We start from the raw sequence: 115,343 nt of genomic DNA on the forward strand, positions 1-115,343 counted from the left end.
ATTGCTTAAAATTTCCATCACGGTATTCAACGACTTCACTTTTCGCAGCAATACTAATCTCATCCAGCCCATCTTGAGAGCTTATGACTAATGCTCTTTCACTACCCAAGTTGGCCAGAACAGTGGCTATTGTTTTGAGCCAATTCGTTGAAAATACGCCAACAACTTGTCTTTTTACCTGAGCCGGGTTAATCAGTGGACCAAGTAAATTAAATAAAGTTCTTATTCCTAATTGTTGTCTTGCCGCTCTCGCATGTTGCATGGCAGGATGATAATGTGGCGCAAACAGGAAAGCCAATTGACATTGGTTGATGCAGTTTTGTACCTGTATGTCAGAAAGGTTGAGTATAAATCCGGCTTGTTCTAATAGATCAGCGCTGCCACTTCGGCTTGAAACGGAACGGTTGCCATGTTTTGCAACCTTTATTCCTGCTGCGGCCACAACAAAACTACAGGCTGTTGATACATTAAAAGTATTTCTTCCATCTCCGCCAGTGCCAACTATATCAATCAGGTTATTTCCTAAGTCTATTTTGTGGGCTAATTGTCTCATGACTTTGGCAGCTGCAGTAAGTTCATTGACTGTTTCACCTTTCATGCGCATTAATACCAGAAAGGTTGCAATTTGCACATCACTAAACTCGCCTGTCATACAAGCATGTATGATTTCTTGCATCTGGTCTGAGCTTAAATCCTGTCGGGATAGAAGTTGTTCAAATAGAAGTTTGGGTTTCATAACGTAAAAAATTCTCGAGTATTTGTAAGCCAAATTGACTTAATATGGCTTCAGGATGAAATTGTAGACCAAAAAGAGGAAATTGACGATGTGATATTGCCATTATTGTATTGTCTGCCCATGCATCTATCGAAAAGCAATTGGGCAAGCTCATGATGTCCACGGCTAAAGAATGATATCTAGTCGCTTGAAAGTGATTTGGTATTCCTGTAAATAAGCCCTGGTAATGATGAGTGATTTCTGAAGTTTTACCATGCATGATTTCTGACGCTGGAATAATTTTACCTCCAAAAGCCTGAGCTATGCACTGATGGCCAAGACAAATACCCAATATCGGGGTATGTTCATGAAATTCCTTAATAACTTCTATAGAAATTCCTGATTCATCAGGAGAGTTGGGGCCTGGTGAAATGACTATGTATTGCGGAGCTGATTTTCTGATAGCATCAATTTGAATTTGGTCATTTTTAAAAACGACCACTTTTTGATTCAGACCCTGGAAATACTGAACCAGGTTATATGTAAATGAATCGTAGTTATCAATAATTAGCAACATAATATAATTAAAAATGTACTTTTTTAAATTAGGCTACAAAGCAAATTCTTCACCCAAATAGACTTGCCTTACTTGCTGATTGGCGAGTATGGCTTCCGGGGTTCCTTCGCAAAGAATTTTTCCCTGACTGACAATATAAGCGCGTTCACAAATGTCTAAAGTTTCTCTTACGTTATGATCTGTAATTAAAACGCCTATGCCTTTATCACACAAATGCAAGATAATTTTTTTGATATCAATTACAGAAATTGGATCAACTCCTGCAAAGGGTTCGTCAAGTAAGATAAAGGATGGCTCTATTGCCAGAGCTCTTGCAATCTCAACACGCCTTCTTTCACCGCCAGATAATGCCATGCCCAAGCTGTTTTCTATGTGGGAAATATGAAACTCTTGTAAGAGGAGATCCAGTTTTTCTTCTCGCGTTTGATCATCTAAATCTTTTCTTAGTTCCAGAATTGCCATGATATTTTCGGCAACAGTAAGCTTTCTAAAAACAGAGGCTTCTTGCGGAAGGTAACTAATACCATGCCTTGCTCTCAGGTGCATGGCATCTTGAGTTATGTCTTTTCCGTTAAGAATAATGTGACCTTCATCACAGGATTGCAGACCTACAATCATATAAAAACACGTGGTTTTACCCGCTCCGTTAGGACCCAACAACCCTACACATTCACCTTGCTTAATGTGAATGCTAACACCATTCACAACCGTTCGACCCTTAAATGATTTTTTTAATTGTTTGGCTTCTAGTAAACTCATGATTTCTTTTCAGGATAAATAATGATTGTCGTTCTTGTTTTTTCGTCACTATGAGATAAAACATGTTGTTCCTGAGTATCATAACTAATTTTGGCTGCTGAAAGAGAGTTGGGTCCCTGCTCTATGCGAGCATTCCCTATTAATTCGATTAAATGTTTGAGCGGGTAATATTTTATAGTATCCGCATAGGCATGGAATGGGGGTTTATCCGGGGCTGTTGTAGTCCAATAATGAGCTTGCTTATCTTTAGAACCTTCAGCGATAGCTAAAGTAAGCTGATTTTTGGCATCTCCTTGAGTAATGGCTTTTGCTGCACGTAAATTGGTTGAGCCTTGAACGAACTCAACATTTCCTATATAGACTCCCTGATGGTTTTTCTGATTTAAATCCGCTGAATCAGAAACCACTTGCACCATTTTTTCCTTATCAAACGGAAGGGCGTTTCCTGAAAAAGAGCTCAACATCAACAATAACAGTATAATGTATTTAACCTTTAGCTGGGTCATAACTTCCTCTGGCTTTATGGAGTAACTCCACTCTTTTCTCATCCAAATAGGCATTCATTCCAGTAGATTGTATGATATTGCCTGGTTGTTCAAAGGTTACAAAAAGACTTGTTGTTGCTTTTTTTTCCTTAGGGTAATAAGTGATTTCTTCAGTTTTTAAAGTACTTTCCCGAGTGCTTTCCCCTGGACTTTGATGAACCACTACTTGCTCTATAAAAGTAATTTGTTTACCACCGTCAAACGATTTTGCCCGTAATGAATTGATTTCCCATGCCGGTTGATTGTCTTGCTTAATAATAATATGAGGTTTTTTAAGCAAATGAAGATTATTGTTAGGAATATATTCTACCTGCGGAGTGGTTAATAAGTTAATTAATACACCTTCCGAATTAAATTGTTTTACTGTAAGCTGCGAAATCGTTGTATCGACTTCATTTAACAGTGCTTTCTTATTGATAATAGCCTGATTAAAATGAGCATAATACCAACCGGAGCCTGCTAAAACAAGCAAGGTCAAGAATAGCCAAATTGCTTGCTTGGTAGTATTCATTGTTTTAAATAGCCTGTGATTGCTAATTCTGCTTTATTTTGTGCGTTAAGAATTAAGTCACACAATTCCCGAACCGCACCTCGACCACCAGTTCTCTCTGTTCTCCAATCAGCAAATTCCAGAACTTGTGGTACAGCATTACTGACTGCAACCCCTAATCCCACTTGTTGTATTAAGGGTAAGTCAGGCAAATCATCGCCAATATAGGCGAACTCTTCATCATTAAGTCCCAATGTTTTTTTTAGATGTTGGTAAGCGTTACGTTTATCAACCTGACCTTTATAATAATGAGTTATACCTAATTGCTCCATTCGATGGTCAACCACAGCGTTTTGAGCAGTGGTAATGATTGCAACTTGTATCCCGGCGGCCATTAATAATTTTAATCCCATTCCATCTTGTACATGGAATGATTTCAGTTCATTACCATGATTATCAATGTGAAGAAGACCATCACTGAGCACTCCATCGACATCACAAATAAGACATTTAATTTTTTTCGCTTTTTCCAATAAGTCGTTCATTTTTTTCTCTATATTAAAAAACACCTGCTTTTAGCAAGTCATGTAAATGGAGTACCGCATAAGGCCTATTATCATTTTCAACCACCACCAGGGATGTGATGCTATATTTTTGCATGATTGCTAAAGCTTCGGCGGCCAACATGCCTTTAGGAATAGTTCTGCAGTTTTTAGTCATGACGTCCTTGATTAGAGTGGTGTTGATATTAAATTGACGTGTCAATGTCCGGCGGATATCGCCATCAGTATAAACACCTACTAAGTAGCCATGTTTGTCTACAACACAAGTCATCCCCAGTTTTTTATTTGTGACTTCAATTAAAGCGTCACTCACTGTTGCGTTTTCATTTGCTAATGGAAGTTGCTCTCCTGTATGACATAAATCATCTATTCTTAGCAAGAGCTTTTTGCCAAGTGTTCCTCCTGGATGGGAAAGGGCGAAATCTTCTGCGCTAAATCCCCGGGCTTGTAAAAGAGATATAGCCAATGCATCTCCCATAACCAGCGATACAGTAGTGCTGGTTGTTGGAGCAAGACCTAGCGGGCAGGCCTCTTGTTTAATACTGACATCTAAATTGACATCGGCCGATTTAGCCAGAGTTGATTGTTTATTGCCGGTCAATGCAATTAAAGGTACTTCAAGTCTTTTTAATAATGGAAGCAACGTAACTATTTCATGGGTATTACCCGAATTGGAAATGGCAACAACTATATCCTGACGGGTTATCATACCCAAGTCTCCATGACTTGCCTCCCCAGGATGCATAAAAAAAGCAGGGCTGCCAGTGCTGGAAAAAGTAGACGCCAGTTTATTAGCTATATGGCCAGATTTCCCCATGCCTGTGACGACAATGCGCCCTTTGCATGATAAGAGTAATTCACAAGCTTTTTCAAAACGTTCATCAATTCGTTGAGTTAGCTCAAATACAGCTTGTGCTTCAGTTTCAATAACTGCTAGTCCAAGTGTGCAAAAGTTCATAGGCCGTTGTGTTATAATTTTGTTTGGCTTTCATTCTAACATAATGCATTTAAATGATGTACCCTATATTTGAGTAACCGATATAATTGCATGATATTTGAACAGGTCATTGGTGTCTTAATACGGTTTAATATGTGGATCTTATAACATTATTGTTGGATTAAATAAAAACCAGTTTTTTCTCTTTTTGCGAAAAATGAATTTTATTTGAATTTTATGAACAATTATTGAAAAAATTGGTAGTGTAAAAAATTTTTTATAAAGTTTTTTTTTAGTGGAAACGCAATTATTAAACACATTTTTATTTATCCAGTATATACTTCATTAAAGAGATAAAAAAGCATTACCTGTCTTTGATAGATATCGAACTGACATCATGACCCGTTAAAATAATAATTGGATAATAAAGCATGCCTGATAATTGGGTTGAAATAAAAAATCTATCCTTTAGCCTTGATGATCACTGCATTTTTGATGGCATTGATATGGTAGTTAAACAAGGCAAGATTACCGCTATTATGGGACCCAGTGGTTCTGGAAAGACTACTTTACTGCGGTTAATAGGTGCGCAATTAACGCCTGATAGTGGCCAAATTTATGTTAATGGCCAGAATATCCATCAATTATCCCGCAAAGCGCTTTACGAAACCAGGCGAAACATGGGGCTGCTTTTTCAAAGTAGTGCCTTATTTACTCATCTTTCAGTATTTGAAAATGTCGCTTTTCCACTAAGAGAACATACTGAATTAAATGCATCCATGATAAGAAACATTGTATTAATGAAACTAGAAGCCGTTGGTTTGCGTGGAGCTGCGCATCTAATGCCTGCTCAGCTATCAGGAGGAATGTGCAGGCGAGTTGCATTAGCCAGAACTATTGCTCTTGATCCTGTGTTAATGATGTATGATGAGCCTTTTACGGGGCAAGATCCAATTTCTATGGGAGTGTTGGTCAGGTTAATACAACGATTGAATCAATTATTGCATACTACTACTATTATCGTATCTCATGATGTTGAAGAAACTTGTTCAATAGCAGATTATATCTACTTAATATCAGGGGGTAAAATTATAGGTCAAGGTACACCGGAAGAATTAAAGCGATCTATTGAGCCTCAGATAAGACAGTTTATGCATGGAGAAGCGGATGGGGTAGTTCCTTTCCATTATCCGGCAAAGCCGTATACAGAGGAGTTATTAAATGCTTGATACAATCGCGCGTTTGGGTAATCGAGGTGTACAAGCCTTACAAGGTATTGGCAGTTCAGGACTGTTTTTATTTTCTATGTTATTTAGAAAGCCTAATGTTTTAAGGTTATGGCCATTATTACGTTATCAGCTTTATTTTATCGGTGTATTGTCTTGTTTAATTATTGTGGTATCCGCCTTGTTTATTGGTATGGTCGTAGGACTTCAGGGGTATAATACGTTACAAAAATTTGGTGCTTCAAGTCAATTAGGTCAATTATTGGCTTTAAGCGTCGCCAGAGAATTAGGACCTGTAATCAGCGCTCTATTGTTTGCAGGGCGTGCCGGGTCGGCTCTTACAGCTGAAATTGGTTTAATGAAAGCAACAGAGCAGTTATCCAGTATGGATATGATGGGAGTGGATCCTTTAGGAAGAGTGGTTTATCCGCGTTTTGTGGCAGGATTTATAGCGTTACCGATACTTGCTTTGATTTTTTCTGCAGTAGCTATATATGGTGGTTATTTTATTGGTGTTTACTGGTTAGGTGTGGATGCAGGGAGTTTTTGGTCTAATATGCAAGCTGCTGTAAATTTTCGTATAGATATCTTAAGCGGGATTATTAAAAGTTTGGTTTTCGCATTTGTGGTTACCTGGATTTCTGTATACCAAGGTTTTGAGTGTGTGCCAACAGCTGAAGGCATCAGTCATGCTACAACTAAAACTGTAGTATACTCATCGCTTGCTGTATTAGGTCTTGATTTCTTGTTGACTGCAATGATGATTGGAGATTGGTAAATGAAAAAGCAACGTTATGTGGACATTAGTGTAGGAATCTTTATGTTGCTTGGGCTGCTTGCATTATTAGTAATGGCGATGAAAGTGAGTAACATTACTGATTTTATGTCCGATAAAACCTACCGTGTCACAGCAGATTTTACTGATATCGGCGGTTTAAAAGTGCGGGCTCCAGTGACCATTGCAGGTGTTCGTATTGGTGAGGTCAGTCGAATTGAGTTACAGCAAGGTGAGCTCAATGCAAGAGTGACTATGACATTGAATAGTGATAAAAAGATTCCTTATGAGGATGCATCTGCACGAATTTTGACCGAAGGCTTGCTTGGTTCGAATTATATTAGTATTGTTCCCGGTTTTGATGAGGACGGTGACAAAGAGCATCCCTATTTACGTGATGGGGATACTATTGCGAAGACTCAGGAAGCAATTATTCTTGAAAATCTTATAGGCCAATTATTATTTAATATAAAAAAATAGGTGAACCATGAGAGTTTTTAAAACAATTTTATTCGTTGTGTTGACGACATTATCTCAAGCAATGGTTGCTCAAACCTCCCCTATTCCTATGTTGGAACGTGCCGCTAATCAAATTATTTCTGTTCTCAAAGAAAATAAAGCGCGTTTGAAAAGTAATCCTGAGATTATTTACAAAGCAGTTGAGGAGAACCTTGTACCTAACGTTGATGTGGCGGGTATGTCTCGTTCAGTTCTGGGCAGGCAAGCCTGGAGTAAGGCAACCGAAGCGGAAAGAATTCAGTTCTCAAAAGCATTTACTCGTTTGGTGATTCGTACTTATTCCAGTCCATTGGCTCAATATTCCGATGAAACAGTGCAGTTTTTACCCTTACGTGGTTCTTTAAATAGTCGGTTTATTCGTGTAAATAGCGTGATTGTGCGCTCTGCAGGGCAAAACATACCATTGAGTTATAGTCTTGTGTCCAAGAATGGGAAATGGAAAATTTATGATATCAGTGTTGAGGGTGTTAGTTTGTTGCAAAGTTTTAGATCACAATTTGCACAGGCACTACAACATTCAAGTATCAGTCAAGTGATAAAGGAAATGCAACAAAAACAAATTAAGAAGGCTTCCTGATTGTGGAAATTAATAACTTTAAACCTGGTACTCAGCTTACATTCAAATCAGTGGTATCGGTTCGTGACAAGCTTTATAAAGCTTTAATGGACGATACCAGAGAAAGATTTTGCCTTGATTTAAGCGAGGTGACTCATTGCGATAGTGCTGGGCTTGCTTTAATTATTGAAGCTAGAAAATTATGTAAACAAAATAATAAGGTTTTTGAAGTAATAGGAATATCTCCTGAAACTCAATCCCTGGCTGAATTCTGTGGAGTGAAGACTATTTTACAAACATCTTGAAACAATTCTGAGCCAGAACTATTTATTATTCCATAGAACTTATCCCTTTAGAGCGCTAGGATCGGATCTATCGACATTTCTACTATCTTGGCTTTAAAACGTTGGTTTTCTGTGCTCCGCTTAAAAATCAAGGTCTTGGGTTTCAAGCCAGAGAAAAGTTAACAGACTCTAGTTGTTCTCCTGAATTGATAAATTCCCGTGAATTTTGAGGTAATGTTGTGGCAAGCGAAAAAATCCAAATCTATAGAAAATGAGGTAGTACACGGAATTTTTGATAATGATTTAGTCGTATTTGTTAATTTTTATCAATAAAAGTATAAAAAATTTGTATTTATTTTAATTAGTGAGCTAAGTTTATGTTAAGTAATGAAGAAATTGAACAAAGACTTAATGAAATTGACGATGTATTTTATGTCAAGGTAGAAGGGGATGGTTATCAATATCAGGTAACTGTAGTGACCGATATCTTTCTTAATAAGTCTAAAGTAGCGAGACAGCAATGGGTTTATGCCCAGCTTAAAGACTTTATTACCACCGGTAGGCTTCATGCTATCAGTATGAAGACATGGACAAAAGAAGAATGGGGGAAGCAACATGGATAAATTATTGATTAATGGTGGTAAAGCATTACACGGTGAAGTAGTCATTTCGGGAGCAAAAAACGCTGCTCTTCCAATCATGGCTGCCAGTCTATTAGCCAGTGATCATGTCACCATATCTAATGTACCTCATCTTAAAGACATCACCACCATGATGGAACTGTTAGGCCAATTAGGAGCTCATTTAATTGTTGATGAAAAGATGAATGTTCAGGTTGATTCCAGCCAAGTTAATGAATTCGTCGCTCCTTATGATCTGGTCAAAACAATGCGAGCTTCTATTTTGGTATTAGGTCCAATGCTCGCTCGCTTTGGTAAGGCAGATGTTTCTTTACCTGGTGGATGTGCCATTGGAACAAGGCCAGTTGACCTGCATTTAAAAGCATTAAGAGCAATGGGGGCTGACATTACTGTTAAAAATGGGTACATTAATGCTCGTTGCAAAAAAGGACGTCTGCAAGGTAAACGCTTGATGTTTGACACAGTTACTGTCACAGGAACTGAAAATGTATTAATGGCCGCTGTGTTGGCAGAAGGGATTACTACAATTAAAAATGCTGCGCGTGAACCAGAAGTGGCGGATTTGGCTAATTTTCTGATTCAAATGGGAGCGAAAATAAGAGGTGCAGGTACTTCAACTATTGAAGTGGAAGGTGTTGAGTCACTAAACGGAGGGACTTACTCAGTCATGTCCGATAGAATAGAGGCTGGCACTTATTTGGCTGCTGGAGCACTTACTCGCGGTCAAGTTACAGTTAAGAAAGTACGCCCTGATACTTTATTATCCCAATTATGTAAATTTGAAGAGGCAGGCGCGGAATTAACCATTGGTGAGGATTGGGTCAGTTTAAATATGCATAACAAGCGTCCCGAAGCAGTTAATATTTCTACCGCCCCTTACCCTGCATTTGCAACGGATATGCAAGCTCAATTTATGGCAATGAATTCTGTAGCAGAAGGTTCATCAACTATTGTAGAAACTATTTTTGAAAACCGATTTATGCACGTTCAAGAGTTACAGCGAATGGGAGCTAATATTCAGCTCAATGGAAATACGGCCATCGTTCATGGTGTAGAAAAATTAACTGGTGCACCGGTCATGGCTACTGATTTAAGGGCATCAGCCAGTTTAATTCTCGCAGGCTTGGTTGCTGAAGGGGAAACAATAGTTGAGCGGATTTATCATGTTGATAGAGGTTATGAGCGAATAGAGGAAAAGTTATCTCTATTGGGAGCGGATATTAAGAGAGTTTCTGACAGGTGATTACAAGAGATGAATTAAGCCTTTTTTTACTGGATTTCTTGAATTGCTCTCAATACCAGGATTACGCACCTAATGGACTTCAAGTTGAAGGCAAAGACAAGATTAAGCGTATATGTACGGCGGTCAGTGCATCAGAGGACGTGATTTCCCAAGCTATTGAACAGCAAGCTGATGCACTGTTAGTTCACCATGGTTATTTCTGGAAAGGTGAAAATCCTGTTATTTCCGGAATGAAAAGGCGAAGGATTGCTAAGCTACTTGGCCATAACATGAATTTATTTGCCTATCATTTGCCTTTGGATTGTCATCCCGAGCTAGGGAATAATGCCAGCCTGGCGAATTTGCTGTTAATAGACTCTCCTGAGATGCACCGCGTCAATAATACCGCCAATCTGCTTTGGTCTGGAAAATTATCAAAGTCAATGAACAACGAACAATTTTCCAGTTTTTTAGAACATAAACTTGGTCGGTATCCTGTACATATTGCGGGAAATAAAAAAATGATTCACTCCATCGCATGGTGCACAGGCGCAGCCCAAGATTTTATAGAAGAAGCTTATCAACTTGGCGTTGATGCTTATTTAAGCGGTGAGGTTTCTGAACGAACGTTCTATCAGGCTATGGAATTGGGCATACAATATTTTTCCTGTGGTCATCATGCTACGGAGCGTTTCGGTATTCAATCTTTAGGGATTTATCTTGCAAATCATTTTGATTTGGAACATTGGTTTATAGACAGTCCTAATCCGATTTAAAAAGAACAGGACTTACGATAAACCCCAATCTATTTGTTAAAAAATGTTTTTAATTCGGTCATTTAGTTTATCTAAACTCCCTCATTAAAAGCATTTTTTGCCTCGACCTTGGGGTTTTTCGTTAGTCCTGAAGAATAGAGCAGGATGAAATTGATGAAGCAAGCATTGATTAGCAAGAAGTGAGGCTATTCTTGCATTTTGCCATCGACAATATGGATTACTCTGTCTGCTGTAGCGGCAAAATTAACATCATGTGTTACGATAATTACTGCTCTTCCATATTCATGAGCAAGTTCTTTCAGTATATTTTGCACATTGGTACTTGAAGCGGTATCAAGATTTCCAGTTGGTTCGTCTGCCAGGAGCAAAATGGGATCATTAGCCAGAGCTCGTGCAATAGCGACGCGCTGGCTTTGACCCCCAGAGAGTTGTTTAGGTAATTTTGATAATTGATCCTCTAAGCCTAAACTGGTTAAAAGTTTGGTAGCCCGGTTTTTCATTTCCCCCAGACTTAGTTTTCCTAAACGTTGCATAGGCAACATCACATTCTCCAGGGCTGTAAATTCAGGTAACAGAAAATGGAATTGAAAGACATAACCTATTTGAGTTAAGCGCAACCTGGTCAGTTTTTCTTCCTCATCAGTTGAAACCTCTTCATCATTGAGCCAAATTGTTCCTTTAGTAGGTCTATCAAGCAATCCTAGCAAATAAAGCAATGACGATTTGCCAGAACCTGAGGGGCCAGAAATTACTAAAAACTCACCTTCTCTGACTTCGAGATTTATGTCCCTGACTAAAGTGACGGGAACTTCACCTGACAGTTGACGCGAAAGCTCTTTTGTTTTTATGACAATCTTGTTCACATTCCCCCTCCTCGCAGGATATCAACTGGATGAACAAGTGCTGCCTTATGAGCAGGAAGAACTGCGGCTATGATTGAGGCGAACATCGCAAAAGCTGTTGCGATGACAAATTGTAAGTAACTCCAATCGAGTGGCATATTAATCAACTCAGAACTTCCAGGTGGTTTGAATTGGACTTGCATGAGACTGTACATCAGTCCACTTCCCAAAGGCAGTCCTAACAAACATCCAACAAGCCCAAGAAGAAAACCTTCTATGATAAAAATAAATTGAATATCCTGTTTCTGAAAACCGATTGATTTAAGTATGGCAATGTCTCTGTGTTTTTCCATTACTACAGTCGAAATAACATTATAAATTCCAAATGCAGCGACAATTAAAACAGCGCTAACCACGCTATACATAATGATATTTCGAATGACCAGTGTATTCAGCAAATCTTCCGATTTTTCCTGCCAGGAAATGGTTTTATAGCCTATCTGTTTTTCAATTTGAGCGGCAATTTCATAGGCCTGATAGGGGTTGGGCAGTTTTATAATAACGTTATTGGTGCGGTTAGGTCTGTTTAATAATGCTTGAGCTCGTTTAATACTAATAAAAGCTTGATTGGTATCAAAGTCTGAACGGCCAGTGCGAAATACACCAAGAATTTTAAAAGTACGTATTTGGCCATTGGGAGCTGTCACAGTGATGTTATCATCTTTTGTCAGAGATAATTTACGCAAGAGCTCACTTCCCAGGACAATACCATCGGAATTCATTATGAGATCATTAATCGAACCTGAAATCATATAATTTTCGATAGTCGAAACTTTTTTTATCTCTTCAGGGATCATCCCATTCAGAGTGATTGAATAATCTTTGCCTGCATAACTAATCAAGGCTTGCCCAATTAGGACAGGAGAAATAACAATTCCCGGGAGGGTGAGTAATAAATTATCTATTGTTTGTTCATACCCTCGAATTCCACGAGGTTCTGCTAATGGTTTAACACTGCGAATTTCAATAGCGCCTTGTTTGTATAGCTGTTGAATAGGTTGTATCCGAGGGTTTCGATATTCATCAATAATCGTAATATGAGGTGAATTATCTACCAAGCGTCTAATAAAATCTTTTTCGGAACCCTGCATTAGTGACGAAATTGTCAAAAAGAAGGCTACTCCCAATACAATTCCCATCAAAGAAACCAGGCTTTGTCGTTTGCGCGCAAGTAAATGTTTTAAAGCAATTTTTAAAAATAGCTTCATTATTCATCCTGTTTCACAAGAATGAAACGTACTTTTTGTCCTTTTTTTAGCTTATGATCAGGTTTTAAGACAACCAGATCATTAATACTCACACCTTTTAAAATTTCGATTTGTTTCAATCCTTTTGCACCAATAGTCACTGTATTTTGAGTGAGTTTCCCATCATCCTGTACAAGCCAAATTTTGTTTTCAGAAATACTGCTTACAGGCAGCAATAAGGCATTTTTCTTTTCATGGACAATAATATTGGTTTCAGCGGTCATACCAATTAATAAAGGATTATTTTCTATGAAGCTAATACGAACTCTATAACTTCTGGCTATTGGATCGCCTTTGGGGGTGATACTTTTTACGCGGCCATAAAAAATTTGATTTGGAAAAGCATCTGATCTGATCATTACTTTTTGTCCTACTCGGACCAATACAATGTCTTCTTCATCGACTTCGGCTGAAATTCTTAGGGGGGCACAGCAAGAAAGCCAAAATACTGGTTGATTAGCCGGGATTAGTTGTCCAACTTCACCGTCACGTTTAATGATACGACCATCTGCAGGGGCTATCAGTTGTAAATAACTGATTTGAGCTTCTATTCTGCGTACTGCGGCACTGGCTGCTTGCCATTCGGACAATGTGCGATCATACTCATCTTTGGAGATGACTCCTTTTTTAACTAATTGAGCATTCCGCTCGTATCTTATTTTTGCTAATGTTTCATGTTCTTTTAGCTCTTTTAAGTTATGTTGCAGGTGTTCATCTTCCAGGCTGGCTAATATCTGTCCCTTTACTACTTCTGAGCCTTCATCTGCATTCAACTTGATAAGGCGGGCTGTGTTTTGTGAGGCAATTGGCATCATGACGGTTGGTTCGACTGTCCCTGTGGCATAAACAGCTTGAATTGCAGTTCCATAAACAGGATGTACAACTTTGACAGTTCCAATTATCCATAAGTGGCGAATGAACCATATTATTGCAATGAAGGCTAAGCTTGAAACTACAAAAGTTAAATATTTTTTCATAAACGACTAGCCTATGATATGGGCTTTTAAAGTGGTGGTTGAGAATCTCATTTTATTTCCTATTTATAACATTGTTTATAACCTTTGAAAAATTATCTTGATGTAGTTATTTTGCCTTTGGTCATCTTTAAATCATAGGCAGATATAGAAAACTCAATAAGACAATCGTTTGTTGCAGTGCTACTAAAAGAAGAATAAATCTCTCTTGTGCCTCCCAGTCATCCTACGCTAACATGTGCTAATACTTGGTAATGGATTGTTATAATGAGCAATTTTAGAAATTTCCTGGTTTTTATACTTTTATTTTTTTCTTTTTGCGGTCAGTTAGCAGCTTCAAGTAAGCAGAATTTGGCATTTAGGAATTTTTGGCATCCTACTTATTTAGGGCAACGCCTTGATTACTGCACTTTAGATGGGAAAGAGTGTGGAAAGGATGTAGCGAACCGTTACTGCCAAATACTGGGTTATGACTACGCCACACAAAATGTCATTGCCTATAACGTAGGTTTAACCAATTATTTGGGCAGCAGGGCTCAGTGCAAAGGATGGCGTTGTAATGGTTTTATGACGATAGTTTGCGCTATTGGTTTATCACATACCCCTCCCAAACCGTATCATTATAGAGAGAAGAGATTTGCTGTACCCCGTTATAATGATTACCGGGTGGATTGGTGTTTGGAGCGCAATAAAGGTTGTGGTAAACAAGCAGCGAATTCTTTTTGTAATCGTATGGGATATATGCAAGCCAAGAATTTCGTTAAACAGACTCAAGTGAGTGCTACAAAGACCATCGGAAGCCAGGAATTGTGTTTTGGCAATCAGTGTAATGCGTTTAAGATGATTATCTGTTATAGATAAATCAATGGATTAGGCCGGTGATAGTTATGAAATTTAATGAGCGCCAGGTTAACCTGGTAATTTTTTAATTATAGAAATATGGTCTAATTCGATGGATTTTATGACGGTTAAAATAAAATTGTGACAATTATTTGACAGTTATTCATTATGTGTCCGATACTTTAAATTAAATGACTCAAACTTAAGGATAGGTTTATGAGGAGTAATGACAGGATTTATATTATCGATGATGATAAAGAACGTTGTGACAAGCTTCGGACTATTTTTGATTTTATAGGTCAATCCTCTGAGGTCACTCAATATGGCAATTGGCAATTGAGTGTTAATCCTAATCCAAGTGTGATAGTGCTTGGAGCATGTACCTCTTTTGAAAAAACGATGGATGAATTGGAAGCATTAGTAAAACGATTTCCAAAGATTCCTATATTGGTTATTGACGCTGTGCTTTCTACATCTGACTGTGCAGACCGAAATGTTGTTGATTGTTTGTCATTTCCATTCAGCTACGCAAAAATGCTTAAGTCACTCCATAGATGTCAAATAGCTAAAGAAGCGGTTAAATTTATCACAGCAGGCACCCATAAGACCCCTTTGTTTAGAAGTTTGGTTGGAAATAGTGAAGGTATTCGTCAAGTTCGCAAATTGATAGAGCAAGTAGCTGATACGGAAGCCAGTGTGTTGATTTTGGGTGAATCAGGTACGGGTAAGGAAGTTGTTGCTCGTAATATACATTCCCTTTCGTCTCGAGCAAACAAGCCATTTGTCCCTATCAATTGTGGAGCAATTCCAGGTGAATTATTAGAGAGTGAATTATTTGGTCATGAAAAGGGTGCGTTTACAGGAGCCATTACCTCAAGGCAAGGGCGGTTTGAGCTGGCCAATGGAGGAACTCTATTTCTGGATGAAATAGGAGATATGCCATTAGCTATGCAGGTTAAGTTGTTAAGAGTTTTACAAGAACGTTGTTTTGAAAGAGTTGGTTCCAATAAAAGCATCGAAGTGAATGTTCGTATCATTGCTGCAACACATAGAAATTTGGAAATTGCTATTCAAGAAGGGAAGTTTAGAGAAGATTTGTTTTACAGGTTGAATGTATTTCCTATTGAAATGCCCCCGCTACGTAATAGAAGCAGTGATTTGTCACTTCTTTTTAATGAGCTGGTTTCTCGAATTGAAGGAGAGGGCAGACCTACCGTTCGATTAATGCCCGATGCTATGGATGCTTTATGCGAATACAGTTGGCCAGGAAATGTGAGAGAGTTAGCTAATTTGGTGGAGAGATTATCTATTCTTTACCCTAATGGCATTATTGGTAAGAGTGATTTACCTCATCGGTTTCAAGGTGAATACAAGCCATCCTATCCAGAGGCATCTGGAGCAGAGCGTGAAACTCTGTTGCAAATAATAAAACAGGAATCAGTAGCCAATGCAGAAGGCATTGATTTAAAAGAACATTTAGTGAAGACAGAACTTGCCTTGATTAGCCAGGCTTTAGATGAGTCAGATTGGGTCGTTGCTCATGCAGCCAGCTATCTCAACATGAGAAGAACCACTTTAGTTGAAAAAATGCGCAAATACGGCTTAACACGACCTGAAAGAATGGAACGATAGATAGCCTGATTGCATCATATTACTTATTCGTTTGCACAGGATTATTTCTCTTTTTCCTGTGTTTTTTCTGTATTTGATTCAGGTTTGTTTTCTGTTTTTGGTTCAGTTTTGTTTTCAGCTGGCTTGCTTTCTGTTTTTGGTTCGGGTTGCTTGCTTTCAGCTGCCTTATTTTCTGCAGGTTTTTCTTCGGTACTAACAGGTTGCGCTCTTTTTTGCTTATAATCTTGAATTATTTCGCTTACGCTGGTTTTAATTCCTTTAAATAGTTTCGCAGTCATTGATGTTAATTCATTAAGATCTGGTAACTTCGATTTGAAATCACTCATGTCTTACTCCTCAGAAAAAATTGTTATTCTTTAATTATATACCGAGATTCAATTTTTTGGTTAATGGCAGATTTTGCAAGTTTTTGCCGAGTAATTCATTAAGTTCTATTCCTGTGAAATGCAATCTAATTGAACGGTATTGAATTTCAACAGTACTCTCAAAACCGTTTCAGTATTCATTTTTAAATCCAGGGATGAAAGAGTCTCATTGCTGGTTTAAGCAGCTTACTGATAATCGGCAATTTGGCATGGACGGTTAATTTAAACGCACTAAACTCTGCCATTTTTTCTATTAAGTATTCATCACTTGTAGCTAATTTATCAACAAGCCGGAGATCAAAAGCGTCTTTTGCTATCCAATGTTCACCAGTTGCAACCTTATCTATATCAAGTTGACTTCTATTCTTAAGAACATACTCTCTAAATGCGGTATGAATTTTTTCCAAATCTTCCTGAAACTTTTTTCTACCTTTTTCGGTATTTTCCGCAAAAAGTGTCAGCGTACGCTTGTATTCCCCTGCAGTTAGTAACTCAACATCAATGTTGTTTTTCTTTAACCAGCGATGAAAGTTAGGAATTTGAGCAACTACGCCTATAGAGCCGATTATTGCAAATGGAGCAGCAATTATTTTATTTGCAACGCAGGCCATTAAATACCCGCCGCTGGCTGCCATTTTGTCTATGCTGACAGTCAAAGGAATTTTTTTATCACGGATTCGCTGTAATTGTGACGCAGCAAGTCCATAACCATTGACGGCCCCTCCAGGGCTTTCCAACCTGACTAAAACCTCGTCTTCAGGCTTGGCTATACTTAATATCGATGTGACTTCATCTCTTAGTTGTTCAACTTGGGTTGCTTTGATATCACCGCTGAAATCAATGACATAAAGAACCGGGCGCTTGGTTTTATCTTTTTTCTTCTTTCCAGGTTTTTTTCCTAAAATCTCTTTATTCATTAAGGCATTCAGGTGCTCATACTCTTCATTAAGAGAGGTAATTTCCAGTTTGGGTTTGGTTTTGCGACCTATAGAAAATATGCCTGCCAGAAGAATGAGTAATGCGATGACGAGAGTGATGCATTTTAAGAGAAACATGCCATATTCACTAAGGAATTCCATCATATACCTTTGCAAAAAATAAAGCAGATTATGGCGCTCATCCACTTACTTCGCAAGTAAAAATTAAATAACTTTTAATGAAGGCATTGGGGATTTTTCTTATGTCCTGTTATAGTTAGCTGAGTGTATCTAATAATAAAGTGTTTTATGCTTGATGTGATTGAACTTGATTTTGACTATCATGACCAGCCCTTGTTGCAACAAATTTCTTTTCATCTTCCTGCTGGGGGCTTATTGCATTTAAAAGGATCCAATGGAGCGGGAAAAACGACTTTACTTAAATTAATCGCAGGTTTGCTTAATCCTGAAAACGGAGAAATTCTCTTCGAAAGGCAACCTATAAAAAAGGATCTGTGCACCTATCAAAAGCAATTATGTTTTGTGGGGCATAGATCAGGGATCAATCCCTATCTTACTCTAAGAGAAAATTGTTTATTTGATATACACTTTTCTCCTGGTGTATTGAGCATTACAGAATTATGCAGGTTATTCAGTTTGGAACACCTTATTGATTATCCATGTGGATTACTATCCTCAGGACAAAAAAGACAAGTTGCTTTATTAAGATTATGGATGTCAAAAGCAAAATTATGGTTGCTTGATGAACCTTTGGTTGCTCTTGATGAGCTATCATTGCTTACAATTATCACAAAAATTCAGGAGCACAGGGCAAAAGGTGGCGCTGTATTATTGACTTCTCATCAGGACTTGCCTTTAAACAAGGCAGATTATGAGGAGTATCATCTATGAATTTCACACTTCAATTATTCGGAAAACAGTTCAGGCGTGAACTGTTAATCCAGGTGCGGCAAATCAGATATTTAGTTAATTCGTGTTTATTTTTTTTAATGTTGTTGTTTATTTTTCCTCTTACTTTAAGACCAGAATTAATGTTGATGCGTATGTTTGCCCCCGGATTAGTGTGGATGGCCATTTTATTATCTATGCTTCTTTCATTAGAGCGTTTGTTTCAACAAGATTATGAACAAGGGGTCCTCGAGCAGTGGCTGGTTTCAGGACAAGCATTAAATCTCCTTGTGACGGCTAAAGTTTTGGCACACTGGTTGGTATCCGTGACTCCTTTATTAATATTATCTCCTGTGATTGCGATATTATTTTCATTCACTGTTTGGGAAACTTGTATATTATTATTGAGCCTTATTTGTGGGACGCCTGCCATATTATTTTTATGTGCGCTGGCAGCAGCTTTTAGTGTAGGGATAAATCAGCGCGGTGCTTTGATGGCATTGATTCTATTGCCATTAACTTTACCTTTACTGATATTTGGTAGCGGTACTTTGAGTGTTGCCATGCAAGGTTTGCCGGTTAGCGGTTATCTGGCTTTATTATTGGCAATGTCTCTATTGGCAGTTAGTTTTCTACCTTATGCGATTGCGGCAGTGATACGTATTAGTCATATAGACTAGGGTCTGTTGACATTTCTACTATCTTGGCCGAAAAGCCTTGATTTTCTGTGCTCCGTTACTCACATACTTCTATGTATGCTCCGCTACGGTGCTCGAAAATCAAGGCTTTTCGACTCAAGCGAGCGAAATGTCAACAGACCCTAAGTCTGGAACTAAATTTTGTGATTGTTTTGATGCGTGGTAGAATCCTTCTTTTTGATTTTATTGTTTCCTATGTGGAAGATATTGTATCAGTTGGCATCGCCAAAAAATTTTTATAACTACGCAGGACGTATCATTCCATGGTTGGCGGTCAGTGCTTTGACTACCATGGCTATTGGTATGGTTTGGGGATTGGTATTTGCCCCACCGGATTATCAGCAGGGGGACGCATACCGAATTATTTATGTTCATGTACCCAGCGCTTTTTTGTCAATGGCATTGTATGCCTGGATGGGGTTTCTAGCCATTTTATTGTTGGTGTGGCGTATCAAAATGGCAGGACTTTTGATTCATAAAGTCGCGCAATTAGGAGCCTGCATGGCATTTCTTGCTTTAGTTACAGGGAGCATTTGGGGCAAACCCATGTGGGGTGCCTGGTGGGTATGGGATGCTCGCCTGACCTCGGAATTAGTGCTTTTGTTACTCTATCTGGCAATTCTGGCTACCTACCAAGCGGTAAAAAATAAAGAAGATGGAGATAAAATAATAGCAATTTTAGCCTTGGTCGGTTTAATTGATTTGCCAATAATTCATTATTCAGTTTATTGGTGGAATACTTTACATCAAGGCGCGACTTTATCTGTGTTTGCCAAGCCCAAAATTGCTCTCAGTATGTTGTATCCTTTATTACTTACTTTGCTGGGTTTTTTCTTGTATTCCTTATGGATTATTTTGGAAAAAGCACGTAATGAAGTCTTATTCAGGGAGAGAAAGCAATCATGGGTTAAGATTCAATTTGAGGAAGAGTCTGATGAATCAGTTTTTTGAATGGTTGGCAATGGGCGGTTATTCTCTCTATGTTTGGCCTGCTTATGGTTTGGTTTGCGTGGTTTTAGGCATGAATATTTTAGGAATAAAGTGGCAAAGAACCCGTACGCGCAAAAAATTACAACGTTGGTTTAAGAGATAGGTTAAATGACCCCTGTACGGCGACGCAAATTATTTATCTTACTGTTTGTCCTGTCTGTTTTATCTGCAGCGGCTGCGCTGGTTCTATATGCTTTAAGACAAAATATCAGTTTATTTTACACTCCCACACAGATTGTTATGGGAGAAGCACCAGTAAAACACCACATTCGAGTTGGGGGCATGGTGGAAGCAAACAGCATAGTACGCGCCAAAAAAGGTTTGGATGTCCAGTTTAAAATTACAGATTTTGAGAACACGATTGTTGTTACCTATTCAGGGATACTTCCTGATCTATTTCGGGAAGGGCAAGGAATAGTTGCAGAAGGAGAAGTCACTGATAATCATCATTTTCGTGCTGTACAAGTTTTGGCAAAACACGATGCCAATTATATGCCACCTCAAGTAAAATCTGCTTTAGCTGATAAGGTGAAAAAATGATAGCGGAATTAGGGCTGTTTTTTTTGATTTTGGCTTTAGTGGCTTCTTTGATGTTAGCTTTGTTGCCATTAGCTGGTTTGCGATGGAATCGGAAAGACTGGATTGAATCTTCCAGGAATTATGTCGTGTTGCAATTTATATTTGTGGCGTGTGCTTATCTATGTCTCATGACCTGCTTTTTAACGGATGATTTTTCAGTGATCTATGTGCTGAATAATTCCAGCTTGCTGCTCCCATGGTTTTATAAGTTTTGCGCTGTGTGGGGTGGGCATGAAGGTTCCATGCTGTTATGGGTCGCTATCCTTAGTTTTTGGATGATCCTGGTTTGTTTTTTTAGTTCAAGCCTCGATACGGAAATGCGTGCTCGGGTATTAGTTGTTTTAGGTTGGCTAAGCATTGGTTTTATTCTTTTCTTGCTAATCACTTCCAATCCTTTCTTACGCCAATTTCAAGTATTGAATACACAGGGCCGTGATCTGAATCCATTGCTGCAAGATCCTGGCTTTTTATTTCATCCTCCTATGTTGTACATGGGGTATGTAGGGTTTTGTGTTGCTTTTGCTTTTGCTATTGCCGCCTTATGGGCAGGAAAAGTGGAAACAAGTTGGTCTAAATGGACCAGACCCTGGACTCTGGCTGCCTGGTGTTGTTTAACAGCGGGAATTACATTAGGCAGTTGGTGGGCTTATAGAGAATTAGGTTGGGGTGGTTGGTGGTTTTGGGATCCTGTAGAAAACGCTTCTTTTATGCCTTGGCTGGTAGGTACGGCACTATTACATTCTTTGGCAGTTACAGAGCAACGCCAGCAATTTAAAGCATGGACCATGTTGCTTGCAATCGCTGCTTTTTCTTTAAGTTTAATTGGTACTTTTCTTGTTCGCTCTGGAGTTTTAACTTCAGTTCATGCCTTTGCGGTTGATCCACAGCGGGGATTATATATCCTGGGATTTTTGTTATTCGTCATTGGGGGTTCTTTAACGTTGTTTCTTTTTAGAGCTCAAACCTTGCAAGTCAATAAACATCCTGGCTTATTATCCCGAGAAAGTGCCTTGTTGTTAAACAATGTGTTTTTAGTGGTTATTATGCTGACGGTATTAATGGGCACGGTTTATCCATTGCTGGTGGAAGGGCTGGGGTTAGGCAAATTATCCGTGGGAGCGCCCTATTTTAATGCAGTATTTGTTCCATTAATGATTCCTTTATTATTGCTAATGGGCTTAGGTGTCCATTTGAAATGGCAGAATGATGGTTGGAAGGCTGTCTTCGGAAAGCTTAATCGTATTTTTTTACTCAGTCTGATATTGCCCGTCATTTTACTATTCTGTACTTCAAATGAAATACACCTTACAGCCCTTTTGGGATTAATTTTGGCATTCTGGGTTCTGTTGAGTACTGCCAATGCGGCTTATCACAAAATCAGGGATAGAGGGGTGGCAGGAGTTGGACAGGCGTATTGGGGAATGGTATTGGCTCATTGTGGTGTCGCAGCAACAGTGATTGGCATTGCTGTTTCTACAGCTTATGGCGTACAAGATGATGTACGTATGTCTCCCGGCAAGCAAGTTAATCTGCTGGATTATCACATTGGATTCATTAATCAGACTCCGTTGAATGGCCCAAATTACAAAGGAACAAGGGCTGAGTTTTCAATACAATATCGGAACAAAACCAGGCAAATTTTTCCTGAAAAAAGAGTGTATACCATCGGACAAATGCCAATGACTGAGTCTGCAATTGATGTTACTCCTTTTCGAGATATTTATATTGCTTTGGGGGAACCATTATCTGAGGATGCCTGGTCGGTACGTATTTATTATAAACCGTTGGTTCGTTGGATTTGGGCTGGCGGATTTATGATTTTAGCCGGAGGCGTTTTGGCGTTAACAGACAGAAGATATTACAAAAAAAGGCAAGCACCGGTAATGGCAGGTCAGGAGATAAAGATATGAAAAAAATAGGATGGCGAGTTATTCCTGTTGCTGTTTTTTGTCTTTTATGTTTTTTCCTCTGGCGAGGTCTATCCTTGGATCCCCATCATTTACCTTCAGCTCGAATTGGAAAGCCATTACCAGATTTTAGCTTACCAGAGTTGCAAAATCCTGACTCTACTTTTAGCGCAATGAACTTTCATAATCAGGTCGCCTTGCTTAATGTTTGGGCAAGTTGGTGTGAGGCTTGCGTTGAAGAGCAAGTGTTTATGTTGCAACTCGCAAGAGAAGGTGTACCTATCTATGGTTTAAATTATAAGGACAAACCGGAACACGCGAGGGCATGGCTTGCGCAATGGGGGAACCCTTATCGACTCATAGGTCAGGATTCAGAAGGTAAAGTCGCTATTGACTTAGGGGTTTATGGGGCACCTGAAACTTTTGTCATTGATAAAAAGGGAATAATTCGATACAGGCATGTTGGGGTAATGAATCAGAAAACCTGGTTAAATGATATTTTACCTTTAATAAGGAATTTGGAGAAATCTTAATGAGAGTATTCCACTTCTGTTGTAAGGTGATTTTATTACTGTTTTTCATTTCTGTTGCGTTTGCAAATAGTATGTATCCATTGGACTCAGCAAGAAAAGAAGCGCAATTTAACCATCTTTTAAAGGATTTGCGTTGTTTGGTATGCCAAAATCAGGATTTGGCCGATTCAAATGCTGAATTAGCGAAGGATTTACGTTTCCAGGTTTATGAGTTGGTAAAAGAGGGCAAAAGCGATAGTGAAATAATGGATTATCTAACTGCACGTTACGGGGATTTTATACTTTTTAAACCACCTGTTAAGAGCGTCACTCTTTTATTGTGGTTTGGCCCATTCCTGTTTTTATTGATTGGCTTTTTTATTTTTTGGCGGACATGTTTTAAGCGAAATTCTCATGAATGAATGGTGGTTAATTATTTTATTAGTTGTTTTAGCTGTTTTTGCATGCACTGTTATTATTTATCCTTTACGACGTAATCGTTTGGCAAGTTTGCTGCTAGCCCCCATTATTTTTATCACGGTTTTTACAGGGTATTATTTTTGGGGAGATTTTGCTCAGTGGCAAGAATATCTCCATCGAAATGAGGCTCAGGAGTTAGCTCAATCCATGTTAAAATCTATTAAAAGCCCTCAGGAATTAATCGACAAGCTAAAGGCTAAGCTGGATGTTCACCCTGAAAGTGCAAAGGGTTGGTATTTGTTAGGCAGATTATACAGTAGTCAAAAGGACAGCCAAAATGCTTCCCTCGCTTTTGCAAAAGCTTACCAACTCAAACCCGAAGACGAACAATTTGCAGTCAACTATGCTCACAGTTTATGGCAATTGAGTAATCAACAGTTCAATCCTGATATTTTAGATATTTTCCATACCTTGTTAAAAAATAATCCCAAGCAACCGGATGCTTTAGCCATGCTTGCGATGCATGCTTACTTAAGTCATGATTATGAGGCTGCGATTAATTATTGGCAACGGTTACTCCAGTTGGCACCAGAGCAGTCCGAAGAAGCATTGGCTATTCGCAAGGCGATAGCAAAAGCTGAGAAACAAATTAATAAAGGGAGAAAGAAGAGTGACAGATAAAGTTTACCAAATCGTGGAATTAATTGGGACTTCGCAGGAAGGAATTGAAAAAGCAATTGATAATGCAATAAAGCAAGTGGCTAAAACGCATGGGAAATTGGATTGGTTTGAAGTAGTAGAAACAAGAGGTTTCATTGATGATAATAAAGTGAAATATTATCAAGTGCATTTAAAAGTGGGTTGTAATGTTTAATCAAACAGGAGTTGTTAGCATTTCATTGTTTTGTTGATAACAAAAAGGTGTAATTATGAAAAAACTACTATCTGCGTCTGTTATTACTTTGATGATTACCGGATGCGCAGCTATTCCAGCAGATCCTCAGGCCGAACGTGTCATTGCAAGCCCGAATCCGGCACCTAAAGGTTGCAAATACGTGGGCCAGGTCGTAGGCAATCAGGGTAATTTCTTTACCGGAGGCTTTACTTCCAATCGCAATTTGGAAGAGGGAGCAATGAATGATCTGAAGAATAAAGCAAGCAAAAAAGGGGCAAATTACATTCAATTGGTGACGAACCGAGCCGGTGTAACTGGTTCCATGAGTGGTTCATTTGATCGTCGCGGAGGTTTTATGAGCGGGGGCTCAGAGCAAACCAATGTGACTAATCTGGGTAATGCCTATATCTGCCCGCCCAAGGCAATTGGCTTAGAGTAGACTTATTCCAGGAACTTTTCTTTTTATATCCCGGAACAGGCATGAAGCTTGGATCCGGGAATTGATAAGATGGGAATGCAATCGTTCTGATTAGGTTTTCGAAATATAAGGATTATCTTTAATATAAAATCTTAATAATTCATTAGCCCATTCTTTTGCGTAATGAACACCAATCCTCGGTTTTTCTATGATGGTAAAATCAGTTGTTGTGTTCGGCTCAGCAATATAAAAATCATTACTTAATAAATCATGGTGGTTCAGTTTAGAGTCAATGCGCATGGCTTTGGATAATAACCCTGGTCCTTGAGTTCTATCCTGAATGTTTTTAACAGGCTCCAGGGCACGTATTAATACGGCAGAACCTATCCCTTCCTTTTCGGTGACTACGTTCATGCAATAATGCATACCATAAATTAGATAAACATACGTATATCCTGCCGGACCAAACATGACTTTAGTCCTTTTAGTCAATCCTTTCGATGAATGGCAAGCCAAATCATGTTGCCCAAGGTAGGCTTCGACTTCTACAATGCGTCCAATCCTCTCTTCCAATCCATCATGATGAACCAAATATTTACCTAAAAGTTCTTTCGCAACCAGAACGGTATCACGCTCATAAAAAGATCTTGGTAATTTACGCATAACAGAATCTCACTCGACTTCTGAAAATTCGTTTAGGGCTTCGAGAAAATAATGGCCATAACGAGCTAGTTTATGTTGTCCAACGCCAGATACATTCAATAGCTGCCTATTGTTTTTGGGTTTTAATTGAGCCATTTCATGTAATGTCGCATCACTGAATATCATAAATGGTGGTTTGTTTTCTTCATCTGCCAACTGACGTCTTAACGCACGAAGTTTTTCAAATAATGGGTTACTTTCAGGCTTAAAGGAAGCATTCTGCTTTCCCTTTCTTTTACTGCTATTCAGGTCGTGGTTAGGAATGGTTAATGAAATGCGTTCTTCGCCTTTTAGAATGGGAATTGCTTTTGGGGTCAAGCGTAGCACATTAAAATGATTCATGTCCTGTAAACAATAATTTTTATGAATTAATTGCCAGGTAAGATGCTTCCAATAATTAGCAGACTTCTCTTTGCCAATTCCAAAGGTACTTATGTGCTCATGTCCAGACTGTTTGATTTTTTCAGTTAAACTGCCTCTTAGTACATCGATAGTATGAGTTAAGCCATAGCTTTGTTTTAATCGATAAATACACGATAACAATTTTTGCGCATCTTCTGTCACATCGGCTGTTTGCGGTGGGTTATCGCAGACATCACAGTATTTGCATTCTGTATCACAGGGTTCGTCAAAATAGCGTAATAAAATTTGACGACGGCAATGTGACGCTTCAGCAAAAGCAAGCATATGATTTAATTTATTGGTTTCTATCTGTCTTTGTTCATCAAGAGGAATATTCATGATCCAGGATCTCAGCCGAGCGCTATCCGCAGCATCATAAAGAAGGAGTGCTTTAGCTGGTAATCCGTCACGTCCTGCACGACCTGTTTCCTGGTAGTAGCTTTCGATGCTTTTGGGTAAATCATGGTGAACAACAAAGCGAACATTAGGCTTGTCAATACCCATTCCAAAAGCAATAGTCGCTACCACAATATCAATACGATCATATCGGAAAAGGTTTTGCACCTCACGCCGCTCTGTATGAGACAGCCCAGCATGATAAGCACGTGCTTTAAATCCAAGTTCTTGTAATTTCTCCGTAAGATGTTCGACGGTGTGACGGGTTCCACAATAAATAATTCCAGATTGTTGGGTGTCCGATTGTAAAAACTGGTTTAGTTGTTTTACTGCATTTGTTTTAGAAATTACTTTGTAATGGATATTAGGTCGATTGAATGAAACAACGTATTTTTTGGGTTGATAATTCAACTTGGTAACAATATCTTCACGTGTTTGATTATCTGCAGTCGCTGTTAATGCAATCATTGGAATATCAGGAAAATTGGTTTTCAGTAAACCTAAACAAGCGTATTCGGGTCGAAAATCATGCCCCCATTGCGAAATGCAGTGCGCTTCATCAATGGCAAATAATGAGATAGTACATTCAGACAGCCTATCTAAAAAAGAGGTGCTAATCAGGCGTTCTGGAGCAATATAGAGTAAATCCAATTCATTATGATGTAATTGATTTAGTACATTTCTTGCTTCTTCGGCAGTTAAGGATGAATTGTAGTAAGCGGCGCGAACACCTTGCAGTTTCAGTGCGGCGACTTGATCTTCCATTAACGCGATTAAGGGAGACACTATAATGCCAACACCGGGGCGGACGATAGCGGGAATTTGATAGCAAAGAGACTTCCCGCCGCCAGTGGGCATCAAAACCAGTACATCTTGGCCAGAAATGACATCCTCAATTATTTTTTCCTGCGGAGGTCTGAAGGAATCAAATCCAAAATATTGTTTTAAAACAGCCAATGCTCTTGGATTTATAATTGATGGTTGCGCTGAAGTTTCCATGTAATTATTCTTATTGTCTTTCCCAGGCGCTAAAAATTCGCAATAATATCATTTTTTAAGAAAGCGTCATAAATAAATCCAATGACTAAAATTAATAAATCTAAGGATGGTCTATGCATTTTAATTTCACTGATGAACATTTGGCATTTCGAGAAATGGCCTCCGAGTTTGCTCGTAACAAACTGGCTCCAATGGCAGATTCCTGGGATGAACAAGGTTATTTTCCAATCGAAATTTTAAGAGAAGCGGCCCAATTAGGTATGGCGGGAATGGTAGCCCGGGAAGATATAGGCGGTGCCCAGCTCTCTCGTTTGGATGCAGCACTCATATTTGAACAATTAGCTACTGGTTGTATTACAACGAGTGCTTATCTTTCCATCCATAATATGGTTACTTCATTAGTCGACCGCTACGGTAATGAAGAGATTCGCAAGAAATGGGGGCCAAAATTAACCGCTATGCACGTGATAGCGAGTTATTGTCTTACAGAACCTGAATCCGGATCTGATGCGGCCTCTTTAAAAACCCGTGCAGTAAAAGAGGGTGACTATTATGTTCTTAATGGCGCAAAAGCATTCATATCAGGTGGAAGTGTTAGCGACGTGTATTTATGTATGGTACGGACAGGTGATGAATCCCATCATGGCATCAGCTGTTTGTTAATTGAAAAGAATACTCCTGGACTGACGTTTGGAAAACTGGAGAAGAAATTGGGTTGGCGAAATCAGCCAACTTGTATGCTATATTTTGAAAATTGTCGTGTGCCAATTGCCAATCGTGTTGGTGAAGAAGGGATGGGTTTCAAAATTGCGCTGAATGCTTTAAATGGAGGGCGAGTTAATATTGCTTCCTGCTCATTAGGAGGAGCTCTTGCTTGCCTGCGCATGAGCCAATCCTATATGCATGAGCGCAAGCAGTTTGGTAAACCTTTAACTCAAATGCAAGCCCTTCGTTTTTATTTTGCGGATATGTTAACAGATTATGAAGCAGCAAGGCTGATGGTTTATAGAGCTGCAACAGCAATGGATAATGATGATCCCAATGCGCCAATGTATTGTGCGATGGGCAAGAGGTTGGCTACCGATGTCGCATTTCGTATTAGCGATAAAGCCATGCAATTGCATGGAGGTTATGGCTACCTGCGAGATTATCAAATTGAAAGAATATTTAGAGATTTAAGAGTTCATCAAATTCTTGAAGGGACTAATGAAATCATGCGTGAAATTATAGCGAAAGCAAGTTTGGATGAAGAGTATTTTATAGAGTAATCACAGGGGATTATTGATGAATTTAATTGAACAGGATATAGATAGTAACGGGATCTTAACTTTAACTTTGAACAGACCAGAGAAACTCAATGCTTTAAGCACAGATGTTCTGAGTGCATTAAATGAATTATTCCTTCAAGCGAAATACAATCCAAAAGTGAAGGCATTATTGTTAACAGGGAATGGTAAAGCATTTTGCGCTGGTGCTGACATTAATCGACTGGCTGAATGTAATGCGCAAACTGGTTATGAATTTGCTTGTCAGGGACAAGAAGTTTTTCGACTTTTGGAGACGATGGGGAAACCTTCACTTGCGGCGGTGAATGGTTTTGCTTTTGGTGGCGGATGTGAGTTAGCAATATCTGCAACCCTCAGAATTGCTTCAAATAAGGCGATGTTTGGTCAGCCTGAGGTAAAACTCGGCGTTATTCCCGGATATGGTGGTACACAGCGATTGGCTCGGCTAATTGGCAAAGGGCGAGCGATGGATTTATGTTTGACAGGGCGCTTTATAGATGCTGGCACTGCCTTAAACTGGGGTTTGGTGAGTGAAGTAGTCGAACCAGAGAATTTATTAGCCCAAGGAAAAAATATTCTAAACGGAATATTAAGCATGGCACCTTTAGCAATTGCCAGTGTTATGGAAGTGATTGATCATGGTTATGATTTATCACTGACGGAAGCACTCCATTTGGAAGCAATTCATTTTGCAAAAGTGTGCGCCACGGAAGATAAGAAGGAAGGAGTAGCTGCGTTTCTAGACAAGAGAACTGCAGATTTTAAAGGGGTTTAATTATGACTGAAGAGGTGCTGTTTTCTCAGGAAGGTCAATTGGGATTCATTACTTTAAATCGACCAAAAGCTTTGAATGCTTTAACTTTATCAATGATCATGGCACTGCAAAAGCAATTGTCAATTTGGAAAGAAGACCATTCTATTAAAGCAGTCGTCGTGCAAGCGGTTCCAGGAAATGCTTTTTGTGCAGGCGGTGACATTCGTTGGTTATATAACGCAGGCCGGAGTAAAGACTCTGAGCAAATGCAGTTTTTTTGGCATGAATACAGGTTAAACCATTTTATTCATCATTTTGGTAAACCGTATATTTCTTTACTGGATGGGATCACTATGGGAGGGGGAGTTGGTATTTCCCTGCATGGTAGTCATCCTGTTGCCAGTGAGCGTTTTGTATTTGCAATGCCAGAAACAGGGATTGGTTTTTTTCCTGATATTGGTGCCAGCTATTTATTAAACAGATGCCCAGGGTTTTTAGGAATCTATTTGGGGTTAACCGGAAATAAATTGGGTCCTCATGATGCCAAGAAAGCAGGATTAGTGAAACAGATTGTCTTTGCAGAACAAATGCAATCAATGATTGATGCATTAAAGCAAGAAGATTTATCAGAAGATGCTTTTAATCGTGTCGATCAATGTATTTCTTCTTTTGCCAGTAATGCTATCCCCACCGAGGCAAGTCAAATCAAACCCTTAATTGATGTTTGTTTTTCCAGGCCTACTGTCGAATTAATAAGAGAATCCTTACAAAGCACAGAAGGTGTGTGGGCTCTTGGAGTGGACAATACCTTGCTGCAAAAATCGCCTCTGAGCCTTAAGATCACTCTTGCGCAAATCCAAAAAGCCAAAGGTTTATCTTTAGCAGAATGTTTAAAAATGGATTTCGATCTGGCCAGTCACTTCATGAAAGGCAGTGATTTTTATGAAGGAGTTCGCTCTTTATTGATTAATAAAGATAAAAATCCTCAATGGAAACCATCCAGTTTGGAGCTGGTTACTGACGCCATGGTAGTGAGTTATTTTGAAAGCTCATCTTGCGGGTTGGAATTAATGGTACTTTAGTATGTATTGATTATCTCCCTTAGGGTTGTAACAGAGTTTCAAGGCAGCCTAAGGGAGCAGTTAAAAGTAATCATGCAAATACGCCATCTCCAAAATATCTCCTGCATCTAAAGAGTTTCAAGCTTCTGGTTGTAAGCAGCGGTGATTACTGTACCTATTACAATTATGAGTGAAATAATATTTTAGATTAGACACAAATATCTGCTCACCATTTTCCATAAGAAAAATTCGCTCAGGTTGTAACTCGACGAAATTCGAATCCATTAAAATGGCTTGATAAACGCTTGAGGCATTAACAAATATCCACTTATCCAGGAAAGGTAGAATTTTATTGGGATCATTGGTAAAGAAATTTTGATAGATATCAGTAAACAATTTATTTCTCATTTCATAATTGCTTTTGAAGTAGAAATTACTGCGATCTTGCTTATATTCTACGAAAGGTGGTTTATTGGGATTTTTTTTCATTCCTGCCGAGATGGTTAAGGCAACAACAAGAGCTTTTGCGGGTTCAAATATCAATGGTGTGCCTAACAGATTGGAACCATTATTTTTTGCCAGGTAAGCTTCTAATAATTCAACGGCATCATCTGCTAATGGATCTAAATAACTATTGATGAGAAAGCCGGTGGCCATATTGGTATCCGGATTATAAGTGCAGCTAATATAAGTATTGTAGGTAAATTTATCAGGAGCAAAAGGAGCTACGATTTTTTCAAGAATTTCTTCGTGTACTTGATCGCAGTCTAATTGTTGTGATTCCAGCGAACCGGAGATACGAATAATTTGAGTGGGGTAGTCAATGCTTCTGACATTAGGTTGAAGTAAATTCAAGTGAGTCGATTCACTGGAATAGGATTTAACAAGAGCATTTTTACTTGGTGGAATATTCGTTAGAAAGACATCTCCTTTGTCATTTTCAGGTTGGCTGAATGCACAAACGGGGAGTAAAACCAGTGGAGCAATAAAATGATTGAATCTCATAGCAAACTCCTTTTTAAATTAAATCCTTTAATTTAAAGAACCAGTTTAGCAGGGAACAGAATGGATCAAATTTTAATCATAAGTGCTCGCATGAAAACAGGCCCTAATTTTGAGTATACAGCAATGATTCCAATTGGCTATATCATGGATAAGGAAAGTTTTTTGCAGTGACTAAGGTAGCGCTCTCCTGGTAATAATAGAGCGCTACTAACTGATTGCTAGAGTGTCCTGGATCAGTTCATTTAGGATGACTAAGTTCCAGTGGGATGCAATAATCGTGCTGCTTGAAATTCTTCCTGTTTTGTATTCGGCATTGTTTGTTTTGGTTTTTTATCAAAAAGGTAACTATAATTTTCAGCATTGATAACTTCTTGTTGAGGTTCAACCGTCAGATCTTTTTGAGAGTAGGTTTTTGCAATTTTTCTAATATACTCCATGTCTTCGTCGAGATATAAATCAGATTCAACCTCATCACGCTCAAATTCCAAACGGTAACGGTCATCCAGTTGTGTATTGCGATTGATATGCATGTAGATACCGCCAACGGTTAACGCAGCACACGTAACAGAAGAAAAGGCGGCGGGAATCGCTATTGCTATAATTGGCGATACAAAGAGTACAGGAGGCAGAAACATGCTAATACCGCTTAAAACAATTAATCCAACCAATGCTCCCAGACCAATAAGAGGTACCTTAGTAAAACCAAATAAATTTCTATCAGAGTTCGCATACCATGCTGCTCGCTCTTCATTAGTTGGGCACATGTAGTTTAAACCCGTTCTTTGATAGTCATTAGACCCTATCCAGTAAAAATCTTCCTCAGCATCTATATAGTCGCGTGCTTTTTTACGAGCATAAAACTCTGCACCAACTGCAATTAATGGCATTGCAATCATCATTGCTGGTAATAAGAAGGTCGCCATTGGTACAAAAAAAGCCGTAATCGTAGCCGCAACAGTAAATAGCAAGGTTGCTAGTACCACTGGGCCGAAAGTTGCAGCTACACCCCATGCTATTCCTTGAGCTACTTTATCGTTTGTTCTTAATAAACTGGTTTGTTGGGGTTGGTGGCCTAATAGAAAATAGGGCAAGTTGGAATGCGTTGCAAAAATATCGTTCACCACACCATAAAGAATTCCACTTAAATAGGCAGAAGCACCCACAAATAAAGCAGTTGTGATGGCTGTTAACCAAAAGGGAGCGGTAAAAAAGCTGTAGAGATAAATAATAGAATCATTACAGCAGAAATACCAACACCAATAAATCCATAGCGCAGTAATTTCTGCAACACATCGTCCTGTGGTAATTCTTGACCTAATAACCTGGGATGACGGTACAGTATTCTGTAAAAACCATGTTGTTTTAAATAGTTGACTGTAGAACTCTCTTTATCTTTTGATTCTAATTCAATAATAAATTTATTAACGAGTTGAATGGCTTGGCTTAAATGACTTTCATTACTTAGTTTTAATTGGTAATTTTCTATTAGTTGATAGATTTCATGTTCTCTGGAAAGCTGTTTTTTTTGCATCCTCAAGTAACAAATTCAAAATCTTTATTTGTTGTGTTTCACTGAATGCCTGTTTTCCATATTGTTGCATTGATTTTCTTAATTCTGATTCTGACGTTGACATGTACGGTTTCACAAAAAAACGGCAATTTTATCAATAAAAATCAAATTGATCAATAATTGATTTTTAAGTTTAAAATTTGAGTTAAACGCCTGAACACTATAATGAAATGGATAAACACCAGTGAGACTTTAATTTATAACGAAAAAATTGTTAGTTTTGTACTTTTCCTTTACAATTCACAGCAATTAATTACTTACTTAGAGATTCACATGTCTGATTTTTATCAAGACTTTAATAAAAGGCGAACTTTTGCCATTATTTCTCACCCTGATGCAGGAAAGACCACTGTAACTGAAAAATTATTGCTTTTCGGAGGAGCTATTCAGCTGGCAGGTACGGTTAAAGGCCGTAAAGCAGACCGGCATGCCACTTCCGATTGGATGGAAATGGAAAAAGAAAGAGGGATTTCGATTACTACTTCGGTAATGCAGTTCGTACATAACCAACATGTCATCAATTTGCTTGATACACCAGGCCATGAAGATTTTTCGGAAGATACGTATCGTACTCTGACAGCTGTAGATTCTGCTTTAATGGTCATTGATGTGGCCAAAGGGGTAGAAGAGCGGACTGTAAAATTGATGGAAGTTTGCCGTTTACGTGATACACCTATCATGACTTTTATCAATAAGTTGGACAGGGAAGGGCGAGAGCCTATTGATTTGCTTGATGAAGTGGAGTCTGTTTTGGGCATTCAATGTGCCCCAATTACCTGGCCAGTTGGAATGGGAAAACGCTTCAAAGGAATTTATCACCGCTATCAGGATATTATTTATTTATATCAGCAAGGAAGTAATGCAAAAAAAATAGAGGCTACGCAGATTAAAGGTTTGGATAATCCTCAACTAGATGAATTGATCGGTGACAGCGCAAACGAACTCAGAGAAGAAATTGAATTAGTCAGGGGGGCATCCCACGAGTTTAATTTGCAAGATTATCTCGCAGGCAAAATGACTCCCGTGTATTTCGGTTCAGCAATTAATAATTTTGGCATTAAAGAATTATTGGATGATTTTGTTGAGTATGCGCCGGGTCCCCAACCGCGAGCTACACAGGAGAGGGCTGTTTATCCGAATGAAGAAACCTTTTCCGGCTTTGTTTTTAAAATTCAAGCCAATATGGACCCCAAACACAGAGACCGAATTGCCTTTGTGAGAGTTTGTTCGGGTTCTTATAAGAAGGGAATGAAATTAAGCCACTTGCGTATAGGAAAAGAAGTGCAGATTTCCAATGCATTAACTTTTATGGCAGGCGATCGATCACACACAGAGCTTGCTTTGGCTGGTGATATTATTGGTTTGCATAATCATGGCACCATTCGTATTGGTGATACTTTTACACAGGGTGAGCAATTGAAATTTACTGGAATTCCTAATTTTGCTCCTGAATTGTTTAGGCTTGTCAGGCTGAGAGACCCATTAAAGAGTAAAGCCTTACTCAAAGGATTAATTGAATTATCTGAAGAAGGAGCAACCCAGGTATTTAGGCCATTGAACAGCAATCAGTTAATATTAGGGGCTGTTGGGATATTACAATTTGATGTGGTAGCACATAGACTCAAACATGAATATAAAGTCGATTGTATTTATGAATCAGTCAATGTGACTTGCGCTCGGTGGGTTTATTCTGAAGATGAGAAAGCAATGAGCGAGTTTCGTACCAAAGCGTATGATTATTTGGCTTTGGACGGAGGAGATATGCTTATGTACCTGGCGCCTACTAAAGTGAATTTGACAATGGCAGAGGAACGCTATCCCAAGATTAAGTTCTGCGCTACTCGAGAACATTGATGAACAGGATTTGAATTTTCGCACCCCATTACTGTTCAGTGTTGGGGTGCCGTTAGCTCAATTCTTTATGCAGTACAAGTTGCTTTGAGAGTATGTGGTCCAAAATTAGTGATTTGAACTTTTGCTCCAGATTCCGCGCTTAGTTTTAAAATATCGCCGGAATGGACAGTCACTTTCATGGTGTTTCCTTTAGAGAGCGTAACACCATTAATTTTACCAGCTTTTGCCAGTGCTTCTGCAAAAAGTTCATTGGAGGGATCTTCGCTGGTAATTTTACAATCGGCTGCTACTTCCCAATACAAATAATTAACAAAGACTTGAGGTTCATTAGGTGGAAACTCGTATTCAAGAGTTACTCCAGCCTGGAGCGTGTGAGTCACAGTTGAATAAGTGTTTGAACTAAATGTTGCCACTGCGCATAACAACGTAAAGCCGATTTTTCGTAGCATAGATATATCTCCATTATGAAAAATTAACGGGCTAAGATACATTTATTTTGCTTCGTTGGCAAATTAAAAGGCATTTGCTTGGTTTGAACCGGGTACCCACCCCGTCAGAAATTATTGTTTTTATTTTGAAAGGGTTATATTTCTCCCAGAGCCTTAGCGATTGATTCAGTCATTACTTTGGCATCACCAAAAAGCATATAGGTGTTGTCGTGAAAAAATAAATCGTTTTCTACCCCGGCATAACCAGGAGATAAACTGCGTTTGACGAATAAGACCGTTTTGGCTTTTTCAACTTCCAGGACAGGCATTCCATAGATTGGAGAGGCGGGATCGGTTTTGGCCGCAGGGTTGGTGATGTCGTTTGCACCAATTACGTAAGCCACATCACAGGTAGCAAAATCTCTGTTAATTTCACTTTGTTCAAAGACTCTGTCATAAGGAATATTGGCTTCAGCAAGTAATACGTTCATATGGCCAGGCATGCGTCCAGCAACAGGATGTATTGCAAAACGAACACGAATAGAATGGGATTCCAGAGCATCAACAAGCTCTTTGACTGCATGTTGGGCATGTGCCACTGCCATTCCATATCCAGGAACAATGATGACATCCTTGGCGTTACTTAACAGAAATGCTGCGTCTTCGCCGTTGGCCTGTCTTACATTGCGTAGCTCATTACCGGAATGGGCTTGTTTCGCGTTCCCAGAACTGCTTATTCCACCAAAAATGACATTAAAGATAGAGCGATTCATTCCAACGCACATGATATAACTTAAAATTGCCCCGCTGGCGCCAACCAGAGCGCCTGTGATAACTAACAGATGATTACTCAGCGTGAAACCTATTCCTGCTGCGGCCCAACCTGAGTAGGAGTTCAGCATGGAAATAACGACAGGCATATCAGCTCCACCAATAGGAATAATGAGTAAAATACCAATAAGAAAAGCTAATCCCGCCAACAGGTTAAAGAGAAACAGGTTTTGATTGGTTACAAATAGAATGAGTAAAACCAGGATTGTTAGCCCTATTAGTAAGTTGACATGGTTTTGAGCATAAAATCGAACTGGAATGCCTGATATGATTCCTTGTAATTTTAAAAAGGCAATGACTGAACCTGAAAAAGTAATGGCTCCGATTATTAACCCCAAACTCATTTCAATAAGACTTGCGGTAGCAATCGCTCCAGGTGTGCCGATTTGAAAAGACTCAGGAGATAAAAAGGCGCAGTAGGCTACCAGAACGGCCGCCATACCTACTAGAGAATGAAAAGCGGCAACCAGTTGTGGTATGGCTGTCATGTTAATCTTCAAAGCAATGATAGTTCCTATTATTCCACCCCCTGCTATTAATGCGATTAATAGAATATGATGGTAGGTGGTGGGCATCATCAGGGTGGATCCCACTGCCAGGATCATACCCAGAATACCGAGAAGATTCCCTCTTCTTGAAGTAGCAGGACTTGCCAGTCCTTTTAAAGCCAAGATAAAGCATATTGCTGCCAATAAATAAAACAGTGGAACTATTGAATTCATTACTGATTCCGTCCTTTAAATCATTATTTTTTATACATGCGAAGCATGCGTTGAGTTACTACAAAGCCACCAAAAATATTGATTGAAGTAATAAATATGGCTATGCCGCCTAGCCAGGTGATGCTTCCAATCAATTCACTTCCTGCAGCGATTAAAGCACCAAGTATAATAATACTGGAGATGGCATTGGTGACTGACATTAAGGGTGTATGTAAAGCTGGTGTTACTTTCCAAACTACATAATAGCCTACAAAACAAGCCAGTACGAAAATGGTTAATATCGTAATATAAGGATTACCAAGTGTATGAATCTCAGGCATTTTGTTGCTCCTTTACTTCCTGAAAGGGTAGGTAAGTTCCTTTATGACAAAGAACGGCTTGCTGGATAATCTCATCATCAGGATTTAAGTTAAATTCAGCCGGATTTTTTGCTAAAAGATTTATAAGATGAACCAGATTATTAGAATAAAGGTCACTTGCTGTAGCGGGGACGAGACCTGCCATATTACTCAATCCCACTATAGTAACTTCGCCATGCTTAATGATTTTATCCGCAACACTGAGTTCACAATTTCCACCTCGAGAGGTTGCGAGATCAATAATCACAGAGCCAGGTTTCATTTGCTCGACAGTTTTTTTGTGAAGTAAAACCGGGGCTTGACGTCCGGGTATCAATGCTGTGGAAATGACAATGTCTGCAATTTTTGCATAGTGATCAATGAGCTCAGCCTGAATTTTTTTATATTCTTCACTTGTTTCTGAAGCATATCCACCAGCTGTTTCACTATCTTGTTCCTGCATTACCTCTATGAATTCAGCGCCCAGGCTTTCAACCTGTTCTTTGGCTGCCTTTCTTACGTCAAAGGCATAAACCACAGCGCCCAAACGTTTCGCAGTAGCTATGGCTTGTAAGCCAGCGACTCCTGCGCCAAGAATGAGTACTTTGGCCGGTTGAATCATACCTGCGGCAGTCATCATCATAGGGATGGCTCTATGAAATGTTGCTGCAGCTTCCAAAACTGCTCTGTAACCAGCCAGGTTAGCCTGAGAGGATAGGCTATCCATGCTTTGAGCACGGCTTATCCTGGGAATGAGATTCATTGAAAATAATGTCATTTGCTGATCCAGGCACCACTTAACAAGTGGGCTAAGAGGATTGTTGTCTATGTGGCCAATTATCAGAGAATCTGAAGGTAAGCCATTTAAGTTTTTAGGATCAGGTTCATTAACACATAAAAGAATTTGAGTTTTTTTGAGTAAAGTACTTTTGCTGTCGAAAATTGTTGCACCAGCTTTTTCAAATTCTTCATTGGTAAAATCTGAGCTAAGCCCCGCGTTTTTTTCAATCCCTACGTCATAGCCTAGTTTTATGTATTGTTTGGCCGAGTTGGGAGTAATGGCTACTCGCGTTTCCTGAGCTGATTCCATTAAGGTTGCAATCATCATGGGAAAATCCTTATTACCGTTATTATTCTATCCTATTGTAATTTAGAATAATTTTCTACAGCATAAACTACCAATTTTGGATTTTTAAATTTGAACGAGTGAGGAATTAAAAAAGAAAAGGGCGTAATAAATACGCCCATGGTGTTAGTATGTTATAGACAGCAAGATTGAGTGCAGTCCTGTTCAAAACGGTGGATTCCTCCGGAGTGCTTTTGGCTTCTCAGTCTAGTCTGAGCTTGCTCACCACACTCTCAATCTGGCTTCCAAACTTGTACTGTTGGCTGAACAATGTTTGCCGTCTATGTTTCAATATTAGGCTAATGTTGTCATTAATTCCACTCAATTGCACTTATAAATTGCAAAAATTTTGTTAAACACCCTATCTTAATTGTTATGCTTTCCTACTGAAGAGAGCGCCACTAAAGATCGACGAAAAGGGTTTTCTGGAAGCATAGTGAGCATTTCCGGTTCTTAAGAATATTTGAGTAAAATATATTTTTCCTTTTTCATCTCGAGCTATGCCTATGCCCGTAAGATCATAGTTACCAACAATATTTCTTTTGTGTCCAGGGCTACGTAACCAGTTTTTGACAACATCCTGGGCATTTTTGTAGTTGTAAGCCACGTTTTCAGCTCCTGCATTTGAGTTTTTAATTTGTGTGTGTAACTTATCAATACGCTTATTAAAATATTTGTGGCCGAAAGGTATTGCGTGTTTTGCCATATCCATGGAATGAATTTTTGCTTCCTTTACGATGCGGTTATCCATTTTGAGAGGCGATAAGCCATGCTGTTGTCTGTAATTATTGATGTAAACTAATATTTCATTTTGAATGGCGGTGTCATTCATCGTGTTTTTGGGTTGTGGGGCAGCATAAGCAGGGAAGAGAAAACAATGTACAAGTATACCTAATAAGGTTATTGATTTAATTTTTATCAGATTCATAGGAAATCCTCATAATTTATTATTAAGAATAAAGGAATTATTTTGATCTGAATGGTTACTAAAAAACATGCTTTTGTCCAGTAGTTGCGAGAACTAAAAATCTACTGAAAGTATATTATTTGATTTTCTTGGGTTTAATTTTTATATTATGGTGTGGTTTTCGTAGGACTTCGTACACTATACTTTCAATCCATGCGTTTAAATATCGCTGCATTCGATGTAATGAAATCTGACCATTATAGCTACTTTTGGATTTATATTTTTTTACTTAGTTTTTCAATAGCTTCATCAATTTCTTCAACTTCACCAGAATAATGGTAATAAATACGGTTTTTGCTGCAATCGATGATCCCTAGTTGTTCTTTAGGCTGGTTATCAAATTGTTTAAAGATCCAGAAAATGGCTTGAGAATTATCATTTTTTATTTCTTTTAACAGATCAATCATCCTGTTTTCTTCAATTTCAGAATGTGTACAAACCAGGCCTGTTGAAGAAAGAGTAATTTTATAGGCGAAGTGTTTTTCTTTCATGATGATACTCCATTTAATTCATCATCTTAAAAACCATTGTAAAAACAAACTATAAAGCTTAACTGATTAAATTATAGTCTCTAATAAATAAGAAGGATAAAAAATTATAAACGGATTAATGCAGAAAAGAATCGAACGATTGATGAATACCAAAAAAAGTATAAAAAGACACCAATAACAGAGAATAAAGGGTAATGTATGTTAAGACTCTATGAGAATTTCAATGTACTATAATTTTAAAGAGTGAACATTAATTTATGGGCATTGGATAAAATGACTTCATCTAAGCATTACAAGGAAAGTATGACATTGCTGGTTGAGGGATCTCTAAGAGCAATTCCGCTCAATATCATTTTGGCTACATTGCTTGCCATTGACCTTGTTTATAATAATGTGCCTGCATTAATAATAGAGGCATGGATTTTTGGTATTGTCTTTATAAGCATGGTAAGAAGTCTTTTCTGTTGGAAAATAATTAAGTGGGGAGTGGAACAAAATAAAATACAATCCACTTTACTCAAGTTTTTTTTTCTTACTTTTGTCATGGGCAGTATATGGGGCACGTGTTACTTCATTACCCTACCTTATTTAAATGACCTTCATGAATTCATTATTATTTTGGTATTTGGCGGAATGTGCGCAGGCGCAATTGCTTCTCTCTCTGTTTATTTGCCAGCTTATTACGCCTATGTTTTTCCAATGCTTATACCAGTCATTATTTATAATTATGCCTTGTTAGATCTCGATAGAACGATTTTAGCAACCATGTTTCTGATTTTTATTGCTATGCTTATTATTTCTGCAAGGATTAATAATAGATTACTCAATCAAAATTTTCGATTGTTCAATGAAAAAGAACTATTAATTAGTGAATTGAAAGTGATGACAATAACTGATTCTTTGACAGGGTTATACAACAGGAGATATTTTGACACCCTATTCCCTCAGGAGTTTAATCGAGCAAGACGTAATCAGTATTTTTTAAGCCTGGTTTCAATAGATGCAGATAATTTTAAATTAATCAATGATAATTTGGGCCATCCCTTTGGCGATAAAGTCCTGATTAGCATCGCTGATTTATTAAAAAAAATATTTCGTCGTTCAAACGATATACTGTTTCGGCTTGGGGGAGATGAATTTGCAATAATTATCGCTAATCAGCCGATTAAAGACACAATATCTATTTGTCAAGCAATTAAAAATCCTTTTAAAACAGAAAATAATTATGGTTCAAACGAACAATTACTCATGAGTCATGTCACTTTAAGCATTGGGATTGTTTATATTCATTTTGAAAGTTCAGCCAGTGTAGAACACGCAATTATTGTAGCGGACAAGGCATTATATCAAGCTAAAAAAAATGGAAAAAACCAAATTGTAGTAAAAAAACTACTTTAATTGGGCGACATCCTGGAAGCAGCGTAGTGCGTTAATGGATTATAAATTGACAGTAAATCCTAATAAAATTCCATGTAAAACCGGGATATTTGAAACACTGCCAGTTTTTGAGTTCACATTTAATTTGACGTTAGGATCGTTACCAAAAACGCCCTGATACAGCAAACTCAAACTGGCTAAAGCAGTGATAGGATAACCAAAACCGGCTTGAATTTCTCCGGCTAATTGTGAAATTTCATTGATGGGGTAGAGATCAACTTGCCATGATCTGTAAGCCACACCACCCTTTAGTTGAGCAAAAAAAGAACTTCCAAATAAGGGGTCACTTTTGGCGGTAACTAGTAAGTCCAGCATGGGGCTAAGATTGGTTTCTACTGGTAGCCAGCCAAGGACTGATAGGGTTTCTCGGGGAATATTCAAGCGCATTTTATTGCCATTTTGAACCCCAAGCTCTAATCCCAGAGCTATATCTCCACTAAGCATTAGTTCATTAGCCAGAGCCAATCGACCTAAAGCGGTTTTGCCATCTTTTGAGTACATGTGCTGGTATCTGCCACTTCCAAAGCTGGCAATAATTGTCCATGGTTGGTCTTGAGAGGTGGGCTCAGGATAGTAACCATCAGCAAATACGTTGATTGATAATAAAATTCCTATTGCAATTAGTTGTAATTTCATTTTCATCTTTCATATCCCTGATTGAATTGGTTGGTTCTGAAAGCAGTTTTACCAAAAGAATCTTATATGAGCCAGCTGTAGTCTTTACACAATGGATATAATTTACTGCTTTATGCAATTCAATGAAAGCGGCAATTATAGCCTTATACCCTGTGAAGGATAACCAGGAATTGTAATTTGGCGGAGAGAGAGGGATTCGAACCCTCGATACGTTGCCGTATACACACTTTCCAGGCGTGCGCCTTCGACCGCTCGGCCATCTCTCCAACCGGGCAAGCTTATACTTGTCGGCAAATAAAAGCAAGACTGCGGTAACTATTAAAGAGGTTTTCCATCACATAAAGCAATATATTCTATTTCTTTATGATAATAAATTGTATCGCTTTATTTGAGTTTTAATTCAATGTATTCGTTACTTCAATGTTCAATTAGTATTGATTGTGTGCAAAATAAAGTGTATTATTCCTCAATTTTTTAGGAGTAAGATTAATGACATTGCAACATTCCATACAAAAAGGGGTATCTGATTTTAGTTTTATTATTGGCACAGGGTTAAAGTATGGTGGTGCTGGTGGACTTTTAGTGATGGCTGTTGTAGGCACAGTTGCTATTGATCTTGTCTTGCTTGCTGCTGCAGAAAGAAATCATAACAGTTTTTTGACTGGATTTGTGTTAGGCTCGATGTTTTCCAGAGGTAATTTGGATCCAGTTCCACTTTTGATCGCCTCTCCTATCACATCCGCTGTTGCTGTTGTGTTATCTGTTGCCTTGGGTGTTCCTGGCGTTGGTCTTGCGATACTGGCTGGATGGGCTTTGGCTGGCACTTTATTGGCTGTAGGTATGGGGTTGGAAGCGCTTGCCAAATCCATTGATCCTGAACCGTCATCTGAGTCAGATTATAGTTCTTGTTTGTGCTTTAACTAAGAGAGCCAAGAGGGGAGATCAGATTCTTTTCCCCTCTCAAAACAGTTTATCAGAAAATTATTTTTATAAATATTGTATATACTATATAGTAATAATGGTTCATTAAATCTTAGGATTGAATCATGTACTTACGTTTATTCGCTCTATCTGCATTGTGTTTAGTGACTTGTCCAGCTTGGTCTTTTACCTGTATCTATACCTTGGTTAAAGACAATTGTTGGACTGATTATGATGTTACTGTCGATGTCATTGAAGATTCTACCTCAAAAACGTTGTTGACGGTTACAGCTCCCAAAGGAAAATCATGGGCTAGAGGTACTTTCAATTGTGAGGCTGCCGAGGGGTTGAGATATGTCGCTCAATTTTCACCTGTCTTTTGGCAAAATGACGTCGGCAAAACCTATCCAGCATTAAGAAATTGGTATTTACCTGCAAAAGTTAATCCTGGGGATTTGGCCTGGACTATACCTGTTTGTTTTCCAGCTGATTTTGCTCAAGTACCCTTTCCACCTAATGTAGCAGGGAACTGTAAATGTGACTTCAAGAGTATTCCTGATCCTAAGCTTTAATTTATTTATTATTTGAACGCAATTTTATACTGTTTATAGCTAATGCATAGCGGGGCATAGCCAGAAAGAAGATCTTTGTGTATGATTTTGTGCTTATTTTGAGATGGAGCGAGCGATTGATTACAATAAGAAACAAAATCGGACAAATGTTGATTATGGGATTTCATGGTTCCGAACTGCATGATAACAGTCCAGTTGCTCAATGGTTATCTAATGATGGCCTTGGAGGAGTTTTATTATTTGACAAAGATCTTGCAACAGGGATATACGGCAAGAATTTAAAGAATCAGAGTCAGATAAGGCAATTGATTCGACAGCTTAATCGTTATGCATCAATGATTTCAGGAGGCAATGACGATCTGCCTTTATTTACTGCGATTGATTATGAAGGTGGAATGGTTGACAGATTAAGCAAAATAGAGGGTTGTACTCCTACCATGAAAGCCAGGGAACTTGCGAAATTGTCTAGTGATGATTTTGATGAAGAAGTCACCCAAATGGCTATGACATTGAAATCATTAGGGTTTAATTTAAATTTTGCCCCGGTTGTTGATTTAAATTTAAATGATTGTGCCGGAATTATTGGAAACTTGGGGAGAAGTTTTTCTACCAATCCAGAGGTCATTATTCGTTTGGCCAGACAGTTTGTTGATGTTTTTAGTCGTTATGGTATTGTTTGTGCCTATAAACATTTCCCTGGCCATGGCAGCGCTAACGGAGATACACATGAGGGTTTTGTAGATGTTACAGATACCTTTCAAACAGATGAACTAATGCCTTATCAGAGTTTATTAAAAGACCTTACTAATCCAGTAATGGTAATGACAGCACATGTCATCAATAAACATTTGGATAGTAAAGGGTTACCAGCTACTCTGTCCTACGATATTTTAACGTTATTGTTACGCCAAAGTATAGGTTATGACGGAGTCATTATCAGCGATGATTTACAAATGCACGCGATTGCAAATCACTATTCATTAGATGAGGCTCTTTGTCTTACCATCAATGCCGGGGCTGATATGGTCATATTTGCCAATCAGCTTGGAACTATTACTGCTCCGGAAGTTATAGATGTGATTGAGAAACTGGTGATTGACAAGCAAATTCCTTCTCAACGTATTGACGAGGCGTATAGAAGGATAGTACGTCTAAAACAGCAAGTTATATGCAGTGAATTGATCAATACGTAATGTTCATGTCAGGTGGCAACTGTCGGATTTATGAAACATCTGGTTACCACAAAAATCTCACCCATCTGGAGAGGCGCGTTCTTCTTTTCAGCATCAACAGACACAGTTGTTTGAGATCGGGTTTAAGGAATTTAACCAGCATCAGTATGGTGTGTTCTGTGAAGAATATAATTGACTCAATTTATTTATCCTATTGACTAGAAGAAAAATCGTGTTACAATATGTACTCTAAATGAACAGTTTTAGCTATGGGTGATGGCTTTTATGTCAATTCAATCATTATATCATTACAATTCCTCATTATTTCACTCCATATACCAAGCCATCTGTTGTTGCTGCTAATCATACTTTGCCTAAATAAATAATTAATTAATGTTTTAAGGATTCAGCTATGTGTGCAGCACACCACCAAAAAAATAAATATATTTTTAGTACTCCACTAATTTACGCATTGATGATTGGGCTTGGGATACTAAGTGGATTATCCGATTTACCTTTCTTAAAGGAAACAGGGCTTTTAATTTCTGATTTATTTATTAAATTGTTCAAGTGCATTAGTTTACCAATTATTTCCTTATCGATTATTGTAACGCTGGCAAATTATCAAACAGATAGTTTGATGAAGAGTGTATGGCAAAGAACAATTAAATATACTTTTGCAACCACTCTGGTTGCTGCATTAATCAGTTGTTTTTTATATATTTTGATTAATCCAAGTACTGTTCAAGTCAATTTGGACGCAGCCAACCCAAAATCTACCAGCAGTCTGGGGTATCTTGGGTATTTGAGTAATATGATACCGACTAATTTATTATCTCCATTCCTGGAGCAACAGGTTATGGGGGTATTGTTGCTTAGTATTGTTATAGGTTTTGCTGTTCGTCAAATACCGGAGGCAGAGCCCCGAGAAACTATTATTCGATTTTTCCGTGGTGCTCACGGTATGTTTTTAGTGATGACCCGATGGATAATTAAATTAATACCTTTAGGATTATTCGGTTTTATTACTTCGACTGTAATTCAGTTGCGATCAGGGATGGATATTAGGGGGATTGGTCAATACTTGATGATTATCGTTTTGGCTAATTTGATACAAGGATTAGTCATTCTGCCTTTATGGCTTAAATCAAATGGCATTAAACCCTTCTCTTCGATGCGGGCAATGTTACCTGCGTTATCCGTCGCTTTTTTTTCCAAATCTTCTGTTGGAACTTTGCCTGTTACAATGAATACGGTAGAGACTAATTTAAAGGTTAATCCTCAAGTGAGCCGTTTTGTTTTACCATTGTGCACAAGTATTAATATGAATGGATGCGCAGCATTTATTTTTGCCACAGTCATTTATCTTATGCAAAGCCATGGCATTCAAGTATCTTATGCTACTATGGGAATATGGGTTTTAGTATCAACTATTGCGGCAATAGGGAATGCCGGGGTTCCTATGGGCTGCTTTTTCTTGAGCGTTAGTTTACTCTCCAGTATGAATGTGCCTATCACCCTAATGGGAGTTATTCTACCCTTCTATGGTTTGATTGATATGTTGGAAACTGCCTTAAACGTATGGTCCGATGCTTGTGTGACCAAGGTTGTTAATGATAAAGCAGAAGGTAGTTATGGAGTGGTGGGTTTAAAATCAAAGGATCGTTCACTATTAAATGCAGAGTTAGGTTAAAGCCAGTAAATCTTCAAGTGCAAATGACTATAACTCACATATAAGTCTCCAGAAAATATATTGGAGACTTATATCTATGAAATCAGATTGTAATTTGTAAGAGATCAGTCCCCTACCTGAACTCAAATCCGACCGTTAGCGGATATTTAAAGATGAGGGCACTAACCTGTAATTTGAACTATTGCTGAGAACTCTCTTTGCAGAATTGGCTTGATTAATCAATTAACAATTTCTCACAAATTGAAAAATACATATTTTCAAGCGTATTCAAATCCTTTAGAGAAGTACATTCGTTAACCTGATGAATGGTAGCATTTACCAGTCCCAGTTCTATGACTTCAACCCCATAAGGTGCTATAAAACGCCCATCTGAAGTCCCACCACTTGTTGAAAGCTCAGGGAGAGTCCCAGTATGTTCAAGCACTGCTTGTTTGCAGCTTTCCAGCAATATGCCTTTATTTGTTAAGAATGGTTCGCCATTTAATCGCCATTCTATAACGGGGTTAAGATTTTGACGTTTAAAGGCGTTAAGTACTTTCGTTTTTAATGATTCGTCTGTTTGCTCTGTCGAATATCTAAAGTTCAAATGCAGATTTAATTCGCCTGGGATAATATTACCCGCATGCCCTCCACAATGGATATAAGTTATTTGCATTGATGTGGGAGGGAAATAGGCATTGCCATTATCCCATTGTATTGAAGTTAGCTCAGCTAATACAGGGCTAATTCTATGAATTGGATTGTCAGCCAAATGCGGATAGGCAACATGTCCTTGTTTTCCACTCAGATGTATTTTGGCACTTAATGATCCACGTCTTCCAATCTTGATGACATCACCTGCTTTCAAGCTGCTTGAAGGTTCACCTACTATGCAATAATCAATAACAATCCCTTGCTGATCCAGTTTCTGCATCACATAGGGTGTACCCAAATTAAATTCATCGCCTTCCTCACCACTGGTGATCAGGAATCCTAGTCTGCCAGGAAAGGAAGGATAAGTTTTAATAAATCTCCTGGCCATATGCAACATACAGGCCAGGCTGCCTTTCATGTCAGCAACTCCACGACCATAGAGTACGCCATTTTTTTCTTCGAGAAAGAAAGGATCAGTATCCCATTTTGATAATTCACCAACAGGAACGACATCGGTATGGCCTGCGAATACCAATAAAGGCCCAATTTTTCCATAGCAGGCAAAGAAATTGGATACGGGTCCATTATCCATTTGTTGACAAGTAAATCCCAATTGTTCCAGAAATTGAATCATGTATTTTTGGCAGCCAGCATCTTCTGGTGTAATGGAAGGAAAAGCAATGAGGTGAGTCAGAATTTCTTTAATATCAGTCATCTTAATTGGCTCTTAGTAAATCATTAATGCTTACTTTCGCACGAGTTTTTTCATCAACTTGTTTCACAATGACAGCACAATATAAACTGTGGCTTCCATCATGACTTGGCAAATTACCTGCAACAACTACTGAGCCAGCCGGAATTCTGCCATAACTTATTTCGCCGGTGATTCGATTGTAGATTTTAGTACTTTGACCTAAAAATACTCCCATCGATATGACGGAGTTTTTTTCTACGATAACCCCTTCCACGATTTCAGAACGAGCACCAATAAAACAATTGTCTTCAATGATGGTTGGGTTGGCTTGCAATGGTTCTAAAACACCCCCTATCCCTGCGCCACCAGATAAATGAACATTCTTGCCTATTTGGGCACAAGAACCAACAGTTGCCCAGGTATCAACCATTACTCCTTCATCAATATAGGCGCCTATATTGACATAAGAAGGCATTAAAACAGTATTTTTGGCAATATATGCTCCACGTCGCACCATGGCATGAGGAACAACTCTTACCCCTGATTGTTGAAATTGCTCATTACTACAATCCGAATATTTTAGCGGTATTTTATCGTAAAACTTGCAAAAACCCGCATCTATGATTTGATTTGGGAAAAGTTTAAAGGATAAAAGAACGGCCTTTTTAAGCCATTGATGAACTGTCCATTCACCATTTATTTTTTCAGCGACTCTGAATTGGCCATTATCAAGACCACTGAGAACTTCATTAATGGCATTGATCAAATCTGAGGAGGCTGTGTTGAGCGATAAATTTTGACGGTTTTCAAAGGCTTGTTCAATTAGAGTTTGAAGTGAGTTCATGTTTTATTCCTGTAAAGAGGCTATTAAATTATCTTTTATTGCCCATTGTTCATTTAACCATTCTTTGAATGCATTTTGTGCCTGAAAATCGTTGATAAGATTTGCTGACGTAAATTGTGCTGGGATAGGGAGTTGACGAATAATGATTTTAACTTTTTTGACTCGTTTGCAAAGAAAATCCCAAAGAGAATGTTTTTTTTCTGCATAAACGATAGTGACGTCAATCAGGCTTTTTATCTGTTGTCCCATGGAATTAATGATAAAACTAATACCGCCTGCTTTGGGTTTCAATAAATAATTATAAGGGGATTGTTGCTGTTCTTTTTTTACTTTAGTAAAACGGGTTCCTTCTACAAAATTCATAATAGAAGCTGGGGTTCTCTTGAAAGTTTCTATGGCTTTACGAGTTGAAATTAAATCTTTTCCTTGTTTATGAGGATTTTTAGCCAAATACTCTTTACTATAGCGCTTCATAAACGGACAACCCATAGCCCACCAGGAAAAACCAAGTAGAGGAATCCACTTTAACTGATCTTTGATAAAAAATTTTAAAACGGGTATTTTTCTGTTAAACAAACGTTGAAGAATAACAATATCTAACCAGCTTTGGTGATTGGCAACGACTAAATACCAATCTTTAGGAGTTAAATCATTTAACCCGGAGATTTCCCAATGTATTTTTTGGGCTTTATCCACATAAAGGTTATTTATTCCACACCAAAAGGTAGCAATCTTATCAACACAACGAGTGCAAAGGGATTGCCAGCTTTTATTAGGAAATAATTTTAATAATCCAACAAATAATATGGGGATAAAACAAAGAGTTGTGGACACGATCAAGGCGAAAATAGCTCCAATCGCATGGAGTTGACCACCATTTTGTTTATTTTTTTGCATGAAATACTTCTCCTATACACATCTGTCCTGGTTCTTTTTAACAGTCAGAACCAGGATTTACATCTTTTAACTTAAAGCATGCTCCAGATCGGCACGCAGATCATCAATGTGTTCAATACCCACAGATAATCTTATGAAGCCGTCTTCTATGCCTAAAGCTTTGCGTTGTTCGACTGGAATAGAGGCATGGGTCATAATTGCGGGGTGCTCAATTAAACTTTCTACACCTCCCAGGCTTTCTGCCAAAGTAAATAATTCACAACGGGCTAAAAATCGCTTGGCATCTTCAAGATTACCTTTAAGTACCATGGATATCATACCACCAAAATCGTTCATCTGTTCCTTGGCAAGAGAGTATTGCGGATGGCTTTTTAATCCAGGGTAAATGACTTTTTCTATCTTGGGATGAGTGCTAAGCCAGTTAGCCAGATGGTTCGCGTTTTCGCAGTGTCTTTGCATGCGAAGAGATAATGTTTTTAAGCTTCTCAGAACCAGGAAACTGTCGAAAGGACCAGCTACAGCGCCGCATGAGTTTTGCAAAAAAGCAATTTTATCAGACAACGCCGGGTTGTCACCGACTACAACGACACCACTGACTACATCAGAATGTCCGTTCAGATATTTGGTTGCTGAATGTAGAACAATGTCAAATCCGAGCTCAAGAGGGCGTTGAATCCAGGGCGTTGCAAAGGTGTTATCAGCTACTGTAATCAAATTATGTTTTTTTGCAATAGCCGCGATTTTTCGTAAATTAGCTAGTTTTAGCATGGGATTGGAAGGGGTTTCCAACCATAGTAATTTGGTTTTCGGAGTTATTGCGGCTTCAACATTTTCTGGTTCTGACATATCAATAAAAGAAAAGGATAAATTGGAAGTTCGTGTTTTTACTTTATCAAAGAGCCGGAAAGTTCCTCCATAAAGATCATCCATGGCAAGAACGTGATCTCCGGAATCTAACAAATCAATAACCGTATTGATGGCGGCCATACCCGAAGCAAAAGCAAATCCTTTTTGGCCAGACTCAAGACTTGCTATGCAATCCTCATAGGCTTTTCTGGTGGGGTTTTGGGTACGTGAATATTCATAGCCAAGATGTTCCCCAGGAGCAATTTGCTTATAAGTGGAGGTAGCATAAATAGGAGTCATCACTGCCCCCGTACTTTGGCATGGTTCTTGTCCAGCATGAATTGCGCGTGTATCGAAATGAGTTTTATTCATTTTTTATTCCCATAAAAATATTTAAATTCAAAGAAATACCAATAGGCGACCAAGGGTTTGATTAAAAATTATACTTTTGGATCTTTTTTTTGCTAAAGTTCATAGTATAAATGCCGATATTTTTATAGAGTCATTCTAGAGAGGGATGCATGCGTAGGCAAGAAATCAATTATGAAAAAGTTGCCAAGGCCGCAGAAAAAATAAAAAAAAGAGGCATAGAGCCGTCTGTAAATGAGATTCGTGACGAACTTGGGTTAGTTGGGAACCATCCGCAATTGTCAATTTTGTTGGAGGAGTGGTATCACAATCAACCAGAATTTAAACGAAAAAGCAACACACCTTTGACTGAGAATATTAATTTAAATCCCGATGAAATTCGCGAAAAAAATGTTGAACTTGAAAAATCAATTTCGCTGTTACGGGCAACACTCGAATCCACTGCAGATGGCATTATGATGGTTAATGGGCATGGGGCTGTTGTAGATTGGAATCAAAAGTTTGTAGAAATGTGGCGAATTCCTTCTTATATGATGGAGTCGGGAAAAGAAAGTATCAGTTTTGAATACATACTTGAACAACTTATTGATCCACAATCTTTGATTGCTGATGTGCAATATCTTTATCAAAATCCTGAGTGGCAAGGTGAATTACCTGAACTTCATTTCAAAGACGGTCGGATTTATGAGCGCTTTACTCAGCCACAGCGTGTGGGCTCACAAATTGTGGGACGAGTATATAGTTTCCGTGATGTTACTCAAAAAAGGATGGCTCTCGATGAGTTGAGAATACGTGAACGTGCCATTGAAGCCAGTACACATGGCGTGGTGATTATTGATGTAACAAAAAATGAGAACAAAGTCATTTATGTCAATCGAGCTTTCGAAAGAATCACAGGATATGTGGAGCAATATGCTTTAGGGAAGGGGCTGCTTACCTTGCTGGGTTCAAATTTGGAGGAGGTAAACCATAAACGAATTGAATTGGCGATTAGGGAAAGTAAAGAAGAAACCATTGAAATGGAAAGCATAAAACGAAATGGAGAGTTCTATTGGTGTGAAATCAGCGTTGCTCCTGTTAAGGATTCTTTTGGCTATGTAAAACATTACATTTGCATTTTAAATGATGTGACTCAACGGCGTGATATGGAAGATCAATTGCTGTTGCAAGCAACTTATGATTCCCTGACTAATTTACCAAACCGTGTCTTACTGATGGATAGAGTGGAGCAAGCCATTCTACAGGCAAGAAAGAACAAGACAATTTTGGCGTTTTTATTTTTGGATTTAGATCGGTTTAAATTGACTAATGATACTTTAGGACACAGCATGGGGGATAAATTATTGCAAGCCATTGCCAATCGATTACTCATTGTTACAGAGGATTTTGATACGGTTGCCAGATTGGGGGGAGATGAGTTTGTGATATTACTCACAGACATAGACAATATGCTGGAAGCTGAAACAATTGCACAAAATATTTTAAAAGCTATAGAAAAACCTATTCAAATAGATCAACATAGCTTGAAAATTACAGGTAGTTTGGGAATCAGCTTTTATCCCAGAGATGGTGATGATTACGAATCTCTGATGAAAAGTGCTGATTTGTCCATGTATCATGCAAAAGATACTGGAAGAAATAACTATCGTGTCTATGAACCTGAAATGAATAGGCGAGTCATTAATCATATGCAATTAGACAATGCGTTAAGGGATGCTTTAAAAAATGATGAATTATTTCTGGTTTATCAACCATTGATTGATTTAAAGCAATCCAGAGTAGTTGGATTCGAGGCGTTAATGCGATGGCACAGCAAGATATTGGGACTTGTTAGCCCGGCAGATTTTATACCCATGGCAGAAGAAAATGGCATGATTTTGGAAATGGGTGAATGGGCAATGAAGCAAGCCTGTATGCAAGTAAAAGAATGGCATAAGGCTGGCTTTAAAAATTTAAGTATTGCAGTGAATCTTTCTGGAAGGCAGTTTCGACAAAAAAACTTGCCGGAGGTTGTTTCGCGAGTATTAAAAAGCACTGGTTTGCAATCGAGGTTTTTGGAGCTTGAATTGACTGAAAGCTTGTTGATAGAAGACATAGATCACGTTGTAGATACCATGTATGCATTGAAGGACATGGGAACCAAATTAGTCATTGATGACTTTGGTACAGGATATTCAAGTTTGTCTTATTTAAAACAATTTCCCGTAGATAAACTGAAAATTGATCGTTCGTTTATTTCTGAAATGGTAAGCAATCAGAATGACGCGGCTATTGCCAAAGCGATTATTAACCTGGGCCACAGTTTAAATCTTCAGGTTCTTGCGGAGGGTGTTGAAAATGAATTTCAAAGAGACTTTATAACATCTCATGGATGTGACTATGCTCAAGGATATTTTTTTAAGGCTCCTGATACTCCCGAAAATATATTAGAATTTTTAAAGAATTTATCTGAATCGAAAATAAAATAATCACTAATTCCTTAAGTGATGAACTCCTGCCTACTCTCAAAACTCAAATCCCACCATAAATCTCTTCAAATCGGTATGGTTTTTGCAAGAAACGGTTAAGTTAATCGAGTAGTTTCTGTTGGCTTTGTTTATTTTATCTTTCATGCTGTTTACATGAAGGGCAAGTATATTGAACAACTCAAAAAGACAGGTTGAGCCTGAGACTTACTTTTATTCGAGAAATATATTGATTGAATTTGTGTATTTTTTAAGGAGATTCGGAATAGATGTAGTGAAGATATAAAATGGGTTGGGAGGATAAATGAAGCACATTACCATAATTGGGGCCGGGTTAGCGGGAACTTTGTGTGGTTTATATCTTGCTAGAAGAGGCTATCAAGTAGAGTTGTTTGAATCAAGACCAGACATTCGTAATAGTCCCACTGATTATGGTCGCTCAATTAATCTTGCTTTGTCGTGCAGAGGAATTACTGCTTTAAAAGCAATGAACCTATTGAGTGAAGTAAATAAAATCATGGTTCCAATGCGGGCAAGAGCTATTCACGAGGCCAATGGTGAAGTTCATTATCAACCATTTGGACGCCATATTGATGAATATATCAATGCTATTTCTCGTTCTGATCTTAATGCCTTGCTTTTAAATAAAGCGGAATTATATCCTAACATTAAATTACACTTTAATATGAAATTGCACTCTCTTGATGTTCATAATAAAAAAATTAAATTTGAAAATAAAAATGGTGATTTTGATGAAATTTCATATCATAGACTAATTGGCGCGGATGGCGCACCATCTCATGTAAGAGAAATGTTGAAAAATGAGGGGATAGTTAGCGCAAGCAGAGATTTTTTATCTCATGGGTACAAGGAACTTTCAATTAGCAAAAAACATACAACAGGGATGGCCAGGGAGCATTTGCATTTATGGCCACGTGATTCATTTATGCTATTAGGTAACCCTAATCCTGATGATTCAATTACAGGTTCTTTATTTTTAGCTAATGAAGGGAAAGACAGTTTTACTGAACTGAATAATGAAGAAAAATTACATTTATTTTTTAAAAAGCAGTTCCCTGATGCCTACGCAGCTATGCCAAATTTGGTTCAGGAATTTTTTGGTAATCCTACTGGACATTTGAGTACTATCAAATGCTCACCCTGGTACTATAAAGATGAATGTTTATTAATAGGTGATGCAGCACATGGGATAATTCCATTCTTTGGGCAAGGAATGAATAGCGCATTTGAAGATTGTCGTATTCTTGATGAATTGTTGGATGAATACGAAGATGATTGGTCGCGAGTGATTCCTGTTTTTTATGAACAAAGAAAAGTGAATACTGATGCCATAGCAAAAATGTCTATGGGTAATTATCATGAGATTCATTCCGACATTAGAAATCCAAAGTTTATTTTACAAAAGCAAATTGAACGGGAGCTCATGTTACGATATCCGGAACATTATGTTTCCATGCATGTTTTGGTTATGTTTACCAATACCCCGTATTCCAAGGCGATGGCAATAGGTGAGTTGCAATCTAGCCTTCTAGAGAAAATTTGTTTTCCAATAACTGATATTAAGGAGTTAAATTGGCAAGAAGTAGAGAAATTACTTGGTAAATATGACAAAAAATTGGCGAAAATTATTTGATTTAATCTAGCCCCTTCATTTTAAATGAAATTTTTAGTCAAAGTTTTGTCAGAGAAGATGAATTCAGGGACATTTTTTTGTCGCTACCTGAGGTTTATTAGCGCAAATAATAAAAAACAACCCATATTTTGTTAAATTTATGTACTTTTTGATAAAAAAGATGGCACATCTTCTGCAGTATAAACTTGTCAAAATCAAGTTTATATGGAGTCTGTTATGAAAACTGTTCAAGCCTATATTGATTCAAAACAACATGAGTTCATGAATCATCCTTTCTTCAATATTTTAGAGGAATTAAATAGTATAGAAGAAATCAGTTATTTTGTTCCGGAATTAACATTTTGGGCAATGACTTTTCAAGATATACTGCGAATTAATGAAGAAAGAGTAACTGATCCTTATTTAAAGAAAGTAGCTCGACATCACAGATTAGAAGATGCAGGACACGAAAAATGGTTTTTAAGTGATAAAAAATACATGGGTGAAATATGTGATAACAAGGCCTGTGATCGCGATGATGTTGCCTGGCTATACAGTAAGGATTCTCAATTGGTACGTGATGCTGCCTATTCTATTATGTCTGAAATTTATAAGATAGAGGATGAAAATCTGAATATTGTCTTGCTGCTGACCTTGGAATCATCAGGACATGTATTTTTTGAGAAAGTTGTAAAACAAGTTAAAAAGACGGGTGAAGATAAAAATCTGAAATACTTCTCAAGTTCTCATCTTGAAGTAGAATTAGCACATGCTTTATTTGAAGAGGAAATGGAAAGAAAAGTATATTCCAGAAGATTACCAATTAGCACTCGCAGAGAAGCACTAAGAATGGTAGATCGTTGCTATGATGCATTTAGCAAGATGTTTGATGGATTAATTCTTGCTTGCAATAAGAGATTGGAATTGGCAAAAGAAAGGAATCAACATGTCACAAAATCATTGGAGCTTAGAGAAAATCAAGCAGTATAAGGAAGATACCGGACAAGCGTTGCTCAGTGATGAGCAATCGCTTGTTTTATTTGGTCAGGATTTTGGCAAGCTCATTCAATCAAAGCCCATAGCCGTGTCCGTTCCTCAAAGTATAGAGTCATTACAATCGTTAATTCTATTCGCCAATCAATATCGCTTACCAGTGACTATTCGCGGTAATGGTTTAAGTCAAGGTGGCCAAGCATTACCCATTCCTGGTGGATTAACAATTTCTATGCGGTCTTTCAATAAACCGCTTGATTTGAGTGAAGATATCATTTGGGTTGAAGCCAATACCAGCTGGAAGAATCTGCTTGAAAAATCATTACTGAAAAATAAAGCCCCCTATGTACTGCCTTATAACTGTAATTTGTCGGTTGGCGGTGTTTTATCTGCAGGTGGAATAGGAGCTTCTTCTTTTAAATACGGTGTTATTAATGCTTATGTTTCAGCATTGGAAGTGATTGATGGCATGGGGAGAAAGCAAATTGTTGAAAAAAACTCACCGCTATTTCAAGCCTGCCTTTCAGGGCAAGGTCGATTTGGTGTCATTACCAAAGCATGTATTCAGCTACGACCAGTGCAACCTCGCGTCAAAACTTTTTTTCTGGTTTATGCTGATCAGAATCAATGGTTTGAAGATATTTATAAAATACAGGGTAAAGTAGATTATATGGAGTTATTTTGCTCTCCTTCAATTCAGGGAGCTCAATTGAAAGAAGGGAAACGTGTTCCTATAGCTCATTGGTTGTATGGCTTGCATCTCTCTGTCGAATATGATCAACATGTAGAAGATATTTTAGGGCAGTTAAAGCCATGGAATGTCCTGAACATACAGGAAGAAAGCATTTTATCTTATTTTTTAAGGCATGACTCTCGCTTTGACATGATGAAATTGACAGGGCAATGGGATTTGTTACACCCTTGGTATGAATGTTTTGTCCCTACCTCATTTCTAAAAGGAATACTTTCCCAACTATTAGAAGAATTACCACTTCATTATGCCAGTTTGGTTCATGTAGTTCCAATTGCCCAGCAAAAAGCCGGGTTTATGATGCTGCCAGATAGTGATTCAATTTGTGAGTTCATGATTTTAAATCCAGGAGTACCTTATTCTTTAGAGGAAAGTTGCCTGCAGGCGATTGAGAGTCTCGATAAGTACTTGCTACAAAATAATGGTAAACGCTATTTATCAGGTTTCTTAGGTACAGAATTACCAGACAATTATTGGTTAAAGCATTTTGGAGAAAAATACGATTCTTGGGTAGGTTTAAAAAAACAGTATGATCCAGCAGGTATTTTTTCATCGGTATTACATCAAATATAAAGAGTATTGTGCAAACCCATGCCTTGTAATAGATACTAATGCGTGGTGGCAGATCTGATGGATAAAGGTATGAATTCAGCCTGGATAAAGATATATTATCTACAGGGCTTACGAAAACCCCCAATCGCTTTGTTGAAAAATGTTTTTAATTCGGTCATTTAGTTTATCTAAACTCCTTCATTAAAAACATTTTTTGCTTTGACCTTGGGGTTTTTCGTAAGCCCTGATCTAGTGATCTTGAAGTGAGGATGATAAAGATCTATTTTGTGGTAGGATGCTATGTATCGATATTATTTAAAGAGAAGGATGAATTTGTTTTGATAGGTTTAACTGGGATTGGAAACGTATGAAATTTGATATTCAATTTTTGTTTTCAGCCAATTACGCTAAATGGATAATCATTAGTTTAGTCTCCCTGTTTGGTATTTTGATTATTTATGAATGGTCCACCTTATTTTATCCATTGACTTCTGTTAAGGCTATCCCGGGTTCAAATACAAAGCCTATTGCTGGAATGAAAGAAGAGAATCTAAATTATATTTTCAATACATCCTTATTTGGAGTTTATGTTCCTGCAGATTTGAATGAGGATAATGTAAAACAATCGATGTTGAATGTTACTTTGGTCGGTATTCTTTTTGCAGACAAGATAGAAGAGTCTCAAGTGATTATACGTTCTGCCAGTGGGGAAGAAAAAACCTATTACGTAGGAGATAAAATTCCAGGTGGTGCAACAATTAAACGTATTATGCCAGGAGGAGTGCTTGTTGAAAGAGATGGCACTTTAGAAAGTTTAAGTCTTCCGAAAAATGATTTAACCTTTGAACCTGTCGCTAAGCCTTTAAAAGAGGAATAAATGGCATGCAACGTATCTTTAAGTTATTCATTCTAATAATTTTTATTCCCATGATGGCTGCCTGTATAACTGGTACCTTAAATTTACGCGAAGGGATCCAATGCTTTAAAGCTCAGGATTACAGGAAGGCATTCATTCGCTTGAAACCGGAAGCTCAAAAGGGAAATCCTGATGCTCAGTATGCTGTAGGTTATATGTATTATTATGGTAAGGGTGTGGTAGAAGATAGAAAAAAAGCCCGTTTCTGGATAACCTGCGCTGCAAGAGCAGGTCAACCAGATGCCATAGTTGCTCTTGGAATTCTTGATCGCCAAGCCAGACAAGACAGAAGACTATTTGAAGATAATAACTTGCAACATTTTCCCGTTGATAATGGTTTGTAAGTTTTTTTACTTTAATCTAATTTCATTTATTAATGTACTTTCTTAAAAAACGTAACCGTTGACGCCATGGTGTGAACAGTTACTAAAAAACATGGGTAAAATCCGGGAGAGGTTGGTTTTCACTAACCGTGCGCGTTAATAATCAAAGAGGCCATGTAACAAAAATACACAAGTAAAAGTATCCCCCCAGGCCAGGAAGATGTCTTTTTTTGGTAATAATAATTTAAAAATAATAAAAGTAAGGTAATGGAAAGCATGACCGGCATGTCACGCCATAATACTACGTTGCTAATTTTAGTTGGGTTCAATAGTCCCGGGAGAGCCAAAACTAACAACATGTTATAAATATTTGATCCGAGTATTGTACCAAGCGCTATAGAATCCTCTCCTTTGATAGCTGCGACCAGGGCTGTAGACAGCTCTGGTAAAGAGGTACCTATGGCAACAATGATCAATCCAATGGTGGATTCACTTATACCAGCCCATTTTGCAATTTCAGATGCATTATAAACTATGTATTTTGAACAAATAGGCAGAATCAATAAACCTATAGCGATACTCAATAAATTAGCCGGGGTTGAACGACAGGAGAGTATACTTGATCTAAATTCATTAATTGATAAATCCTTTTTATGCGAGTGATTAGCCAAATAAATGAAATAACAGAGTACAGCTATACATCCAATCAAAAAAAGGCAACCATCTATTGTACCCAGGTAACCATCCAGTATTAAACTGTATGCAAACAGCATGACAATGATCAATATTGGGTATGTTTTTTTTAGTTTATTGTAATGAAAAGATGTTGGTTTTATAAGGATTATAATCCCTAAGATTAAGCCAATATTTGCTATGTTTGATCCAATGGCGTTTCCAATTGCCAGATCATTTTTATCTTTTAAGGAAAAAATAACAGAGATGAACAATTCGGGGGCACTGGTACCCAATGCAACAATGGTTAAACCAATGATAAGTGGTGATAATTGAAAACGATGGGCTAGACCTGAGGCACCAGCAACCAAATGATTAGCAGCCCAAAGAAGGGCAATAAAACTGATAATCAAATTCAGAATGGGATTCATTTTTGTACTCGATATTTTTTAATGATAATAATACGAGAATGGTTTATAGGATATAATTTATAGAGATTAAGTTTCACTTTATATTCAGGTTCTGTCAGGACTTACGAAATCCATCAATATCTTCGTTAAAAAATATTTTTAATTCAGTCATTTAGTTTATTTATGCTCACTCATTAAAAGCATTTTTTGCCATGACCTTATAGTTTTTCGTAAGTCTGGTCTGTTTGTATTGATACCATAATGGCATAAAAATTTTTATTTTTTATGCCCTGTAGCTCACATATTTTTATACGTGTTCTGTTACAGTATTAGACTTCTAAAGAAGAATAATCATCTACAGGTAAGGCTAACGTTTGAAAAATACGTCAGTAGCTAGCGTAATCACCGTGCTAAAAAAAGTGCTAGAGGTTTTCATGAAAAGGACAAATTCAATAATCAAAGCAAATATTTGAGGAATTTATAGAATGTAAAGCCAACTCCCTAAGCTACGTGCCGTAAACTATTCGCGCTACGCAGCTTGGGGGAACAAGTTGTCAACTGGTCTTAATGAATAGCTAAGGAAGGTGGTTGAATTTCTTCAGTTGGCAGATGTTCTATCTCTAGAGTTTTCTGTTCGGGTAATTTGGTTTGAGATACAAGCATCAGCATACCCATGGTTGCAAGAATGAGTCCCAGAATTTGTACGGCACTCTCAAGCCTGAATGATATGTTGTTGTCGCCGGACTCTGGGTCTACTTTGAGAGTATTGCCGATTAAACCATTAATGCCCTTTATCACATCTTCCGGCTGTATACTTTTGATCTTTTCACACACGGCTTCATTTGCAGCCTTTGAAACATCCTGAGTAAAGCGCTCAACAGCACCATTAAAATGTTTGGACAACACTTCTATACTTTGTTCAGAATTGAGACCAATATTACCCAACAATTTCTGCATTATACCTGTACTGCCAGCCAACGGGGTACTTGCCTCTGTTTTTTTCTTTGAGTTTAGAGTAGGGCTGGATACCTCTTCAATGCCAGGGTTATTTGTGGATAAATCATTACTACCATCTTTGATGGTGTCATCGGAAGGAGACAAAGCATTCAACATCCCTTGTTTCAAACGGTTAACAGCAGCTTTTATGACTACCTCGCCAATAAACTCTTCTGTTGATTTCTTCAAATTACTCCCTACTTCAACAACTCTATTTTTAATTTCAGTCGAAAAATTAGTAATGACACGCGAAACAGCAGATAATATAGACATAATGTTTACCTCTCTTGTTAAGTGCAAACAAATAATAAGGATAGAACATTAAGTGAACATTAAGAAAATGTTAAGTTTGTAACATTTCTTTACAAAAAAATGTAAATTAAAGGTAATTGTTCATTATTTATTAAATAATGAATAAATAAACTCTTTGTAAATTTTTTGTTACATTGTATTGGCTTATCCGGATTTAAGAGTTAATACACCACTTGGTGTTTTTTAAACGGCTCTTCATTAGGCATCGCCCACCATTAATTTGGATAGTATCAAGGTGGTTGGTTTGGCAAGACCCAATGTTGGCAATGTTTCTTTTGTAAACCATTGTCCACTGGATTCAGAGACAAAATTATTCGTAGGCTGTATTCTTATACTTAATGCGGTTATTTCCAAATGAAAATGGCTGAAGCTGTGTTTAAACCGGGTAATTAGCTTTGGGCTTTCTCCCTGCAACCTATAGATGAGTTGGATATGCTGAATAGGGCAAGCTTGATTATCTATACTGGGTAAACACCATAACCCTCCCCATAGCCCTGTGGGAGGTCTTTTTTCCAAATAAACCTGATTTTGTTCATTATGCAACACCAGGAACTGTTGTGATAACGTTGGACGTTGTTTCTTTATTTTTTTTGTTGGATAAAGATGTTGCTTTTTATTTTGAAAGGCCAGACAATGATTTTTAACTGGGCAACGCAGGCACTGAGGATTTTTATTTGTACAACATGTTGCCCCTAAGTCCATAATTGCCTGGGTATAATCCGCACATCGTTGATTGGGCATACAGGAAGATGCAAGCTCCCATAGTTTTTTTTTAACCTGAGCTTGTTCCGGCCAACCTTCAATTAAAAAAAATCGAGATAAAACTCGTTTAACATTTCCATCTAAAATAGCAGCTGGTTTATTAAAAGCTTGTGATAGTATAGCTGCTGCAGTCGATGGTCCTATTCCTGGCAGTTGGACTAAAATATCCAGATCTTCAGGAAATACTCCATTGTATCGATCACGAATTATTTTGGCTGTGTTATGAAGATTTCTGGCACGACTGTAATAGCCCAACCCTGACCAGAGAGAGAGGACTGCATCTTCTTCTGCATTAGCAAGTAAAAAAATATCGGGAAAATGCCCTATAAAACGATTAAAATAAGGAATAACCGTTTGGACTTGAGTTTGTTGTAACATGATTTCCGACACCCAAACTCTGTAGGGAGAACGGGGTAATTGCCATGGTAAATCTTTACGTCCATGTTGGTCATACCAATCAAGCAGTAATTGACTGAAAGATTGGTTTAAAGAGTTTGTACTCAATGGATTAACTCTTTAAGCGGTTTTTGTATTATTTTTAAGGGTTTTGTCAGAGCTGATTTGATTGCTAAAGAACTTAATACAGGACTAATCGTTTTAAAATCTGGCAAAACTATGGGATGTTCAACTGTGCCAGATACTACCAATGGGAAATACCCGCCCAGGGCTTGTTGAATTTTTTGCAAAGTATTGTCAGTACTATTATCGTTTAGCGTGGCCTTGATACTGGAATTTATTTCCTGATTTAGCAGATTAATTCGCCCTTCTCCATTCACCTGGAGTTTATCGGTCTGCAGCAAAAATGAATCGCTGCTAATTGTTCCAGTTTGTAACTGAAATTTAAAATTTGCTAATTTAAATTTGGTATTGCCTTGTGTGTTTTTATTTTTATCCCAATCCGCTGATTGAGTCAGTTTTTTTATGTTCTCTGGAGTTTCGGTTATAAGCGAATTAAGTTTTATTTTTAGATTATCAAGTAATTGATCAAGATTGATATTATAAATCTCCCCGTCTTTAAGTGTAATGGTCCCTTTACTAATAAGGTTCTCGGCACTGAGTGTTTTCAAGGGTATTGAGGCATGAATTGAGTAATCTAAATTACCGCTAATTGCTGGATGTTTTAATAAAGAAGTGATTAATTGTTTTCCATCTAAATTGGTTGCCGTTTGATTAAGTAACAATTGTTGGGTAGCGATTACATAGACCATATCTCCTATCGACTCTCCATTATAGAGTGACAAAGTAAGGGGATTAAATTGAATGTCTCTTTTATGAGTTTTAACAGTGGTATTGATTTTTTTGATGGCGAATTGATTCAATAAAATATTTTGTATTTGTAATTGCCCGTCTATGGAGGACTTGCTAATCTCCGAGTTAAGTTCAGCAATGATTGAGGGAGAAAGACTGACTCGACCTTTAAAATTGATATTAGCTTTCGCTGTCTGTAAAAAAGCAGCATCAGTTAGCTTGGCTTTAATTTGTATAGCAAAAGGCGAATTTTTTAAATTAAATTGTTCTGCTCCGATTTGAATATTTTTTAAGACAGTAGAGTGCCCTTTATTGTTAAGGGTAATTTGTCCATGGCTTAATAATAATTTTTGAATGGCAAATTGCTCATTGGAGTACGTTGTGGTGTTGTACTGATTAACATTTTTTTCAGAAGCGTCGGGTTTTATATTATTGTCTTGATTGATGAGTAATTTTAGGCCATCAATGTTAATTTCACTAAATACAAAGTTTCCTCTCAACAAAGGGGTAATTTTTAAATTTAATAGCAAGGTATCAATCAGAAGAGAATAATTGTCATTTAAATTGTCATCACCTATATGTATCTTGGTGAATTTGAGTCCAGGTCTTGGGAACAATTGCCAGGAAATAGCCCCATCAATATGGCTTTGCTTGTGAGTGATTGCTGTGATTTTATTACTGACTAATTGCTTAATGGTTTCGGGTTTAATATTTTTTGCTAAAATCCATAAAGTAATAGATACGAAGAACATTAAAGCAGTAAAAGCAAGTAGAATTTTTCCTAGCAATTTCATGGGATAGAACCAGAGTTTAAAAACAAAAGCATATAGATAAAGGAGTTTCTGTCAAGAAGGATTTAAGACTATATTTATGCATTCTAACAAATTGGGAAAATATTCTTAAAAAAATTCTGTTTAACTATTGAAACTATCATATAGGCAAATTAGACTGAATAAGAGAGGTTTTTTTTTTGGACTTATGAGTTAATGTATTACCAGATTTTTTGTTGATGTTCTAATCTTGGTCCTAAATTTAACAATATCAGGGAATTTTTAAGTCTTTGAAGGTCAAATATGACTTCATGCGTGTTTGTGAAGAAAACTCTGTATTAGTCAAAGTGATGACTAAGATTCTAAATTGAGATGAGACGTTGATTTTAATAGTTGAGATGTAATCAGGAGGAGTTAATTAAATCAAGGAGAGCCTCATGCATCAAAGACAATCCGAGATAGTAGTGTTGAAGCCTACTAATTTATTTTTATCTTTTCTAGCGTCACAATTACCGGAAGCTAATTTACCTAGCTTAAAATTATTGCATACTGACAATACGGCTTATGTTATTCCCAAGCATGATTCTGACGATGATACTCTTAACGAGATCGAAAAGCATTTCACTACAATGTTCAGGCATGAAATTTGTCGTTGGTTAGGTCGTTCCGCACATAATGAAATTGAAACGAGTTTTCTTGATTTTTTGTGTTGTTTTAAATTTCAGTTGCATTCCCATATTATTTTAATGGAACCCTCTTTAAAAGAAGGGCGCCAGATGTTAAATGTTAAGCCTCGTTCAGCGCTTTTAGAATGGATGAAATGTACTGTTGAAGATCAAGAGGAGCTTTCTGATGTTATGAGTCGGGTAAACCTGGCTCAGATAGCAGAAAACTCAACGGTAATTGTTAAAAATTTTACAGTCATCAAAGATGTAAAGCCATTTATAAAGCAATATTTTAAACCAATATTTGAAACGACTATGAGCCGGATAAGCGGTCAACCAGCGCAATGGCCACAAGTCAATTCATTTCAGTCTTTCAGCCGGTATTTTGCAGTTGAAATACACACCCAATTGATACATTTGCACTCTTAAGGAGTTGACTATGGAACCAGTGACTATAGCCCTCATCTGTGCGGCGTCGTTTGGAGCAGTTGTAGCATTATCCGCATTTATCAGACAGCTATTATTAAGCAGAGATAAAAATTTAAATGATGAAGCTCAGAGAAAAGCAATAAATCAGGAAGCCGGTGAATTGGAGAAAATGAGAGAGCAAATGCAAAGTAACAAACGATTTGATTCTCATTATAAAGTTCTCGGCGCGAATAAAGATGCGATTATCTATCTGGATAATAAAATTGAGGATGTTTTACGTAAAAAAGCACAGTTAGTGGATCGGTATGCGCAAGTATCTCTTAAGGAATCAGGTGCCATAGTTGAGGGGGGGATCTCGATAGAACGAAAGGATGCCTGTGACAGGTTAAAGAAAGAGATAGATGAAGAAATAAAATTCTATGACAGTGAATTACTCCATCTGCAACAAAGACGAACCTCATTGTGGGATACTCATACGGATTTACAGGAATATTTGTTGGGTCAGGAAAAATCACGCAATGAGAGTCTGGATCATCTTTACAAGCAACATACGTCACTTTTAGAAAAAATATATATTCGGCATACTGATGACAGTGAAAATATTGCCAAACAAAGTATTGATGCTGGAACTGCCTCATTCAAGGCGATTATTTTGGCACCTTTACAATTCTTGCTGCAATATTTTAATATTTCGTCAGGTATTAATTTTGATCAATCCAAACTGGAAAATGCTGCGCGAGATGATGTTGATAAAACGGAAAGTGATATCAATGATTCTGAAAATAGTGAGGATGAGATTTATAGTGATACGGATGTCAATTCTGACGATGAGTCTAATCGTTCAGATAATGAAGATTCTCAAGATGAATCAGATTCTGAAAATGACTCAAGATTAATGTTTGCGTAAAAATTATCCTCTTGAGTTAATTAGTGACATCTGTGAAAGAATATATTACAATGCCATGCTTGGACTTAATGATATTCCTTGAATAACTCATGAAAGTCTTTTGTTCAGGTATAGGCTTACAATCAATACAGAAGACTTTAGTTTAGAAACAGCAGACATAAGGTTTATGTGTCTGTTTTTTCTAGATTTAAGCATTAGCTAAAAGAAGGAATTAACCAGTGGTCTACATAAAACGTGATAAGGATGGTCAGATTTGTGCTGTATATAGCCAGAAGACCTCGGGTGTAACGGAACAAATTGACATTAATGATGCAGAGTTTGTCGATTTTTTGTTGCGTTGCGAGAGCGACAAAAAATTAAAATTTCTACAGTCTGATTTGCAATTGATTCGTGTACTTGAAGATTTGATTGATGTTTTAATAGATAAAAATATCATTACTATTACAGATTTTCCGCAATCAGTAATTGATAAATTATTAGCGCGACAGGCATTTCGCAAGAGATTTGCAAGCCGTGCAGGTATGGAGTTAAATGGAGATGATGAGACAACAACGTAACTTATTACTTATCCCTTTTATTTTATGTTTTATCCTGGCCAGACCTGTTTTTAGTTTAAATCTGGACGCTCTTCTTCCAGATGAACGAAATACGGTTGAAGTATTTCAAAAAGCGTCATCTAAAGTTGTTTATGTTCATCGATTAGCAAATGCTACTGTTCAGCGTCGTTACGCATTACAGAAAACGCATATTCCTGATGGTGCTGGCTCTGGTATTATTTGGGATAATAAAGGTCATGTTGTAACCAATTTTCATGTCATTAACGGTGCTGATGACATAGCAATCACCTTGGGAAATATGACTGTGCCTGCCAAAGTGATTGGTTCAGAACCTCGTAAGGATATTGCTGTCCTTGAAATTAAATCACCCAAGGCTTTGGATTATTTGAAATCATTTCAACCCTTTGAAATAGTTTCACTTAACGATTTGATCGTAGGTCAAAAAGCGATTGCGATTGGAAACCCTTTTGGCTTGGATCACAGTTTATCAAAGGGAGTTATTTCTGCTTTAGGTAGAAAAGTACCAGGCATAGGCGGTGTAACAATATACGATATGATCCAGACGGATACCCCTATCAATCCGGGTAATTCAGGAGGTCCTCTATTAAATAGCGCAGGCCAATTAATTGGTATGAACACCATGATTTATTCACGATCAGGTTCTTCTGCAGGTATTGGTTTCGCAGTTCCGGCAGAAGATATTCAGAAAATTGCATCGCAAATTATCAATCATGGTCGAGTGGTATTATCTGGTATCGGTATTCAGCGAGTTGAGCCACATCTTGCTCAAAGATTGGGTGTTAAAAAGGGTATTTTGATTGCGGATGTGGTACCCGGAACTCCTGCCGACAAATTGAAATTAAGAGGTACTCATAGGGATCAATGGGGGCGTATTGTTTTGGGTGATGTTATTGTAGGCGTGAATGCGCATCCTGTTCCAAATTATGATGCTTTATATAATTTGCTTACGGAAATCAAGGTGGGAGAGCAAATTACTGTTTCAATATTAAGAAATGGTAAGAAAATGGATGTCAAAATGAAAACAATTGATATTGCAGCGCTTTAACTCTCGTTACTTTTTCTGTCTATTATTTGCCCGGATTGAAGTATTATCCAATCCGGGATTCACTCCGCTTCAAGTCCTGTATAATTCTGGTTACTCCATTTAGTTTATCTTCTTAATGCTATATGATATAGCTCAATAAATAGAATGAGGTTATCAGGATGTTACTACTAAATAGAGCGGATTCTCTCTTGGTTTTGATTGATGTACAAGAAAAATTAACCCCGGCAATATTAAATCTCGATTTTTTTTTAGCGAGATGTGAATGGTTACTAAAATTAGCCAAAAAACTGGACGTGCCTATTTTAGCTAGTGAGCAATATCCTAAAGGTTTAGGGTCAACCGTATCTTCTTTAAGTTCTTATATAAATCAAGAAGAATGCATTGAAAAAGTTCATTTTTCATGCATGCAAGAACCTAAATATATCAATCTCCTGAAAGAATATAATAAAAACCAACTTATTCTTATCGGAATTGAGGCGCATGTATGCGTGCTTCAAACGGCGCTGGAAATGAAAGACTATGGATTCGATGTTTTCGTAGTGGTAGATGGTGTGAGCAGTCGCTCTGAGTTTGATTTAAAATATGGTTTAAAAAGAATGAAACAGAATGGGATCCATTTGATAACTGCTGAAATGGTACTGTTTGAGTGGTTAAGACAAGCGGGTACGCCAGAATTTAAAGAGATTAGTAAAGAGTTTTTGCAATCGGTTTAATAAAATACTGTTTTTAAGCAGAATAAGAAAGTTGGAAATTAAAACTTTAGAATTTTGGAGAGAAAATGAATTTCGATAATCAGATTGCACTAGTAACTGGTGGTGCCTCAGGTATGGGTAAGGCTTGTGTACAATATTTACAACAGCATGGCATGAAGGTTGTGGTCTGGGATAAACAGGAAAGTACCTCAAGTGAAGCGGAATTGTATGTGACTTGTGATGTAACCAGTGATGAATCTGTTGAAAAGGCAATGCGACAAACCATCTCTCAAGTAGGAATACCAAGGGTATGTGTCAATTGTGCGGGAATTGCTCCGGCCAAACGCATAGTAGGAAAAGAAGGACCAATGCCTTTGGAATCATTTAAGCAAGTAATAGACGTCAATTTAATAGGCACATTCAATGTTATGCGAATAGCTGCACATGCTATGTCAGGATTAGAGCTGGAAAACAAATCTCAGGAGCGGGGCGTCATAATCAATACAGCTTCCATTGCTGCTTTTGAAGGACAAATAGGGCAGTCAGCCTATAGTGCGTCAAAGGGTGGAATAGTATCAATGACTTTGCCGGCAGCACGTGAATTAGCTCAATTTGCAATAAGAGTCAATACCATTGCGCCAGGGTTAATAGCAACTCCTTTACTTTTAAACATGCCTCAAGAAGTTCAAGACAGTTTGGTTGCAACAGTGACTTTTCCCAAACGTCTGGGCAGACCAGAAGAATTTGCTTCTTTGGTAGGACATATTATTGAAAACGGGTTGATTAATGGGGAGGTAATTCGTTTGGATGCAGCTCTCCGTATGCGCTGAGTGATTATACTTGGCGCATCTTGCCAGAGAGCTTTTTCAAAAATATTTAGGGTTATATTTCTTATGCTTCTTCATGGTGACTGCTTTCAGAAGGGGTTTCTAAGTTTCCGTTAGAAGTGTAAACACTCACAGCATCAGATTTATTTCCCGACAAGGCATTGACAATTTGTTGACGGGTATACATGTTATTTGCTATGACTTGTCCATTAATGGTATTTAATTCGCGACATAGGTTTAATTTCTCTGCGAGAGTGCTATTTAAATGATTAATTTGAATGCCATCTTCTGTGGCGCAATTTTTGAGAAAATCAGATAACAGGAGCCCATGAGGTTTATCACCGGTATTTGACTCTTTTATAAGATCTACACGCTGTTTTGCACTGACCTCTAATTTAGTTGATAACTCTTGTTTTTTCTCAGCTAATTTCTCAAGCTGATTGAATTGGCGGGTAGAAAGTATCTCTTTTTCTTCAGATAATAAAGTATTAAGTTCTTCTACCCAGTTTATTTCCTGTATTAAATGGGTTATTAATGTTTCTGCTTTATTGTTATTATTCATCGAGTCGTCCTGCAAATTAAGCCATCTCTACATTATTTAACATGCCATGAGCAATCTTGCTACTATCAATTTGATACTGCCCGGATTCAATTTCAGCTTTGAAATATAATACACGTGCTTCATTGATTTCAGGTAAGTCTTTAAGAGATGCTTTTAAAGCTTCCAGTTGTTTCGATGTGCTACTTAAATTGACGCTGTCAGCCGAGTTATTTTCCAGAATAGGGCTTTTGACTTCCTTTTGTTTTGTATTGATACGATTGTCCATATCGATATGCCTTAAATTGGCGGAATCATTAATTTGGTTAACCATATGAATATCCTCAATCGTATTTATCATGATTATCGGCTCCTTTTGCAATTTCTTTAGTAAATAAAGGTTGATTTTTAATTTTTTTTTCAAAATTTTTCTTAAAAATTAAAGCATTAGTTAAAAAGTAACTTTCACAGTTTTTTTTCCGGTGACTTGAGCTTCAATAATTCGTTTTGAGGAAAGATTTTTTACTTTTACAGAGTCGCCTAGCGCTCCCTCATTCATTGCAATTCCGTCCATGCTCACTGTTAAGTTGTCATTAGAGGCTATTATGGATACTTGTTCTCCTTTATGGACCAATTTCGCTAATTCAATATTGTAAGGGTTAAGTGGGCTATTAGGAGTGATATCATGTTTGCAAACCAATCCAATAAGCTCTTTACTGTCAGTGAAATATCCCTGTTTCAGTTTTTGAACATCAAGCTCGGTTTGATATATATCTGAATTACTAATTTTTGTACCCTTTAGTAAAGCTCGTTTTGCTACAAGCACAGATTTTAATATGGTTACTTTGACAGGTATGTACAAGGTCCAGTGATTGTTTTCTTCCAAACATTTGATGCCCATTGTACTGGTATTGAGCATGGATGTTTGATAAGGATTGAATACCTCGAGTTTATTATCATCGCAAGCTTTTAAGTTTAGGCGAGGATCAATATTATCCGCTGTAACCTGAATTTTACCTTCAGTATAGTTTGATAACTCATTGAGGACGTATTGTTCTATTTTATTTTTCAATAATTCGAGAGATTGACTTGATTCTGAAAATAAGCTGGTGCTTGCAAAAAATAAGAAAAAGCTTAGTATGCACTTTTTCACGACATAAACTCCCTTAGTCCATTGATTTTTTATATTGAAACGTACTGTGTCCCTAGCAAGTATTGCGCCAATTTTTAGGAGTATATCATGAGACCTTGTTATTTTGTTTGTATATTGATTTTATTTATGTTTGCGATGCCAGGGTACTCTGAAAGTCATCATCCTCGAGAGTTTCTAAAATCTATTGCTGGTACAAAAGATGAAGGAGAAAAAATTTTTAATCATTTTTGTGTTAATTGCCATGGAACAAAACCTTTGATTTCTTTAGGAGCTCCTGAAATTGGAAATGAAGGTGAATGGAGGGCAAGATTGAAACAAGGAATGGATGTTCTTTTTAAACACACTGATGAAGGGTTTAATGCTATGCCTCCCAGAGGGGGATGCTTTGAGTGTACTGATAAACAGCTGATTTTAGCCATTATTGCGATGGTTCCCAAGCAGGATCAAAAAGGGCTATTAAAAGATCTTTTGGATCATAAAAAATACAAACAGTAAAAAATTTTTATAAAAAAGCCTAAACTTATTCAAAATGCTCCCGATATAGTTAAAAAGATAAAGAGGGAGATAGAAAGTGAAAAAACAAATACTGTTAGTTCCAGTTTGTGTCTTGGCTGCCTCTTGTGCATCCATGGATAGATCAACGGCTATAGTCGATGATGCTGGCTATACCCATTACACGATGAGTATGGAATCCGATAGAAAGGGTTCTAGTTATTTTCCTGAGAAAAGACAAGCCACAGGTAAAAAGGTATTTATTTTCGATCCTAAGGCTACTGCTTGGGCGGCTTACGATGCCCAGGGCAATCGAGTTAAAACCGGTAGTGCTTCAGGAGGAAAAGATTTTTGTGAGGACGTTGGTAGGCCCTGTAGGACTGTAACAGGCAGCTTTAGAGTTTACTCCAAGAAAGGGGAAGAGTGTACCTCCAGTATTTATCCAATAGAAACTGGTGGCGGGGCAAAGATGCCCTATTGTATGCATTTTCATGGTGGTTATTCGATACATGCCGCCTATGAAGTTCCAAACTATAACGCAAGTCACGGTTGTATTCGGGTTTTACCAAGCGCAGCAAAATGGTTAAATCAAAACTTTATTGATGTCGGAACTTCGGTAATTGTTAAACCTTATTAATAAGTAAAGTTTCTCCACTACTCCCCCGCTTATGCGGGGTTTTTTATTGGATGATTTTATGATCTCGTTCAGATAAAAGGACAAAAATTTTTCGTAAGAAGTCCTGCTAAAATTTGGGTGGATTAGACCCGAAGTGGATTCGGCAATAATTTGAATTGAGAGTATAGATGATCTCAATCCATGGCTATTTCTTTCCGGGATTGCTGAAATATAGTCTAAGACCTATAATCACCAATTACTAATTATGCCATTTAAAAAGTAGATCTTAATAATGATGCTGTGTATTGATGTAGGAAACTCTCATATATATGGTGGAGTATTTGATGGAGATGAGATTAAACTAAGGTTTCGTCATACTTCCAAGGTAAGTACTTCGGATGAATTGGGCATTTTTCTTAAAAGTGTTTTACGTGAAAATAATTGCTCTCCTGAGACAATTAGAAAAATTGCTATTTGTTCAGTAGTGCCTCAAGTAGATTATTCATTGCGCTCAGCCTGTATGAAGTATTTTTCAATAGATCCGTTTTTATTGCAGGCAGGGGTTAAGACTGGATTGAATATCAAATATAGAAATCCGATTGAGGTTGGAGCCGACCGAATTGCAAATGCTATTGCTGCCACTCATAGTTTTCCTAATCAAAATATTATTGTTATTGATTTTGGTACAGCAACTACTTTTTGTGCTATTTCTCATAAAAAAGCGTATTTAGGCGGTGCGATTTTGCCAGGTCTTAGATTATCTGCCGACGCTTTGTCAAAAAATACTGCAAAACTACCTTCTGTTGAAATTATCAAGACTGAGAGTGTGGTAGGGCGTTCTACCATAGAAAGCATTCAGTCTGGAGTATACTATGGTGTCCTTGGAGCATGTAAAGAATTAATTCAAAGAATACATCATGAAGCTTTCGATGGTGATAAAACACTAATTTTAGCAACTGGAGGATTTGCTTCTTTATTTGATAAGCAGGGTCTTTATGACCATCTTGTGCCAGATTTAGTTCTCCAGGGGATACGATTAGCAGCTATGATGAATACTGCCTGAACAGTGAAATGTTTTTGTTGATATCAGATTTACCTCTTCTAAATAGACTTCCTGCATAACTGTCTCTAAAACAAAATAATCAGGTTATGTAAGAGGTTTAGTAACAACTCATACATGACTGGTCATTATTTTTTCTTTAAGAATAAATTAATGGCAAATTTTGTCTTTCCCCATTTAATTCATAAAAAAATTAACTTAAAAGTGGTATTTCAGCTTGACGTGTGTAGAAATGTGTTCCTATAGTGTAGAAAAGTGGGTTAAAATAATAAAAAAGTGGAGAATTGTGGGAGAGTAATTCTCCTTCACTTGGGAAAAAATATGTTTCGTGGAATTAATGCCATCACTATAGACACTAAAGGACGCCTAGCTATTCCGACGCGTTACAGAAGTGCCTTGGGTGTAGAGGATAAAATTCCTCTCGTGGTGACTATTGATACAGAAGAAACCTGTTTGCTCCTTTACACGGCAGCACAATGGCAAATTATTGAAGACAATTTGCAAAAGCTACCTAGTTTCAATGCTGCAGCAAGACGAATTCAACGCCTGTTAATTGGACACGCTACTGATGTAGAGGTTGATACGAATGGACGAGTACTTTTGCCAACAGTTTTAAGAAATTATGCAAAGTTAGAAAAAGATGTCGTGATGATAGGCCAGGGAAATAAATTTGAGGTTTGGAATAAAGAATTATGGGAATCCAAACGTGAGCAATGGCTAGCAGAAGAAGCCTCCATGACGGATGGGTTGCCTGAGGAAATGAAAACGTTTTCTTTATAACGGAAAGAGAAATGGCGAAGCATCAATCTGTTTTATTACATGAATCAATCAAAGGCCTGGCTATAAAAGCTGACGGTATCTATTTTGATGGAACTTTTGGTCGAGGTGGCCATAGCCGCGAGATTTTAAATCATTTAAGCGACAAAGGAAGATTGTTTGCGATAGATAAGGATCTCGATGCGATCCAATACGCCAAGGATTATTTTGGTTTGGACAAACGATTTCAAATTTTTCACGGCTCGTTCGCAAATATCAAGGAATTTGCATCTCAAGCAGGAGTACTTGGAGCGGTTGATGGTATTTTACTTGATCTTGGGGTGTCTTCGCCTCAGTTGGACAATCCAGAAAGAGGCTTTAGTTTTATGCTGCAAGGTCCTCTCGATATGCGAATGGATTTAACTCAATCAATTAGTGCGGCCAATTTTATCAACGAAGCAGAAGTCAACGAACTGGCTCATGTATTCAGGACTTATGGTGAGGAACGATTCGCAGGCAGAATTGCAAAAGCTATTGTTGATGCAAGAAAACTAAAACCGATAACAACCACTTTGCAATTGGCAGAAATAGTTAAAGAAGCAAATCCCAAATGGGAAAAACACAAACATCCCGCGACACGGGTATTTCAAGCGATTCGAATACATGTCAATCAGGAATTAACAGATTTGAGTAATTGTTTAGAGCAATGTTTGGAGGTACTGGGTCCCGGAGGACGTCTTGCGGTTATCAGTTTTCACTCTTTGGAAGACCGAATAGTCAAACAATTTATGAGAGATAAGGAGCAAGGCAATAGGCCGCCCGCTGAAGTTCCAATCAAATATGAAGAACTAAAGACCAATTTTAAAAAAGTAGGTAAAGCAGTGAAACCACAGAGTGACGAAATAAAGGAAAATGTTAGATCTCGAAGTGCAGTACTTAGGATAGGGGAGAAATTAGCATGAACGCTGCAGCGAAAGTCATTAATCAAGGTAATTTATTTAATGGTCAATTGGCAGATATGCAAATGTCAAAATCACTCTATATGTTGATAGTATTGTTAGCTGCCGTACTAGTCAGTGCTTTTGCAGTCATATATAGCACTAATTCCTACCGATTAACTCTGAGCCAGGTACAACAAGAGGAACAGCAAACCCATTTTTTACAATTGCAATGGGGGCAATTATTATTGGAGCAGGCCAGTTTGGCAACTCCAGCTCGGGTTGAGGAATTAGCCAGAGAAAAATTGGGAATGACTTTACCAACTTCAGCGAATACGTACTTACTGCATCCTCAATAAGTGCGTCATTTTGGAGTAGTTAAAGTGTTTCCAGATTTTGCATTATATAATCAAAATATGATTTTGCCCTGCATTGCGGAGGAAATCACCTCGAAAAAATTGAAAGCTTCATGTACACTTACACATCATTAATCTTCTTTCCAGGGCGTCATGGAAGACTAAGTGTAAAATAACCTGATAAATCCCAGGCAGGTATAGGTACCTTAAGTTTAGCTTAAGGTAATTTTGAGGAAGAGATTTCAGATAGATTTTCACTAATTTTTTGTTGCGTGCATAGTTAATACTATTTATGAGTAGTCATATATGAAAAAAACACACCATTTTGCCAGATTGGTTACTGTCGCTGTTTTTTTCTCATTGATTTTGGCTATTTTGATATGGAGAATGGTTGATCTTACTGTTCTGCATAGGCAGTTTTTGCAGGGCCAGGGCGATGCGCGCAGCATCCGAGTTATAGATATCCCTGCCTATCGAGGTATGATTACTGATAGAAATGGCACTCCGCTTGCAGTGAGTACACCAGTTGAATCAGTTTGGGTTAACCCAAAGGAATTTTCTCCAGATGAAGAACAGTTTATGCAGTTAGCTAAATACCTGAATTTGGCACCTAAAGAGTTAAGTAGAAAAATTGTCCAAGCTGAAAATCGCGAATTTGTTTATTTACAAAGACAGATACCTCCAACACTTTCGAAAAAGATAGAGGCTTTAAAAATCCCGGGTGTTAATTTTCAAAAAGAATTCAAGCGTTATTATCCAGATTCAGATAGCATTTCTCCATTAATTGGATTTACCAATGTCGATGATCAAGGCCTGGAGGGAATTGAGCTGGCCTATCAAGATTGGCTTATGGGTGTTGTTGGCAAAAAGAGAGTAATCAAAGACCGATTAGGAAGAGTTGTCGAAGACTTGGGTGTTTTGAAGGAACCACGCCCGGGACATGAGTTAACTTTGAGTATAGATAGACGATTACAATATTTAGCATACAGCGAACTAGGTAAAACGGTCGAAGAGTTTTCTGCCAAATCTGGGTCAGTCGTTGTAATTGATGCTGAAAATGGCGAGATTCTGGCTGTGGCTAATGTTCCATCTTATAATCCTAACGCTCGTGGGCATTATGATAAGGAAACCTATCGAAACAGAGCGTTAACCGATACTTTTGAACCTGGGTCTGTTATTAAATCATTCAGTATCGCCAGTGCCTTGGAAACCGGCTTATTTACTCCTGATACCATTATTGATACTAACCCGGGATGGATGACTGTTCATGGCCGAACAGTAAGAGATATCCATAATTATGGTGTTTTAGATGTTACCGGAATATTGCAACATTCCAGTAATGTGGGTGTTACTAAAATGGTATTATCCAGTCCAGCTGAACAATTAATCGGATTTTTACAAAAATGTGGATTTGGGCAACGCTCTGAATTGGCATATCCAGGGGAAAGTGAAGGGGGGATAGTAAAAGCCAAGGATGCAAACCCGTTCGTTTTAGCTACATTGGGTTTCGGTTATGGCTTGTCTGTTACTGCACTTCAATTAGCCAAGGCCAATTTAATTTTTGCAAATAAGGGGCGATTAATACCTGTGACTTTGATTCACAATGATACTCCCGGTAATGGTATTCAGGTTATGCAACCTAAAACTGCTGAAAATGTATTATTGATGATGGAAGCGGTTATGGATAAAGGGACAGGTAAGGGAGCAAAGATTCCGGGTTATAGGGTAGCTGGAAAAACTGGAACAGCGCGAGTTGCCGGGAAAAATGGCTATAAAGACAGAAAATACACTGCCAGTTTTATTGGTATAGCGCCGGTTTCCAAACCAAAATTTGTAGTGGCTGTTATTATTCATGAGCCTTCGCGAAAAGGTTATTATGCTGCCTCTGTGGCAGCACCGTTATTTGCAAAAGTCATGTCAGGTGCTTTACGCTTATTTAATATTCCAACTGATGAGCTGGTTAGTTAAAGAGAATAGGAGCCAACTTTGTGAAACTAACTCAATTATTAGAGCCGTGGATTAAAAAGGACATTATTGATGGTACTGTTAGTGACATAAAAAATGACAGTCGCCTGGTGAAAAAAGGGGATTTATTCGTCGCTTATCCTGGGGCAGTTTCCGATGGTCGATTATATATAGAAAAAGCAGTGGCATCAGGCGCTGTAGCTGTGGTTTATGAGCCCGATATGTTACCCCGTGGAATTATGTTACCAACAGCAATTCCCTGTATAGCTATTCCCCAATTGGCTGAAAAATTAGGAGAAATAGCAAAAAGGTTTTTTAATAACCCCTCCAAATTTCTTGATTTAACGGGGGTAACTGGTACTAATGGTAAGACGACTATTGCTTATCAGTTGGCACAAGCACATGATTTACTCGGGCAGCGCTCGGCTTACATTGGGACTATAGGGCAGGGCAAGGTGGATGCCTTAAAACCTTTGGAAAATACTACGCCAGATGCTCTTTGCTTGCAGAGGTTAATGCATCAATATAAAGAGGCGGGCATTAAACAGGTTTGCATGGAAGTATCTTCCCATGCATTGAGCCAGCATAGAGTGGATTCTCTGGAATTTAGCCAGGCTATCTTTACCAATTTAACGCTCGATCATTTGGATTATCACCAAACTATGCAAGCTTATGGGGCTGCAAAATCCAGGTTGTTTGAACGAGCGGAGCTGCAATGGGCTATTATTAATCAGGATGATGATTTTCAAGATCTCATGAGTAATGTACTAAAGACCCATGTAAAAAAAGTGACTTATGGCATGCATCAAAACTGCGATGTGCAAGCACTCCAATGGAATATGGATATCACAGGAACAGAAATTGAAGTCAAGTCTCCTTGGGGGCACTATCTTCTAAAGATTAAAGCACTGGGAAAATTTAATATTTATAATAGCTTGGCTGTTTTTAGCAGCTTGCTCGCCAGTGGGTATAAGCCAGAAAAAGTGGTGCAAGTTATGGCCGAATTAAAAGCCGCTCCTGGTCGGATGGAAATTGTAGCTCAATCTCCTTATGTTCTTGTTGATTATGCTCATACCCCCGATGCGTTGGAAAAAGCTCTTATCACTTTAAAACAAATAAACAAAGGGAAGTTGTGGGTTGTATTTGGTTGTGGCGGCGACAGGGATAAAACCAAGCGGCCTATTATGGGAAAAGCAGCCAGCATGTACGCCGATAATATTGTAATTACCAGTGATAATCCAAGAAGTGAAGATCCGGAAATTATTTTAAATGAAATTGCTTGTGGCATTCCTGCCTCTGCGCCCGTCTCTAAACTGGTGAATAGGGAAGAAGCAATTGCTTATGCTTTAAGAAAGGCCGAACATAACGATATCATATTAATTGCAGGAAAAGGACATGAATCGTATCAGCAGATTGGGAATACAAAACATGTTTTTTCTGATCAGGAGGTAGTAAGACGTTTGATGAATAATTAAAATTCCAGGAGAGGGATTAATTATAATTATGAGAAACAGGCGCTTACGCCTTGACCTAATAAGGGATATTTTTTTATTAAATCAGAATCAAAATAAGTTGTGAAATCATGACGTTGATGATGATTTTTGCGAAGAGTCAAGAATGCTGTGGAAAGATTCTCAGTCTGTTTTAACTGTAATGTTTCATGAATTGGGTTATAAATTGATAAAGCCAACTCTCTCCAATCGCTGCTTTCATTTAATCTATAAGGTTTTTCAGGGGTTGCAAATTGGGGGTATGGAAGACCATGCATTTGATGCAATTTCCGACTTATAATTGCGACTGCAGCGAATTTAGCTTCGAGGCTGTGTCCTGCAATATGTGGTGTGCAAAGAGTCGCTTTGGAGACAATCCGGTTATCTATATGAGGTTCGTTATTATAGACATCAGTACAATAAAGCAAGGTAGAGCCAAGATGCAAAAGGGCTTGTTCATTAACGATACCTCCTCGGGAAGCATTGATGATGATACAGCCAGGTTTTAATTTCTTGAGGAAATCCTGATTAATTAAATTAAGGCTTGGGTAGGGCGCGTTGCTATGTAATTCAGCATGGACACATAAGAGGTCACATTCATAAAGATCTTCAAGAGAGCAACTTTGAAAAGAAGTATCTCTGGTTGCTTTGGGTGGATCATAAAGGCATAACTGAAATTTGGCAGCATTTAGTCGTTCATAAACTTTAGTACCTACTTGCCCTAAGCCAATAATTCCTGCAGTTTTACCTTGAATAAGTTGTTGTTTATCTAAATAGGCAAGGCAAGCAACAACGTAGTCAGCAACTGATATGGCATTGCATCCTTTGGCATCAATAATAGATATGTTTTGCGATTCTAGAAAAGGAAAATCAATATGATCGGTTCCACTGGTTGCGGTTGCGACAACTCTTATTTGATGGTTTTTTAGTAAAACACTATTGATTTTTAGTGTTGAACGACAAAGAAGAATATCCTTATGATGAAGTAACTCTGGAACTTCATCAGCATTATGATACAAGGTCAGGTTAAATGGCGGTGGAAAAGCACTATCCAATCCCGGCAATAAAGCATCTGCTAAAATGTTCATAAATTAAAAATCGCGCTTAAAACATATAACGAACCATAGATGAGGGGAGTGAGTATATATCCCAATACATTAGTAAAAATTAATACAATCAATATTAGAAAACCAAATGGTTCTAATTTGGCATAGGCGATAGCTTGTTTTGCTGGCAATAGATTTATTACGACTTTGCTGCCGTCAAGGGGAGGAATAGGGATTAAGTTTAAAAAGGCAAGAATCAAATTGATCATCATTCCCGCTCTGGCTGTAACAAGTAGAAATAAAGCAGCCATTGAACTTTGAGGGTTTAAGAATGTTGCTAATTTAAAACATCCAGCCCATAGGAATGCCATTATCAGATTAGTCAATGGCCCTGCAAGCGTTACCAATATCATATCTCGGCGTGGTTTTCGGAGTTGACTTTGGTTAACTGGAACCGGTTTTGCATAGCCAATTACGAAATTGAAGTTTGTTATCACGCCAATTAAAAGGGGTAATAGAACGGTACCGATTGGATCAATGTGTTTGATGGGGTTTAATGTCAAACGACCAAACATTTTAGCTGTGTTGTCACCGCAGCGGTAGGCAACATAACCATGAGCTAACTCATGAAAAGTAATAGCTAACAATACTGGTAAAGCCCAAATACATATCTGTTGGATTAACGTGAATTCTGGCATTAATATTCTGATGTATTTAATAAAGATCCTGATTTTAACGAATTCTACTCGTTAATAACAAGGGTTGATGAAAAATTGTGTGACTGCTAGAGTCTATTGACATTTCTACTATATTGGCCGAAAAGCTTTGACTTTCGGCGCAAGCTAACGAAATATCAACAGCCCCTAACTATTTATTAATAACATGGGGTCTTGGCTAAATCGAAAGCATCTTATATGATTCCATTAGATATGAGGATTTATAAGGCTTGGTTTTGATGACGCAATTCGAGAAAACTTTTAATTTCATGACAAAAATCTGGGTAATAATAACCTATATTACCCTTGTCATTCTCTCTTATTATTTTGTAGACAGGGCATTAGCCATTTATTTCCATAAACTCGATCTTCGAGTAAATTTTCATGCGTTAACATACTTGACGGCTTTGGGAAAATGGAAGATTTATGTGGTATTGTTTTTAATCACAGCATTATATTTTCGATACATTCAGCAAAATAAAAAGTATGAAATCAGGTCCTGGTATTTATTGGGTTGTGTTTTGCTACCTAATTTATTGACTTTTGTATTAAAAATCAGCCTTAGCCGCGCTCGACCAGATCTCTTGTTTGATAATAGCCTCTATGGGTTTTATTGGTTTCAACTCAATGACAATTATTGGTCATTTCCGTCAGGCCATTCTATTACTATAACTGCTTTGGCCGCGGGACTCGGGTTTCTCTTTCCAAGATATTTTTTCCTACTTATCGGAGTAGCATTGCTTGTCGCTGCTACCAGGGTTATTTTATATCATCATTATTTAAGTGATGTTATGGCTGGATTTTATATCAGTATGTTGGTTGTTGGTTTATTTACACGGTATTTGCAAAGGAATCACTATCTCAATAAAGTAAATTAGACTCTATAAATTGTAGTCAAGTTTATTAAGGGAGTAATTATGACTATAGAAAGGGAATTAAAAGATTTTGTAAGATTGTATGCGGAGTGGGATACAACTAATAATTGTTATAAATCCCAACTAGATAAGGATACCTTATTGAGATTGGAAAGAGATTTTGCAAGATTTGTTAACCAGCAATTATTGATAGATGGGCCGGAAAAAGAAAAAATCGTTAAAAATTATAAAAGACTAACTCTCTGCTTTCACCCTGATCATACTTCAGGGTTTTCGCCAGAAGTGGCTTGGCTTGAGAAGAATTTATCTCAGAGCATGAATAATGGAGCATGTTTCAAGATACTTGGTTTGTGTTATGAAAAGTTAATTTCACCTGAAAAATTCAAAGACAGTGGTTTAGGAGATATCAAAAGCAAGGATGATTTTAAACAATGGCTGGAGAGTTTAAGATCCAAGGCGACCACCTATTCTGGCCAGAGCTTTTGTGACAGTTTGATTGATTTATTAGATCAATCCAGTGGTTTTTTTGATGATACTGGTAAAATAAAACCTAAAGGACTCAGAGTTTTACTTCGATTTATTCCAGTAGTATTTGCCAGCTATGGTACTTTTCTTTTTGCAGAAGAATTGTTTGCTATTTATGCGCTCTATTTTATTTTATTGAAAGGAGGGCAGTATCTGGAGAGTACTGAATCCAGTCAGTTAAAAAAAATAGGCAGTACGTTGCAAGAAATCAGTATTATTACTGCAACTGCATCGACTACCCTGTTAGTTCGCTTGCTTGAAATGACTTTTTGGGCCTCGCGCCAATTTCTTGATGCAAGTATACAAATCGGTTCTGCAATTTTAAAACCCATGTTACCCTCTCCTGAGACTAAGGAAAAGTCAGAGTTTGATACAGCAGCCAATTTATGTAGAGATTTAATCTTGGCTAGCCATAATACCAGCGAGGGAATGCAATTCAAGACACCGGAATTAAAAGTCATTTCTGCTCCACTTGAATCTTATCTTGGTTTAAATGCCCAGCAATTTTTTGGTGACTTGAGAATAGGTCGAGAGAAACGTTTAAAAGTAGAGGCATTTTTATTCAAGATGAGAGTATTGGATTCTCTTCCTAATCCTTTGGAGGAGAAATTGGTAGAAGCTCAAAAAGAACTGGATAAGATAAAGAAGGATGCTAAGGTTTTTACGAGCAATACAGCAAAAGCAGTTAAAGAAGCAGAACAAGTTATCTCCATGTTACAAGATCCTGATTCTATGCAATTGGTGGTTTATAAGGGAACTTAACAGCAGTTTATAAGCAAGTATCTCATATTTTTTTATATGAATTGAGTTTTGTCCTAATCAGCACCAAACTATTAGACAGATAAAAATAGAGAAGGGCTTGATTTCGTATGACTTAATTAGAATAAATTAGCTTTATGCTCTAATTAAAAACAACCTCTTGAATTTGTACCCCTATCTCTGGCAAGATGCAGACTGATTAGATATTCCAGTGAGGAACCATGAAAATACTCGTGGCTGTAAAACGTGTAATAGACCCTTATGTCAAGATTCGAGTGAAATCGGATAATTCAGGAGTTGAAACTCAAAACATCAAGATGGCAATGAATCCATTTGATGAAATAGCCATTGAAGAGGCATTGCGTTTGCGAGAAAAAAATTGGGCAACGGAAGTAATTGCTGTAAGTATCGGCTCTGATAGCTCTCAGGAAACCTTAAGGCATGCTTTAGCTTTGGGAGCGGATAGGGCCATTTTAGTTCGAACAGAAAAATTATTCGAGAGTCTAAATATTGCCAAGATATTAAACAGTATCGTAGTTAATGAGAAACCGGATCTGGTTTTGATGGGTAAACAATCGATAGATGGTGATAATAATCAAACTCCTCAAATGTTGGCTGCATTATTAAATTGGCCACAGGCTACCTATGCATCAAAACTCATTCCTAATCATGATCATCTTGAAGTGGTGAGAGAAATTGATGGTGGTTTGGAGACACTCAAGGTGCAGCTGCCAGCAGTAATCAGTACCGATCTGCGTTTAAATGAGCCCAGATATGCCAGTTTGCCAAATATTATGAAGGCTAAGCGAAAGCCCCTTGACATTATTGATCTGGATTCGCTTGGCTTATCTCTTAAACAACACGTTGAAATATTAAAGGTTAATGCCCCAGCAACAAGAAGCGGTGGTGTCATACTTGATTCTGTGGCTGCATTGTTGGATAAATTACAACATGAAGCCAAAGTGCTTTAATTGAGGAGAAGAGATGGGCACTTTAGTTTTAGTTGAACATAATAATCAGCAGTTACATCCAGCAATCCGTAATACACTGTCTGCTGCTTTAGAACTCGGTGATAAAATTACATTACTAGTGGTTGGATATCAATGCCGTTCAGTAGCCGAGGAGGCAGCCAGTCTGGAAGGAGCTCATGCTGTTTTGCATGTAGATAATCCTTGTTACGAACATCAATTGGCTGAGTCAGTCAGCGATTTGGTCGTGTCTTTTGCAAATTCATTTAGTGCTATTTTAGCTCCTTCCAGTACTTTTGGGAAAAATATATTGCCCAGAGTTGCTGCGCAGCTTGATGTGGCCCAGATATCTGATGTTAGCAAGATAATTAATTCAGATACATTTGAGCATCCTGTTTATGCTGGGAATGCTATAGAGACTGTACGTGTTTTAGATCCATTAAAAGTAATGACTATTAGAACTACAGCTTTTGACCCCATCACATCAAACCAGGAAGCATGTTGCATAGAAAGCATTGATAAGGAATTTGAAGCCAAAGGGAGTCAATTTATTCATCATGAATTAAGTAAATCAGAGAGACCGGATTTAGGTAGTGCAAAAATAGTTGTTTCTGGCGGTAGAGGGCTGCAAAGTGCAGAAAAATTCAAACTAATTGAAGAGTTAGCTGATGCTTTGGGTGCAGCAGTAGGGGCATCCAGAGCGGCAGTCGACTCCGGTTTTGTTCCTAATGATTATCAGGTTGGTCAAACCGGGAAGGTAGTGGCTCCTATGCTTTATATTGCCGTGGGTATTTCTGGAGCAGTTCAACATTTGGCAGGTATGAAGGACTCAAAGGTTATCGTTGCAATTAATAAAGACGCAGATGCACCTATTTTTCAAATTGCGAATTATGGGTTAGTAGGTGATCTGTTTGAATTAGTTCCACAATTAATAGAACAATTAAAGAATCGATAAGAGGTAACAATATGTTAGTAGGGGTACCAAAAGAAATCAAATCGCATGAAAACAGAGTAGGACTTGTTCCCTCGAGCGTTAGAGAAATCATTAGAGCAGGAAGTGATGTATTGGTAGAGAAGGGAGCTGGGCTTGGCATAGGCATATCGGATGATGATTACAGAAATGCCGGGGCTGAAGTGGTTGATACCGCTGATGACGTATTTGCCAATGCGGAATTAATAGTCAAGGTAAAAGAGCCTCAGCCTGTTGAATGCAAACGGTTGCGTGAAGGACAAACTTTATTTACTTACTTACATTTGGCTCCTGATCCTCATCAAGCTCGTTTATTAAAAGAGTCTGGAGTTACAGCGATAGCTTATGAAACTGTAACACAGGATGACGGAGGATTACCTTTACTTACTCCCATGTCTCAAGTGGCTGGACGTATGGCAATCCAGGCCGGCGCACATTGCTTGGAGATGGCTCAAGGGGGTAGCGGTATATTGTTAGGCGGTGTACCAGGTGTTGCTGCAGCCAATGTAGTGGTCATTGGTGGTGGAGTTGTAGGAACAAATGCTGTTCGCATGGCAATGGGTATGGAAGCTCGTGTTATTGTGCTAGATCGCTCCCTACAACGTTTAAATGAATTGGATTTTCAGTTTGGTTCTAAACTTAATACAGTCTATTCTACTGCAGATTCCATAGAAAAATATGTATCCAGCGCTGATTTAGTGATTGGTGCTGTATTAGTACCAGGTGCTGCAGCCCCTAAATTAGTGACTCGCTCTATGCTAAGCTCAATGCGTCCTGGATCTGTTTTAGTGGATGTTGCTATTGATCAAGGAGGGTGTTTTGAGACGAGTCGTGCAACAACCCATCAGGAGCCTACTTATGTAGTCGATAATGTAGTGCATTATTGTGTGGCAAATATGCCTGGTGCTGTACCCAGAACATCAACATTTGCTTTAAATAATGCCACATTACCTTTCATTTTAAGTATTGTCACCAAAGGGGTTAAGTTGGCTTTGTTAAGTGACCCGCATTTACTTAATGGTCTAAATGTTCACCAAGGTAAAATCACTTATGAAGCTGTTGCCCGTGATTTAGGGTATGAATACACTCCAGCTTCAGCTGCTTTATCAGGACGATAAGTTTAAAACCCGTATTACAAGCTGAATACGGGTTTTTGGTTTCATCAGAATATTTCAAATTAAAACAGACTTTCTTCCACTGGCGCTAGTTCTTCTTTCTGTTGATCATTATGTGCATTATAGACAGGACCTTGATCCTCTTCTGATGGAACTTCATTTTGTCGAAAATACTCAATAATGCCATTTTCCTGGTTAGGCTTGGCGAGCAAGCCACTAACAGGGTCTATTCGAACAGCAATAACATTTTCAGGTTGCTTTAACTCAACCTCAGGTTTGTCTTTTAATGCTACTTTCATAAAATCGATCCATAGCGGAAGAGCAAGATTTGCAGCATATTCATGTAATGATTTGGGATTATCAAAACCAATCCAGGTTGTTACTACCAAATTAGGATTAAAGCCGGCAAACCAGGCATCTACTTGATCATTAGTAGTTCCTGTTTTACCAGCGATGTCTTGACGATTTAACACTCGCGCAGCACGTCCAGTGCCATGCTGTATTACATCTCGTAATGCCGTATTCATTAAAAAGGCAATGTCTTCAGAAATAACGCGTGGTGCCAAGGTAGAAGCATCAACTTTGTCTTTATCGCAAGGGTCACATACAATACTTGGTTTGGCTTGTAACAGAATTTTGCCATCAGCATCTGTTATATGGTCAATGAGGTAGGGCTCTACTTTATAACCACCATTAGCAAAGACTGCATAAGCAGTGGTTAAATCCATAGGGCTAATGGACAAACTGCCTAAAGCAAGTGATAAAGCTCTAGGTAATGACTTTTTATTAAAGCCAAAACGAGTCAAGAAATCTATCGTATAATCGATACCTATATCATCAAGAATTCTTATGGATACCAAATTTTTAGATTGAACTAGTGCCTGCTTCAGACGTGTAGGGCCATTGAATTTTAGATTCACATTGTGTGGTCGCCATAAATTCGGTTGGCTGGGATCATCGACAACGATGGGGGCATCGTTAATTAAAGTAGCAAGATTATAACCATTGTTCAAAGCCGCAGCGTAAACAAATGGTTTGAAGCTGGAGCCTGGTTGTCTGCTGGATTGAGTAGCTCGGTTGAATTTACTTTTTGAGAAGTTGAATCCTCCAACCAAAACTTCAATGGCGCCATTTTTAGGATTCATAGCAACCATTGCAGATTCTGCTTCAGGAATTTGGGCGAGTTGCCAGGATTTTTCCGTGGAGTGTACATAAATTATATCGCCTGCTGCTACCACTTGTTGTGCTTTGGTTGGCGATTTTCCAACCCAACCTCCTCTTTTTAGTGCCGGCCTGGCCCAAGACATACCCTCCCAGGGAATAATAATTATTTGTCCGTTTTGCAATGCCGCAGTTGCTTCTTTTTCTCTTACCTCAGTGACAACTGCAGGAGTCAGGCTATTCAGCTCTGGATATTGCCGTAAATATTTTTGCCTAATCTTGGGCGATTGGCTGTCTTTTTCACCTATATTAGCAATTGGGCCTCTGTAACCATGCCGATGATCGTAAGCAATCAGATTTTTTTCTACCACTTCATTGGCAGTATTTTGTAATTTGCCATCAATAGTTGTATATACCTTATATCCCTTGGTGTATGCTTCAGGGCCAAAATTATCGTATAAAGACTGGCGAATCATTTCAGCAACATAAGGTGCTTTCACCTCAATATTAGTTCCATGGTATTTTGCAGTTATTGGTTGATTGACTGCATTTTGATATTGTTCTTCATTGATATAATGCTCTTCCAGTAACCGCTCCAATACATGGTCACGGCGTTTTTTTGCAGCAAGCGGGTTAGCAATAGGATTCTGAGTTGAAGGGGCTTGAGGAAGTCCTGCTATCATAGCCAGTTCGGCCAGATTAAGGTCCTTAAGGGATTTTCCAAAATAAACCATGGCTGCTGCTCCAACGCCGTAAGCCCGATTACCCAGGTAAACCCTGTTTAAGTAGAGTTCCAAAATCTTTTCTTTACTTAATTCCCTGTCAATTTTGATGGCAAGCATAATTTCATTAAATTTCCGTAAAAATGTTTTTTTACGGCTTAAGAAAAAATTACGAGCTACTTGCATGGTGATCGTACTACCGCCTTGAGATTTGGTTCCGGTTTTGAGCATGCTTACGGCAGCTCGGCCCAATCCCATAACGTCTACACCAGGGTGTTCAAAAAATCGTTGATCTTCTGTTGCAATTAATGCATGAATGAGCGTAGGGGGAATTTCATCATAAGTTACGGGAATGCGTTTTTTTTCACCGTACTCCTGAATTAATAAGCCTTCTTTGCTGAAAATCTGTAATGGTACTTGTAATTGTACAGTTTTTAATGAATCAACATTAGGCAATTGACTTTCGAGATAAAGGTATAGAAGGCTGCCAGCCACTATTAGGAGAAAAAACAGGCTCATCAGCGCCCAAAGACCTTTACGCCAGAAGTATGCCATTTTTTTCATAGAATTTCGTTTTCGTTAAATGTGAATAGTGCAATATTATACAGTGAATCTATATAATATTGCGAGGTTTGCAAGGGAAAAAACTGGATTTAAATACTATTTTGCGCCTCACCCAGATGGGGATAATCATTGAGGAAGCGCCAATAGGCTTTAATCCTCATGGCCATTACCCATAGAAAAGGATTGATTAGGCTGGGTATCTGTTGTTTCAGAGGATTTAACCATTGGTAAATCGGTCACATCGATCGTTGTTTGTTGTTTAGCTTGGGTGCCCAGCCTGGTATTGAAAAACAGAGAGCTGTATCCCAAAGGCAGGACCGGATTGAAAACTGGGCGAGGCATGCTGCGAGTTAGCTCGCTTACTCTCTCTTTCAGTTTTTCTATTTCTTTGTCTTTCTCCAGAATTGTAGCCTGTTGTTCTATGATTACTTGTTTATCTGTTTCGGCTTGTTGTGTTTTTGTTAAGAGTTCTTTTTCTTGCTCTTTGCTACTTTCACTCAATATTTGGGCTTTCTCCAAAAGTTCAGGCACCAAGAGGGCATTTTGATGTTCTAAACATAATGATTCTGCTAGGGCTTTAATTTCTTCATCAGAAGAGCATTCTGCTGTATTTTTAGAATTAATATGAATGTTTAAGGCCTCTAAAACTTCTTCTTTGATCAAATTGCCTGAATTACAAAACTCTCCACCAACGTATCCATCATTTTTCACGCCTGAAAGAGAAATACTGGTTTCAGAACTTTCAGTAGCGGAAGTATATTTTACTTCGTAAGTTTTACTTTTAGGTGTGATCATTAATTGTTTGAGATCAATTAAAAGTTGAGTGATCTGTTTTTTATATTCTTCCAGTTTAGATGGCTCAAATGAATTTTTTCTATCCAGCATGGATTTTAGAAAAAGAACCTCATTTAAAATAAAATGCAAGAATGGTTTTCTGTCAGGATAACCTTTGGTGCAATTTTGTATTAACTCTTCAAGGCGCCCCTTACATTCAACGTCTTTATCCTGAATAATTTCTTTAGCCAAAGCAAGTGCTTTTCTTCTTAGGAGAATGGGATTGCTTTCAACTATTAATTTGTTTAATACTTTAGGCTGGCTGTCATGATACCGAATGATTACGGAAGTCAGTGTATATAGTAACTCTTCTAACCTAGTCATATGTAAAGCTCCTTTTTATAAAGCTAAAAATCTAAATGTGGAAATCCCCTACAACTTGGTATTTCACTATATTGAATGTTTTGCATAAGTGCAAGTGCCTATTAACTGATACATTATTTGAAAAAATCATACAAGTAGAGAGGTTGTTTTACAGTTTTATTGAAAGAATATAAAACCTGATTTGATTGTGAAATGATGATTGATATCATGAAATTTGACAGGGAATTGATTGAAGACAGAAATAGAAATGCGTGTATCAATTTTAGATTGATTATAGGGCTTTTGCACCAAGTAACAAGTAAAGTGATTCCAATTTATATTGGCTTACGCTAACATTAATTATTCAATAGTTAGGATAAGTTCTAAATAATTAGGAGTGCTTTTGGGCTGCAGGGAAATATACAGGGAGATTATATAAGTGCTCAAATTGCTTAAACCTAAGCATCGTTCAATTCTTGGCATTGACATTAGTTCTTCAGCAGTGAAAATTTTGGAAATTTCAGGTTCCGGAGAGCAAGTTTGTGTTGAAGGATATGGTCGTGAAGAAATACCCGCCTCTGCTCTTGAAGGGAATATGATCAAGGACGTCGATGTAGTAGCGAATTGTATTAAAAAATTGGTAGAAAGGTTGAAGTTTACATCTAAAAATGTGGCATTGGCTGTACCTGATTCGGCTGTTATTAGCAAAGTAGTGCAAATTAATGAAGGATTGACTGACCAGGAAATGGAAGAGCTTGTTGTTATTGAAGCGGATAAGTATATTCCTTACCCAATAGATGAAATAAACCTTGATTTTGAAGTGTTAGGCCATTCTGCCAAGAATTCAGCGCTGCTTGATGTTTTAATTGTGGCTTCAAGAGCAGAAAATGTTAATAGTCGTGTCGAGGCAGCTCATAGAGCTGGCCTGGAGCCCAAAATCGTTGACGTTGAATCTTATGCGGTAGAACGTTCAGTGCAACAAATTGCGCAAGAATTGCCAGCAAGTGGACAAGACAAAATTATAGCGATAGTAGATATTGGAACCAATTACACTCATTTATTTGCTTTGCATGGCATGCGATTAATCTTTTCAAGAGAAGAAAAATTTGGTGGCATGCAGCTTGTTGAAGCTATTGCAGAACATTATCATATGAATTTAGAGCAGGCTATTGCCCTAAAAAATCAGGGTAAATTACCAGAGGACTATGAATCTGCTGTATTAGAGCCTTTTAAGGACATGATTCTTTTGCAGATCAAACGCACTTTGCAGTTTTTTTATTCTACCAGTCAACATGGATTTGTTGACCATATTCTATTAGCTGGAGGAATGGCAAGGCAACCAGGGTTGGCAGCGCTTATTCAAGAGCAATTAGGAGTGACTACTACAGTAGCAAATCCACTATCCTATATGTCTTTTGGTAAAAAAGTGAATTTGGATGCCATTAATAATGTCGCGCCTACACTGATGGTGGCTTGTGGGTTAGCTCTAAGGCATGTCGAGTAAAAAATGACTGAGATTAATTTATTACCATGGCGTGAGCAAAAACGGGAACAGGAAAAGAAATTATTCACGACCATGCTATTGATAGGGATTATCGTTGCCGCGGCAATCGTTTTTTTAATGAATTCTTATGTTTCCCATTTAATAAGTAATCAAACGCAGCGGAACCAGATTTTACAGAAAGAAATTACAGCCTTAGATGAGCAAATCAAGGAGATCAAGGCATTAAAGCAAATCAGGGAAGGTTTGATTTCAAGGATGTCTATCGTGCAGAACCTGCAATCAACAAGAACGTTAATGGTTCATTTATTTGATGAGTTAATTAAAATTACTCCTCCAGGAATTTACATAACCAAGATGCAAAGAGAACATGATGTCATAACACTCTGGGGGTATTCCGAATCGAATACAAGTATTTCTATTTTGATGAGAAATATAGAGGCTAATGTCTGGATACAAAATCCCGTACTTACTGAAATTAAAAAAATTGTTGAAAAAAAACAGTCTCCAAACAATGAATTTAAATTAAGTTTTGTGCTTAAACCCAAATATTAGGCTGATAAAAATCATGGATACAGTCAATTTAAGTGAATTAACTCTGGAGAATGTCGGCCAGTGGCCAATGCCGGTTAAAATCGGAGTCATTTTAGGCATCAGTATATTGATAATTGGATTGGGATATTGGCTTATTGTTAAGCCTAATTTTGAGCAATTGGATACACTGGAAGCCCAGGAAATTGCTTTGAAAACAGAGTTTGAAAAAAAACAACATCAGGCAGCAAATCTACAAGCCTATCGTAATCAGTTACAGTTAATGAATGAACGCTTCGGAACCATGCTAAAACAACTACCGGCAAAAAATGAAATGCCTGGGCTTTTGGAAGAAATATCTAAAACAGGGATCGCATCGGGTTTGAAATTTGAATTGTTTGCACCACAACCTGAGGTAGTGCATGATTTTTATGTGGAGTTACCTATAAAAATTACGATTGTCGGATCCTATATGCAATTAGCAAGATTTTTAAGTCGTGTCGCTGAAATGAACAGAATCGTGACTTTGCATGAATTTAGTGTTGAGGGGGTATCCTCCGGGGATGGTAAAACGGTCTCTCAGGATGAATTGGTGATGGGTATCACCGCTAAAATATACAGATATCGGGCACAATGACAATTAAATACAACCAAATTCCTATATCAGATTTTTTCGGAAATTCTTTGCGCACTTCATTCACCGCAGCGAATTTCCGAAAAAGTCTATTGACGGGGTTATTAGTTCTATTACTTAGCTCCTGCTCTGGTGATAACAGTGATCTTGTTAAGTACATCAATGAGGTGAAATCAAGGCCAGGAAGACCTATTGAGCCTATTCCCAAATTTGCCCCTTTGCCAATTTTTAGATTTCCAGAAAACGACAATAGGCGAAATCCATTCAAGCCTATTGATCAAAAAAAGAGAAATGATATTTATGCCCCCGATAAAAAGAGGCCGAAGCAGCCTTTGGAATCTTTTCCTCTGGATGCTTTAAAATTCGTAGGTACTTTAAAAAAGGACAACGAAATTTGGGCTCTGATTAAGCAACCTGATGGACAGATTAGCCGTGTGAGGGTTGGAGACTATATGGGACAAAATTATGGACGTATTATTTTGATTAAAAATGATCTCATTAAACTGGAAGAAACGGTACAAAAATCAGGGACATGGGAAAAACAGTCCACCACAATTAATTTGGACACTGGCAAGCAGGAGTGAGGCGTGAGAAAAATTATCGCGATTTTGATATTAATTAGTGCCAGTTTGAGTATGGCATATTCTAAAGATAACTCTCTCATTTCAGTAAAAGTATTACCATTGCCTGAAAACAGAGTACGCATTGACTTTCAATTTTCCAAACCCTTAAAGCAACTGCCTGCAAGCTTTATTACTCAAAAGCCTCCACGTTTGGTATTGGATTTTATTAGTACCGATATGCAAATTCCCGCCGATCAGAAAACTAAAACCATTCAATTAGGCTCATTACATAGTTATAACATTGTTGCAGTCAGGGATAGGATAAGGGCCATATTGGAATTGGATCGCTCAGTGTCCTATTCTGGCAGTACGGCAGGTTCTGTTTATAGCCTTGTCCTGAATGGTAAAAGCAATGATTTGTTTGAGAATAGCAAAGAGGTATTCATAACGAACCAGGTTGTGAACGCCAAGCATGAAATTAAAAGAATTGATTTTCGTGGTATAGAAAAGCAAGGTGGTAGAGTCTTAATTGATGTTTCTGATACTGGTATTCCAATTGATGTGACTCAAGTTGGAAAAGAAATAGTCGTTAATTTCCTGAATACCAGGATTCCTTTGAATTTAATGAAACGGTATGACGTTTCTGATTTTCACAGTCCTGTCCAGATTATCACGATGCAACAGGAAGGCAAAAAAGTTCGTATGACCATCCTCAGTAAAGGAGATTACGGACATTTTGTTTATCAGGTCAATAAACAATTTATGGTTGATGTGTTTCCTTTAACTGCGGAAGAAATTCGCCAAGCCAAATTGAAAAAACAGGTATTCACTGGCAAACGGATTTCTTTGAATTTCCAGAATATTAGTATTCGAGCCGTGCTTCAACTGCTCGCAGATTTCACTGGAATCAACATGGTTGTCAGCGACAAAGTGCAAGGAGATATTACGCTTAGATTAAATGATATCCCTTGGGACCAGGCCCTGGATATTATTTTAACAACACAAGGGTTAGACAAGCGTAGAAAAGGCAATGTCATGTTGATAGATACCAAGGCTTCCATGGATAAAATGGAGGAAGATCAACTCAAAAGTCAACAGACAATTGAAAAGCTCGAGCCTATCCGTTCTGATTTAATTCAGATTAATTATGCAAAGGCAGCAGATATTGCTGTTTTGATCAAGGATAAGCAAAATTCCTTATTATCAGACAGAGGAAAGATAAGTGTCGATGCCAGAACGAATACAATCTGGATTCAGGATACTGGCACCAAAATTGAGGAAGTAAGGGAACTTATAAAGCAATTGGATATTCCTGTTAAGCAAGTACTTATTGAGGCGAGGATTGTTGAAGTAACTAAAGATTTTAGTCAAGATATTGGGATACGCTGGGGTGTATCAAGGCCAACTCACTTAAGCGGTACACTTGAGGGTGCTAACGAGTTAGCCAGAGGTACAGCGCCAGCCAATGTTGTCCCTTTGGAAAGACGGTTGAACCTTGATTTGGCAGCTGCCCCTTTAACTGGAGCTACACCGGCCTCGGTAGGTATTGCGCTAGCCAAGCTTAATGATAACATACTGCTTGATCTGGAATTGTCTGCTTTGGAAAGTGAGGGGCGTGCTGAATTAATATCCAGCCCGCGCCTGATTACTACGAATCAACAAGCAGCAGTCATCGAATCTGGTGAAGAGATTCCCTACCAGGAAGCGACATCAAGTGGAGCGACTGCTGTAGCATTTAAAAAAGCGGTCTTGAGTTTGAAAGTTACCCCGCAAATTACACCTGATGGTAAAATTTTGATGGATTTACAGATAAATCAGGATACTCCTTCTCCACAAACTTTCCTTGGTGTTCCAGCAATAATAACAAAGGAGATTCAGACGAATGTTCTGGTTAATAATGGACAAACCATAGTGCTTGGGGGTATTTACAAGCAAGATAAGAACAAGGTAATCAATAGAATTCCTTTCTTTGGTGAGTTACCTGTTGTTGGCATTTTATTTAGTAATAGACAAATCACCTTGAAAAATGAAGAATTACTTATTTTTATTACACCAAGAATAATAACGAATGCCTTATCGATTACAACGATAGAAGGACGTGAAAAAGAGGTTTATAAGTAATTAAGATTGGGTTAACGTTATCTCATTAAAAAGATAAAAAACATTAATTCAATAGAAGTGCCTCAACTCGGTGAACATGTTATAATTAAATTTAACACGTTATGATGTAATAGCATTTTGAAAAATATTTGCTCATCAGCAATGGGTTAAGTAAAGTTGAAGTATCAACTTCTTTGATGGCAGGAAGGTGCAATAAATAATTTTATATGGGTAATTGATGGTTATCCGTTGTAGAATATCAGAAGTATTTTAGATAGTAATTGGATGTATTCCTAATTTGTGTTATTTACTTTAAATGCTTCAAATTTAAGGTCTTGTGTTATTCTATCGAGGCTGGTGGAACAGTAAATATCATGAAATCAACTAAGACGTGTATCTAATTTGTTGTTATAATGGCATGGCTAATTATGACAATTCAGTAGAAGAGGTAAGTAAAAAAAAATGAGCATAGTTAAAGTACGAAATATTTTTCTCATTGGTCCGATGGGTGCTGGTAAAAGTACTATAGGACGTGCTTTGGCAAAGGAGCTCAAACTAGAATTCTATGATTCAGATGAAGTAATTGAAGAGCGTGCGGGCGCAGATATATCATGGATTTTTGATATAGAAGGTGAGGAGGGATTTAGACGTCGAGAGCAAAAGGTAATCGACGAATTGACTCAAAAGACTAATATAGTATTAGCAACGGGTGGTGGGGTCGTCATTACTCCTGAAAACAGGAATGCCCTGGCAGGTCGTGGTACAGTGATTTATCTCAAAACATCTTTGCAACAGCAATTTGAAAGAACAAAGCGTGATACCAAACGTCCTTTATTACAAACAGAAGATCTTGAGGGACGCCTGGAGTCACTCAGAGATGAGCGAGAACCTTTTTATGACGAATTGGCAGATGTCAGTTTTGAAACAGATAAACTGACTGTAAAAGCTGTTGCAAACAATATAATAAAATACTTATATGGCGAAGTTTGAACTTTATGCCGAGGTTGATGTTTCGATTTCAGGGCATCAATATCCAATAATTATTTGCCGCAATGGTTTAATTGATCCTGAATTAATTAATCGTTTTATCACTTCAAAACAGGTGCTTATTGTTACTAATCGAACAGTGGCACCTTTGTATCTAGGACATTTGCAATCTGTTTTACCATCAAAACAATGCGATGTTGTTATTCTGGAAGACGGTGAAGAGCATAAAAATCAGCGCAGTTTATTCACCATTTATGACACTTTAATTCAAAACAAACATCATAGAGACACCTCAATCATTGCTTTGGGTGGTGGAGTAATTGGTGACATGGCTGGTTTTGCCGCCTCTACTTACCAACGAGGTGTTCGATTTATTCAACTGCCTACTACGTTACTGTCTCAGGTTGATGCTTCAGTAGGTGGTAAAACTGCGATTAATCATCCTGCAGGTAAAAATATGATTGGTAGTTTTTACCAACCTCAGGCCGTCATAATTGACTTAAATACCTTAAAAACATTACCTGAACGTGAGTTTCGTGCAGGTATTGCAGAGATGATAAAATACGCCCTGCTGGTTGGTGGTTCTTTCTTTGAACGAATTCAAGGGGCTCTACAACAAGGGCTAACGGTAGACAGTCCCGAGTTACCCCTACTGATAGCAGAATGTTGTCAAATTAAAGCTAAAATTGTTGAGCAAGATGAAAGGGAATCGGGGCTGCGTGCTTTGCTTAATCTGGGACATACTTTTGCTCATGCGTTGGAAACGTATACCGATTATAAAAAGTGGTTACATGGAGAAGCAGTTGCTATAGGCTTGTATTGTGCGGCTGTATTATCAGAAAAAAAGGGCTTACTGGATAAATCAATTGTAGAACTGGTTGAAAAAATGCTTATGCATGCTGGGTTGCCTCATAAGATTCCAAATTCCATAGATTTAATGCAATTAAGAGAATTGATGCGTTTAGATAAGAAAATTAAAAATAATTGTTTGCGTTTTGTAATGATAAAAAAACCAGGTGCTTGTTATATTGATGATTCTGTTACTGAAGATTGTTTGCACAACACACTGATTAATGTGGTAGAAGGAGAATAAAAATGATAGATGGAAAGGAGCCTCTTGAGGATGGAGTTGCCAATCAACTCAGAACACTCTTTAAACCAGGAGCGTGGCTTGCAAAAATTGATTTCATTAATCATTTAATCCTATTTAATAATGTACTAATAACCATTTTGTCAGAGAAAGAAGGTGGGAAAACTTGTTTTAATTCTTTGTTGAAAAGTAATTTGAATCAACAAATTAAATCAGTATCATTTAAGGCAAATCCACCATTTAGCAGTCAAGAAATTATCAATGAGCTTGCCAGACAGTTGCATCTTAATAATAAGGATAACAATATTGGTACTCTTGCAGCACAAATTAATGAAAGAAAAGCACATGTTTTGCTGATTATTGATGATGCTCATCACTTACCTGAAAGTTTTATCAAGGAAGTGATGATAATTATAAAAAACCAGGAAGATTTTGGATTTTTTCATCTTTGTTTAATTTCTGATTATTCTATCGTTGCCACATTGAATAATCTCGCTGCTGAGCCATTTAATAATTTAATCCATACAATAGAGCTGGGGGCATTAAGCGAGGCTGAAACCAGAACTTATGTATTACAACGAGCAATGGCGTCTCGTTTAATTAACAGGCCACTCACCGATGCTCAATTTAAACAGTTCTATCACTTGACCAAAGGGAATTTATCAAAAATCAATACCAATCTGGAATTGTTTTTATCCAAGTGTTCCAATAAAAAACAAAATAATAAAGCAACTATTTTAAAAGGAATAAGTTTAGCTACAAGCTTCGCGATTGTTGCAGGATTATCCTATTTTTATTTTGATAATTTATATAAAGCTCGTAATAATACTCCCAAATTACCGGATTTAGCTTCTGTAACAACACTTCCGCCCATAAAAGACCTTATTAAAAAAACTCCCGCACAGCAATCTGCTCCTATACAAGACTCTGTAAGCTATATTGCTTCGTGGGAAGATTCTTCGATGAGGCAATTAGTGCATTATGGGTTACCCAAAAAACAAATTTTAGATGATTTTATGGATGAAGAGGATAGTCTTAATACAGTTGCTGTTGTGGATAAGGTCGTGGTTATTCCAAAACTGAAAGCTAAAAATATTTCGGAGCAAGTCGCACAAGCGGCAGTTAGTCAGTCAAAATTACCCCCTATTTCCCACTCATTACAAACAAAGTCAGTCAGTGAGAAACCAAGTATCAAAAAAATTGATGGTAAGCTGTTTACTATACAATTGGCTGCCAGTCATAAAGTAGAGGATATCAACAGGTTTAAGAACCAAAACAAATGGTTATCTCAGGCAAAAGTTAGACATTTTACCAATGCGAAAGGCAGTTGGTACATATTAACTGTCGGTGAATATGAAAGTAGAAATCAAGCTCTGTTGAATATAAAAAAATTACCAGGAGAATTAGCCAAACTCAATCCGTGGATACGTTCTGTAGAGGGGCTTTCAAACATTGGTTAGAGTAAGAGAATCGGCTTGGATATAGTTTTGTGGGCCATTTGCTGATCCTGGGAAAATAGGCTTAAATCTGCTAATCTTAACTTAGCTATCAGAATTTTAAGGAGAAAATGATGTATAAAAGGGTTTTGTTTGCTACTGACTTTGATGAGGTTGGGGTGCGGGCAGCTGAGAAAGCTAAAAAAATTGCTGACGAGAATGGTGCTGATCTAATCTTGGTTCATGTTGTTGAGCCTATTCCAGCTTATGCTTACCCAGGTTTTGCGGGATTTGCTGAAGTAGAAATGTCTATTCGTGAGCAAGCTGAAAAAGAACTGAATGAATTGGCAGAAAAACTGGGTGTCGATGAAAAGCATCGTTTTATAGAGTTTGGTTCAACTAAAAACGAAATCTTAAGGGTAGCGAAAGAACATAAAATTGATTTAATTGTGACAGGAAGTCATGGAAAACATGGTCTTTCTTTATTATTAGGCTCAACCGCTAATGCAATCTTGCATGGTGCCGAATGCGACGTCTTAATTGTAAGACCCAAAATAAGCCACTAAGAACACCGCTAACTTAAGAAGCTCCGTACTACGTGGTAGTACGGGCAATGCTTCATAGATTTCTCAATATCTCAGAAAACCAGTATACTATGTGTTTTTTATTCTTCTGATTAAAACGATTAATGAAATTGTTACGTGGTTCTAATCATTTTGCTTTATTTGATAAGGGTGCAGTTGCCACTATTGGTAATTTTGATGGCGTGCATTTAGGTCATCAACATTTGATTAAGGTGCTAAGAGCAAAGGCTGATGAGATGAACTTGCCTTTAGTTATTTTACTGTTTGAGCCTCAGCCTAAAGAGTATTTTCATAGAGAGAAAGCACCAGCCCGACTTTCTACCTTGAGAGAAAAAATAGATGTCTTGAACTTATGTCAGGTGGATTACATCTATTGCATCAAGTTTGATGCAAGACTGGCTCAAACTAGCGCATTGAATTTTGCACAATTTTATTTATTTGAAGCATTGAAAATACGCTACCTTCTGGTTGGCCAAGATTTTCGTTTTGGTAAAAACAGAGAAGGTGATGTTAATTTACTCAAAACACTAGGTGCTCATTATTCCTGTGAAGTGACAGTGCAATCGGATTTTCTTATAGAAAATGAAAAGATTAGTTCGACGAGAATTAGAGAAGCGTTGCAAGAGGGGAATTTGCAGTTCGCAGCCAAGTTGTTGGGAAGGCCATACAGCATGTGTGGACGGGTCATAAAAGGTGATGGTCGTGGCCGTCAATGGGGGATACCGACAGCAAACCTTGGCATGCATCGTTTATCGATTCCTTTGCAAGGTGTTTATGTGGTGCAAGTCCATATCAATTCGAAGGCCTATTCTGGCGTTGCAAATATTGGGAAGAGGCCAACAGTCGCTGGAACCAAAAATATTTTGGAAGTCCATTTATTTGATTTTCATGGATCTCTTTATGGTCAGTTATTGCAAGTAATTTTCTTGCACAAACTTCGAGATGAAGTTAAATTCTCAAGTGTGGAGTCGTTAATCACTCAGATTAATAGTGATATCCTGTTGGCAAAGACCTATTTAAAACAGAAATGGCTTGATAGTGAGATTGACTCATCGAATGATGTTGTGAATGGAATCAGTGATACAGTGTAATTTACCTATAATCGGGGTATTTTTTTGTAAGCTCCCTTTGGGCTGTGTAGATGAAACAGAACAAGGGCATTTAAAATTATCAAAAACTTAATGATTTGGCAGAGTAGGCACCTATGGCAGAATACAAAGATACTTTAAACCTTCCAAACACTGCATTTCCGATGAAAGCAAGTTTGTCAGTGCGAGAACCTGAAATGTTGGCAGATTGGCAAGCAAGGGGAATTTATCAGAAAATTCGTAAAGCTCGTGTTGGAAGTAAGCGCTTTATTTTGCATGATGGTCCGCCCTATGCCAACGGGCATCTTCATTGTGGGCATGCGCTCAATAAAATTCTTAAAGATATTATTATTAAATCAAAAACCTTTAGTGGTTTTGATGCCCCCTTTGTCCCTGGTTGGGATTGTCATGGATTACCTATAGAGTTGAATGTAGAAAAAAAAGTAGGTAAAGCCGGAATCAAGATTACACCCAGAGAGTTTCGTGCCAAATGCCGAGAATATGCTGCAAGTCAAATTGATATACAAAGAGAAGAGTTTCAACGTTTGGGAGTCTTGGGAGACTGGTATAATCCTTATGTGACTATGGATTATCACTATGAGGCCAATATAGTACGAGCCTTGGGTTTAATGATTAAAAATGGCCATTTACAACAGGGTTTTAAACCTGTTCATTGGTGTATCGATTGCGGATCTGCGTTGGCTGAAGCCGAGGTAGATTATGAGGATAAAACTTCTCCGTCCATTGATGTTGCATTCGCAGCAGTAAATCCATCCGAGTTCCTTAATTGCTTTGGAACTCCATCAGCGGTGAAACCATTAATTCTGCCGATTTGGACCACGACTCCATGGACATTACCAGCCAACGAAGCAGTTTGTCTGCATCCTGAAATTGATTATTCATTGATTGAGACGGGTGATTCTTATTATATCGTGGCTACTGATTTGGTTGAATCGGCTATGGCGCGTTATGTGATCAGCCATTACAAAACATTGGGTTCCGCCAAGGGGCGAGTCTTTGAGCATTTTAAACTGCAGCACCCATTTTATAAGCGCCAGGTTCCCGTAGTTCTTGCCGAGCATGTGACAACAGAATCAGGTACAGGTTGTGTGCATACTGCACCGGCTCATGGTCCGGATGATTATTTGGTAGGTCAGACATACCGCTTGCCATTAATAAATCCCGTGATGGCTAACGGATGTTTTGCTGAGGATGTGGAGTTATTTGCTGGTCTTTCCGTATTGAAGGCCAATGAGGATATTCTAACAGTTTTATCAGAGCGGGGTGTTTTGTTAGCTAATGAATCTATCAGACACAGTTATCCGCATTGTTGGCGACATAAATCGCCAATGATATTTCTGGCTACGCCCCAATGGTTTATCTCAATGGATAAATCCAATTTAAGGCAAGCAATAGTCAATGAGATCGAGAAGGTTAACTGGGTACCTGACTGGGGTAAGGCTCGCATTAGCAACATGGTTGAAAACAGGCCTGACTGGTGTATATCAAGACAGAGATCTTGGGGAACCCCCATGCCATTGTTTGTACATAAAACCACCAGAGAATTACATCCTGACACTCTGGAGTTAATCGAGAAAGTGGCTGTAATGATTGAAAAATCAGGCATAGATGCCTGGTTTGATCTGGATGGTTCTGAATTGCTTGGCGATGATGCCAAACACTACGATAAAATCACAGACACCATGGATGTGTGGCTAGATTCCGGAATATCACATTTCAGTGTTTTAAAGCATAATAACGATTTGGATTTTCCGGCAGATGTCTATTTTGAAGGATCCGACCAGCACAGAGGTTGGTTTAATTCCTCATTAACAACTGCAGTTGCAATGTATGGAGTTGCTCCCTACAAAACCGTATTGACTCATGGATATACCGTTGATGCCGAGGGGAAAAAACTATCAAAGTCTAAGGGAAATTATGTCGCTTTGGATAAATTAGTAAACCAGCATGGTGCTGATATTTTAAGATTATGGGTAGCATCAACTGATTATCGTCATGAAGTCAGTATTTCTGAGGAAATCATTAAACGCAATGCAGATGCTTATCGAAGAATTCGTAATACAGCGCGATTTTTATTAGCTAATTTATTTGACTTTAATCCAGTCAGCGATTGTATTGACGCCAAAGAGTTGTTAGAACTGGACAGATGGGCTCTAAAGCGTTGCCAACTTTTACAAGAAGAAATAATTGCTGCCTATGAAAATTACCACTTCCATTTGATTTACCAGAAAATTCACAATTTCTGCGCAGTGGATATGGGTAGTTTTTATTTGGATTTGATAAAGGACAGGCAATACACCACAGCAAAAGACAGTACAGCAAGACGCTCTTGCCAGACAGCGATGTATCATATGGTCAAAGCTTTCACCATTTGGTTAGCGCCTATCTTATCTTTTACTGCTGAAGAAATATGGCAAACAATACCTGGGAACAATAATGAATCTGTTTTTATTGAGCATTGGTATGATGCCTGGCCGACTATTGACGCAGTGAATATGGATGATTGGGAACAATTGCATATCATTCGTGATGAAGTGAACAAAGCTCTGGAAGAAACCAGACAAAGAGGTGAAATTGGTTCTGCTTTGGCAGCCGAAGTAACTGTTTATGCCGATGACAAGGTATTACCTAAGTTAACGCGTTTAGGCGAGGAATTACGTTTTTTATTGATTACCTCAGGAGCAAAAGCGAGCCCAATCAATCAATCTCCCAAAGGATTATCTGTTACCGATTGTGGAGTATCAATACAGGTTATAGCCAGTGCTCATGAAAAGTGTGCGCGATGTTGGCATAGAAGGGCAGATGTTGGTCAAAATCAAGAGCATCCTGAACTATGCTTGCGCTGTGTAGGGAATATCAGCGGATATCATGAAGAGAGGCGTTACATATGAAAAAATGGCCTTGGCTTACACTTAGTATTTTAGTAATTATCTGCGATCAGGTAAGCAAATATTGGGTTGGAGTCTGGTTAACTCCATATAAACCTATGCCCGTTATGCCTATGTTGAATTTTACTTTAGCCTTTAACACAGGCGCTGCTTTTAGTTTTTTAAGCGGCGCTGGTGATTGGCATAGGTGGTTTTTTGCAGGGTTTAGTTTTGTAATGAGTATTATTTTGTTGATCTGGTTATTACGGACTCCAGAACAGGCAAGATTTCAATCTGTCGGGATAAGTCTTATTCTGGGGGGAGCTTTAGGAAACTTGATTGACAGAGGTCTTCATGGTTATGTGATTGATTTTATTGATGTTTACTATAAACACCACCATTTCGCTACCTTCAACCTGGCCGATAGCGCTATATGTATAGGGGCTGCAATTTTAGTTCTGGATTTGTTGATTCGTAGGGAATAGAACGGAATAGACCGGTTAAGGAAATAATAGTGCCGCAGAGTTTTAATTTTTTAACCCTGTTTTAAGTCAAAATGGCTCACAATTATTTATCATGTGTTAATGGAAAATTGTGCTTTTAGGTTTGAGTCAATTTATTTTCAGATGATTGATTGTCCTAACCTTGTTAATCCATTCAGTTGTTTTTGGTCAGGATTATGAATAATTACTGCAGCTACAGATGGCAAATTTAGGAAAAGGTCAGCTTCATTCCAGTCAATTTCAGCAGGGAATAAATTTAATCCTGGCAAATATTTGCTTAGAGAATTACAGAATGCCAGATTGGCAGGGTAGGGTCGTACTTGTTTAAATCCAATATTCGCTGCTGCCATGGCTTCAGAAATAGTGGCTACACTTGGAAAATAGCACATCGAATAAACACTTGCAGTTTGAGCTATAGAGCTTAAAAAGCCGGGGCTAGAAGCAAAATGTACGCCTGCCTGATAGCATTGCTCTAATTGCTGAGTATCAATTATGCCTCCGGCTCCAATTTTTAGAGAAGGGTATCGCGTTTTAATATTGGCTAATAAATTGGTATCGGCTGAATTGATCTCTACCAAATCTAAATCGGAATTTGCAATTTGATCGAGCCTGTCAAATAAAAAATTATCGATATCCAGTGATATGATCACAGATTGATTACCTAACATTTTTTCAACAATCATGTTTTGTTCCGAAGAGTCTGCAATAATCTTTCAATGTTAGAAGACTTGTTGATTGTTGGCAAGTATATTGATAAGAAAAACAACAATTTGTTTGATGATGAAGGGGGATAGAATCCCTGAATTATGATTCTCATATAATTCAGGGTAGGGAGATGAAAGATAATTCTATTTTATGAGGTTTTGAATGGAGATAAAGACGGAGTAGGATTAAATCGTTGCTCAACGACCTCATCTGTTTTGCTTCTTATAGAAGTAACACTGGGTTTTGTAGTGTCTACTCCATATTGTTCTAGAGTTTGCAGCATACGTTGCATAGTTTGAAACGGTATTGCTCCAGAGCGTGGTACTTCCTTAAGTAGCTCACCAGTAAAATAAGTACGTGCTTTTGGATCGGCAATTTTAATACTGAGTGCCAGAAGATCATTAAAGGTCACTTTAACGTCTTCATTTTTTCTCATTTCATCTATCTTCGTCTTGAAAAAAGTAGTCACTGATGCCAGGCTTGGGGTTGGTTTCGGTGAACTGGTTGTACTTCCTCCAGAAGGTGTTAAGACAGGTGACTCGGTATCTAAAGTTGGTTGGTTTAGTTGATTTAAAGCAGCGCCAACTGTAGATTGAAGTTTACTTAAGTTATTGGCAATTTCTGTTTTTTCTTTTGCATGGTCTTCCAATTGCTGCTTTGTCTCTTCAATTCGTTCTTTATGAACGGTTGTTTCCAAGCCTTTATTATGATGTACTAATTTTTTCACTGTCGTTGGTGTTTCATACTGAAGTCTATGAAAATCATGTTCAGCTTTTTTTTGTTTTTCCGGGCTGTCTTTGATAGATTCCCAGTCTTCACCTTGTTTTAAAAGATAAAACTTGCCGTCTTTTTCAAGTATTTTTTGTTCTTTATGGATAGGATAGAATTTAGCATTTAAATTAAACAGTTGTTGATCTTTTCCTATCACGTAATGTGCATCATTTAGTGAGGTCACTTCTTCTCCTTTCTCATTGAAAAAGGATTTTTCTTTTCTGTGCACTGAAAGCATATCGTGCAGGTTTGCCAATTTTAAATTTAGGCCATTATGTTTATGCAGTAATTTGGTAGCTTCTTCATTGTCTTTTGGATCTGGGCTCATCACAAGATCGTTTATTTTTTCCAATTGTTTTTCCATTTCCAGACTAAGCTTATGAATTAACGCTTCCATCTTTATGGCTGCCAGATCATGTTTGGATTGGCTATAATCCTTTTGTGCTTTTTCTAACGCTGCGGGATCATTTTTAATGGCATCCCATTGACCTTTTTGTATGAGATAAAATTGACCTTCATGTTCTACTACTTCCTGGTTTTTATTAATGGCCAAGTGAGCGTCTTTTAATGAATTAACCGGGTTACCTTTTTCATTAACATAGGATTTTTCACCTGTATGAGCGTCATGTAATACTTGCAGGTTAGCCATCTTTGCTTTTATGTCTTGATGTTCACGCATTAAGGATTGAACAGTTTTCTCATCGCCTTTATGCTTTTCCATCAGTTGCGTGAGTTTCTCACTGTCTTTGTTGAATGCTTCCATTTTTTCTTTAATTTCGGATAGTGATAACTCTTCAGAATCAGTGAGAAGTTTTTCAAACCCTTCCAGGTTTTCTTCATAGGTATTGTATTTGTCTTCAATATCTTTGCCTTGACGTTCCAGCTTATCCAGTTTTTTTTCTAATTCCTCACCTTTCTTAATATGTTCTTGAGCACGTTTAATAGCCTGTTCATATTCATCCAGCATTTTCTGAAATTCTTTATCTGCTTGTGAAGTGGATGAGGTTGACTGTTGGGTTGACTTGCTGGCTTTTTCAGCATTTTTTATGGCTTTTTCATTGTATTCGCGAATAGTTTCTTTAACTTTTTCCGCTGCATGAGATTTTTTGGATAAATACCACAGGAACAAAGCGGCCATTAATCGGCGTTTAAAGAGCTCGTGTTCCATTCTGTCCTGTTGATTTTGTAGATTAATGTTTCTTTGCAGGGCCATTTGAGCGCCTAATTCAGCCATTACATCTTTACCTGCCGGAGATAAAAGAAATTTTTTGACTTGGGATGCATTTTTTAACCCTTCTCGACCCAGATTGATAGTGGAACCACTGTCTTCCTTAGCCTGTGGATCGAGCAAGCTGGACTCTATCCATTTCTCAAAAGAAGTTTTAAAAGGCTTAACTGGTTCATTGGGTTTAGATTCTTTTTTGCTGGTGGGCATTTTGTCTTCTTTTTTACTATCCTCAACGCGCATTTTTTCTACAACAGGTTCCTTTTCCTTGGTTTTTACGGATTCAACATTCCCTTCTGATGTTTTAACTTGATGTGATTTGTTATCTTTTGCCATAAATAGGATCCTTAATCAATCGCCCCCAGTTATCTTATATTATACACAATGTTGACCAATAAAGCATCAGTTTATTCATGTTTTAACAAGATTATGCCATTGACAATCTTTACTATCTTTAGTCTAAAACATGCTCTTGATTGGAGCTGTTTTTTGCTGAATATCAGTATTTCATCTTAGAAGTAAGTATCATAATTTGCAAACAAAAAACCATGATATCAATACGATTAGAGTTAAAAGCACTTAGCTAATAGTCAGTGAATGTTCTTGAGGCATTGTGTCCGATGTTTGTGTGACATCATTAAACAGATCTGGAAAATGCGGTTGTTGGGGTTCTTCATTGTCTTTGGCTTTATTGATGGAATGCCTTTCGTCCAATAATAAATTACGTAAAAGGCAGTGACTGTCTGAGTGAGGAATTAATTCGCAACGTCTGGGATCATCGAAATAGTATTGATTATCCTGCACTATTTTATGTGTCAGTATATCCTCATCATGGAATGCCCATTGGTATACTTTTCCTCGATTTATTTCTATTAAGGAAAGCAAATATTGCTTTAATTCACCCGCTTTGCTGTCTATGTGGTTACATAATATAGTCACCCCATACGCGCTTGTTGAGAACAAAACTCCTGCTGAATGATCCCAAATCTGTCCGAAGTGATAAAGAATAGTACCGGTAGAATAGGCAAGAAGTCGGGAAATAGGGTTAATAACAGATAAATTTACTCTTACTGTTAGTGAAAGTATGTCTATCAGAGGGAGAATCAAAATATTTTTAATCAGCTGCAGGGGGGGTAAAAAAAGCAGCCTTATGCCATTAATGCCTATGTTTGTGACTGGATTATCTGAAAAATGGCCAAAAGGGGAAGTAAATCCATAAAGAGGGGAAAGCGTAAATTCAGATATGAAGTTATTTGTGGATGGACGCTCTGCTATATCGATGAGTAATTTCCCAATCGCACGGAAGTTACCTAATACAGACAGTAATTTGCGGAAAAAATTGGTAATTCCTCTAAAAGGGACGTGTATTAAAAGCGAACTGGCCTCAAGTAAGGGGATGGTTAAAATAGCTAAAACAAGATCAACACTTGCGGCTAAAGTTTGTTTACCCAGTTGTTTTATCAATTTGCCACTTTTTTTCCAGCCATTTATAAATCCATCAAAAAAACCATAGTAAAAACCTTCAAAAAAAGGTGCAACCAATAATTTTCCAATATTTATAATATTCTTGCAAAACCACTTGCAAGTCCCAAGGAACCAGTCATCACCCGGGTGCATAATGGTATCATAGATAGCGGCACCTCCTTTACCTCCAAGAGCCGCGTAGTTGGTATAAGGAAAGTCACCCATTTCATGTTGCAGTGAAGGAATCGCTTTTGTTAAACCATAACCAAGGCTAAGCGCTAAAGAAACAATAATAGCAATTTCTGCCGGGTCTTCTTTCAGGACAGAGACCGCATCGACAAAGAACTTATCCAAATTGCCGCTCACTACCATACCCTGCCAGAGAGTTACAGAAGCAGAAATAGCTTCTGAAGTCTTGCCATGATTCATCAAGTGAGCTAATTTTTGAACAGGCTCAATTCCATAAATCAAGCCACTTAAGTGCAGCTTTTTTAAAATGTCAGCGAGAACATTTGGTGCGAGTACAGCTCCCGCGCCATAGACATAAGCTGCCATAGCAAGAGTTCCTATCATGGGGTTACGCTCGCTTGTGTCTATAAAAAATCCTGCCAAATGGCGTACTACATCCAAAGCTCTGTGCAAAGGATTTTCATAAGTATGCAGGGCAGGGGGATGATTCGCTCTTGCAATGACATAGGGGCTGTTGTTGATCTGGTCACTAATGAACTCTTCCAGAGTTTGGCCATTCGCGAGAAGTCCGTGATTCTGGAGCGCTTCATGCAGAGAGGCGCGTTTAATTTTTTTGGATTTTGGATGTTGATCCATTTTTGAAAGACGTTGCTTGGGAGTATGAGTGGCATGCACATGATTAAAAAATTCTTCATGCAGGTCATGTATGATGAATTGGCTCATACTGTTGTAAAAACCTTTAAAAAAATCAGGTATACGGGAAATAAAAGCTTTGAAACGGAGGCTGATTCTTTCAGGCAAGTAAAGATGTCTTTTGCTGATTTGGCTTAAAATATATAAATCCTCTCCATCCGGCAAAGGATAAAAGAGTTGATCATGAATAAAATATTTGAGATGAATCAGCTTATTTTCGAGTCTTAACAGAATAGTATTTTTTTGAGGCACAATAACCCAATTACCATTAGGTAAGTGGCTTAGTAATCTTTTCGCCTCTTTTATACTGTTTACCTCTGTCTGTTGTGCTGAGTTTTCCACTAGATGATTTACCATTGCAGCCAGACTATTATAACCTCTTTGAGGCAGTCCTTTGAGTTTGTAGTAAGGCGTTATTTTGGTAATAGATACTCCATCAGAGCGTTTTTGTATTTCAGTTTTATGACTTGGTTTTGTTGTGATTGCCAGATAATTAATCCAATCGTGACCGTCATGCCAAAGTTTACTTATGAATCGTTCCAGTTTTGCAAAGCGATTGGCCGGGATGTTGTTTAATGCTGGCGCAGGGCAGAGTTGGTATTGCTGACAAATTACCCTGAGCGCATCGTCAAGCTCACTGCTACTGTGCCCAATATGGATTTCACTATCCCAAACAAAACAAGGCGTAATTGGTTTTCCAAGTTGTGTTTTAGTCACTTTGGTAAAGTCCATTTGATCCTGGCGAGAAACAGAAAAAACTCGGTTAAACCGATAATGCTGTGCTGTTTTGTGCGCATCATATAGCATATAACCAAAACTTCCTTCTGAAACGACAGGATTATTGGCAATCATTCGATTGCCGTTCTGGCAATGTTCAATAATGGAAATGACTTGTCTTCTTAACTCCTCCTGTCCAGCATGATCATGAGGTTTTAATTGTCTTTCTTTTTTCAAGAGATGGTTTAAGGAGCGGATGCAAGCATTAGCCAGGTTAATTTTTTCTTCCTGCTCATGGCTTAGGGGTTTTTTATAGCTTTCAGCTTGAACTTTATAGCGATTGATGTGATTTATAACATCCGCAACTAGCGAGGATGACCTGTTTCCCGGAAGAGTTTTTAACAGTTCGGGATTATGGGTGAATAGCATCAGCTGAACTGTTTTCTTGTTGTGGTTGGCTATTAAGCGTAGTCTGTCTCCTCCAGGAAGGAGATATTCCATATTATAATTACCATAAAATACTGTTCCGGCTTCGTGGCTGAAAATACTTCCGGTGATAGTTGGCATCTCTTTGTGTGTGTACGGAGTAACTCTTAGCGGAATAATAACTTGAGTTTGGCCATCAGTAGTTTCAAAATCAGGCATAAAGATTTATTTGGTTTAAAATAGGGTAAAAGGATACTGTCATTAATTTAGTGATTTTTTATCGCTTAAGTTGGTGTTGAAGAAAAGTAAAGCCCATTTAAGCTAAAATAATACAAAATCGTTTAATTTAATGCCATTATTGCACAGGGTACCCGAATTGGAACAGAAATAGCAAGTCTATTTAATGAAAAATTTGGTATCTCTGGAAGTTTTATGGTATGGCTGTTAGAATGTTTTAAAAATAAACAGGAATCAATATTAATGAGTAGTTATTGTGGTTATATTGCTTTAGTTGGCAGGCCAAATGTTGGCAAATCAACCTTATTAAATCGTATTTTACAGCAAAAATTAAGTATTACCTCGAGAAAGCCACAAACCACGCGCCATAGTATTTTAGGAATCCGTACAGAAGATGAATTTCAGTTTGTTTATGTAGATACTCCTGGTATTCATCAGGGTAATGCGAAAGCAATTAATCGCATGATGAATAAAACTGCGATTAGTGTACTACGTGACGTGGATGTGATTGCCTTTCTAGTTGATGGAACGCATTGGAAAGACGAAGATGAGTATGTGTTGAATTTAATCAAACAAGCTAAAGTTCCTTGCATCCTGGTAGTTAACAAAGTTGACAAGATAACTGATAAAACACAACTTTTGCCCTGGATAGAGCAAATAAGTCAGCGATATCAATTTGCAGCCATTATTCCTTTGTCGGCGAAAACTGGTTTGCAGGTGGATGAATTGGAAGGCAAATTAAAGACTTATTTGCCAGAAGGACCACATTTGTTTCCTGATGATCAATTCACCGATCGGTCTACAAAATTTTTATGTGCTGAATTGCTCCGTGAAAAAATTTTCCGCTTTTGTGGACAAGAATTGCCTTATTCAGTAACAGTAGATATCGAATCATTTAAGGATGAGGGAAATTTAATTCGTATTCATGCCTTGATTTTAGTAGACAAGGATAATCACAAGCGCATGATCATTGGTGATAAAGGCCAAAAATTAAAAGAAATGGCAACTAATGCCCGTTTGGACATGGAAAAAATGCTAGATAAAAAGGTTTTTTTACAATGTTGGTGTAAAGTGAAATCAGGCTGGTCAGATGATGAGAGAATACTGAAGCAATTGGGATATGACCAGTAAATCGCTGAATGCTTGGGTAATTCATAAGCAATGGTCTGGAGATACCAGTGCCAGACTAAAGCTTTTTACTAGGGAACTGGGATTAATTAATTGCTTGTGCAAGGGAGGGCGAACCCCCAAGAAACAGTCATTACTTCAAGCTTTTATTCCTCTGTGGGTTAGTATCGAAGAGCGTTATGATCAATATTACACACGAAACATTGAAAGCACTTCATCCAGACTGGATCTTGAGGGACATTCTCTTTTTTCAGGCCTGTACATCAATGAGTTACTCTATTATACGCTGAGCCCGGATTTCCCCGACCCGGATTTATTTGATGCTTACTTGTTCACCTTAAATGGCATAGCATTAGCTAGAGAAAGAGAGGCGATAGAAGCTTTGCTGCGTCGTTTTGAATGGGCTTTGCTTAAGGCTTGTGGATACACGTTTTCATTTCTTCATGAGGCGCGAACGGGAGAGTTAATTGTTCCCGATTCTTATTACCAATTTGTAGCTGGGGAGGGCTTTATTTTAGGTGGTGATAAAGAAATACCTGGTGAGCATTTACTTGCTATAGCAGCAGATAATTTAAGCGAGCCAGCTTATTTAAAATCAGCGAAATTCATTATGCGTCAGGCAATCAATCATCTTTTGGGTGGACGGGAAATCAAGGCCCGGTCCTTGTATGGACCGGCTTGAGATAGTGGTATGATCGCCAAGTATTTCTTTGCTATCAAATCAGTTTCAGGCTTTATTATGTGATGCTGGGCCTGGACAGATTCTCGATTTCTTCCACAGGATTTTGCTCCTGAATTTTAATAAAGCCAATTTGCTCTTTTAAAGTACCTTTAGGATTGAGTTTACTTCCCAATGAAGTGGCAAGATTATCTAATCTATCAACCAAAGCTCGTGAGGTAGTGAAATTACCAGCATCAATCTCCTTGACTATCTCATCAACTACCTTGACATGGTGTCTATTCCAATGAAAGGTGAAAATTCGTTTGAATTTGGCCCACCAGGTGTCGCCCCCTTTAGTATAATCATCAAGAACAGCTCTAATAGCATGTATCTTTTTGTATTCCACATCATCTCTGTGGAGCTGATGGCGAGGGTCATTCATAATTTCTTGAAAAGCATTTCGCCATAATTCATGATAAGCAACAAAATTTCTGGGAATCGTCGCAGAAACAGGTCTTCTTGGAGCAGGTGGCTGGTTTTCCGTACGGGCTTGTTGGTTGTCGGTTCGTGCAGGTATACCAATGTAGGGGGTTAGCTGGCCTGTTCGAGTGGAAGTAAGTCTCTCATCGAGAGCTGACTGATAATTTACTGTGGCGGGAAAAAGGCTGCGATTATAAGCAAATTGTTCTTGGGGAACTGCCAATGCTTGTTCAGGAGGATGTCCCATGCCAACGGCCCAAGGATCAACGATTAATGTTCCCATTGGAAACGTATCAGCGGTTAATTGTTGTGGAGGTTGAGGGAGTCTGCTTCCTTTAGGAACGAGCAAGGTAATGTTATGTAGATACCGTCCATTACTGTACATACTTCCTATAACAGCAACATCATATTGAGTTCTTATTTGCGGATCATCTAACAATACTCCTGCAGCGTGGTAAGCAAAATTGCTGCATTCGGAGACGCGAACTGCCTCACCATCAATTTTAAAACTTGATTTTTTATTTCTTTGCTGAGCAAATTTAATATATTCCTGAGCTGATTTAGGAGTTAAGAGCTGGGGAACTCCCCATTGGCTAAAAGGTGGTGTTCTGGATAAGGGGTTTGTACTGTATTTTTGGTATCTTTGCCCGCTAGCTATGCCTTCGGGAGTCCGAGCAAGGCAGTGTGGAAAATTCCCAATATCAGCAACAACAAATTTTTGATATTGTTCTTGCTTCAGTCTCTCTTGTATCTGTTGGGGGGCAATAGCCATAAATTACTCCGATAACTGATTTGAGTTTGCGGTTATTTTTTAACCATGATTTCTTTAAAAATATAGCACTTTACTTTTATAGGGATGGTCAAAGACTATCCTCTTGGTTTATTGTTTTTCACTGAACCCTGATTATGATAATCATGCTTTGATGATTAATTCGGTGTTTTATTTAAGCCTTTATCGCTTTCTGAGGTCTCTTGACAAGGTGATATACAACTGAGAAAAGTAAATTTTTGCAAAAACTTAAATACACTATGGGGACTTGCGAATTTCTTAGAATGATTTAGTTCATCTGTTTCTTGTACTTCAATTGGATTGCCGATTAAATCGAGGTCCGTTATCCTGGTATTGGTTTCAAGTATTTTTTTACCTTTTGCTGTAATTTGATTACCGCCCAGATGAAGAGTGCTTAGGGAAGTGTTGTTAGCAAAATGGGGCGTTGCTTTATCGCTTATCGTGTTTTTTCCCAAAATAAGTAAAGTCAGTTGATTTTTTTGGGCTAATTCAATAGCTCCAACATCAGAGACATCACAAGCGCTTGCAATCAGCTCTTTTATATTTCTGTTGGTTGATAATGCTATAATTCCTTCATCTTCCAGACTATTGAAACAGAGATCGATTTTCCTAAGATTGGATTGAGCAAGATAGCCTGCCCCTACTTTGGTTATCTTATTGTAAAGTGCATAGAGGGTTATCAGTTTGGCGTTGGCGGCTAAAGCCTTAATTCCATCGTCACCAATGCTGTTAAAACTCACATCTAAAGTAGTAATATGACTATCTTCTGATAACGATTTAGCACCCTCCGGGCCAATATTATTATGACTAATGTTAAGGGATGAAATCGATGTTTTATTAACAAAAAGCTTCACGCCGCTGGCTGTAATATCATTGTGTGACAGGTCAAGACTGGTTATGGCAGGATGATGTTGAAGAAATTCGCATAGCAGTGGGATGTCATTATCGGTAAGATTTAAAAAGGATAGTGTGAGTTGATTATGATTTTTATCATAGCTTTTTTCTAACTCCGATAATGTTAACATCCTACACCATGTTCAATTATAATTAAATTTGTTTAATATTTTACATAGACAAGAGAATGAGATCAAGATTTTTATTCACCTTACGATGATATAGGAAAATGTGATCTGTGCCTATTATTCAGATATCAGTTTGACTTCAATATTATAATTTCTTTAAAGTGTTAGTGTATAAAGTAAAGTATGGAAAGTCTGGTTAAATGCTTTACGTGGTAACGTTTAAACTGATTGAAACCAGGTAGCGTGAATGGCAGTTTGTCAAGAACTGCATTATACTCTTCATTTTATATTTTTTGGTGCAAAATGAATAAAGAGTTATTGTTAGGTGTTAATATTGATCATATAGCAACCCTACGGCAAGCACGAGGAACTCGTTATCCTGATCCTGTGCAGGCAGCAATGGATGCTGAAGAAGCAGGGGCAGATGGAATTACTTTGCATATGAGAGAGGACTTACGACATATTCAGGCGCGTGATGTCCGATTGATTAAACAGGTTCTGCAAACACGTATGAATCTTGAGCTGGCGGTTACTGAAGCCATGCTTGATTTTGCCGAGGAAATATTGCCGGAGCATGCTTGCTTAGTGCCTGAAAAGCGGGAAGAACTAACTACAGAAGGTGGATTGGATATTTTGACTCACCGAAATGTGGTGGAAAAGGCAGTACGTCGCTTACAATTAATGGGAAGTGAGGTTTCTTTATTTATTGACCCGGATAAAGAGCAAATAAGAGCGGCGGTTGATGTTGGGGCGCCAGTTATCGAATTGCACACGGGATGTTATGCTGATGCCACCTCAGAGGAAAAGCAGCATTATGAATTGCAACGAATTAAAGAGGCAGCTGAATTTGCTGCCAGTTTGAACTTGGTAGTGAATGCCGGTCATGGATTGCACTATCATAATGTTAAACCGATTGCAGCGATTAGGGAGTTAAATGAACTTAACATAGGACATGCCATTATTGCCAGAGCATTATTCTGTGGATTAAAAGAGGCAGTAAGACACATGCGCCAATTAATGCAGGAAGCGAGACTTTATGTCAACGACTGATGTCATTGTTATCCGTATCACAGGCGATTCTGGTGATGGAGTACAATTGGTAGGCGAACAATTAACCATTAGTGCGGCACTGACAGGACGTGATGTGCGTACTATGCCTGATTTCCCAGCGGAAATCCGGGCTCCTGCTGGAACAGTTGCGGGTGTCTCAGGATTTCAATTGGCGATGGCGGAAAGAGCTATTTTTACTGCCGGAGAGTCATTGGATGTGTTAGTGGCTTTAAATCCTGCTGCATTAAAAAACTCGCTTCAACATTTAAATCAAGGCGGTTTGTTGATCATTAATGAAGACAGTTTTCAGGAAAGAGATTGGCAAAAAGCAGGTATTGATAAGAGTTTCCTGGATAATTGTCGAGAGCATTATCACATTGTTGCTTTTCCATTAATTACTCAAACTATTCAGGCAGTTGAATCCATTAATCTTACAAAACCTCAGGCTGTCAAAACCAAGAATTTTTATATTTTGGGGTTGGTTTTGTGGTTATTTGATTTGCCTACAGACACTTGCCAGGCTTTTATCGCCAAAAAGTTCAAAACAAATCAGGCCATAGCAAAAGCCAATGAATTAGCTTTGTTGGCAGGATATAATTATGCCATGACTCTGGAGCTTTCCCGTCGGGATTACATGCTGGGGGAAGTCAACAGACACTCAGGTGAGTACAGGCAAATCACTGGAGTTGAGGCAGTAGGGTTAGCTCTGGCTACATTAGCTACTCAGACACAAGTTCCTCTGTTGGTGTCAGGTTACCCAATTACACCGGCTTCTGCTATTTTGCATGAATGTGCTCGCTTATCGGATTACGGCGTACAGTTAATACAAGCCGAGGATGAAATTGCCGCTATTTGTTCTTGTATAGGGGCTGCTTATGGTGGTCGTTTAGCTCTGACCTGTACTTCAGGGCCTGGACTTGATTTAAAATGTGAAAGCCTGGGCTTGGCTGTCGTGACGGAGCTGCCCTTGGTGCTAGTTGATGTGCAAAGAGCGGGGGCTTCAACAGGTTTGCCCACAAAAACCAGCCAGAGTGATTTAAAGCAAGCTTTGTATGGTCGCCATGGCGAGGCACCTTTACCTGTGATTGCAGCTCAATCCCCTGCTGATTGTTTCAATACAATTATTGAAGCTTTCAGGATAGCTATCAAGTACATGACTCCAGTTATTGTATTACTTGATGCTTATTTGGCGAACGCAGCAGAGCCCTGGGAAATTCCTGCCTTGGATTCACTTAACATGCCAAAACTGGAATTTAATCGCTTTACCAAACCCTATCATCGGGATGAATTTTTAAGTCGAAGCTGGAATGTTCCAGGTACTTCTGGCTTTATTCATCAAATTGGAGGCTTGGAAAAACAAGGCGATGAAGGACGAGTTAGTTATGATGCTGAGAATCATCAAAAAATGGTGATTACACGTGCCGAGAAAATAAAGGGTATTGCAAGAGATTATCCTGCTTTGGTTCTTGAGGGTGATATGACGGCTCCCACGCTTGTTATAGGTTGGGGTAGTACTTTTGGTAGTTTAAGGTCTGCTGTACAACAATGTCTTGAACAGGGAGTACCGGTTGCCTAT

General features: G+C 38.0%; 115 protein-coding genes and 1 tRNA gene (2 of these 116 cut by a window edge). 71 read left to right on the forward strand and 45 right to left on the reverse strand.

Translation table 11 applies throughout. The features are described 5' to 3' along the window. The 7 genes in view from trpD to CC34_RS0103080 are tightly spaced (at most 33 nt apart) and all read right to left on the reverse strand, a layout consistent with a single transcriptional unit that may run on beyond the window. Positions 1–736 carry the 5' portion of an anthranilate phosphoribosyltransferase gene (gene trpD, locus CC34_RS0103050; protein ID WP_027227550.1) on the reverse strand. 299 nt of this gene lie to the left of the window's left edge, so 736 of the gene's 1,035 nt are visible here — the first part of the coding sequence; the start codon lies at positions 734–736; the stop codon falls past the left edge of the window. Further along, complete coding sequence (locus tag CC34_RS0103055; RefSeq protein ID WP_028377929.1) at positions 714–1,292, reverse strand: anthranilate synthase component II; 579 nt, start codon at positions 1,290–1,292, stop codon at positions 714–716. Before CC34_RS0103055 ends, trpD begins: the two co-directional genes overlap by 23 nt. Before the next feature lie 33 nt (positions 1,293–1,325). Then, a complete protein-coding gene (lptB, locus tag CC34_RS0103060; RefSeq protein ID WP_027221199.1) occupies positions 1,326–2,051 on the reverse strand; it encodes an LPS export ABC transporter ATP-binding protein in 726 nt (241 codons plus the stop codon). Continuing rightward, positions 2,048–2,557, reverse strand: coding sequence for a lipopolysaccharide transport periplasmic protein LptA (gene lptA, locus CC34_RS0103065; RefSeq protein ID WP_027227552.1), 510 nt, complete (start codon positions 2,555–2,557; stop codon positions 2,048–2,050). The genes lptB and lptA overlap by 4 nt, the downstream gene beginning before the upstream one ends. Next, the gene (gene lptC, locus CC34_RS0103070) at positions 2,538–3,107 is read right to left on the reverse strand and encodes an LPS export ABC transporter periplasmic protein LptC (protein WP_028377930.1); all 570 of its coding nucleotides are present in this window, start codon (positions 3,105–3,107) and stop codon (positions 2,538–2,540) included. Before lptC ends, lptA begins: the two co-directional genes overlap by 20 nt. Beyond that, the gene (kdsC, locus tag CC34_RS0103075; RefSeq protein ID WP_027227554.1) at positions 3,104–3,631 is read right to left on the reverse strand and encodes a 3-deoxy-manno-octulosonate-8-phosphatase KdsC; all 528 of its coding nucleotides are present in this window, start codon (positions 3,629–3,631) and stop codon (positions 3,104–3,106) included. Before kdsC ends, lptC begins: the two co-directional genes overlap by 4 nt. Before the next feature lie 13 nt (positions 3,632–3,644). After that, complete coding sequence (locus CC34_RS0103080) at positions 3,645–4,607, reverse strand: KpsF/GutQ family sugar-phosphate isomerase (protein ID WP_027227555.1); 963 nt, start codon at positions 4,605–4,607, stop codon at positions 3,645–3,647. Positions 4,608–5,017: 410 nt separating this feature from the next. On the opposite strand from CC34_RS0103080, the gene CC34_RS0103085 reads away from it, so the two are divergent. The 8 genes from CC34_RS0103085 (at position 5,018) to CC34_RS0103120 (ending at position 10,585) form a co-directional block, all read left to right on the forward strand. Next, complete coding sequence (locus tag CC34_RS0103085; RefSeq protein WP_027227556.1) at positions 5,018–5,815, forward strand: ABC transporter ATP-binding protein; 798 nt, start codon at positions 5,018–5,020, stop codon at positions 5,813–5,815. After that, positions 5,808–6,590 carry a lipid asymmetry maintenance ABC transporter permease subunit MlaE gene (gene mlaE, locus CC34_RS0103090; RefSeq protein WP_010946578.1) on the forward strand — a complete coding sequence of 261 codons (783 nt, stop codon included), beginning with the start codon at positions 5,808–5,810 and terminating at the stop codon, positions 6,588–6,590. The genes CC34_RS0103085 and mlaE overlap by 8 nt, the downstream gene beginning before the upstream one ends. Beyond that, positions 6,591–7,067, forward strand: coding sequence for an outer membrane lipid asymmetry maintenance protein MlaD (gene mlaD, locus CC34_RS0103095; RefSeq protein ID WP_028377932.1), 477 nt, complete (start codon positions 6,591–6,593; stop codon positions 7,065–7,067). 7 nt (positions 7,068–7,074) lie between these two features. Continuing rightward, entirely contained in the window at positions 7,075–7,683 is a 609-nt protein-coding gene (locus tag CC34_RS0103100) for an MlaC/ttg2D family ABC transporter substrate-binding protein (protein ID WP_027221207.1), read from the forward strand. Between the two features lie 2 nt (positions 7,684–7,685). Continuing rightward, on the forward strand, positions 7,686–7,967 hold the full coding sequence (locus CC34_RS0103105) for an STAS domain-containing protein (RefSeq protein WP_027227558.1): 282 nt from the start codon (positions 7,686–7,688) through the stop codon (positions 7,965–7,967). 356 nt (positions 7,968–8,323) lie between these two features. Next, on the forward strand, positions 8,324–8,569 hold the full coding sequence (locus tag CC34_RS0103110) for a BolA family protein (protein ID WP_027221209.1): 246 nt from the start codon (positions 8,324–8,326) through the stop codon (positions 8,567–8,569). Beyond that, positions 8,562–9,830 (forward strand): UDP-N-acetylglucosamine 1-carboxyvinyltransferase, encoded by a 1,269-nt coding sequence (gene murA / locus CC34_RS0103115; RefSeq protein WP_028379139.1) that lies wholly within the window; start codon positions 8,562–8,564, stop codon positions 9,828–9,830. The genes CC34_RS0103110 and murA overlap by 8 nt, the downstream gene beginning before the upstream one ends. Next, on the forward strand, positions 9,827–10,585 hold the full coding sequence (locus CC34_RS0103120) for a Nif3-like dinuclear metal center hexameric protein (protein WP_027227560.1): 759 nt from the start codon (positions 9,827–9,829) through the stop codon (positions 10,583–10,585). The genes murA and CC34_RS0103120 overlap by 4 nt, the downstream gene beginning before the upstream one ends. Before the next feature lie 185 nt (positions 10,586–10,770). Here the strand turns inward: CC34_RS0103120 and CC34_RS0103125 are convergent, their stop codons facing one another. From CC34_RS0103125 to CC34_RS0103135, 3 genes are read right to left on the reverse strand one after another with little or no spacing between them, the layout of a single operon-like run. Beyond that, positions 10,771–11,448, reverse strand: a complete 678-nt coding sequence (locus tag CC34_RS0103125) for an ABC transporter ATP-binding protein (protein WP_027227561.1) — start codon at positions 11,446–11,448, stop codon at positions 10,771–10,773. Continuing rightward, a complete protein-coding gene (locus tag CC34_RS0103130) occupies positions 11,445–12,695 on the reverse strand; it encodes an ABC transporter permease (RefSeq protein WP_028379140.1) in 1,251 nt (416 codons plus the stop codon). The genes CC34_RS0103125 and CC34_RS0103130 overlap by 4 nt, the downstream gene beginning before the upstream one ends. Continuing rightward, positions 12,695–13,711, reverse strand: coding sequence for an efflux RND transporter periplasmic adaptor subunit (locus tag CC34_RS0103135; RefSeq protein ID WP_028377935.1), 1,017 nt, complete (start codon positions 13,709–13,711; stop codon positions 12,695–12,697). The genes CC34_RS0103130 and CC34_RS0103135 overlap by 1 nt, the downstream gene beginning before the upstream one ends. Positions 13,712–13,975: 264 nt before the next feature. Between CC34_RS0103135 and CC34_RS0103140 the strand changes: the two genes are divergently transcribed. Continuing rightward, on the forward strand, positions 13,976–14,569 hold the full coding sequence (locus CC34_RS0103140; protein ID WP_028377936.1) for a hypothetical protein: 594 nt from the start codon (positions 13,976–13,978) through the stop codon (positions 14,567–14,569). A gap of 195 nt (positions 14,570–14,764) precedes the next feature. Beyond that, entirely contained in the window at positions 14,765–16,180 is a 1,416-nt protein-coding gene (locus CC34_RS0103145; RefSeq protein ID WP_027227565.1) for a sigma-54 dependent transcriptional regulator, read from the forward strand. A gap of 41 nt (positions 16,181–16,221) precedes the next feature. Here the strand turns inward: CC34_RS0103145 and CC34_RS0103150 are convergent, their stop codons facing one another. Together CC34_RS0103150 and sohB are read right to left on the reverse strand one after the other, a co-directional pair. Beyond that, positions 16,222–16,506, reverse strand: coding sequence for a hypothetical protein (locus tag CC34_RS0103150; RefSeq protein ID WP_028379141.1), 285 nt, complete (start codon positions 16,504–16,506; stop codon positions 16,222–16,224). A gap of 182 nt (positions 16,507–16,688) precedes the next feature. Then, entirely contained in the window at positions 16,689–17,624 is a 936-nt protein-coding gene (gene sohB, locus CC34_RS0103155; RefSeq protein ID WP_027227567.1) for a protease SohB, read from the reverse strand. Between the two features lie 147 nt (positions 17,625–17,771). On the opposite strand from sohB, the gene ccmA reads away from it, so the two are divergent. From ccmA to CC34_RS0103210, 11 genes are all read left to right on the forward strand, one after another. Beyond that, entirely contained in the window at positions 17,772–18,374 is a 603-nt protein-coding gene (gene ccmA, locus CC34_RS0103160; protein ID WP_027227568.1) for a heme ABC exporter ATP-binding protein CcmA, read from the forward strand. Next, entirely contained in the window at positions 18,371–19,051 is a 681-nt protein-coding gene (gene ccmB, locus CC34_RS0103165; protein WP_027227569.1) for a heme exporter protein CcmB, read from the forward strand. Before ccmA ends, ccmB begins: the two co-directional genes overlap by 4 nt. 213 nt (positions 19,052–19,264) lie before the next feature. Continuing rightward, entirely contained in the window at positions 19,265–20,020 is a 756-nt protein-coding gene (ccmC, locus tag CC34_RS0103170) for a heme ABC transporter permease CcmC (RefSeq protein ID WP_027227570.1), read from the forward strand. Then, positions 20,004–20,162: a heme exporter protein CcmD gene (gene ccmD, locus CC34_RS0103175; RefSeq protein ID WP_011945969.1), complete on the forward strand. Its 159-nt coding sequence runs from the start codon at positions 20,004–20,006 to the stop codon at positions 20,160–20,162. Before ccmC ends, ccmD begins: the two co-directional genes overlap by 17 nt. Before the next feature lie 5 nt (positions 20,163–20,167). Then, positions 20,168–20,599: a cytochrome c maturation protein CcmE gene (gene ccmE, locus CC34_RS0103180; RefSeq protein WP_028377937.1), complete on the forward strand. Its 432-nt coding sequence runs from the start codon at positions 20,168–20,170 to the stop codon at positions 20,597–20,599. After that, the gene (locus tag CC34_RS0103185; protein ID WP_027227572.1) at positions 20,596–22,548 is read left to right on the forward strand and encodes a heme lyase CcmF/NrfE family subunit; all 1,953 of its coding nucleotides are present in this window, start codon (positions 20,596–20,598) and stop codon (positions 22,546–22,548) included. Before ccmE ends, CC34_RS0103185 begins: the two co-directional genes overlap by 4 nt. Beyond that, positions 22,545–23,078: a DsbE family thiol:disulfide interchange protein gene (locus CC34_RS0103190; protein ID WP_027227573.1), complete on the forward strand. Its 534-nt coding sequence runs from the start codon at positions 22,545–22,547 to the stop codon at positions 23,076–23,078. The genes CC34_RS0103185 and CC34_RS0103190 overlap by 4 nt, the downstream gene beginning before the upstream one ends. Then, positions 23,078–23,479, forward strand: coding sequence for a cytochrome c-type biogenesis protein (locus tag CC34_RS0103195; RefSeq protein ID WP_027227574.1), 402 nt, complete (start codon positions 23,078–23,080; stop codon positions 23,477–23,479). The genes CC34_RS0103190 and CC34_RS0103195 overlap by 1 nt, the downstream gene beginning before the upstream one ends. Then, entirely contained in the window at positions 23,472–24,158 is a 687-nt protein-coding gene (locus CC34_RS0103200; RefSeq protein WP_028377938.1) for a tetratricopeptide repeat protein, read from the forward strand. Before CC34_RS0103195 ends, CC34_RS0103200 begins: the two co-directional genes overlap by 8 nt. After that, positions 24,148–24,351: a dodecin gene (locus CC34_RS0103205; RefSeq protein ID WP_011213332.1), complete on the forward strand. Its 204-nt coding sequence runs from the start codon at positions 24,148–24,150 to the stop codon at positions 24,349–24,351. The genes CC34_RS0103200 and CC34_RS0103205 overlap by 11 nt, the downstream gene beginning before the upstream one ends. A gap of 55 nt (positions 24,352–24,406) precedes the next feature. Beyond that, positions 24,407–24,811, forward strand: coding sequence for a DUF4156 domain-containing protein (locus CC34_RS0103210; RefSeq protein ID WP_027227576.1), 405 nt, complete (start codon positions 24,407–24,409; stop codon positions 24,809–24,811). 90 nt (positions 24,812–24,901) lie between these two features. On the opposite strand, the gene CC34_RS0103215 is transcribed toward CC34_RS0103210, so the two are convergent. Next, positions 24,902–25,453, reverse strand: coding sequence for a DNA-3-methyladenine glycosylase (locus CC34_RS0103215; protein WP_027227577.1), 552 nt, complete (start codon positions 25,451–25,453; stop codon positions 24,902–24,904). A gap of 9 nt (positions 25,454–25,462) precedes the next feature. Then, on the reverse strand, positions 25,463–27,289 hold the full coding sequence (recQ, locus tag CC34_RS0103220; protein WP_028379142.1) for a DNA helicase RecQ: 1,827 nt from the start codon (positions 27,287–27,289) through the stop codon (positions 25,463–25,465). A 113-nt stretch (positions 27,290–27,402) separates the two neighbouring features. Here recQ and CC34_RS0103225 point away from each other — a divergent pair, with 113 nt between their 5' ends. The 3 genes from CC34_RS0103225 to CC34_RS0103235 are packed head-to-tail and all read left to right on the forward strand — an operon-like array spanning position 27,403 to position 30,411. Further along, positions 27,403–28,557: an acyl-CoA dehydrogenase family protein gene (locus CC34_RS0103225; RefSeq protein WP_027227579.1), complete on the forward strand. Its 1,155-nt coding sequence runs from the start codon at positions 27,403–27,405 to the stop codon at positions 28,555–28,557. Between the two features lie 16 nt (positions 28,558–28,573). After that, positions 28,574–29,350, forward strand: coding sequence for an enoyl-CoA hydratase/isomerase family protein (locus CC34_RS0103230; protein WP_027227580.1), 777 nt, complete (start codon positions 28,574–28,576; stop codon positions 29,348–29,350). A 2-nt stretch (positions 29,351–29,352) separates the two neighbouring features. After that, the gene (locus tag CC34_RS0103235) at positions 29,353–30,411 is read left to right on the forward strand and encodes an enoyl-CoA hydratase/isomerase family protein (protein WP_028379143.1); all 1,059 of its coding nucleotides are present in this window, start codon (positions 29,353–29,355) and stop codon (positions 30,409–30,411) included. Positions 30,412–30,528: 117 nt separating this feature from the next. Here the strand turns inward: CC34_RS0103235 and CC34_RS0103240 are convergent, their stop codons facing one another. From CC34_RS0103240 to CC34_RS1000000117320, 3 genes are all read right to left on the reverse strand, one after another. Next, the gene (locus CC34_RS0103240; RefSeq protein WP_027227582.1) at positions 30,529–31,395 is read right to left on the reverse strand and encodes an Lpg0189 family type II secretion system effector; all 867 of its coding nucleotides are present in this window, start codon (positions 31,393–31,395) and stop codon (positions 30,529–30,531) included. A gap of 251 nt (positions 31,396–31,646) precedes the next feature. Beyond that, entirely contained in the window at positions 31,647–32,558 is a 912-nt protein-coding gene (locus CC34_RS01000000116135; protein ID WP_229310326.1) for a hypothetical protein, read from the reverse strand. A 23-nt stretch (positions 32,559–32,581) separates the two neighbouring features. Then, positions 32,582–32,926 (reverse strand): hypothetical protein, encoded by a 345-nt coding sequence (locus CC34_RS1000000117320; protein ID WP_231957847.1) that lies wholly within the window; start codon positions 32,924–32,926, stop codon positions 32,582–32,584. A 312-nt stretch (positions 32,927–33,238) separates the two neighbouring features. On the opposite strand from CC34_RS1000000117320, the gene CC34_RS0103255 reads away from it, so the two are divergent. Next, positions 33,239–34,819: a peptide chain release factor 3 gene (locus CC34_RS0103255; protein WP_027227583.1), complete on the forward strand. Its 1,581-nt coding sequence runs from the start codon at positions 33,239–33,241 to the stop codon at positions 34,817–34,819. 65 nt (positions 34,820–34,884) lie between these two features. On the opposite strand, the gene CC34_RS0103260 is transcribed toward CC34_RS0103255, so the two are convergent. The 6 genes from CC34_RS0103260 to CC34_RS0103285 form a co-directional block, all read right to left on the reverse strand. Then, positions 34,885–35,268 (reverse strand): hypothetical protein, encoded by a 384-nt coding sequence (locus CC34_RS0103260; RefSeq protein WP_027227584.1) that lies wholly within the window; start codon positions 35,266–35,268, stop codon positions 34,885–34,887. A 134-nt stretch (positions 35,269–35,402) separates the two neighbouring features. Next, on the reverse strand, positions 35,403–36,800 hold the full coding sequence (locus tag CC34_RS0103265) for an NAD(P)(+) transhydrogenase (Re/Si-specific) subunit beta (protein ID WP_028379144.1): 1,398 nt from the start codon (positions 36,798–36,800) through the stop codon (positions 35,403–35,405). Positions 36,801–36,823: 23 nt separating this feature from the next. Further along, the gene (locus CC34_RS0103270; RefSeq protein WP_027221238.1) at positions 36,824–37,120 is read right to left on the reverse strand and encodes a proton-translocating transhydrogenase family protein; all 297 of its coding nucleotides are present in this window, start codon (positions 37,118–37,120) and stop codon (positions 36,824–36,826) included. Then, on the reverse strand, positions 37,113–38,246 hold the full coding sequence (locus tag CC34_RS0103275) for a Re/Si-specific NAD(P)(+) transhydrogenase subunit alpha (protein ID WP_028379145.1): 1,134 nt from the start codon (positions 38,244–38,246) through the stop codon (positions 37,113–37,115). Before CC34_RS0103275 ends, CC34_RS0103270 begins: the two co-directional genes overlap by 8 nt. Positions 38,247–38,637: 391 nt before the next feature. Then, positions 38,638–39,192: a CAP domain-containing protein gene (locus CC34_RS0103280; RefSeq protein ID WP_027227587.1), complete on the reverse strand. Its 555-nt coding sequence runs from the start codon at positions 39,190–39,192 to the stop codon at positions 38,638–38,640. Between the two features lie 254 nt (positions 39,193–39,446). Beyond that, positions 39,447–39,722, reverse strand: coding sequence for a hypothetical protein (locus CC34_RS0103285; RefSeq protein WP_027227588.1), 276 nt, complete (start codon positions 39,720–39,722; stop codon positions 39,447–39,449). Between the two features lie 273 nt (positions 39,723–39,995). Here CC34_RS0103285 and CC34_RS0103290 point away from each other — a divergent pair, with 273 nt between their 5' ends. Continuing rightward, positions 39,996–41,120, forward strand: coding sequence for a GGDEF domain-containing protein (locus CC34_RS0103290; protein ID WP_028379146.1), 1,125 nt, complete (start codon positions 39,996–39,998; stop codon positions 41,118–41,120). Positions 41,121–41,159: 39 nt separating this feature from the next. On the opposite strand, the gene CC34_RS0103295 is transcribed toward CC34_RS0103290, so the two are convergent. Then, positions 41,160–41,801 (reverse strand): hypothetical protein, encoded by a 642-nt coding sequence (locus CC34_RS0103295; RefSeq protein ID WP_027227590.1) that lies wholly within the window; start codon positions 41,799–41,801, stop codon positions 41,160–41,162. Positions 41,802–41,973: 172 nt separating this feature from the next. Then, positions 41,974–42,061 (reverse strand) — tRNA-Ser (locus CC34_RS0103300). A 223-nt stretch (positions 42,062–42,284) separates the two neighbouring features. On the opposite strand from CC34_RS0103300, the gene CC34_RS0103305 reads away from it, so the two are divergent. The 4 genes from CC34_RS0103305 (at position 42,285) to CC34_RS0103320 (ending at position 46,153) form a co-directional block, all read left to right on the forward strand. Continuing rightward, positions 42,285–42,719: a hypothetical protein gene (locus tag CC34_RS0103305; protein ID WP_027227591.1), complete on the forward strand. Its 435-nt coding sequence runs from the start codon at positions 42,285–42,287 to the stop codon at positions 42,717–42,719. Between the two features lie 122 nt (positions 42,720–42,841). Beyond that, positions 42,842–43,288 (forward strand): hypothetical protein, encoded by a 447-nt coding sequence (locus tag CC34_RS0103310; protein ID WP_027227592.1) that lies wholly within the window; start codon positions 42,842–42,844, stop codon positions 43,286–43,288. A 116-nt stretch (positions 43,289–43,404) separates the two neighbouring features. After that, entirely contained in the window at positions 43,405–44,481 is a 1,077-nt protein-coding gene (locus tag CC34_RS0103315) for a glycoside hydrolase family 3 N-terminal domain-containing protein (protein ID WP_027227593.1), read from the forward strand. A gap of 391 nt (positions 44,482–44,872) precedes the next feature. After that, positions 44,873–46,153 carry a dicarboxylate/amino acid:cation symporter gene (locus CC34_RS0103320; RefSeq protein WP_027227594.1) on the forward strand — a complete coding sequence of 427 codons (1,281 nt, stop codon included), beginning with the start codon at positions 44,873–44,875 and terminating at the stop codon, positions 46,151–46,153. 214 nt (positions 46,154–46,367) lie between these two features. Here the strand turns inward: CC34_RS0103320 and dapE are convergent, their stop codons facing one another. From dapE to CC34_RS0103340, 4 genes are all read right to left on the reverse strand, one after another. Next, entirely contained in the window at positions 46,368–47,501 is a 1,134-nt protein-coding gene (gene dapE / locus CC34_RS0103325; protein ID WP_027227595.1) for a succinyl-diaminopimelate desuccinylase, read from the reverse strand. A gap of 1 nt (position 47,502) precedes the next feature. Continuing rightward, positions 47,503–48,324: a 2,3,4,5-tetrahydropyridine-2,6-dicarboxylate N-succinyltransferase gene (gene dapD / locus CC34_RS0103330; RefSeq protein ID WP_027227596.1), complete on the reverse strand. Its 822-nt coding sequence runs from the start codon at positions 48,322–48,324 to the stop codon at positions 47,503–47,505. A gap of 3 nt (positions 48,325–48,327) precedes the next feature. Beyond that, complete coding sequence (locus tag CC34_RS0103335; protein ID WP_027227597.1) at positions 48,328–49,221, reverse strand: 1-acylglycerol-3-phosphate O-acyltransferase, YihG family; 894 nt, start codon at positions 49,219–49,221, stop codon at positions 48,328–48,330. Positions 49,222–49,287: 66 nt separating this feature from the next. Continuing rightward, positions 49,288–50,439, reverse strand: coding sequence for a trans-sulfuration enzyme family protein (locus CC34_RS0103340; protein WP_027227598.1), 1,152 nt, complete (start codon positions 50,437–50,439; stop codon positions 49,288–49,290). A gap of 149 nt (positions 50,440–50,588) precedes the next feature. Between CC34_RS0103340 and CC34_RS0103345 the strand changes: the two genes are divergently transcribed. The 6 genes from CC34_RS0103345 (at position 50,589) to CC34_RS0103370 (ending at position 58,090) form a co-directional block, all read left to right on the forward strand. Next, entirely contained in the window at positions 50,589–52,904 is a 2,316-nt protein-coding gene (locus tag CC34_RS0103345; protein ID WP_027227599.1) for an EAL domain-containing protein, read from the forward strand. A 301-nt stretch (positions 52,905–53,205) separates the two neighbouring features. Continuing rightward, positions 53,206–54,555 (forward strand): FAD-dependent oxidoreductase, encoded by a 1,350-nt coding sequence (locus tag CC34_RS0103350; protein ID WP_027227600.1) that lies wholly within the window; start codon positions 53,206–53,208, stop codon positions 54,553–54,555. A 216-nt stretch (positions 54,556–54,771) separates the two neighbouring features. Further along, entirely contained in the window at positions 54,772–55,524 is a 753-nt protein-coding gene (locus CC34_RS0103355) for a hypothetical protein (protein WP_027227601.1), read from the forward strand. Continuing rightward, on the forward strand, positions 55,481–56,851 hold the full coding sequence (locus tag CC34_RS0103360) for an FAD-binding protein (RefSeq protein ID WP_027227602.1): 1,371 nt from the start codon (positions 55,481–55,483) through the stop codon (positions 56,849–56,851). Before CC34_RS0103355 ends, CC34_RS0103360 begins: the two co-directional genes overlap by 44 nt. 346 nt (positions 56,852–57,197) lie before the next feature. Beyond that, complete coding sequence (locus CC34_RS0103365; protein ID WP_027227603.1) at positions 57,198–57,707, forward strand: type II secretion system protein N; 510 nt, start codon at positions 57,198–57,200, stop codon at positions 57,705–57,707. Between the two features lie 5 nt (positions 57,708–57,712). After that, positions 57,713–58,090, forward strand: coding sequence for a tetratricopeptide repeat protein (locus CC34_RS0103370; RefSeq protein ID WP_027227604.1), 378 nt, complete (start codon positions 57,713–57,715; stop codon positions 58,088–58,090). 122 nt (positions 58,091–58,212) lie between these two features. Here CC34_RS0103370 and CC34_RS0103375 read toward each other — a convergent pair whose 3' ends face one another. The 4 genes from CC34_RS0103375 to CC34_RS0103390 all read right to left on the reverse strand — a co-directional run bounded on the left by CC34_RS0103375 (position 58,213) and on the right by CC34_RS0103390 (position 63,263). Beyond that, on the reverse strand, positions 58,213–59,172 hold the full coding sequence (locus CC34_RS0103375; RefSeq protein WP_027227605.1) for a calcium/sodium antiporter: 960 nt from the start codon (positions 59,170–59,172) through the stop codon (positions 58,213–58,215). Between the two features lie 543 nt (positions 59,173–59,715). Further along, on the reverse strand, positions 59,716–60,447 hold the full coding sequence (locus CC34_RS0103380) for a type IV secretion protein Dot (protein WP_080272107.1): 732 nt from the start codon (positions 60,445–60,447) through the stop codon (positions 59,716–59,718). 210 nt (positions 60,448–60,657) lie between these two features. Then, positions 60,658–61,725, reverse strand: coding sequence for an A/G-specific adenine glycosylase (mutY, locus tag CC34_RS0103385; RefSeq protein WP_027227607.1), 1,068 nt, complete (start codon positions 61,723–61,725; stop codon positions 60,658–60,660). Beyond that, positions 61,722–63,263: an AsmA family protein gene (locus tag CC34_RS0103390; protein ID WP_027227608.1), complete on the reverse strand. Its 1,542-nt coding sequence runs from the start codon at positions 63,261–63,263 to the stop codon at positions 61,722–61,724. The genes mutY and CC34_RS0103390 overlap by 4 nt, the downstream gene beginning before the upstream one ends. A gap of 413 nt (positions 63,264–63,676) precedes the next feature. Between CC34_RS0103390 and CC34_RS0103395 the strand changes: the two genes are divergently transcribed. The 6 genes from CC34_RS0103395 (at position 63,677) to CC34_RS0103420 (ending at position 68,385) form a co-directional block, all read left to right on the forward strand. Then, positions 63,677–64,333 carry a hypothetical protein gene (locus tag CC34_RS0103395; RefSeq protein WP_028379147.1) on the forward strand — a complete coding sequence of 219 codons (657 nt, stop codon included), beginning with the start codon at positions 63,677–63,679 and terminating at the stop codon, positions 64,331–64,333. Between the two features lie 10 nt (positions 64,334–64,343). Continuing rightward, positions 64,344–65,240, forward strand: coding sequence for a hypothetical protein (locus CC34_RS0103400; RefSeq protein WP_027227610.1), 897 nt, complete (start codon positions 64,344–64,346; stop codon positions 65,238–65,240). A 218-nt stretch (positions 65,241–65,458) separates the two neighbouring features. Further along, positions 65,459–65,797: a hypothetical protein gene (locus CC34_RS0103405; RefSeq protein WP_027227611.1), complete on the forward strand. Its 339-nt coding sequence runs from the start codon at positions 65,459–65,461 to the stop codon at positions 65,795–65,797. Beyond that, entirely contained in the window at positions 65,772–66,863 is a 1,092-nt protein-coding gene (locus tag CC34_RS0103410) for a S1C family serine protease (protein WP_027227612.1), read from the forward strand. The genes CC34_RS0103405 and CC34_RS0103410 overlap by 26 nt, the downstream gene beginning before the upstream one ends. Before the next feature lie 158 nt (positions 66,864–67,021). Further along, the gene (locus tag CC34_RS0103415; RefSeq protein WP_032830225.1) at positions 67,022–67,576 is read left to right on the forward strand and encodes an isochorismatase family protein; all 555 of its coding nucleotides are present in this window, start codon (positions 67,022–67,024) and stop codon (positions 67,574–67,576) included. Between the two features lie 65 nt (positions 67,577–67,641). Then, positions 67,642–68,385, forward strand: coding sequence for an SDR family NAD(P)-dependent oxidoreductase (locus CC34_RS0103420; protein WP_027227614.1), 744 nt, complete (start codon positions 67,642–67,644; stop codon positions 68,383–68,385). A 61-nt stretch (positions 68,386–68,446) separates the two neighbouring features. On the opposite strand, the gene CC34_RS0103425 is transcribed toward CC34_RS0103420, so the two are convergent. The 3 genes from CC34_RS0103425 to flgA form a co-directional block, all read right to left on the reverse strand. Next, positions 68,447–68,944 (reverse strand): flagella synthesis protein FlgN, encoded by a 498-nt coding sequence (locus tag CC34_RS0103425; protein ID WP_027227615.1) that lies wholly within the window; start codon positions 68,942–68,944, stop codon positions 68,447–68,449. A 16-nt stretch (positions 68,945–68,960) separates the two neighbouring features. Further along, positions 68,961–69,281 carry a flagellar biosynthesis anti-sigma factor FlgM gene (flgM, locus tag CC34_RS0103430; RefSeq protein ID WP_027227616.1) on the reverse strand — a complete coding sequence of 107 codons (321 nt, stop codon included), beginning with the start codon at positions 69,279–69,281 and terminating at the stop codon, positions 68,961–68,963. Between the two features lie 90 nt (positions 69,282–69,371). Further along, positions 69,372–70,073: a flagellar basal body P-ring formation chaperone FlgA gene (flgA, locus tag CC34_RS0103435; RefSeq protein ID WP_027227617.1), complete on the reverse strand. Its 702-nt coding sequence runs from the start codon at positions 70,071–70,073 to the stop codon at positions 69,372–69,374. An 87-nt stretch (positions 70,074–70,160) separates the two neighbouring features. On the opposite strand from flgA, the gene CC34_RS0103440 reads away from it, so the two are divergent. The 8 genes from CC34_RS0103440 (at position 70,161) to CC34_RS0103475 (ending at position 77,731) form a co-directional block, all read left to right on the forward strand. Further along, a complete protein-coding gene (locus CC34_RS0103440) occupies positions 70,161–70,568 on the forward strand; it encodes a c-type cytochrome (RefSeq protein ID WP_027227618.1) in 408 nt (135 codons plus the stop codon). A gap of 76 nt (positions 70,569–70,644) precedes the next feature. Next, positions 70,645–71,202, forward strand: coding sequence for a L,D-transpeptidase (locus CC34_RS0103445; RefSeq protein ID WP_010946645.1), 558 nt, complete (start codon positions 70,645–70,647; stop codon positions 71,200–71,202). A 271-nt stretch (positions 71,203–71,473) separates the two neighbouring features. Continuing rightward, on the forward strand, positions 71,474–72,244 hold the full coding sequence (locus CC34_RS0103450; RefSeq protein ID WP_027227619.1) for a type III pantothenate kinase: 771 nt from the start codon (positions 71,474–71,476) through the stop codon (positions 72,242–72,244). Positions 72,245–72,562: 318 nt separating this feature from the next. After that, positions 72,563–73,021: a division/cell wall cluster transcriptional repressor MraZ gene (gene mraZ, locus CC34_RS0103455; protein WP_028379148.1), complete on the forward strand. Its 459-nt coding sequence runs from the start codon at positions 72,563–72,565 to the stop codon at positions 73,019–73,021. A gap of 11 nt (positions 73,022–73,032) precedes the next feature. Continuing rightward, the gene (rsmH, locus tag CC34_RS0103460; protein ID WP_027227621.1) at positions 73,033–73,959 is read left to right on the forward strand and encodes a 16S rRNA (cytosine(1402)-N(4))-methyltransferase RsmH; all 927 of its coding nucleotides are present in this window, start codon (positions 73,033–73,035) and stop codon (positions 73,957–73,959) included. Beyond that, complete coding sequence (gene ftsL / locus CC34_RS0103465; RefSeq protein WP_011213345.1) at positions 73,956–74,294, forward strand: cell division protein FtsL; 339 nt, start codon at positions 73,956–73,958, stop codon at positions 74,292–74,294. Before rsmH ends, ftsL begins: the two co-directional genes overlap by 4 nt. Before the next feature lie 303 nt (positions 74,295–74,597). Next, complete coding sequence (locus tag CC34_RS0103470; protein ID WP_028377945.1) at positions 74,598–76,259, forward strand: peptidoglycan D,D-transpeptidase FtsI family protein; 1,662 nt, start codon at positions 74,598–74,600, stop codon at positions 76,257–76,259. Between the two features lie 20 nt (positions 76,260–76,279). Continuing rightward, positions 76,280–77,731, forward strand: coding sequence for a UDP-N-acetylmuramoyl-L-alanyl-D-glutamate--2,6-diaminopimelate ligase (locus CC34_RS0103475; protein ID WP_028379149.1), 1,452 nt, complete (start codon positions 76,280–76,282; stop codon positions 77,729–77,731). Positions 77,732–77,757: 26 nt separating this feature from the next. On the opposite strand, the gene CC34_RS0103480 is transcribed toward CC34_RS0103475, so the two are convergent. Both CC34_RS0103480 and CC34_RS0103485 read right to left on the reverse strand, forming a co-directional pair. Further along, on the reverse strand, positions 77,758–78,834 hold the full coding sequence (locus CC34_RS0103480) for a 4-phosphoerythronate dehydrogenase (protein WP_027227624.1): 1,077 nt from the start codon (positions 78,832–78,834) through the stop codon (positions 77,758–77,760). Then, the gene (locus CC34_RS0103485; protein WP_027227625.1) at positions 78,831–79,490 is read right to left on the reverse strand and encodes a site-2 protease family protein; all 660 of its coding nucleotides are present in this window, start codon (positions 79,488–79,490) and stop codon (positions 78,831–78,833) included. Before CC34_RS0103485 ends, CC34_RS0103480 begins: the two co-directional genes overlap by 4 nt. A 257-nt stretch (positions 79,491–79,747) precedes the next feature. Between CC34_RS0103485 and CC34_RS0103490 the strand changes: the two genes are divergently transcribed. The 5 genes from CC34_RS0103490 to ald all read left to right on the forward strand — a co-directional run bounded on the left by CC34_RS0103490 (position 79,748) and on the right by ald (position 84,723). Further along, a complete protein-coding gene (locus CC34_RS0103490; protein ID WP_027227626.1) occupies positions 79,748–80,386 on the forward strand; it encodes a phosphatase PAP2 family protein in 639 nt (212 codons plus the stop codon). A gap of 39 nt (positions 80,387–80,425) precedes the next feature. Further along, entirely contained in the window at positions 80,426–81,670 is a 1,245-nt protein-coding gene (locus CC34_RS0103495) for a hypothetical protein (RefSeq protein WP_027227627.1), read from the forward strand. Positions 81,671–81,888: 218 nt separating this feature from the next. Then, positions 81,889–82,638: an electron transfer flavoprotein subunit beta/FixA family protein gene (locus CC34_RS0103500; RefSeq protein WP_027227628.1), complete on the forward strand. Its 750-nt coding sequence runs from the start codon at positions 81,889–81,891 to the stop codon at positions 82,636–82,638. A 13-nt stretch (positions 82,639–82,651) separates the two neighbouring features. Then, positions 82,652–83,590, forward strand: coding sequence for an electron transfer flavoprotein subunit alpha/FixB family protein (locus CC34_RS0103505; RefSeq protein WP_028379150.1), 939 nt, complete (start codon positions 82,652–82,654; stop codon positions 83,588–83,590). Between the two features lie 11 nt (positions 83,591–83,601). After that, positions 83,602–84,723, forward strand: coding sequence for an alanine dehydrogenase (gene ald / locus CC34_RS0103510; protein ID WP_027227630.1), 1,122 nt, complete (start codon positions 83,602–83,604; stop codon positions 84,721–84,723). A gap of 59 nt (positions 84,724–84,782) precedes the next feature. On the opposite strand, the gene CC34_RS0103515 is transcribed toward ald, so the two are convergent. Together CC34_RS0103515 and ravI are read right to left on the reverse strand one after the other, a co-directional pair. After that, the gene (locus CC34_RS0103515; protein ID WP_028377946.1) at positions 84,783–87,167 is read right to left on the reverse strand and encodes a penicillin-binding protein 1A; all 2,385 of its coding nucleotides are present in this window, start codon (positions 87,165–87,167) and stop codon (positions 84,783–84,785) included. Between the two features lie 150 nt (positions 87,168–87,317). After that, the gene (gene ravI, locus CC34_RS0103520; protein ID WP_027227632.1) at positions 87,318–88,325 is read right to left on the reverse strand and encodes a Dot/Icm T4SS effector RavI; all 1,008 of its coding nucleotides are present in this window, start codon (positions 88,323–88,325) and stop codon (positions 87,318–87,320) included. Between the two features lie 418 nt (positions 88,326–88,743). On the opposite strand from ravI, the gene pilM reads away from it, so the two are divergent. The 12 genes from pilM (at position 88,744) to lspA (ending at position 102,191) form a co-directional block, all read left to right on the forward strand. After that, positions 88,744–89,808 (forward strand): type IV pilus assembly protein PilM, encoded by a 1,065-nt coding sequence (gene pilM, locus CC34_RS0103525; RefSeq protein WP_028379151.1) that lies wholly within the window; start codon positions 88,744–88,746, stop codon positions 89,806–89,808. Between the two features lie 3 nt (positions 89,809–89,811). Then, the gene (locus tag CC34_RS0103530; RefSeq protein WP_028379152.1) at positions 89,812–90,360 is read left to right on the forward strand and encodes a PilN domain-containing protein; all 549 of its coding nucleotides are present in this window, start codon (positions 89,812–89,814) and stop codon (positions 90,358–90,360) included. A 13-nt stretch (positions 90,361–90,373) separates the two neighbouring features. After that, the gene (locus CC34_RS0103535) at positions 90,374–90,973 is read left to right on the forward strand and encodes a type IV pilus inner membrane component PilO (protein ID WP_027221266.1); all 600 of its coding nucleotides are present in this window, start codon (positions 90,374–90,376) and stop codon (positions 90,971–90,973) included. Further along, positions 90,970–91,554 (forward strand): pilus assembly protein PilP, encoded by a 585-nt coding sequence (locus CC34_RS0103540; RefSeq protein ID WP_028377949.1) that lies wholly within the window; start codon positions 90,970–90,972, stop codon positions 91,552–91,554. Before CC34_RS0103535 ends, CC34_RS0103540 begins: the two co-directional genes overlap by 4 nt. 3 nt (positions 91,555–91,557) lie before the next feature. Further along, positions 91,558–93,654, forward strand: coding sequence for a type IV pilus secretin PilQ (gene pilQ, locus CC34_RS0103545; protein WP_028377950.1), 2,097 nt, complete (start codon positions 91,558–91,560; stop codon positions 93,652–93,654). A gap of 441 nt (positions 93,655–94,095) precedes the next feature. After that, positions 94,096–94,623: a shikimate kinase AroK gene (gene aroK / locus CC34_RS0103550; protein WP_010946667.1), complete on the forward strand. Its 528-nt coding sequence runs from the start codon at positions 94,096–94,098 to the stop codon at positions 94,621–94,623. Then, a complete protein-coding gene (aroB, locus tag CC34_RS0103555) occupies positions 94,610–95,713 on the forward strand; it encodes a 3-dehydroquinate synthase (protein WP_028379153.1) in 1,104 nt (367 codons plus the stop codon). The genes aroK and aroB overlap by 14 nt, the downstream gene beginning before the upstream one ends. A 2-nt stretch (positions 95,714–95,715) precedes the next feature. Continuing rightward, on the forward strand, positions 95,716–97,170 hold the full coding sequence (locus tag CC34_RS0103560; RefSeq protein WP_028379154.1) for an SPOR domain-containing protein: 1,455 nt from the start codon (positions 95,716–95,718) through the stop codon (positions 97,168–97,170). A 110-nt stretch (positions 97,171–97,280) separates the two neighbouring features. Beyond that, positions 97,281–97,712, forward strand: coding sequence for a universal stress protein (locus CC34_RS0103565; RefSeq protein WP_027221272.1), 432 nt, complete (start codon positions 97,281–97,283; stop codon positions 97,710–97,712). Positions 97,713–97,834: 122 nt separating this feature from the next. Then, entirely contained in the window at positions 97,835–98,821 is a 987-nt protein-coding gene (ribF, locus tag CC34_RS0103570) for a bifunctional riboflavin kinase/FAD synthetase (protein ID WP_027227639.1), read from the forward strand. Positions 98,822–98,934: 113 nt separating this feature from the next. After that, entirely contained in the window at positions 98,935–101,730 is a 2,796-nt protein-coding gene (ileS, locus tag CC34_RS0103575) for an isoleucine--tRNA ligase (protein WP_028379155.1), read from the forward strand. Continuing rightward, positions 101,727–102,191 (forward strand): signal peptidase II, encoded by a 465-nt coding sequence (lspA, locus tag CC34_RS0103580; RefSeq protein WP_027227641.1) that lies wholly within the window; start codon positions 101,727–101,729, stop codon positions 102,189–102,191. Before ileS ends, lspA begins: the two co-directional genes overlap by 4 nt. Before the next feature lie 137 nt (positions 102,192–102,328). On the opposite strand, the gene CC34_RS0103585 is transcribed toward lspA, so the two are convergent. The 3 genes from CC34_RS0103585 to CC34_RS0103595 form a co-directional block, all read right to left on the reverse strand. Further along, the gene (locus CC34_RS0103585; protein WP_027227642.1) at positions 102,329–102,892 is read right to left on the reverse strand and encodes a multidrug DMT transporter permease; all 564 of its coding nucleotides are present in this window, start codon (positions 102,890–102,892) and stop codon (positions 102,329–102,331) included. A 170-nt stretch (positions 102,893–103,062) separates the two neighbouring features. Further along, positions 103,063–105,246 carry a hypothetical protein gene (locus tag CC34_RS0103590; RefSeq protein WP_028379156.1) on the reverse strand — a complete coding sequence of 728 codons (2,184 nt, stop codon included), beginning with the start codon at positions 105,244–105,246 and terminating at the stop codon, positions 103,063–103,065. Between the two features lie 243 nt (positions 105,247–105,489). Continuing rightward, complete coding sequence (locus CC34_RS0103595; RefSeq protein ID WP_027227644.1) at positions 105,490–108,618, reverse strand: hypothetical protein; 3,129 nt, start codon at positions 108,616–108,618, stop codon at positions 105,490–105,492. Between the two features lie 213 nt (positions 108,619–108,831). Between CC34_RS0103595 and era the strand changes: the two genes are divergently transcribed. Further along, the gene (gene era, locus CC34_RS0103600; protein ID WP_027227645.1) at positions 108,832–109,767 is read left to right on the forward strand and encodes a GTPase Era; all 936 of its coding nucleotides are present in this window, start codon (positions 108,832–108,834) and stop codon (positions 109,765–109,767) included. Then, complete coding sequence (gene recO, locus CC34_RS0103605) at positions 109,757–110,446, forward strand: DNA repair protein RecO (protein WP_014841286.1); 690 nt, start codon at positions 109,757–109,759, stop codon at positions 110,444–110,446. The genes era and recO overlap by 11 nt, the downstream gene beginning before the upstream one ends. A 55-nt stretch (positions 110,447–110,501) precedes the next feature. On the opposite strand, the gene CC34_RS0103610 is transcribed toward recO, so the two are convergent. Then, positions 110,502–111,677 (reverse strand): DUF5617 domain-containing protein, encoded by a 1,176-nt coding sequence (locus CC34_RS0103610; RefSeq protein ID WP_028377956.1) that lies wholly within the window; start codon positions 111,675–111,677, stop codon positions 110,502–110,504. Positions 111,678–111,832: 155 nt separating this feature from the next. After that, positions 111,833–112,720: a leucine-rich repeat domain-containing protein gene (locus tag CC34_RS0103615; RefSeq protein WP_027227647.1), complete on the reverse strand. Its 888-nt coding sequence runs from the start codon at positions 112,718–112,720 to the stop codon at positions 111,833–111,835. Between the two features lie 300 nt (positions 112,721–113,020). On the opposite strand from CC34_RS0103615, the gene pdxJ reads away from it, so the two are divergent. After that, positions 113,021–113,767 carry a pyridoxine 5'-phosphate synthase gene (gene pdxJ, locus CC34_RS0103620; protein ID WP_027227648.1) on the forward strand — a complete coding sequence of 249 codons (747 nt, stop codon included), beginning with the start codon at positions 113,021–113,023 and terminating at the stop codon, positions 113,765–113,767. Continuing rightward, positions 113,754–115,343: the 5' portion of a 2-oxoacid:acceptor oxidoreductase subunit alpha gene (locus CC34_RS0103625; protein ID WP_027227649.1), read on the forward strand. The gene runs 228 nt beyond the window's last position; 1,590 of the gene's 1,818 nt are visible here — the first part of the coding sequence; it begins with the start codon at positions 113,754–113,756; its stop codon lies beyond the right edge, outside the window. The genes pdxJ and CC34_RS0103625 overlap by 14 nt, the downstream gene beginning before the upstream one ends.

It is taken from the genome of Legionella pneumophila subsp. fraseri (genome assembly GCF_000586315.1).
Lineage (GTDB): Bacteria > Pseudomonadota > Gammaproteobacteria > Legionellales > Legionellaceae > Legionella > Legionella pneumophila_B.

Bases quoted from the DNA above. Each gene is read 5' to 3' on its own strand.
- kdsC (WP_027227554.1), bottom strand. From the start codon at position 3,631: ATGAACGACTTATTGGAAAAAGCGAAAAAAATTAAATGTCTTATTTGT.
- CC34_RS0103535 (WP_027221266.1), top strand. From the start codon at position 90,374: ATGGATACAGTCAATTTAAGTGAATTAACTCTGGAGAATGTCGGCCAG.
- ravI (WP_027227632.1), bottom strand. From the start codon at position 88,325: ATGACTAGGTTAGAAGAGTTACTATATACACTGACTTCCGTAATCATT.
- CC34_RS0103235 (WP_028379143.1), top strand. From the start codon at position 29,353: ATGACTGAAGAGGTGCTGTTTTCTCAGGAAGGTCAATTGGGATTCATT.
- CC34_RS0103340 (WP_027227598.1), bottom strand. From the start codon at position 50,439: ATGAATAAAACTCATTTCGATACACGCGCAATTCATGCTGGACAAGAA.
- CC34_RS0103230 (WP_027227580.1), top strand. From the start codon at position 28,574: ATGAATTTAATTGAACAGGATATAGATAGTAACGGGATCTTAACTTTA.
- mlaE (WP_010946578.1), top strand. From the start codon at position 5,808: ATGCTTGATACAATCGCGCGTTTGGGTAATCGAGGTGTACAAGCCTTA.
- CC34_RS0103275 (WP_028379145.1), bottom strand. From the start codon at position 38,246: ATGATGATTGCAACCTTAATGGAATCAGCTCAGGAAACGCGAGTAGCC.
- rsmH (WP_027227621.1), top strand. From the start codon at position 73,033: ATGGCGAAGCATCAATCTGTTTTATTACATGAATCAATCAAAGGCCTG.
- ccmB (WP_027227569.1), top strand. From the start codon at position 18,371: ATGAATTTCACACTTCAATTATTCGGAAAACAGTTCAGGCGTGAACTG.
- CC34_RS0103400 (WP_027227610.1), top strand. From the start codon at position 64,344: ATGGAACCAGTGACTATAGCCCTCATCTGTGCGGCGTCGTTTGGAGCA.
- CC34_RS0103375 (WP_027227605.1), bottom strand. From the start codon at position 59,172: ATGAATCCCATTCTGAATTTGATTATCAGTTTTATTGCCCTTCTTTGG.
- pdxJ (WP_027227648.1), top strand. From the start codon at position 113,021: ATGAATAAAGAGTTATTGTTAGGTGTTAATATTGATCATATAGCAACC.
- CC34_RS0103610 (WP_028377956.1), bottom strand. From the start codon at position 111,677: ATGGCTATTGCCCCCCAACAGATACAAGAGAGACTGAAGCAAGAACAA.
- CC34_RS0103310 (WP_027227592.1), top strand. From the start codon at position 42,842: ATGTACTTACGTTTATTCGCTCTATCTGCATTGTGTTTAGTGACTTGT.
- CC34_RS0103080 (WP_027227555.1), bottom strand. From the start codon at position 4,607: ATGAACTTTTGCACACTTGGACTAGCAGTTATTGAAACTGAAGCACAA.
- CC34_RS0103200 (WP_028377938.1), top strand. From the start codon at position 23,472: ATGAATGAATGGTGGTTAATTATTTTATTAGTTGTTTTAGCTGTTTTT.
- CC34_RS0103495 (WP_027227627.1), top strand. From the start codon at position 80,426: ATGACTATAGAAAGGGAATTAAAAGATTTTGTAAGATTGTATGCGGAG.
- CC34_RS0103365 (WP_027227603.1), top strand. From the start codon at position 57,198: ATGAAATTTGATATTCAATTTTTGTTTTCAGCCAATTACGCTAAATGG.
- CC34_RS0103270 (WP_027221238.1), bottom strand. From the start codon at position 37,120: ATGCCTGAGATTCATACACTTGGTAATCCTTATATTACGATATTAACC.
- dapD (WP_027227596.1), bottom strand. From the start codon at position 48,324: ATGAACTCACTTCAAACTCTAATTGAACAAGCCTTTGAAAACCGTCAA.
- CC34_RS0103595 (WP_027227644.1), bottom strand. From the start codon at position 108,618: ATGCCTGATTTTGAAACTACTGATGGCCAAACTCAAGTTATTATTCCG.
- ccmD (WP_011945969.1), top strand. From the start codon at position 20,004: ATGAATCAGTTTTTTGAATGGTTGGCAATGGGCGGTTATTCTCTCTAT.
- CC34_RS0103055 (WP_028377929.1), bottom strand. From the start codon at position 1,292: ATGTTGCTAATTATTGATAACTACGATTCATTTACATATAACCTGGTT.
- sohB (WP_027227567.1), bottom strand. From the start codon at position 17,624: ATGGAATTCCTTAGTGAATATGGCATGTTTCTCTTAAAATGCATCACT.
- CC34_RS0103565 (WP_027221272.1), top strand. From the start codon at position 97,281: ATGTATAAAAGGGTTTTGTTTGCTACTGACTTTGATGAGGTTGGGGTG.
- CC34_RS0103240 (WP_027227582.1), bottom strand. From the start codon at position 31,395: ATGAGATTCAATCATTTTATTGCTCCACTGGTTTTACTCCCCGTTTGT.
- CC34_RS0103260 (WP_027227584.1), bottom strand. From the start codon at position 35,268: ATGCTACGAAAAATCGGCTTTACGTTGTTATGCGCAGTGGCAACATTT.
- CC34_RS0103290 (WP_028379146.1), top strand. From the start codon at position 39,996: ATGACTTCATCTAAGCATTACAAGGAAAGTATGACATTGCTGGTTGAG.
- ccmC (WP_027227570.1), top strand. From the start codon at position 19,265: ATGTGGAAGATATTGTATCAGTTGGCATCGCCAAAAAATTTTTATAAC.
- CC34_RS0103345 (WP_027227599.1), top strand. From the start codon at position 50,589: ATGCGTAGGCAAGAAATCAATTATGAAAAAGTTGCCAAGGCCGCAGAA.
- CC34_RS0103425 (WP_027227615.1), bottom strand. From the start codon at position 68,944: ATGAATAATAACAATAAAGCAGAAACATTAATAACCCATTTAATACAG.
- flgM (WP_027227616.1), bottom strand. From the start codon at position 69,281: ATGATAAATACGATTGAGGATATTCATATGGTTAACCAAATTAATGAT.
- lptB (WP_027221199.1), bottom strand. From the start codon at position 2,051: ATGAGTTTACTAGAAGCCAAACAATTAAAAAAATCATTTAAGGGTCGA.
- CC34_RS0103130 (WP_028379140.1), bottom strand. From the start codon at position 12,695: ATGAAGCTATTTTTAAAAATTGCTTTAAAACATTTACTTGCGCGCAAA.
- CC34_RS0103320 (WP_027227594.1), top strand. From the start codon at position 44,873: ATGTGTGCAGCACACCACCAAAAAAATAAATATATTTTTAGTACTCCA.
- CC34_RS1000000117320 (WP_231957847.1), bottom strand. From the start codon at position 32,926: ATGCAAAAAAAACAGCTTTCCAGAGAACATGAAATCTATCAACTAATA.
- lspA (WP_027227641.1), top strand. From the start codon at position 101,727: ATGAAAAAATGGCCTTGGCTTACACTTAGTATTTTAGTAATTATCTGC.
- ribF (WP_027227639.1), top strand. From the start codon at position 97,835: ATGAAATTGTTACGTGGTTCTAATCATTTTGCTTTATTTGATAAGGGT.
- CC34_RS0103280 (WP_027227587.1), bottom strand. From the start codon at position 39,192: ATGAATCTGATAAAAATTAAATCAATAACCTTATTAGGTATACTTGTA.
- CC34_RS0103585 (WP_027227642.1), bottom strand. From the start codon at position 102,892: ATGATTGTTGAAAAAATGTTAGGTAATCAATCTGTGATCATATCACTG.
- CC34_RS0103450 (WP_027227619.1), top strand. From the start codon at position 71,474: ATGATGCTGTGTATTGATGTAGGAAACTCTCATATATATGGTGGAGTA.
- CC34_RS0103285 (WP_027227588.1), bottom strand. From the start codon at position 39,722: ATGAAAGAAAAACACTTCGCCTATAAAATTACTCTTTCTTCAACAGGC.
- CC34_RS0103560 (WP_028379154.1), top strand. From the start codon at position 95,716: ATGATAGATGGAAAGGAGCCTCTTGAGGATGGAGTTGCCAATCAACTC.
- CC34_RS0103185 (WP_027227572.1), top strand. From the start codon at position 20,596: ATGATAGCGGAATTAGGGCTGTTTTTTTTGATTTTGGCTTTAGTGGCT.
- mlaD (WP_028377932.1), top strand. From the start codon at position 6,591: ATGAAAAAGCAACGTTATGTGGACATTAGTGTAGGAATCTTTATGTTG.
- CC34_RS0103395 (WP_028379147.1), top strand. From the start codon at position 63,677: ATGCATCAAAGACAATCCGAGATAGTAGTGTTGAAGCCTACTAATTTA.
- CC34_RS0103415 (WP_032830225.1), top strand. From the start codon at position 67,022: ATGTTACTACTAAATAGAGCGGATTCTCTCTTGGTTTTGATTGATGTA.
- murA (WP_028379139.1), top strand. From the start codon at position 8,562: ATGGATAAATTATTGATTAATGGTGGTAAAGCATTACACGGTGAAGTA.
- lptC (WP_028377930.1), bottom strand. From the start codon at position 3,107: ATGAATACTACCAAGCAAGCAATTTGGCTATTCTTGACCTTGCTTGTT.
- CC34_RS0103215 (WP_027227577.1), bottom strand. From the start codon at position 25,453: ATGCGTAAATTACCAAGATCTTTTTATGAGCGTGATACCGTTCTGGTT.
- dapE (WP_027227595.1), bottom strand. From the start codon at position 47,501: ATGACTGATATTAAAGAAATTCTGACTCACCTCATTGCTTTTCCTTCC.
- CC34_RS0103410 (WP_027227612.1), top strand. From the start codon at position 65,772: ATGGAGATGATGAGACAACAACGTAACTTATTACTTATCCCTTTTATT.
- CC34_RS0103145 (WP_027227565.1), top strand. From the start codon at position 14,765: ATGAGGAGTAATGACAGGATTTATATTATCGATGATGATAAAGAACGT.
- CC34_RS0103540 (WP_028377949.1), top strand. From the start codon at position 90,970: ATGACAATTAAATACAACCAAATTCCTATATCAGATTTTTTCGGAAAT.
- ald (WP_027227630.1), top strand. From the start codon at position 83,602: ATGTTAGTAGGGGTACCAAAAGAAATCAAATCGCATGAAAACAGAGTA.
- ftsL (WP_011213345.1), top strand. From the start codon at position 73,956: ATGAACGCTGCAGCGAAAGTCATTAATCAAGGTAATTTATTTAATGGT.
- lptA (WP_027227552.1), bottom strand. From the start codon at position 2,557: ATGACCCAGCTAAAGGTTAAATACATTATACTGTTATTGTTGATGTTG.
- recQ (WP_028379142.1), bottom strand. From the start codon at position 27,289: ATGGAAACTTCAGCGCAACCATCAATTATAAATCCAAGAGCATTGGCT.
- CC34_RS0103265 (WP_028379144.1), bottom strand. From the start codon at position 36,800: ATGAATTCAATAGTTCCACTGTTTTATTTATTGGCAGCAATATGCTTT.
- recO (WP_014841286.1), top strand. From the start codon at position 109,757: ATGACCAGTAAATCGCTGAATGCTTGGGTAATTCATAAGCAATGGTCT.
- CC34_RS0103530 (WP_028379152.1), top strand. From the start codon at position 89,812: ATGACTGAGATTAATTTATTACCATGGCGTGAGCAAAAACGGGAACAG.
- ccmA (WP_027227568.1), top strand. From the start codon at position 17,772: ATGCTTGATGTGATTGAACTTGATTTTGACTATCATGACCAGCCCTTG.
- CC34_RS0103210 (WP_027227576.1), top strand. From the start codon at position 24,407: ATGAAAAAACTACTATCTGCGTCTGTTATTACTTTGATGATTACCGGA.
- CC34_RS0103255 (WP_027227583.1), top strand. From the start codon at position 33,239: ATGTCTGATTTTTATCAAGACTTTAATAAAAGGCGAACTTTTGCCATT.
- ccmE (WP_028377937.1), top strand. From the start codon at position 20,168: ATGACCCCTGTACGGCGACGCAAATTATTTATCTTACTGTTTGTCCTG.
- CC34_RS0103390 (WP_027227608.1), bottom strand. From the start codon at position 63,263: ATGAAATTGCTAGGAAAAATTCTACTTGCTTTTACTGCTTTAATGTTC.
- CC34_RS0103590 (WP_028379156.1), bottom strand. From the start codon at position 105,246: ATGGCAAAAGATAACAAATCACATCAAGTTAAAACATCAGAAGGGAAT.
- CC34_RS0103110 (WP_027221209.1), top strand. From the start codon at position 8,324: ATGTTAAGTAATGAAGAAATTGAACAAAGACTTAATGAAATTGACGAT.
- CC34_RS0103225 (WP_027227579.1), top strand. From the start codon at position 27,403: ATGCATTTTAATTTCACTGATGAACATTTGGCATTTCGAGAAATGGCC.
- CC34_RS0103440 (WP_027227618.1), top strand. From the start codon at position 70,161: ATGAGACCTTGTTATTTTGTTTGTATATTGATTTTATTTATGTTTGCG.
- CC34_RS0103480 (WP_027227624.1), bottom strand. From the start codon at position 78,834: ATGAACATTTTAGCAGATGCTTTATTGCCGGGATTGGATAGTGCTTTT.
- CC34_RS0103100 (WP_027221207.1), top strand. From the start codon at position 7,075: ATGAGAGTTTTTAAAACAATTTTATTCGTTGTGTTGACGACATTATCT.
- CC34_RS0103335 (WP_027227597.1), bottom strand. From the start codon at position 49,221: ATGCAAAAAAATAAACAAAATGGTGGTCAACTCCATGCGATTGGAGCT.
- CC34_RS0103500 (WP_027227628.1), top strand. From the start codon at position 81,889: ATGAAAATACTCGTGGCTGTAAAACGTGTAATAGACCCTTATGTCAAG.
- CC34_RS0103470 (WP_028377945.1), top strand. From the start codon at position 74,598: ATGAAAAAAACACACCATTTTGCCAGATTGGTTACTGTCGCTGTTTTT.
- mraZ (WP_028379148.1), top strand. From the start codon at position 72,563: ATGTTTCGTGGAATTAATGCCATCACTATAGACACTAAAGGACGCCTA.
- CC34_RS0103615 (WP_027227647.1), bottom strand. From the start codon at position 112,720: ATGTTAACATTATCGGAGTTAGAAAAAAGCTATGATAAAAATCATAAT.
- era (WP_027227645.1), top strand. From the start codon at position 108,832: ATGGTATGGCTGTTAGAATGTTTTAAAAATAAACAGGAATCAATATTA.
- CC34_RS0103360 (WP_027227602.1), top strand. From the start codon at position 55,481: ATGTCACAAAATCATTGGAGCTTAGAGAAAATCAAGCAGTATAAGGAA.
- CC34_RS0103135 (WP_028377935.1), bottom strand. From the start codon at position 13,711: ATGAAAAAATATTTAACTTTTGTAGTTTCAAGCTTAGCCTTCATTGCA.
- CC34_RS0103515 (WP_028377946.1), bottom strand. From the start codon at position 87,167: ATGAAAAAAATGGCATACTTCTGGCGTAAAGGTCTTTGGGCGCTGATG.
- CC34_RS0103195 (WP_027227574.1), top strand. From the start codon at position 23,078: ATGAGAGTATTCCACTTCTGTTGTAAGGTGATTTTATTACTGTTTTTC.
- CC34_RS0103150 (WP_028379141.1), bottom strand. From the start codon at position 16,506: ATGAGTGATTTCAAATCGAAGTTACCAGATCTTAATGAATTAACATCA.
- aroK (WP_010946667.1), top strand. From the start codon at position 94,096: ATGAGCATAGTTAAAGTACGAAATATTTTTCTCATTGGTCCGATGGGT.
- CC34_RS0103485 (WP_027227625.1), bottom strand. From the start codon at position 79,490: ATGCCAGAATTCACGTTAATCCAACAGATATGTATTTGGGCTTTACCA.
- CC34_RS0103295 (WP_027227590.1), bottom strand. From the start codon at position 41,801: ATGAAAATGAAATTACAACTAATTGCAATAGGAATTTTATTATCAATC.
- CC34_RS0103305 (WP_027227591.1), top strand. From the start codon at position 42,285: ATGACATTGCAACATTCCATACAAAAAGGGGTATCTGATTTTAGTTTT.
- CC34_RS0103490 (WP_027227626.1), top strand. From the start codon at position 79,748: ATGACGCAATTCGAGAAAACTTTTAATTTCATGACAAAAATCTGGGTA.
- CC34_RS0103505 (WP_028379150.1), top strand. From the start codon at position 82,652: ATGGGCACTTTAGTTTTAGTTGAACATAATAATCAGCAGTTACATCCA.
- CC34_RS0103350 (WP_027227600.1), top strand. From the start codon at position 53,206: ATGAAGCACATTACCATAATTGGGGCCGGGTTAGCGGGAACTTTGTGT.
- ileS (WP_028379155.1), top strand. From the start codon at position 98,935: ATGGCAGAATACAAAGATACTTTAAACCTTCCAAACACTGCATTTCCG.
- CC34_RS0103190 (WP_027227573.1), top strand. From the start codon at position 22,545: ATGAAAAAAATAGGATGGCGAGTTATTCCTGTTGCTGTTTTTTGTCTT.
- CC34_RS0103420 (WP_027227614.1), top strand. From the start codon at position 67,642: ATGAATTTCGATAATCAGATTGCACTAGTAACTGGTGGTGCCTCAGGT.
- CC34_RS0103085 (WP_027227556.1), top strand. From the start codon at position 5,018: ATGCCTGATAATTGGGTTGAAATAAAAAATCTATCCTTTAGCCTTGAT.
- CC34_RS0103370 (WP_027227604.1), top strand. From the start codon at position 57,713: ATGCAACGTATCTTTAAGTTATTCATTCTAATAATTTTTATTCCCATG.
- CC34_RS0103355 (WP_027227601.1), top strand. From the start codon at position 54,772: ATGAAAACTGTTCAAGCCTATATTGATTCAAAACAACATGAGTTCATG.
- aroB (WP_028379153.1), top strand. From the start codon at position 94,610: ATGGCGAAGTTTGAACTTTATGCCGAGGTTGATGTTTCGATTTCAGGG.
- CC34_RS0103140 (WP_028377936.1), top strand. From the start codon at position 13,976: ATGAGCAATTTTAGAAATTTCCTGGTTTTTATACTTTTATTTTTTTCT.